Origin of the sequence: Streptomyces rubrogriseus, from assembly GCF_027947575.1 — a bacterium.
In the GTDB taxonomy this organism is placed as follows: Bacteria; Actinomycetota; Actinomycetes; order Streptomycetales; family Streptomycetaceae; genus Streptomyces; species Streptomyces rubrogriseus.
The window spans coordinates 4,825,032-4,937,478 of the sequence record NZ_CP116256.1; the positions used below are offsets into that span (position 1 = coordinate 4,825,032).

Genomic DNA, 112,447 nt, shown 5'->3' on the forward strand with positions numbered 1-112,447 from the left:
CCGGACAGCGAGCGGATGTCGTGCACCAGCGACTCGGTGGCGACGTCGCTCGGGCCGGTCTTGGGCATCACGGTGAGGACGGCGGTGTCGCCCTCCTCGTTGAAGTTGGCCGGGGTGACGGCCGCGGCCTCGCCCAGTCCGGTGATCTTCTCGCCCACGGTGTCCGCGGCGGCCTTCGGGTCGTCCGCGCCGCGTGCGTCGATGGTGACCATCAGCGGGCCGTTGAACCCGGCCCCGAAGGACTCGGACAGCATGTCGTAGGCCTTGCGCTGGGTGGTGTCGGGGGCCGAGCTGCCCTCGTCGGGCAGGCCCAGCTCCATGCCGGCGGCCGGTACGGCGATCACGCCGAGGCCGAGGACCGCGGTCAGCAGGACGGTGACCGGGCGCCGCTGTACGAAGCGGGCCCACCGGGTGCCGAGCTTCGGCTTGCCGGAGGCTGCCCGCGCCCCGGCGGGAGCCTTGCGGTCCTTGCGGCTGAGCGCCTTCTTGCCGGCGAAGCCGAGCAGCGCCGGGGTGAGGGTGAGGGCGATCAGCACGGCGATGCCGACGGTGCCCGCGGCGGCCAGGCCCATCTTGGTGAGGATCGGGATGTTGACGATCGCCAGACCGGCCAGGGCCACGACGACGGTCAGTCCGGCGAAGACGACCGCGGAGCCGGCGGTGCCGACCGCTCGTCCGGCCGCCTCCTCCGGGGCGCGGCCCTCGGCTATCTCGGCCCGGTAGCGCGAGACGATGAACAGGGCGTAGTCGATGGCGACCGCGAGGCCGATCATCATGGCGAGGGTGGAGGTCGTGGCGGACAGCTCCAGGGTGCTGCCGAGCGCCCCGATGGCGGAGATGCCGATGCCGACGCCGATGATCGCCGAGAGCAGCGGCATGCCCGCCGCGACCAGTGAGCCGAAGGTCAGCAGGAGCACGATCGCGGCGACGCCGATGCCGATCAGCTCGGCGGTGCCGCCCATCTCCTGCTCGGCCACGACCGCGTCGCCGCCGGTCTCGACCGTGTACCCGCCCTGGCGCGCGCCGTCGGTGGCGGCCGTGAGCGAGTCGCGGGCCTCGTCGGTCAGCTCCATCGCGTTGACCTTGTAGGTCACGGAGGCGTAGGCGGTAGTGCCGTCCTTGCTGACGGCGTTCGCCTCGAACGGGTCGTCCACCGACGAGACCTGCGGACCCGCCTCGAGGTCGGCGACCAGGTCCTTCACCCGGTCCTTGCCGGCCGCGTCGGATATCTTCGCGCCCTCGGGGGCACGGATCACGACGCGGGCCGTGGCACCCTCGGCACTGGCGGCCGGGAACTGCTCGTCGAGCAGGTCGAACGCCTTCTGGGACTCGGTGCCCGGCATGGAGAAGGAGTCTTCGGGCGGGGCCGGCGCGGCGGACGAGGCGACGCCGGCGCCCACGAGTATGGCCACCCACAACAGGGCGACCAGGCCGCGGCGCCGGAACGCCCTCCGGCCGAGTCGATAGAGAAACGTAGCCACCTTTTGGACCAATCCGTCGGGTTACGGGCAGGACGAAGACCCGGCACATGGGGGGAAGGCGGAGGCGCTGACCGGGGTACACATCCATGCTCGCCCGGGGTTCTCGGCGTTTGATCCGACCCTGGGTCTGGACTGGCGTACTGCGTCGGGTGTAGTGGGGTCCCGCGTTCCTCTCCCCTCGGTGTAGATCACGAAGGTGGGTGTACTCCGCATTTCGTTGCCGCGGGCGCCGACTCCGCTCAGCCGGTGACGGGCGTGGCGTTGCCGCCCGCCCCGCAGCGCAGGGTCCAGGGCGTGGCGGCTCGGGTGCCGCTCTCGTGGATGCGGACGTCGGCCCGCTCGGCGGGGCGGCCCCCCGGGACGTCGGCGTGGGCCGCGGTGCCGACCAGCTGGCTGACCGCGGTCACGTCGAGGTCGCCGGCGCTGACCCGGAGGGGGACGACGACGTCGACGGCGCCCTCGCTCGTGGTCGCGGTCAGCCGTCCGGCCGCTCTCGACTCGACGTGGGTGGTCAGGCCGCGCTCGCGCTCGGCCGGGGTGGGGCCGTCCAGGAGCAGGTCGAGGGCCTGCTGGGGGGCGAGGGGGGCGTCCGTCCGCCGGGTGACGGGGCGGGTGCCGTAGGGGCCGGCGAAGTACAGGCGCACGGTGCCGGCCCCGTCGCCGGGCCGCTGCATGCCGGAGGCGGGCTCCCCGGCCTGCACCGGGCCGGTGGTCCCGATGCCGCAGCCGGCGGTACCGGCGGCGAGCAGCACGGCGAGGGCGAGGGCGGCCCGATTCGGACGCGGGAAGTGGCGGGATGTCATGTCGTTCCCGGGGAGGAGGCGGCCCGCGGCAGGGTGAGGGTGAGGACGGCACCGCCGCCGGGGTGGTTGGCCGCGGTGAGGGTGCCGCCGTGCAGGGCCGCGTTCTCGTGGGCGATGGCGAGTCCGAGGCCGCTGCCGCCGGAGCGGGGGCGTGCCGCGTCGGCCTTGTGGAAACGGTCGAAGACGTACGGGAGCGCGTCGTCCGGGATGCCGGGCCCCCGGTCGGTGACGGTGACCCGGACCCGGCCCTCGCACGCGCGGACCGCCACCGTCACGGGCGGGCGTCCGTGGTGCAGCGCGTTGGCGACCAGGTTGCCGTGTCGGTGGCGCTCGCCGTGCTCTCCAAGGTCCTGGTGGAGGACCCGGTCCGGTTCCGGGCCCGCTGGGCGAGGGGCCGCACCGGGGCGCTCGCCCTCGTCGCCGCCCTCGCCGCGCTGGCCGCGCTGTGGGCGGCCGTCCCCCAGCCGCGAACCGGGGAGGGCTCGGTCGACGTCACACGTCTCGGGTCGGGCGGCGGTTGACCTTCACCTTGGGGCAGGCCGCAGCATCGGTGTCGCCGGGCGACGCGTCCGGTACGAGGAGGAGTGGGCACGTGGACGTGGAGTTGCTGACCATAGGGGCGTTCGCGAAGGCGGCCCGGCTGTCGCCGAAGGCGCTGCGGCTCTACGACGAGCTGGGCCTGCTGCCGCCCGCCCGCGTCGACCCGGTCACCGGCTACCGCCGCTACGCCCCGCAACAGGTGGAACGGGCCCGGCTCGTGGCCTGGCTGCGCCGCCTGGGGATGCCGTTGGCCCGCATCCGGCACGTGTGCTCGCTGGACGCGGGAACGGCGGCCGGGGAGGTCCGTGCCTTCTGGGCACGGGCCGAGGCCGAGACCGCCGCCCGACGGGACCTGGCCGCCTTCCTCGTCGACCACCTGACCCGGAAGGACCCCGCCATGTCTCCCACCACTCCTGCCCTGGGCATGCGCTACGCCGCCGCCTCCGACACCGGCCTGGTCCGCGAGAGCAACCAGGACACCGCCTACGCCGGTTCCCGCCTGCTGGCCGTCGCCGACGGCTTCGGCGACGGGGGTGCTCCGGCGAGCGCCGCCGCCGTCGAGTCGCTGCGGCGGCTGGAGAGCGGCGGTGTCCCGGCGGACGGCCTCCTCAACGTCCTCGCGGACGCGGTGGAGGAGGCCGAGCGGGCCGTGCACGACGCCGTGGGATCCGGTTCCGCGCCGCCGCACGCCGGTACGACCCTCACCGCGATGCTCTGGACGGGGTCGCAGCTGGGCCTCGTCCACATCGGCGACTCGCGCGTGTATCTGCTGCGCGACGGGGAGCTGTTCCAGATCACGCACGACCACACCGTGGTGCAGTCGATGGTCGACGAGGGCCGCATCACGCCGGAGGAGGCCGCGTCCCACCCCCAGCGGTCGCTGCTGGTGCGGGCCCTGGGCCGGGGCGCCGACGCCACCGCGGAGATGCGCCTGCAGGACGCCCGGCCCGGGGACCGCTACCTGCTCTGCTCCGACGGCCTGTCGACGGTGGTGCCGGGCGACGAGATCCGCCGTGTGCTGGCCGCCCCGGGCGAGCCCGGGGCGGCGGTCCGGGAACTGGTGGCCCTCGCCAACGGGTCCGGCGGTCCCGACAACGTCAGCTGCGTCGTCGCCGACGTCGTGCCCGGGGCGTGACGCCGCCGGGCGCCGAGCCCCACGCGGGGGGGCGGCTGCTCAGGGCGGTGCCGCCCCGACCGTGACACGGTCGCTCCCGCCGTCGGAGAGGAAGGACGCGAGGGCCTGCCCCTCCTCGGCGACCTCGGCACGCTCCGGCCGGGTGAGCCGGCGCAGCGGGGTGACGGTCACCGTGCCGTCCTCGACGGTCCAGGTCGCCGAGACCCTCCCGTCGACGAGGACGAAGCGGGCGCCGGTGACCGACAGACCGCGGTGCGGGTCGTCGATGATCCGGCCGCGGTCCTGGTAGCCGAGGACCGCGTTGTCGAAGGCGGGCAGGAACCGCACCGGTGCCGGGGTGCCGGGGTCGGGCCGCGGGGCGCCGGGCAGGTCCAGCAGTTCCCGGCCCCGCTCGTCGCGGAAGGAAACCAGTTCCCCGCGCACCGCCGCGACCGCGGCCGGCAGCCCCGCGAGCCCGCACCAGGCACGCAGGTCCGCCGAGGCGGCCGGCCCGAACGCGGCCAGGTAGCGCCGTACCAGTTCCTCCCCGACCGGATCGGTGCCCGGCGGGGCGGGCGGGTCCACCTCGCGGCCCAGCCAGTCGGCCACCGGGGCGTTGCGCACCCCGGCCCTGGTGCGCCACAGCCCGCGCGGCGGCAACTGCACCGTCGGGATCAGCGCGGCGACCAGCAGCTCCCCAGCGGCCGCGGTCCCGCGTCCGGCCACCGCGCTGCCACGGCGCGGGCGAGGTCGCCCATCGAGCGGGGCTCGCCGTCGGCCAGTACCGCGCGGCCCGCCGCCGCGAGCTCGTCGAGGTCGACCCCGGCGAGCTCGCGGCGGTAGGTGCCGAGGACGCGTCCGCGCAGCATGGCGTCGTGGCGCGACCGCCAGGCCAGTACGTCCTCGGCGGTGACGAGATGGACGGTGCGGCGCATCAGGTGGGTCCGCACCACCCGACGCCCGGTCAGCAGGTCGTCGAGCGCCCGTGGGGCGAAGTCGCGCAGCCGCGACCACAGCCCGACGAACGGTTCCTGCGGCTCCTGTGCCTGCATGCCGCCGAGGTGCGCGACGGCGCCGAGCACCGGGCGGTCCGCGCGGTCGAGCAGCAACTGCCGGGCGAGGGCCGCCCGGTTCAGCGACCGGGCGTCGAGCACGCTCACGCGTTGTACTCGCTCACGACGTCCAGGACCCAGGTGACGCCGAACCGGTCCCGCAGCATGCCGTACAGGGGCGCCCACTGGGCGGCCCCGAGCGGCCGCAGGACGGTCGCGTCCTCGGCCAGCCTCTCCCAGTACGCGGTGATCTCCTCGGTGGTCTCGCCGCGGACCGAGACGAAGAACGCGTTCTCGCCCTGGTGGTAGGGCAGGTCGGACGGCACGTCGTAGGCCATCACGGCCAGGCCGTCGGCGGTGGACACCTGGCCGAACATCACCTGGTCGGCCGCGGCGGGATCCTGGACGTCGCCGGCGTCCTTGTACGTCACCAGGGTCAGGTCCCCGCCGAACGCGGCCCGGTAGAAGGTGAGGGCTTCGCGGGCGTCGCCACGGAAGTTGAGGTGGGTCACGGCTTTGGCGGTCACGACGGGCTCCTTGCCAGCACGGGGGACGGGCCGCGGTGCGGTCCGTCGCGGGGCCGGTCCGGCCCCGCGGTGCCCACTCTGCTTCAGGTAGCGGTCAGGTTGTGGCCGCTATGTGCGGCAGCATGGTGGCCATGCAGAAGACCTCGGCCCGGCTGCTGTCCCTGCTCTCGCTGCTCCAGGCCCGCCGGGACTGGCCCGGCGCGGTGCTGGCCGAGCGGCTGGACGTCAGCGCGCGCACGCTGCGCCGCGACGTCGACCGGCTCCGGGAGCTGGGCTACCCCGTCCGGGCGGTGAAGGGCCCCGACGGCGGCTACCGCCTGGACGCCGGGACGCGGTTGCCCCCGCTGCTCTTCGACGACGAGCAGGCGGTCGCCCTCGCGGTCGCGCTGCGGACCGCCGCGGCCACCGGCGCCGGGATCGAGGACGGGGCCGAGCGCGCCCTGGCCACGCTGCGCCAGGTCATGCCCGCCCGGCTGCGGCACCGGATCGACGCCCTCGAGGTCACCTCCGTCGCACGGTCCGCGCCCCGGCCGCAGCCCCAGGCGGACACCGGCGTCCTGATGGCACTCAGCGCCGCCGTCCAGGCACGCGAGGTGCTGCGCTTCGACCATGCCCCGGCCCGCGCCGCGGCCACCGCAGCCGGGGAGGCGCCGCCCCCGCGCCGGGTGGAGCCGCACCATCTCGTCATCCGGGGCGGGCGCTGGTACCTGGTCGCCTGGGACCTGGACCGCGAGGACTGGCGGGTCTTCCGCGCCGACCGGATCACCCCGCGCACGCCCACCGGCCCGCGCTTCACGCCCCGGGACCTGCCCGGCGGGGACGTGGCCGCCTTCCTGACCGGCAGGTTCCGCGGCTCGGACGGCTCCCCGGACTGGCCCTGCCGCGGCACGGCCGTACTCCGCCTGCCCGCTTCCGCGGTGTCCCCGCACGCCGCCGACGGGACGGTCGAGGAGCTGGGTCCCGACCGCTGCCGGCTCACCATGGGCGCCTGGTCGTGGCCCTCGCTCGCGGCCGCCTTCTGCCTCTACGACGCCGACCTCGAGGTGGTCGGCCCGCCCGCGCTCGAGGAGGCGTTCGCCGGGCTGGCCGACCGCTGTGCCAGGGCCGTCGCGAAGCGGCCCCGGCCACGGTGAGCGCCGGGCCCCGGGTCACACCCGCTGGGCCCGCTCCAGGCTCGCGGTCTCGGTGGCCGGGCCGCCGCCCGCCACGACGCGCGACCGGGTGTGCAGCCGCAGGGAGACGGCGACGAAGGCGATCGCGACCAGGGTCATCGCCCCGCCCGCCCAGGCGGTGGCCTCGTAGCCGAGGTCCGCGTCGATCACCGTGCCGCCGAGCCAGGGCCCGCCGGTGTTGCCCAGGTTGAACGCGGCGGTCGTCGTCGCGCCCGCGAGGGTGGGCGCGGCACCGGCGACGTTGAACATGCGCGCGTTGAGCGCCGGCGCCGTGTAGAACGCGGAGACGCCGAGCAGCAGCGACAGGACGATCACGACGGCGGGGCTGGTGGCGAACAGCGCGAGGGCGGCCAGCAGCACCGTCGAGGCGGTGATGCCGGAGAGCAGTACGCCGAACAGGTGGGCGTCGGCGACCCGGCCGCCGATCGTCGTGCCGATGAGCGCGCCGACGCCGAACAGCGCCAGCACGGTCGGCACCCATCCGTCCGCCAGTCCGGCGACGTCGGTGAGCAGCGGGGCGAGGTAGGAGAAGGCGCAGAAGACGCCGCCGGCGGCGAGCGCGGTCACGACGATGGACAGCCAGACCTGGCGGTCCCGGTAGATCGCCAGCTCGCCCCGCAGCCGGGGCCGCCGCTCGGGCAGCGGGATGCGGGGGATCAGGGTCACCACGCCGACGAGCGCGACGGCGGACGCGCCGCCCACGGCCCAGAACGCGGACCGCCAGCCCAGGTGCTCGCCGAGGAAGGCGCCCGCGGGGACGCCGAGGACGTTGGCGATGGACAGTCCGCCGATCATCACGGCCATCGCGCGGGCCCGCGCGGTCACCGGCACCATCGCGATGGCCACGGCCGCGCCCACCGCCCAGAAGCCTGCGCAGGCGAGCGCGCTGACGACCCGCGAGACGAACAGGACCTCGTAGCTCGTCGCGAGCGCGCCCGCGACCTGGCCGACGCCGAACACCGAGATCAGCGCGACCAGCGTGGTCTTGCGGGGCAGGCGCAGGGTCGCCACGGCCAGCAGCGGCGCGCCGACCACCATGCCGATCGCGAACGCCGATATCAGCAGCCCGGCTCGCGGGATCGACACGTCCATGTCGTCGGCGATGGGCGGCAGCAGTCCGGAGAGCATGAACTCGCTGGTGCCGAGGGCGAAGACGGACAGGCCGAGGATGTAGACGGCGAGCGGCATGCGTCCGGCCGTGGGCCGTGGGGAAGAGTCGGGCATGACAGGTGTCAACGGGGCCCCGCTTCCCGCCATTCCCGCGGCGGGGCCCGTCTCACGATGCGGCTACGGTGTCACGCGCTCCAGCCGGACGACGATGCCCTTGGAGGTGGGCTGGTTGCTGATGTCGGCGACGCTGTCCAGCGGGACCAGGACCTGGGTCTCCGGGTAGTACGCGGCGGCGGACCCGCGGGCGGTGGGGTACGGGACCACCTCGAAGCCCTCGGCGCGGCGCTCGGTGTCGTCGTGCCAGACGCCGACGACGTCGACACGGTCCCCCGCGGTCAGGGACAGGGCGCTCAGGTCGTCCGGGTTGACCATGACCACCCGGCGGCTGCCGTGGATGCCCCGGTAGCGGTCGTTCAGGGTGTAGGGGATGGTGTTCCACTGGTCGTGCGAGCGCAGGGTCTGGAGCAGCAGGTGGCCCTCCGGCACGTCGGGTGTGCGCCAGGTGTTGCGGGTGAACACGGCCTTGCCGGTGGCGGTGCGGTAGACGCCCTCGTTGACGGGGTTGGGCAGCCGGATGCCGCCGGGGCGGGCCACGCGCCGGTTGAAGTCGTACAGGCCCGGCACGATCCGGGAGATCCGGTCGCGGATCGTGCCGTAGTCGGCCTCGAACTCCTCCCAGCGCACGTTCCCGGGGCCCGCGCCGAGGGTGCGGCGGGCGAGCCGGCACAGGATGGCGACCTCGCTGAGCAGCAGGGGTGAGGCCGGCTTGAGGCGTCCCCGGGAGGTGTGCACCTCGCTCATGGAGTTCTCCACCGTGACGAACTGCTCGCCGCCCGCCTGCTGGTCGCGTTCGGTGCGGCCGAGGGTGGGCAGGATCAGCGCGGTCCGCCCGCAGACGGTGTGGGATCCGTTGAGCTTGGTGGAGACGTGGGCGGTGAGGCGGCAGCTCCGCATGGCCTCCTCGGTGACCGCGCTGTCGGGGGCGGCCCGGACGAAGTTGCCCGCGACGCCGAGGAAGAACTTGATCCGGCCCTCCCGCATCGCCTTGATCGAGTCGACCGAGTCGAGGCCGTGGGCGCGCGGCGGGTCGAAGCCGAACTCGTCGCGCAGGGCGTCCAGGAAGGAGTCCGGCATCTGCTCCCAGATGCCCATCGTGCGGTCGCCCTGGACGTTGCTGTGGCCGCGCACGGGGCAGGCGCCGGCTCCGGCCCGGCCGAGGTTGCCGCGCAGCAGCAGGAAGTTGACGATCTCCCGGATGGTGGGCACGCCGTGTTTGTGCTGGGTGATGCCCATCGCCCAGCAGACGATGACCCGCTTGCTGCGCAGTACCTCGTCGCGGACCCGCTCGATCTCCTCGCGGGTCAGACCGGTGGTGGCGACCACGTCGTCCCAGGAGGCCTGCCGGGCGTGCTCGGCGAACTCCTCGAAGCCGCTGGTGCTGTCGTGGATGAACGCGTGGTCCAGCACCGTGCCGGGGCGGGCGTCCTCGGCCTCGAGCAGCAGCCGGTTCAGTGCCTGGAACAGGGCGAGGTCGCCGCCGGGCCGGATGTGCAGGAACCGGTCGGCGATCCGGACGCCCTGGCCGATCACCCCGCCGGCCTTCTGCGGGTTCCTGAACCGCAGCAGCCCCGCCTCCGGGAGCGGGTTGACGGCGACGATGCGGGCGCCGTTGCGCTTGGCCTGCTCCAGCGCGGACAGCTGCCGCGGGTGGTTGGTGCCGGGGTTCTGTCCCACCAGGAAGATGAGGTCGGCGTGGTGGAGGTCGTCGAGGCTGACGGTGCCCTTGCCGGTGCCCAGGGTCTCGTGCAGGGCGAAGCCGCTCGACTCGTGGCACATGTTGCTGCAGTCGGGCAGGTTGTTGGTGCCGTAGGCGCGGGCGAAGAGCTGCAGCACGAAGGCGGCTTCGTTGCTGACCCGGCCCGAGGTGTAGAAGACCGCCTCGTCGGGGCTGTCGAGCGCCTTCAGTTCCCCGGCGAGCAGGTCGAGGGCGTCGCGCCAGCTGATCGGCTCGTAGTGGTCGGAGTCGGGCCGCTTCACCATCGGCTCGGTCAGCCGCCCCTGCTGGTTCAGCCACAGGTCGGAGCGCCGGGCCAGGTGGGAGACGGAGTGCTCGCGGAAGAAGTCTGCGGTGATCCGCCGCGTCGTCGCCTCGTCGTTGATGTGCTTGGCGCCGTTCTCGCAGTACTCGTTGCGGTGCCGGTGGCCGGGTGCGGGGTCCGCCCAGGCGCAGCCCGGGCAGTCGATCCCGTCGACCTGGTTCATGGTCAGCAGGTCCACCGCGGTTTCCTTCGGGGACGTCTGCGCCAGGGAGTACTCCAGTGCGTGCACCACGGCGGGCACGCCCGCGGCCCAGGTCTTGGGCGGGGTGACGGTCAGGTCGTCCCGGGGTTCGTCCCTGGGCGGCTTCTTCATCGGGGGATCGCCTCTCGTTCGCTGTCTTCCGGGTACGGGGCCCCGGTAGGGGGGCGGGGCCTCTCAGCCCACGGGCCAGACGGCCACCCGGCTGCGCGGCGGCTCCGGCTCCTCCGGCCGCACCTGGCCGTCCCGGATGGTCCCCCGCCAGGCGCCGCTCGCCTCCCCGTGTCCTTCGACGTACGCCTTGAAGTGCGCCAGTTCGCGCCGCACGACGCGGCCGGCCGCCCCGGGGACCAGGGCGAGCAGGCCCGTCAGTCCGCGCGGCTCGGCCGACATCCGCACGGTCACCGAGGTGCGCTCCCCTTCGCTCGGCCGGAAGGTCACCTCGCCCCGGTGGCCGTGGCGTTGCCCGAGGCTGCGCCAGGTCAGGTGCGAGTCGGGCACCTGGTCCACGATCTCGGTCGCGAACTCCCGGCGGAGGGGGCCGAGTCCGACGACCCACAGGGTCACGGCGGGCCTGACCTGTTCGACGCGCTTGACGGTGGTCATGAACCGCGGGAAGCACTCGAACTGGGTCCACTGGTCGTACGCGGTGCGCACCGGTACGGCGATCTCGATCGTTTCCTCGACGGTGCTCATGTGCCGCTCGCCTCCGCGGATCGTGCGGTGCCGGACTTGTCGACCGTGCAGTGCAGGGAGTCGTCGACCACGTCGGCGACGATGGTGTCGCCGGGGTCGGCCTCGCCGCCGAGGAGCAGGTCGGCGACGCGGTTGTCGAGTTCGGCCTGGATGGTGCGCCGGAGCGGTCGGGCGCCGAACTCCGGCTGGTGGCCGTGGGCGATCAGCAGCTTCTTGGCCGCCTCGGTGACCTTCAGCGTCATGCCCTGGGCGTGCACCCGCCGTTCGCTCTGGGCCAGCAGGTGGTCCACGATCCGCGAGAGGTCGTCCTGGGTGAGGCCGTGGAAGACGATGATCTCGTCGATGCGGTTGAGGAACTCCGGCAGGAACCGGCCCCGCAGCTCCTGCATGAGTTCGTCCTTCAGGTCGGACACGTCGCCCTTGTGGTCGAGGATGCGGTGGGCGCCGATGTTGGACGTCATGATGACCACGCAGTGCCGGAAGTCGACGGTGCGGCCCTGTCCGTCGGTGAGGCGGCCGTCGTCGAGGATCTGCAGCAGCGTGTTGAAGACGTCGGGGTGGGCCTTCTCCACCTCGTCGAACAGGACCACGCTGTAGGGCTGCCTGCGGACCTTCTCGGTGAGCTGGCCGGCCTCCTCGTAGCCGACGTAGCCCGGGGGCGCGCCGACGAGCCGGGCGACCGTGTGCTTCTCCTGGAACTCGCTCATGTCGAAGCGGACCATGCGGTTCTCCTCGCCGAACAGCAGCTCGGCGAGGGTCTTGGCCAGCTCGGTCTTGCCGACGCCGGTGGGGCCGAGGAAGAGGAAGGAGCCCACGGGCCGGTCGGGGTCGCCCATGCCGGCCCGGTTGCGGCGCACGGCCCGCGAGACGGCGGTGACCGCCTCGTCCTGGCCGACGATCCGGGCGTGCATCTCCTCCTCCAGCCTCAGCAGCCGTTCCTTCTCCCCGGCCGTCAGCTGGGAGACCGGGATGCCGGTGCGGCGGGAGATCACGTCCGCGATGTCGTCGGCGGTGACGGAGACGACGCCCTCGCGGCGTTCCTGGATGCCCGCGAGTTCGCCCTCCGCCTCGGCGATCTCCTGCTTCAGCTCGCCCGCCCGGCCGTAGTCCTCGGCGGCGACGGCCTGCTCCTGCTCCCGGCGCAGCTTCGCGATGCGGTCCTCGCGGCTGACGACCTCCGTGGAACGGCTCGCGCTGCGCAGCCGTACCCGGGCGCCCGCCTGGTCCATGACGTCGATCGCCTTGTCGGGCAGGAAGCGGTCGCTGATATAGCGGTCGGACAGTTCCGCCGCCGCGGTCAGCGCTCCGTCGGCGAAGCGGACCTGGTGGTGCGCCTCGTAGGCGTCGCGCAGGCCTTCGAGGATCTGCACCGTCTCCTCGACCGAGGGCTCGGGGACCATCACGGGCTGGAAGCGGCGTTCGAGGGCGGCGTCCTTCTCGACGTACTTGCGGTACTCGTCGATGGTCGTGGCGCCCACCACGTGCAGTTCGCCGCGTGCGAGGGCCGGCTTGAGCATGTTGCCGGCGTCCATGGAGCCCTCGCCGGTGGCCCCGGCGCCGACGACGGTGTGCAGTTCGTCGATGAACAGGATGATGTCGCCGCGAGCCTGCTGGACGTCCTCGATGACCTTCTTGAGCCGCTCCTCGAACTGTCCCCGGTACTGCGCGCCCGCCACCATGGCGGACAGGTCGAGGGCGACCACCCTCTTGTCCTTCAGGGTGTTCGGAACCTCACCGGCCACGATGCGCTGGGCGAGTCCCTCCACGATGGCGGTCTTGCCGACGCCGGGCTCGCCGATCAGCACCGGGTTGTTCTTGGAGCGCCGGGAGAGGATCTCGACGGTCTGCTCGATCTCCTCGGCGCGGCCGACGACGGGGTCGAGTTTCCCGGCCTTCGCCTCGTCGGTCAGGTCCCGTCCGTACTCGTCCAGCGTGGTGGCCGGTTTCCCGCCGTCGTCGCCCGGGGTCCCGCCGCCCGAACGGGCGGCCTGTTCGGTGAGCCCCTCCAGCTTGTCGATGTCCTGCCCCTCCGCGCCCAGCAGCCGGGCCGCTCCCGTGTCGCCGTCCGCCAGCAGGGCGCCCAGGATGTGCTCGGGACCGATGTAGGAGACGCCGGAGGCCCGGGAGCGGGCGTAGGCGGTGGCGAGGGTGCGCTTGGCGGCCGGGGTGAGGCCCGGTTCGGCGGACGGCTCGCCCGCCTCGCGGGGCAGGACCTCGGCGATCCGGTACGCGAGGGCGTCGGGGTCGGCGCCCGCCCGGGCGAGCAGTCCCCGCGCGGGCTCGACCTTCGTGGCCGCCCACAACAGGTGCTCCGTGTCCAGGTCGGACGTCCCGTCCTCCAGCGCCCGCCGTGCCGCCAGGTTGAGGAGCTCCTGCGAGGACTCGGTCAGCAGCCGTCCGATCGGCACCCGCTGCACCGCCGGGGGCGAGGAGGCGGGCGACGTTCCGAAGAACCGGTTGAACAGCTCACTGAACGGATCGGACGCACCGAATCCGAACGACGACATCGACATGACAGCTCCTGGGGCGGTGGCGAGTCGATTCCACCGAAACCCCATGTCGGCGGCTCCGCAAGCGGAGCGGCCGCCGCTCGGCGGCGCGGACCCGTTGTCAGTGGTGGGCGGCATGATCTGGGCCATGACTACTCCTGCAGCTGTGATCGTCGACGCCACCGCCTACGCCCAGGCGGTCGAGGACGCCGCGCGCGCGGCCGCCGCCTACTACGCGGGCGGTTCCTCCCCGCTGGACGACGACGCCTACGACCGGCTGGCGAGAGGGATCGCCGCGTGGGAGGCCGAGCACCCGGGCGAGGTGCTGCCCGACTCCCCCACCGGCAAGGTCGCCGGCGGCGCGGCCGAGGGGGACGTGCCGCACACGGTGCCGATGCTGAGCCTGGACAACGTGTTCTCGCCGGAGGAGTTCACCGCCTGGACGGCGTCCCTGGCCCGGCGCGTCGACCGCGAGGTCACGCGGTTCAGCGTGGGCCCCAAGCTGGACGGCCTCGCGGTCGCCGCCCGCTACCGGGAGGGCCGCCTCACCCGGCTGATCACCCGGGGCGACGGCACGGCCGGTGAGGACGTCTCGCACGCGATCGGCACCGTGGAGGGGCTGCCCGAGACGCTGGCGGAGCCCGTCACCGTCGAGGTGCGGGGCGAGATCCTGATGACGACGGCCCAGTTCGAGCACGCCAACGAGGTGCGCATCCGGCACGGCGGGCAGCCCTTCGCCAACCCGCGCAACGCGGCCGCGGGCACCCTGCGCGCGAAGGAGCGCGCCTACACGGTGCCGATGACGTTCTTCGGGTACGGCCTGCTGGCCCTGCCCGACACCGACCCGGCACTCGCGGGGCGGCTGGCGGAGCTGCCGTACAGCGAGCTGATGGAGGCGGCGGCCGGGCTCGGCGTGCACACCAGCACCGGTACCGCGGTGCCGGACGTGGTCGTCGAGACGCCCGAGCAGGTGGTGGCCCGGGTCCAGGAGATCGCCGCGCTCCGTGCCGAGCTGCCGTTCGGCATCGACGGGATCGTCGTCAAGGCGGACCTCGCCGCGGACCAGCGGGCCGCCGGGTCGGGCTCGCGGGCGCCGCGGTGGGCGATCGCGTACAAGCTCCCGGCCGTGGAGAAGATCACCCGGCTGCTGGAGGTGGAGTGGAACGTCGGCCGTACCGGCATCATCGCGCCGCGCGGCGTCCTGGAACCGGTGGTCATCGAGGGCTCCACGATCACCTACGCCACGCTGCACAACCCGGCCGACATCACCCGTCGTGGTCTGCGGCTGGGCGACCACGTCATGGTGCACCGCGCCGGTGACGTCATTCCGCGCATCGAGGCGCCGGTCGCACATCTGCGGACGGGCGGGGAACAGCCCATCGTCTTCCCGGAGGCGTGTCCGCGCTGCGGCTCGGACATCGACACGAGCGAGGAGCGCTGGCGGTGCGCGCAGGGCCGCAACTGCCACCTGGTCGCCTCCCTCGCCTACGCCGCGGGGCGGGACCAGCTCGACATCGAGGGGCTCGGCACCACCCGGGTCGTCCAGCTCGTCGAGGCGGGGCTCGTCGCCGACCTGGCCGACCTGTTCCTGCTCCGGCGCGAGCAGTTGCTCGCCCTGGAGCGGATGGGCGAGACCAGCACCGACAACCTGCTCGCCGCGCTGGCCCGGGCCAAGGAGCAGCCGCTGTCCCGGGTGCTGTGCGCGCTGGGCGTCCGGGGCACCGGCCGGTCCATGTCCCGGCGCATCGCCCGGTACTTCGCCACCATGGACCACATACGCGCCGCCGACGCCGGGGCCATGCAGCGGGTCGACGGCATCGGGGTGGAGAAGGCCCCCTCGGTCGTCGCGGAGATCGCCGAACTCGCCCCGCTCATCGACAAGCTCGCCGCGGCCGGTGTCAACATGACCGAGCCCGGCGCGACCCCGCCCCCGCCCGCCGACCCGGACGGCGCGGACGGGGCGACGGCCGAGGCACCGGAGGCCGGCGGGCCGCTGGCGGGCATGAAGGTGGTCGTCACCGGCGCGATGACCGGACACCTGCAACGGCTCAGCCGCAACGAGATGAACGAACTCATCGAGCGGGCCGGCGGACGCGCCTCCTCCAGCGTCTCCAAGAACACGACGCTCGTCGTCGCGGGCGAGGGGGCGGGTTCGAAGCGGGCCAAGGCGGAGCAGCTCGGCGTCCGGCTGGCCACCCCCGAGGAGTTCGCCGTGCTCGTCGCCGACCTGCTGGGCTGAGCACGGGCGCACCTGCACGGAGGGGTTGGCGAGGGGCGCTGGCGGGGGTGTTGGTGACACCCCCGGGCCGGGGGCCGGCCCCACTGATCTTCCTTCCCGGCCCTGAGAGGGTCGTCGGTGAACGGACACCGTCCGCCCGCCGCAGTCGGGCGGCCACGAACAGGGGGAAGACACATGCACCGCAAGCGCCTCGCCGCCGCGGTCCTGCTCGCCGCCGCGCTCACCGGGGTGTTCGCGCCCGCGGCGGCGGCCCACCCGGGCCGTCCCGGCCACCCCGACGCCGTGCAGCGCCAACTGGACCTGCTCACCGCACGCGACGGCGTGCCCGGCGCGCTCGCGTACGACGGCAGGACGACCCGCACCTCCGGCGTCGCCGACCTGGACTCGGGCCGGCCGATGACCGACGAGCGGGGCCGGTTCCGGCTCGCCAGCGACACCAAGGCGTTCACCGCGACCGCGGTGCTGCGGCTGGTGGCGGACGGCCGCCTGGGCCTCGGCGACCGCGCGGGCTCCTACGTGCCGCAGCTCGCCGACAGCCCCATCACCGTACGGCAGTTGCTGAAGCAGACCAGCGGGCTGCCGGAGTACTCGGCGCTGGTGGACTGGACCCGGCCGGGGACGCCCGAGGAGTACCTGGCCCTGGCACTGGACGCGGAGCCCGTCTTCGAGCCCGGTACCGACTGGGGCTACTCCAACACCAACTACCTGGTCCTCGGCATGGTGATCGACGAGGTGTCCGGGGTCGGCTTCCGCACGTACGTGGAGCGCACGATCCTGCGCCCGCTGCACCTGGACGACACCTACTGGCCCGCGCCCGGCGAGCTGGACCTGCGCGGCCCGCACGCCCGGAACTACGGCGTCCATCCGGCGCACCCGCAGGACGGCAGGGTGGACGTGACCGAGCTGCCCGGGTACGAGTTCGGCGCGTCCGGCGGCCTGGTGTCCACTCCCGTCGACCTGAACGCCTTCTGGGACGGTCTGTTCGGCGGCCGCCTGCTGCCGGGCTGGGCGGTGCGCCTGATGACGCGGGACACCACCGACATCGGCGGCCGCGACGTCTACCCGGCGGGCAGTCGCTACGGCTACGGCGTCGCCTCCATCCCGCTCAGTTGCGGCGGCGTCTACTGGGGCCACGGCGGCGACCTGCCCGGCGGTTCGGTGGGCGGTGGCCGGGCCACGGGCGGCCGGGGCACGGTGTCCGTCTACACCACGACCTGGGCGGCCCAGGGCGACAGCCTGCGTCATCTCCAGGGCGCCGTGGACGCGGCCCTGTGCGCCAAGGGGCGCTGAAAGGGAGCCCTTCCAGCCGGGGACCGTGGGGAGTGTACGTTCGTACGCCCCGACGGGTAGGCTCCCGCGCATGACTGTTGACGTACTGCGCCGGCCCGCCCTGGCCGATCGGCGGGCCCGGGTGGCCGTCGCCGTGCTGTTCTTCACCAACGGGGCCCTGTTCGCCAACCTGCTGCCGAGGTATCCGCAGATCAAGGCGGACCTCGGTATCGGGAACGCCGCCTACGGACTGGCCGTGGCGGCGTTCCCGGCCGGAGCCATCACGGCCGGGCTGGCGGCCGGGGTCCTGGTGCGCCGGTTCGGCTCGGCGCGGGTGGCGGTCGGCGGCACGCTGCTGACCGGCGTGGGCATCCTCGCCGCCGGACTCGCGGACTCGGTCGTGGTGTTCGCGGGAGCGCTGTTCCTGGCCGGGGCGATGGACGCCTTCACCGATGTCGCGCAGAACGCCCACGGCCTGCGGGTGCAGCGCCGTTACGGACGTTCCATCATCAACTCCTTCCACGCCATCTGGTCCATCGGCGCCGTCACCGGCGGCTCCATGGCCGCCGCCGCGATCGCGCTGGGCGTCTCGCGGGGCCCGCACCTGCTCTTCTCCGCCGCGGTGTTCGCGGTCGCGGCCTGCGTCGCCCTGCGCTACTGCCTGCCGGGCCCCGAGACCGAGGCGGAACCGGCCGCGGAGACGGGCGCCGAGGACCCCGCGCCGTCGCCGACCCGGGCGCCGGCGGCCGGCCTGCGCACCGGCTGGGTGCTGGCCGCCCTCGTGCTCATCGCCACGGCCGGCACCCTCGTCGAGGACGCGGGCATGTCCTGGGCCACCCTCTACCTCTCCGACTCGCTGCACGCCACGGCGGCGCTGGCCGCGTCCGGGTATGTCGCCCTGGTCGGCGCCCAGTTCGTCGGCCGGATCGTCGGCGACCGGCTCGTGGACCGCTTCGGCCAGCGCGCGGTGGCCCGCTCCGGCGCCCTGATCGCCGCGGTCGGCATGGGTCTGGCGCTGGCCGTGCCGACGGTGCCGGGCACGGTGCTCGGGTTCGCCGCGGCCGGATTCGGGGTGGCGACGCTGGTACCGGCGGCCATGCACGAGGCCGACGAACTGCCCGGCCTCAAGCCCGGATCGGGGCTGACCCTGGTCTCCTGGCTGATGCGGCTCGGCTTCCTGCTCTCGCCTCCGGTAGTGGGGCTGGTCGCCGACGCGACGAGTCTGCGGGTGGGCCTGCTGGTGGTGCCGCTCGCGGGGCTCCTCGTGCTGCTGTGCGCGGGAGTGCTCCGGCCCCGGCACCGCTGAGCCGTACCGCGCGGGCGACGCGCCCCATCGAGAGTGTACGTTCGTACGCTTTCGGGGGTAGGATCGGACGCATGCCGACGGACCACTTCGCGGGCGACTCCCGCACCAACCTCGAACGCATGCAGGCGGGCGACCTCTACATCGCCGACGACCCGGAGATCGCCCGCAGGCAGCAGCAGGCGGTGCGGCTGGCCGCCCGCTACCAGGCCGCCTACACGGAGGACGCGGAGGCGGCGCGACCGCTCCTCGTCGAACTGCTCGGCTCCCTGGGCGCCGAGGCCCATGTGCGGCCGCCGCTGTACGTCGACTACGGCAGCAACATCACCGTCGGCGCGCGCACCTTCGTCAACTACAACCTGACGGCGCTGGACGTCGCGGCGATCACCATCGGCGAGGACTGCCAGATCGGGCCGAACGTCCAGTTGCTCACCCCCACGCACCCCCTGGAGCCCGGTCCCCGGCGGGACAAGCTGGAGGCCGCCCGCCCGATCGTCATCGGCGACAACGTCTGGCTGGGCGGCGGCGCGATCGTGCTGCCGGGCGTCACCATCGGGGACAACTCCGTCATCGGTGCCGGTGCGGTCGTCACCAGGGACGTACCGGCGAACGTCGTGGCGGTCGGCAACCCTGCCCGGCCGGTGCGGAACGTGTAAGTCTGCTCCCATGGCAACCGGACACACGGATCCGCAGCGGCGGGAGCGCATCCTCGCGGCCACCCTCGACCTGATCGCCGAGGAGGGCATCGCACGCGTCTCCCATCGCAGGATCGCGCAGCGCGCGGGGGTACCGCTCGGCTCGATGACGTACCACTTCAGCGGCATCGAGGAGCTGCTGCGGGAGGCGTTCGGCCGGTTCACCGACCACATCGTCGCGGTGTTCGACGAGCATCTCGGCGCCGCCGCCGACCGCGACGAGGCCCGGGCCGCGGTGGCCGACCTCGTGCACGAGCTGTCCGAGGACAGCCAGCGCGACCTGGTGCTCACCCAGGAGCTGTACACGCTCGCCGCGCGGCAACCGGCCTACCGGGAGCTGACCCACGAGTGGATGCGCCGCAGCCGCGTCCACCTGGAGAAGCACTTCGACCCCGACACGGCCCGCCAGCTCGACGCCCTCATCGAGGGCCTGACGCTGCACCGTGCCCTGGCCCGGGAGCCGCACGGCCGCGCCCTCACCCTGGAGGCCATCGCCCGGATCACCACCACGGACCGGCCCGCCCCCTAGGGAACGGCGCCCCCAGCAGCCCGTGCGGCGCGGGCCTGACCCCCGCGCCGCACGGGCCTCCCCCGTCAGCAGACGCCGTCGCCCGGCTTCGGGTTGCCCAGGCCGAACAGGGGCCGCAGTTTGAGGCCCACCCAGGTGCCGGCCAGCGCGAAGGCGCCCCACAGCCAGCCGCTCAGGCTGCCCGAGGCGATGCCCGCCAGGTAGGCGCCGATGTTGCAGCCGCCGGCCAGCCGGGCGCCGATGCCCATCAGTACGCCGCCGAGCACCGCCGCCACGGCGGTACGCCAGGGGATGCCCCGGTGCAGCGCCCAGGTGCCGCCGAGCGAGGCGGCGACGGCCGCGCCGATCATGATGCCGATGTCGGTGAGGCTGGTCTTGTCGGCGAGCACCGGACCGGCCAGCATCTCGGCGTTGCCGGGCCGCTGCCACCAGGTCCAGTTCTCCGGGTGGCCGCCGAGCGCGCCGACCAGCTCCGAGCCCCACAGGCTGAACGCGCTGGTGACACCCCAGGCGCCGCCGGAGACCAGCAGGACGCCCGCGCCGAGCAGGGCCAGCGCGAGGGCGCCGGCAGCCAGCGGCCAGGACCCGCGGACGGCACGGACGGCCGCGCGACGCGCCGAGGGCACGGCACCCAGCGGCGGCGGGTTGCGGCGGGCCTGGATCCGCCGGCTGACCAGCACCACGAGCAGCAGTGCGGCGACGGTCACGGCCCAGGAGCCGAACCAGCCGATGTGCTCGGACAGCACGACGGGCTCCCAGGCCGGGAGGTCCTTCCACAGGTCGAACTGCCAGGCGGCCAGCGTGGCGCCCGCGACGAAGCCGCCCAGGGTCAGCACGATCGACGTCTGCCCCGAGCCGACCGCGAACAGGGTGCCCGAGGCGCAGGCGCCGCCGAGCTGCATGCCGATCGCGAAGAGCGCCGAACCGGCGAACAGACCGACGCCGATCGGCCCGGCGGACGGCGCGGGCTGGGAGCCGAACAGTCCGGTCTCCGTACCGATGACGAGCGCGAACAGGGTGGCCGTGGTGCCGAGGAGCAGGGCGTGCGCCCGCAGCCCGGTCCCGTTGCCGACGGCGACCAGTTGCCGCCAGGCGGAGGTGAAGCCGAACCGGGAGTGGAAGAGGGCGACGCCGAGGCCCAGGCCGAGCAGGAGCAGCACACCGGGCTTGGCGCCGTGCGCGGACCACACGTACGCGGTCAGGGCGGCGGCGAGCAGCCCGGACACGGCGAGCGGCGTCCGCCGCACCGGTGGCAGGGGCGGCGCCTCGGGCCGGGCCGAGGAGGTGGGCGAGGGGGCGAACAGCGGGGTGGACGCGCGCGGCGGTGCGGCCGGGGACGACCCGGCCGGGGGTGCGGTGGTCACGGAAGGATCTCCGGGGTGGTGTGCACGGGACGGCGGACGCGGGCGGACCGGCGGCGCGGGGAGCGCGGCCGGTCCGGAGGGTCAGCGGCGACAGAGGCCGTCGTCGACGCACCACGCCGAGCACGCGAAGAGCGCGAGGCACAGCTGCGGAGCCGATGCATACATGCGTACGAAGATACGGATGGGTGCGCTCCGGATGCCACGCCGTCTCGCCATGCGGATGGCGGGACGGCGTGGAGCCCGTGTCCTCGCGGCCCGGTTACAGCGTGCGCTCCAGGCGGTCCGCCATCAGCTGCACGAACCGGGCGGGCTCCTTGGGCCGGCCGCCCTCGGCGAGCACCGCGAGGGCGTGCAGCAGATCGGCGGTCTCGGTCAGCTCCGCGCGGTCCTGCCGGTCGGTCCAGGCCCGGTTCAGGGACTTCACCAGCTGGTGCTCCGGGTTGAGCTCCAGGATCCGCTTGGCGCCGGGCACCTCCTGGCCCATCGCCCGGTACATGTTCTCCAGGGCGGGCGTCAGCTCACCCGCGTCGGAGACGACGCACGCCGGGGAGACGGTGAGGCGGGAGGAGAGCCGCACCTCCTTGACCTCCTCGCCCAGGTGCTCGGTCATCCAGCCGAGCAGCCCGGCGTACTCCTCGCCCTGCTTCTCCTTCTCGGCCTCGCTCTTGTCCTCGTCGGTGCCGGAGAGGTCGATCTCCCCCTTGGCCACCGAGCGCAGCGTCTTGCCCTCGTACTCCCCCACCGCGTCGACCCAGACCTCGTCGACGGCGTCGGTGAGCAGGAGGACCTCGACGCCCTTGGCCCGGAACGCCTCCATGTGCGGGGAGTTCTCGATGGCCTGCCGGGACTCGCCCGTCATGTAGTAGATGTCGTCCTGCCCGTCCTTCATCCGCTCCACGTAGTCCTTGAGCGCCGTGGGCTCCTCGGCGTCGTGGGTGGAGGCGAACGAGCAGGCGGCGAGGATCGCGTCCCGGTTGTCGGAGTCGGTCACCAGGCCTTCCTTGAGTACCGCGCCGAACTCCCGCCAGAACGTGGCGTAGCGGTCCGGCGCCGACGTCCTGAGGTCCTTGACCGTCGAGAGGACCTTCTTCGTCAGCCGGCGCTGGATCATCCGGATGTGGCGGTCCTGCTGGAGGATCTCGCGGGAGACGTTGAGCGAGAGGTCCTGCGCGTCGACGACGCCCTTGACGAAGCGGAGGTAGGGCGGCAGCAGCTCCTCGCAGTCGTCCATGATGAAGACGCGCTTCACGTACAGCTGGACGCCGCGCTGGTAGCCCTGGGTGAACAGGTCGTGCGGGGCGTGCGAGGGCACGAAGAGCAGGGCCTGGTACTCGAAGGTGCCCTCCGCCTGGAGCCGGATCGTCTCCAGCGGGTCGCGCCAGTCGTGGGCGATGTGCTTGTACAGCTCGTGGTACTCGTCGTCGGACACCTCGTCGCGCGGGCGCGCCCAGAGGGCCTTCATCGAGTTGAGCGTCTCCGCCTCGCGGGCCTCGGCGCCGTCTCCGTCGCCGCCCGGCTCGGGCAGCAGGCGGACCGGCCAGGTGATGAAGTCCGAGTACCGCTTGACGATCTCCTTGATCTTCCACGCGGAGGTGTAGTCGTGCAGCTGGTTCTCGGCGTCGGCGGGCTTGAGGTGCAGCGTGACCGCGGTGCCCTGCGGGGCTTCGCCGATCCGCTCCAGGGTGTACGTGCCCTCGCCGCGGGAGGTCCACCGGGTGCCCTCGGTCTCTCCGGCGTGCCGGGTGACCAGGGTGACCTCGTCCGCCACCATGAAGCCCGAGTAGAAGCCGACGCCGAACTGGCCGATGAGACCGTCGGCCCCGGCCGCGTCCTTGGCCTCCCGCAGCTCCTCCAGGAACTTGGCGGTGCCCGAGTTGGCGATCGTGCCGATCAGCCGGGTGACCTCGTCGTACGACATGCCGATGCCGTTGTCCCGCACGGTCAGGGTGCGGGCGTCCTTGTCGACCTCCAACTCGATGTGCAGGTCGCTCACGTCGGCGTCGGGCGCGTCGTCGCGCAGGGTGGCCAGGCGCAGCTTGTCCAGCGCGTCGGAGGCGTTGGAGACGAGCTCGCGCAGGAAGACATCCTTGTTCGAGTAGACGGAGTGAATCATCAGCTGGAGCAGCTGACGCGCCTCTACCTGGAACTCAAACGTTTCGGTCGTCATGGCTGGTGAGTACCTCACAGGTCCACAGAGTCGTCTGCACTGGTGAGGGCAACTCTAGAACAGCGAGGGCGCGTCCGTCGGCGCCGGCCGGACGACGTCCGCGCCCGTCTCCACCGCCCAGTCCGCCAGCGCCTCGGGCGGGTTCAGCCGCAGGGTCCGCTCGTCGTTGCCGTCCTCGGACGGCACCTCGACGGTGGCGACGACGCGGTGCCGGTCGGCGCCGGTGCCGAAGACGCCTTCGGCGTCCAGCCGGGCCACGGCCGTCTCCATGGCGCGCAGGCGCAGCTCGAACTCCGCGTCCGCCTCGTCGTCCGGCAGGTCGAAGAGGTCGCCACGGGCCTCGAAGAGCGGGCGGACCGGTTCCAGGTGTGCTTCGCCGTAGCAGCAGAACGGGGAGTCCGCGTACGACCACTTGATGTCGAGCGGCGCGCAGCCCTGCCGCTCCGACTCGGCGGCCAGTGCCTCGGCCGACCAGGCGGACAGCGCGGGCCCGTAGCCCTCCCCGGAGGTCACCAACGTGCAGTAGTAGAACCGGTGGTCGGGGTGCTCGCGGAACAGGTCGAGCAGGGCGGCGCGGGCCGCCCGGTGGACGGCGTCGGCCAGTTCGGACTCGGTGGGCTGCACGGTGGGCTCCGGGGCGGGCGGACGGGAGGTACGAGGCGGGGGAAGCCTAACGACACCCCCTAGCCGTGCAGCGACCGGTACGCCGCGGCCGCTCCCGGGTGCAGCGGCACGCCGCCGGTGCCGATGAGGCTGCGGACGTCGAGGAACTGGGCGCCGACGGCGTGGTCCGGCACGAACTCGGGGGCTCGTCGCACCAGGAGGCGGGTGAGGGTGCCGGCGAGGGCGGGGTCCAAGTCGGGGCGGCACACCAGGAGGTTGGAGACGCCGACGGTCGCGACACCTGCCGAGGCGCGGTACGCGCTCTGCGGCAGGGACACCTCCTCCAGTCCCGAGGCGGCCATGCCGTCCCGGCCGCCGGCGAGACCGGGCAGCAGACCGGCCAGCGGCAGGAAGCGCAGGCCGGGATCGCGGTCCAGGTCGGAGAGGGTGGGCAGCGGCACGCCGCCCGCGACCAGCAGTCCGACCACGGAGCCCGCCCGCAGGGCCGCCGCCGCGTCGGCCAGCCGCAGGTGCCGTACCGGGACGTCGGTGCCGGGCCTCAGACCCGCGGCGCTCAGCAGCCGGGCGCCGAGGTGGGCCGCGCCGGAGCCGACGGCGCCCAGCGAGACGGGGTGTCCGGCCAGGTCGGCCACGCCGTGCACGGGGGCGTCGGCGCGTACGGCGAACTGGAGGTACGTCTCGTAGACCCGGCCGATCGCCCTCAGGGGCACCGGCCGCGGGAAGAGCCCGGTGCCCTGGGCGGCGCGGGCCGTGTCGGTGAGGACGAGGCCGAGATCGGCCTCGCCGTCGCGGAGCAGTTCGATGTTGGTGATGCTGCCCGCGGTGGTGCGGACGTGGCAGCGCAGCCCGGGGTGGGCCGCCTCCACCTGGTCGGCGAGGAGCCGGCCGAAGGCGGCGTAGAAGGCGGTCGGTTCGCCGGTGGCCAGCCGCAGCACACCGTCCGGTCCGGAGCGCCCGTGCGCGAGGTCACCGGCGAGTACGCCGCCGAGGGCACCCGCGGCGGCGGTACCGAACGCGGCCCGCAGGACCCCACGCCGGTTCACCGGTCCTCTCCCCCGGCGGGCACACCCGGTACGACGGCTCGGGTCCGCAGGCCGCGCGGGTGCGCCGGGGTCAGTTCCAGGCGGCCGCCGCGGCCCGCCAGGAGTTGCTCGGCGATGGCGAGGCCCAGGCCCGTGCCGGACGTCCCGGCCTGGCGGGCCGAGCGCCAGAACCGGGTGGTGGCCCGGTCGATCTCCTCCGCCCGCAGCCCGGGGCCGTCGTCGGTGACGGTGACGACCGCGTACGGGCCCTCGGCGGCGCAGCGCAGCCGGACGTGGGCGCCGTCACCCGCGTACTTGATCGCGTTGTCCAGCAGGATGTCCGTCACCTGGGCCAGTTCCCGGTCGGTGCAGGCCGCCGGGACCGGCCCGGCCGCCTCGGCGGTGAGGCGGACCGCGGCGCGGCGCGCGACCGGTTCCCACAGCCGGTGCCGGCCCAGCGTGACCTCGGCGGCGTCGCAGTGTGCGCCCGGGTCGTCGGTGACCGTGAGCTCCCCGGCCCGGTGCTCGGCGGCGGCGAGGGCCAGGATGTCGTCGAGCAGGGTCTCCAGCCGGTCGAGTTCGGTGTTGACCCCGGCGTAGGTGCGCTCGCCGGTGGGGCGCAGGTGGGTCCGGAGGGCGTCCACCCGCAGCCGGAGGGCGGCCATGGGGTTGCGCATCTGGTGGGAGGTGTCGGCGACCAGCCTGCGCTGCTGTTCCAGTGCGGCGGTGACGGTGCGGGCCATGCGGTTGAAGCCGGTGGCGAGCTGGCGCAGCTCGGGCGGTCCGCCGACGGAGGCGGAGCCGCGCTGCCCCGGCGGGCCGCCGGACACGGTGTGCTCGGGCGGGAGCCCCGCCGCCAGCTCCCCGACCGCGCGGTCGAGCTAGCGCAGCGGGCTGACCACCCACCGGGTCGCCGCCCGGGCCAGTACCGTGCAGGCGAGGGCGACCAGCGCGGTGCCGGCCAGCACGGCGGCCCAGCGCCGGGCGATGTCCCCGGCGGCCGTGTCCACGTCGGCGCGCAGCACCACGGCGCCGGAGACCTGGGTGCCGGTGCCCGCCGGCGTCGCGAACATGCGGTGCCCGCGGGACCAGGGACGCAGGGCGGCGCGCGGGTGCGCGCTCTGGTTGCGCAGGGCCGCGTCGATCAGCCGGGCGACGGAGGGGTCGGCGGCCCGCATGCCGCCGGTCTGCACGACGGGGTGGCCGCGGGTGTCGGTGACGACGAGGGGTTCGCCGTAGAGCTGGGTGTAGCGCCGGGCCTCGGCGGCGATCGCCGAGGTGTCGCCGTTGCCCGCCGCCCGGTCCATGAGGGACGCGAAGCGGTCCAGGTCGGAGCTGCGGGCGAGGACCAGCTGCTGGGTGCGGTCGGAGGCGGTGAACAGCAGCAGCGGGACGGCGAAGGCGGCCACCGCCAGCACGCCGAACAGCAGCAGCACGGTCTGTACCCGGGTGCGCACGCGCGGTCCTCAGTCGCCGAGTCGGAAGCCGAAGCCCCGGATCGTGGTGAGCAGCTCCGGGCGGCCCAGCTTGGCCCGCAACTGGGTGAGGTGCACGTCCAGGGAGCGGGACACGGCGTGGTAGGCGTCGCCCCACACCTCGTCGAGCACCTGCTCACGGCTGACCGCCGTTCCGGCCCGGCGCGCCAGCACGGCGAGGACGTCGAACTCCTTGGTGGTCAGCTCCACCTCCGCCCCGTCGACGCGGACCTGCCGGGCGTCCAGCGCGATCTCCACGTCACCGACGCGCACGGTACGGGCGCTGCGCGGCGCCCGGGCGGCGGCCGTGCGCCGGGTGACGGCCTCGATGCGGGCCAGCAGCTCGGTCAGCCGCACCGGCTTGACGAGGTAGTCGTCGGCGCCGAGCCGCAGCCCCCGCACCACCGAGCGCTCGTCGCCGCGCGCCGTCAGCACCAGCACGGACAGGTCGCTGACCGCCCGCAGCCTGCGCAGCACCTCCAGGCCGTCCACGTCGGGCAGGCCGAGGTCGAGGAGGAGCAGGTCCGAGCTGCGGTGGTAGGTCAGCACGTCCCTGCCGCGGGTGACCCGCCGGGTGATGTGGCCGTGGTCGTACAGGACCTCCACGAGCGCTCCGGCGACGCCGTCGTCGTCCTCGGCCAGCAGTATCTGCATCCTGCCGCCTCCCTTCCCGGTCGCAGTGCCCACGTCGGAATGCCTGCGTCCGGATGTCTGCGTCCGAATGTAGACCACGCTCGGCGGCACGTTACGCCTGGTCCGCAGGGTGGACGGGCGGGGCGGGGCTCTTGTTAAGGGGAGGTTAGTTCTGTGTCCGGTCGGCTCCCGGCCGCCGGGCGGGCGGGGAGAGGCTGCCGCGGTCGACGACGACCCGATCCCGGAGGACGCAGCCCATGATCATCGACTGTCACGGTCACTACACCACGGCCCCGCCGGCCCTGGCCGCCTGGCGGGAACGGCAGATCGCCGCCCTGGCCGGCTCGGCGGCGGCACCCTCGCCCGCCGACCTGCGGATCAGCGACGACGAACTGCGCGAGAGCGTCGAGCCGAACCAGTTGCGGATGATGGACGAGCGCGGCATCGACGTCACCGTCTTCTCACCCCGGGCGTCGTTCATGGCGCACCACGTGGGTGACTTCCGCACCTCGGCCGCGTGGGCGGCGCTCTGCAACGAGCTGTGCCACCGCGTCGCCGGTCTCTACCCCGAGCGCTTCGTCCCGGCCGCGATGCTGCCGCAGTCGCCGGGCGTCGACCCGGCCACCTGCGTCCCGGAGCTGACGCGCTGCGTCGAGGAGTACGGCGCGGTCGCGGTGAACCTCAACCCCGACCCCTCGGGCGGCCACTGGACCGCTCCCCCGCTCACCGACCGCTCCTGGTACCCGCTCTACGAGAAGCTGGTCGAGTACGACGTCCCGGCGATGGTCCACGTCAGCACGAGCGTGAACCCGGCCTTCCACACCACCGGCGCGCACTACCTCAACGCCGACACCACGGCGTTCATGCAGCTGGTGCAGGGAGACCTGTTCGCGGACTTCCCCACCCTGCGGCTGGTGCTCCCGCACGGCGGCGGCGCGGTGCCGTACCACTGGGGCCGGTTCCGCGGGCTGGCCATGGCGCTGGGCAAACCGCCGCTGGAGGAGCACGTCCTCGGCAACGTCTTCTTCGACACCTGCGTGTACCACCAGCCCGGCATCGACCTGCTGCTCGACGTGGTCCCGGCCCGCAACGTGCTGTTCGCCTCCGAGATGATCGGCGCGGTGCGGGACGTCGACCCGTGCACGGGCCACCACTTCGACGACACCCGGCGCTATGTCGAGGCGTCCGCCCTGTCCGCGGAGCAGGTCGCCGCCGTGCGGGAGCACAACGCACGGTCGGTGTACCCGCGCCTGGACGCGCTGCTGAAGCGACAGGGGCGCTGACATGACCACCCTCGCGCCCAAGACCCCCGGCTGGCTGGACTGGCACCCGGCCCCGTCCGAGCCCTCCTTCCGGCTGCCGCCCGGCACGGTCGACGCCCACTGCCACGTGTTCGGTCCGCAGGCGGAGTTCCCGTTCGCCCCGGAGCGCAAGTACACGCCCTGCGACGCGGGCAAGGACCGGCTCTTCGCCCTCCGGGACCATCTCGGCGTGGACCGCCAGGTGATCGTGCAGGCCACCTGCCACGGTGCCGACAACAGCGCCATGCTCGACGCGGTGCGGGCGAGCGGCGGGCGGGCGCGCGGCGTGGCGACCGTCCGGCCGGACGTCAGTGATGCCGAGCTGCGGGCGCTGGACGCGGCGGGTGTGCGCGGGGTGCGGTTCAACTTCGTGCGCCGGCTGGTCGACGCGTCGCCCAAGGACGCCCTGCGCACGATCGCACGGCGGATCGCCCCGCTCGGCTGGCACGTCGTCCTCTACTTCGAGAGCGCCGACCTGCCCGAACTGGCGGGCTTCTTCACCTCCTTGCCCACGCCGCTGGTCGTGGACCACATGGGGCGCCCGGACGTGACGAAGCCGGTGGACGGCCCCGAGTTCTCGCGTTTCCTGCGCTTCACCGACCGGGGCGAGGTGTGGGTCAAGGTGTCCTGTCCCGAGCGGCTGAGCGTGAGCGGACCCGCCGCGCTGGACGGGGAGCGCGCGCCCTACGCCGACGTCCTGCCCTTCTCCCGCCGCGTCGTCGAGGAGTTCGGCGACCGCGTGCTGTGGGGCACGGACTGGCCGCATCCCAACCTCACCGACCACATGCCCGACGACGGCCTCCTCGTCGACCACGTACGGCGGATCGCCGTCACCGAGGAGCAGCAACGCCGGCTGCTGGTCGACAACCCGGCCCGCCTGTACTGGCCCGGCGACCGGTGAGCCGCTCCCCCTCCCGGCCGTCGCTCCGGCCGTCGCCGTCCCCGATCCCCGCGACAAGGACCCCGTCATGCAGCACGCCAACGCACTGAACCGGCTGGACCGGCTGCCGGTCTCCCGGTTCCACAAAGTCACCCTGCTCGCCGTGTCGTTCGCCTACTTCTTCGAGTTCGCGGACATCAACACCTTCGCCACCACCGCCCCCAAACTGGTCGACCTGTGGGGCCTCTCGGTCGACCAGGTCGCCTACGTCACCTCGCTGTCGTTCGTCGGCATGTTCCTCGGCTCGGTCGTCGCCGGTACCGTGGCCGACCGCCTGGGCCGCAAGCGGACGCTGCTGCTGACGACGCTGTTCTTCGGCGTCTTCTCGTTCGCGTCGGCGTTCTCCTGGGACCTGGTGTCGCTGACCGTCTTCCGGGTGCTGACCTCGGCCGGTCTGGCGGCGATGACCGTGGTCGCGGTCATCTACGTCAACGAGATGTACCCCTCGGCCGTGCGCGGCAAGTACCAGGCGTACGCCATCGTCATCGGCATCTGCGGCACCCCGGTCACCAACCTCGTCGCGAGCGGGGTCGTGCCGCTCGCCGACTGGACCTGGCGCCTGGTCTACCTGTGGGGCTCGCTCGGCATCCTGCTCGTCCTGTTCACCCGGCACCTCAAGGAGTCCCCGCGGTGGCACGAGAGCCGTGGGGACCACGCGAGCGCGGACGCCGTGCTGCGTGAGATCGAGGGATCGGTCGCCGCCGAGCACGGACCGCTGCCCGAGCCGGCGCCCCCGATCCGGGAGGAGTCGGTGGCCAAGGCCCCGCTGAGGCTGCTGCTCCAGCGCAAGTACCTGCTGCCGACGCTGCTGCTCACCGTCATGTGGGTCACCCAGACCATCGGCTTCTTCGGCTTCTCGAGCTGGGCACCGACCCTGCTGGCCAAGGAGGGCTTCAGCGTCGAGAAGTCGGTCTTCTACGTGGCGCTGACCACCGTCGGCGCGCCGCTCGGCTCGTATCTGGCCGCCCTCGTGACCGACCGGTTCGAACGCAAGTGGTGCCTGGCCGCCTTCGGCACGCTGATCGCCGTGTGCGGGCTCCTGTACGGCCTCACGTTCGACCCGGTGCTCATCATCGTGTTCGGCTTCCTGGTCAACCTCTTCGAGCGCGGTTACACGGCACTCGGCTACGCCTACTCGCCCGAGCTGTTCGACACGCGGGGACGCTCCCTGGGCACCAGCGTGTCGTACGGGCTCGGCCGGCTGTCCAACGCCGCGGGGCCGCTGATCGTCGCGGCCCTCTACAACGCGCACGGCTACCGGAGCGTCTTCTACTTCATCGCCGGCACCTGGCTGGTCGGTGCGATCGCGCTGAGTGTCTTCGGACCGCGCACCCGCGCGGCCCGGAACGCCGCCGCACCCCGCAAGGAGCAGGACCCCGTGGCGGGCTGAGGCGGTGTCAGACCACCCGAGCGAGCTCGCCGCGCAGCGCGGTCGCCTTGCCCAGGAGGCCGCGCATGACGACGACGAGCATGGCGAAGGCGGCGCCGGCACCGACGCAGGCGACCGCGGCGCCGAGTGCGCCCAGCGTCTGCATGCCGTCGTCGGGGGTGGGGATCTCCGCGACGGCCAGGTGCACGGCGACGCCGAACGCCAGCAGTGTGGCCACGACCGTGGCCCCGATGACGGTGTCGACCCAGCGGAACGCCCGCCGGGAGAAGACGGCGTCGCGCTCGACCATGCCGAGCAGCATCCACACGGCGGCGAGCGCGACCTGGACGCAGGCGACGCCGAGGATCGCCACCGTCGCGTAGGGCACGGCGAAGGGTTCGTAGGGCGGGAAGCGGTCGGCCTCGTCGGACGCCGTGGTGGGGATGACGACGATCTGCCCGAAGAGGCCGAGCAGGACCCCGGCGGCGGCAGCGGCGCGGAGCGCGGCGATGAAGAGACGGTGCATGTACCGATCTTCAACGGAATCGGTCGAAAATCAATCGCCTTCGCCGAAAGGCGGCCGCCGCCGCTCCTGCGAGGAGTTCCGTCAGCAGCGTTGACTTCGAGTCAACAGCCCTGCACATTACTTAAAAGTAGAACCGCCGGGTAACCCGCTGCCGCCTCCTCCCGAAGAAGAGAGAGCACATGCCGAAGCCTGCCCTTCGCCGTGTCATGACCGCGACAGTCGCCGCCGTCGGCACGCTCGCCCTCGGCCTCACCGACGCCACCGCCCACGCCGCGCCCACCCTGGACTACGTCGCCCTCGGCGACAGCTACAGCGCCGGCTCGGGCGTCCTGCCCGTCGACCCCACCAACCTGCTCTGTCTGCGTTCGACGGCCAACTACCCCCACGTCGTCGCGGACACGACGGGCGCCCGCCTCAAGGACGTCACCTGCGGCGGCGCGCAGACCGCCGACTTCGCACAGGCCCAGTACCCGGGCGTCGCACCCCAGTTGGACGCGCTCGGCACCGACACGGACCTGGTCACGCTCACCATCGGCGGCAACGACAACGGCACCTTCATCAACGCCATCACGGCCTGCGGCACGGCGGGTGTCCTCAGCGGCGGCAAGGGCAGCCCCTGCAAGGACAAGCACGGCACCTCCTTCGACGACGAGATCGAGGCCAACACGTACCCCGCGCTCAAGGAAGCGCTGCTCGGCGTCCGCGCCAGGGCTCCGCACGCCAGGGTGGCGGCCCTCGGCTACCCGTGGATCACCCCGGCCGCCGCCGACCCGTCCTGCTTCCTGAAGCTGCCCGTCGCCGCCGGTGACGTGCCCTACCTCCGGGCCATCCAGGCGCACCTGAACGACGCGGTCCGGCGCGCCGCCGAGGAGACCGGAGCCACCTACGTGGACTTCTCCGGGGTGTCCGACGGCCACGACGCCTGCGAGGCCCCCGGCACCCGCTGGATCGAACCGCTGCTGTTCGGGCACAGCCTCGTTCCCGTCCACCCCAACGCCCTCGGCGAGCGGCGCATGGCCGAGCACACGATGGACGTCCTCGGTCTGGACTGACCTCCGGTCACCGCCCGCGTACGCTCTTCCCGTGCCGTCCTCCCGCCTGCGCCGCGTCGCCGTCCTCGTCCTGGAGGGCGCCAAACCCCTCGACGTCGGCATTCCGGCGCAGGTCTTCACGACGCGCGCGAGCATGCCGTACGAGGTGCGGGTGTGCGGCGCGGCGCCCGGCCTGGTGACCGGCGGTGACGGCCTGTCGTACCACGTCGCCCACGGCCTCGACGCCCTGGCGTGGGCCGACCTGGTCTTCCTTCCCGGTTACCGTTCCCCCGACGCCGAGGACCCGCCGCGGACCGTCCTCGACGCGCTGACGGCGGCCCACGACCGGGGAGCACGGCTCGCCGCCATCTCCACCGGCGCGTTCGCGCTCGCCGCCACGGGTCTGCTCGACGGCAGGCGGGCCACCACGCACTGGCACTACACCCGGGCGCTCGCGGCGAAGCACCCGGGCGTGCGGGTCGACGAGAACGTGCTGTTCGTGGACGAGGGCAGTGTCCTGACGTCCGCGGGCGCCGCCTCCGGCATCGACCTGTGCCTGCACATCCTGCGCGGCGACCTCGGAGTGGCCGCCTCGAACCACGCGGCCCGGCGCCTGGTCGCGGCCCCCTACCGCAGCGGCGGCCAGGCCCAGTACGTGCCGCGCAGCGTCCCGGAGCCGCTCGGCGAGCGGTTCGCCGCCACCCGCGAGTGGGCACTGCGCCGGCTCGGTGAGCCGCTCACCCTGGAGGCGCTGGCCCGGCACGCGGCGGTGTCGGCGCGCACCCTCTCCCGGCGCTTCGTCGAGGACACCGGGTACACCCCGATGCAGTGGATCATGCGGGCCCGTATCGACCTGGCCCGTGAGCTGCTCGAACGCTCCGAGCGCGGCGTCGAGCAGATCGCCGCCGAGGTGGGCCTGGGCACCGGCGCCAACCTGCGGCTGCACTTCCAGCGCATCCTCGGGACCACGCCCAGCGAGTACCGGCGCACCTTCGCCCGGGGCGAATAGCCGGGCCGCGCGCCGCCACCCTCGCCTGGCGTGATCCTTTCGAACCGTGGCACTCACGCCGCTGCCACCCGACCCCGGCGTGCGCGAGCCTGGTGGCGAAGGACCTGGTGGCGAAACGAAGGGACACACCACTCATGACTCGCATCGGCATCAACGGATTCGGCCGCATCGGGCGCAACGTGCTGCGCGCACTGCTCGAACGCGACACGAAGCTCGAGGTCGTCGCCGTCAACGACCTCACGGAGCCCGCCACCCTGGCCCGTCTGCTCGCCTTCGACTCGACGGCCGGCCGGCTCGGCCGCCCGGTGACGGTCGACGGGGACACCCTGGTCGTCGACGGGCACCGCATCAAGGTGCTCGCCGAGCGCGAACCGGCCCGGCTGCCCTGGGCCGAGCTGGGCGTCGACATCGTGCTGGAGGCGACCGGCCGCTTCACCTCGGCCGACGCCGCCCGCGCCCACCTCACCGCGGGCGCGCGGAAGGTCCTGGTCAGCGCGCCGTCGAGCGGTGCGGACGTGACGCTCGCGTACGGCGTGAACACCGACGCCTACGACCCGGCCGCGCACACGATCGTCTCCAACGCCTCCTGCACCACCAACGCCCTCGCGCCGCTCGCCGCGGTGCTGGACGAGCTGGCCGGCATCGAGCACGGCTTCATGACCACGGTGCACGCCTACACACAGGAGCAGAACCTCCAGGACGGCCCGCACCGTGACGCGCGCCGCGCCCGCGCCGCCGGGGTGAACATCGTCCCGACCACGACCGGCGCCGCCAAGGCGATCGGCCTGGTGCTGCCGGGCCTCGACGGCAAGCTGTCGGGCGACTCGATCCGGGTGCCGGTCCCGGTGGGCTCGATCGTCGAGCTGAACACGACCGTCGCCCGCGACGTGACGCGCGAGGACGTCCTGGCCGCCTACCGCGCCGCCGCCGACGGGCCGCTCGCCGGTGTGCTGGAGTACTCGGACGACCCGCTGGTCTCCTCCGACATCACGGGCAACCCGGCCTCGTCGATCTTCGACTCGGCACTGACCCGCGTGGACGGACGTCACGTCAAGGTGGTCGCCTGGTACGACAACGAGTGGGGCTTCTCGAACCGCGTGATCGACACCCTCGGACTGCTCGCCACACGCTGAACGGGCAGCCGATTCGGCATCACCGGGGGTCACACGTAACAATGGTGCGATGAGCAATTCCAAGGTTTACTTCGACATCGACATCGACGGCCAGGATGCGGGCCGCATCGTCTTCGAACTCTTCGAGGACGTCACCCCCAAGACCGCCAGGAACTTCCTGGAGCTGGCCACCGGCGAGCACGGCTTCGGCTACGCGGGTTCCCCGTTCCACCGTGTGATCCCGCAGTTCATGCTCCAGGGCGGTGACTTCACCAAGGGCAACGGCACCGGGGGCAAGAGCATCTACGGCGAGAAGTTCGCGGACGAGAACTTCCAGCTGAAGCACACCGAGCCGTACCTCCTGTCCATGGCGAACGCGGGTCCGAACACCAACGGCTCGCAGTTCTTCGTCACCACCGTCCCCACCCCGTGGCTGGACGGCAAGCACGTCGTCTTCGGCAAGGTCGTCGAGGGCACGGACGTGGTGGACAAGATCGAGGGCTACGGCTCCTCGCCCGCGGGCAAGACCTCCAAGGAGATCAAGGTGCGCGCGTCCGGCAAGCTGTAAGGCCTGATCAGCCCTACGAGGACCTGAACCGACGGGGGTCCGCCGCATTCGGTGCGGCGGGCCCCCGTTCCCGTCCCGTCTGGTGGGGTGCGCCAGGTGGTGCGACGCTGGGGTGGAGGAGCGTCCGAGGAAGGCAACCCCGGGAGGACCGATGGGACGGGACGTCCCGGCGCTGGTCTTCACCCGCGAGGACCGCCGCCGCTACCGGATCAAGATGCAGGAGTGCCTGGAGGCCTTCGCGCAGATGCTGCGCGAGTCCCGGTTCGAGACCGAGCGGCCCCAGGTCGGCCTGGAGATCGAACTGAACCTGGTCGACGACCGGGGCGAACCGGCGATGCGCAACAGCGACGCCCTCGAAGCGATCGCGGACCCCGCCTGGTCCACCGAGCTGGGCCGGTTCAACCTGGAGATCAACATCCCGCCCCGGCAGCTGACGGCGGGCGGCCCCGACGCCTGGGAGACCGAGATCCGCGCCGCCCTGAACCACGCCGAGGACCGCGCCGCGTCGGTCGGCGCCCACCTGATCATGGTCGGCACCCTGCCCACACTGCGCCAGTCGGACGTGGGCGAGGCGGCCCTGTCGGAGAACCCGCGCTACCGACTCCTCAACGACCAGGTGTTCGCCGCCCGGGGCGAGGACCTGCACATCGAGGTGGACGGCGTCGACCGCCTGCGGACCTACGCGGACACGATCACGCCCGAGGCCGCCTGCACCAGTACCCAGTTCCACCTCCAGGTCGCCCCCGAGGAGTTCCCCGACTACTGGAACGCGGCCCAGGCCGTCGCCGGTGTCCAGGTCGCCCTCGCGGCCAACTCGCCGTTCCTGCTCGGCAAGGAGCTGTGGCACGAGAGCCGCATCCCCCTGTTCGAGCAGGCCACCGACACCCGGCCGCAGGAGATCAAGGCCCAGGGGGTCAGACCCCGGGTGTGGTTCGGGGAGCGCTGGATCAACAGCGTCTTCGACCTGTTCGAGGAGAACCTGCGCTACTTCCCGGCGCTGCTGCCGCTGTGCGACGAGCAGGATCCCGCCGAGACCCTCGACCGCGGCGACATCCCGGAACTGGGCGAACTCACCCTCCACAACGGCACCATCTACCGCTGGAACCGGCCCGTCTACGCCGTCGCCCACGACAAACCGCACGTGCGGGTCGAGAACCGCGTCCTGCCGGCCGGCCCGACCGTCGCCGACACCCTTGCCAACGGCGCCTTCTACTACGGCCTCACCCGCGCCCTGGTCGAGGAGGAGCGGCCGGTGTGGTCGCGGATGTCCTTCTCGGTCGCCGAGGACAACCTGCACACCGCCGCCCGGCACGGCATCGAGGCACACCTGTACTGGCCCGGGGTGGGCGAGGTGACGGTGCCCGAACTGGTCCTGCGCCGGCTGCTGCCGCTGGCGCACCGGGGCCTGGAGCTGTCGGGGATGGACTCGGCGTGGCGGGAGCCGCTGCTCGGCATCATCGAGCAGCGGTGCGTCACCGGCCGCAACGGCGCGGTGTGGCAGAAGGAGATGTTCCACCACATCGACGCCGGCACGCGGCCCGGCCGCCACGAGGCGCTGCGCAGGATGACCCAGCAGTACATGGACTACATGCACCTCAACGCCCCGGTCCACACCTGGCCGGTGGACTGACGTCCGGGGCGGGGAGGCCACTAGGGAGGCGACGGAGCGATGTGCCGATGGCTCGCCTACTCGGGGACGCCCGTCCTCCTGGAGTCCCTGCTCTACCAGCCCGAGCACTCGCTCATCGACCAGAGCCTGCACGCCCGCATGGGCGTCGAGACGACCAACGGGGACGGGTTCGGCGTCGGCTGGTTCGGGCCCGAGATGCAGACCCCCGCCATCGTCCGGGAGGTCGGGCCGGCCTGGAGCAACCGCAACCTGCGGGAGATCGCGAGCCATGTCCGCTCGCCCCTGTTCTTCGCGCACATCCGGGCGTCGACGGGCAGCCCGGTGCAGCAGACCAACTGCCATCCGTTCCGCCACGGCCGGTGGATGTGGATGCACAACGGCGCGATCGCCGAGTTCCACCGGCTGCGCCGGGACCTCGCGCTGGCCGTCGATCCGCGGCTCTTCCTCGACATCGAGGGATCGACCGACTCCGAGATGATGTTCTACCTGGCGCTCACGCTCGGCCTGGAGGACGATCCTCCCACCGCCGTGGCCCGGATGGCGGGGCTGGTGGAGGAGATCGGACACGAACACGGCGTGGAGTTCCCGCTGCAGATGACGGTCGCCGTGACCGACGGGCACCGCCTGTGGGCCTTCCGGTACTCCAGCCAGGCCCAGTCGCGCTCGCTCTACTACAGCAGCCGGGTGGAGAGCCTGCGCGCGCTCCATCCCGGCCTGCCCTTCCTCAAGGAGGCGTCCGACAGCACCCGGCTGATCGTGTCGGAACCCCTGGGCGACCTGCCCGGCGTGTGGAACAAGGTGCCCGAGGGCAGCTACGGCGTCGTCCAGCCGGAGGGGGACGACCTGCTTCCGTTCGCTCCCCTCCCCGCGTGATCCCGTTGACACGGGCGCGGAAAGATCACACAATCGGTGCCATGACCACATACCGGTTCGGCACCACCGCGGAGTGTCCCCGCGTGCCCGAGCGGACCGGCTGTGAGCGTTCCGGCCTCTAACGGCCTTCTTCGTACCGACCGTCCGGCGCCCCGCGCGTCGTAGCCCGTCGGCATCCTCTCCGGTCCACCACCCGGAGCACCCGTAACGCCCTCGTTTCCCCGGCCGTCCGGCGTGGCCTCGTGCCGCCCCCGGGCCGGATCTCACGCGTACCGTCATACAAGGGGAGGACCCCCATGTCCGTCACGTCTGACACGTCCGTCACGTCCGCCGGTCCGAGCACCGTCCTGCGCGAAGCACGCATCCCGGGGGACGGAATGTACGAGGGCCGGCGCACGCTGCGCCGGCTGCCCGAGGGCTGGGAGGAACGGCCCTACGAACTCTTCGAGGTCGTCCCGCAGGCCCGCACCATCGGCGCGGAGATCCGTGGAGCCGACCTCTCCCGCCCGCTCCCGCCCGCGCTGCGCGAGGAGTTGAACCGTGCCCTGCTGGAGTGGAAGGTGCTGTTCTTCCGCGGCGCGCACCTCACCTCCGACCAGCAGCGCGACTTCGCCGGCCACTGGGGAGCGCTGGAGACCAACCCCCTGCTCGCCGCCGGTTCCAGTGACGACGTCGTCCGGTTCGACAAGGGCGACCGGGCCGTGCCGACGTACGAGAACGTGTGGCACACCGACGTCACCTTCCGCGAACGGCCCGCGCTCGGCGCGGTGCTGCAACTGCGCGAGGTGCCGCCGTTCGGCGGCGACACCATGTGGGCGGACATGGCCGCGGCCTACGACAACCTGCCCCGGGAGGTGAAGGAGCGCGTCGACGGCGCCCTGGCCGTCCACGACTTCATCCCCGGCTTCGCGCGGTTCTACGGGCCCGAGCGGCTGCTGCCGCACCAGGACCTCCTCCCGCCGGTGGAGCACCCCGTGGTGCGCACCCACCCCGAGACGGGACGGCGCATGCTCTTCGTCAACGCCTCGTTCACCACCCGTATCACCGGCGTGGACCGCGACGAGAGCGACCGGCTGCTGCGGTTCCTCTTCCAGCAGGCGCACGTGCCCGAGTACCAGGTGCGCTGGCGCTGGCAGCCCGGCGACGTGGCCTTCTGGGACAACCGCGCCACCCAGCACTACGCGGTGGGTGACTACGGGTCCGCGCGGCGGGTCGCCGAACGCGTCGCCATCGAGGGCGACCGGCCCTTCTGATCCGCGTGCACGGGGGCCGGGGGCGGCGCTTCGCCTCCGGCCCCCGTGCGGGCTACGCCTCCGGCTCCTCGATGGCCGCCGGGCGCAGCTGGGCGGCGCGGACCCGGGCGACGTCGAGCTTCTCGCCCCGGTCGAAGCGGTAGATGCCGTTCTGCTCCTGGAAGACGTCGGTCAACTGGGTGTAGCAGTAGCCGAACATGTCACGGTCGCCGAGCAGGACCTCGGTGAGGCCGGCGAACCGTTCGTGGAACTCGTCCTCGCCCCGGACGCGTTCCCCGTAGCCCCAGGAGACGGTGCGGTCCTCGCCGGACTGCGCGGCGGCCGCCTCCGGGTCCCACCAGATGCCGCCGAACTCGCTGACGAAGTACGGCTGGCCCCGGTACGGCTGGGAGTAGGGGGCGCCGCTCTCGTGGGCGTTGACGAACGGCGCGTCCTTGGCGAGGCCGGACATCAGCTCCCGGAAGGCGGCGGGATCCTGCTCGTAGTTGTGGGAGTCGTAGATGTCCGTCTCGGCGACCCGGTGGGCGTAGCCGGAGGCGTCGACGACCGGGCGGGTGGTGTCCATGGCCTTGGTGGCCAGGAACATCGCCCGGGTCACGTCGTCGAGCTGGGTGATCCGGTCGTGCAGCTTCTGGTAGGTCTCGTTGAGCGGGCACCAGCCGACGATCGAGGGGTGCGAGTAGTCGCGCTCCAGCGCCTCCAGCCACTGGGCGACGTAGGAGGCGTCGGGCTTCTGGTTGTCGCCCGAGGAACCGCCCGTCTCGCAGCCCCAGTCGCCGAACTCTCCCCAGACCAGGTAGCCGAGGCGGTCGGCGTGGTGGAGGAAGCGCTCCTCGAAGACCTTCTGGTGCAGCCGGGCCCCGTTGAAGCCGGCCGCCATGGCCAGCTCGATGTCCCGCACCAGGGCCTCGTCGGTGGGTGCGGTCATCAGCCCGTCCGGGTACCAGCCCTGGTCCAGGACGAGGCGCTGGAAGACGGGGCGGCCGTTGAGCAGGACGGCCTTGCCGCGCAGTCCCACGGCGCGCAGTCCGGCGTAGCTCTCGGCGCTGTCGACCACCTGGCCCGCGGCGTCGAGGAGTTCGAGGCGCAGGTCGTACAGGTGCGGATCCTCGGGTCCCCACTCGCGCCGCCGGTCGTCCGGCACCGGCAGGTGCAGGCGCGGGGCGAGGTCGAGGTCGGCGCGTGCCTCGGCGCGGCTCACCTCGCCGTCGGCGTCGCCGAGGACGGCGCGGACCCGGTACCCCGGGCGGTTGCCGGACAGGGGCAGTTCGAGGTGGAAGGCGGAGCCGGCCAGGTCGGGGGTGATGCGGGGACGGCGCAGGTGGGTCTCGGGGACGGGCTCCAGCCATACGGTCTGCCAGATACCGGTCACGCGGGTGTAGTTGCAGTCGTGGTTGGCGTACTTGATCGCCTGCTTGCCGCGGGCCTGCGGGCCGGACTTGGCATCGCGGGCCCGGACGGTGATCACGACCTCCTCCCCCGCCCCGGCGATGTCGCCGAGGTCGGCGGTGAAGGGCGTGAAGCCGCCGCGGTGCCGGGCGACCTCCCTTCCGTCGGCCCACACGGTGGTGTCGTGGTCGACGGCGCCGAAGTGCAGCAGTACGCGGCGGCCTGCCCAGGCGGCCGGGAGGGTGAGGGCCCGCCGGTACCAGACGGCCTCCAGGAAGTCGGTGTCGCCGATGCCGGACAGCTCGGACTCGGGCGGGAAGGGGACGAGGATCTCGTCACGCAGCTCGCGGTCGAGCAGACCGCGTTCGAGGCCGCTGTCCCCCCGGTCGGTCTCGAACTGCCAGGCGCCGTTCAGGTTGAGCCAGTCGCGGCGCGTGAACTGCGGTCGCGGGTACTCCGGGCGCGGTACGGAGTGAGTGGGCACACATGCTCCAGTCGATCGGTGGGCCGGGCGCGCGAACGCCGGGCCCGTGGGTACAGCTGTGAGGGTTCAGGAACCGCCGAGGCCGGTGGTGGCGACGGAGTTGACGATGCGGCGCTGGAAGAGGAGGAAGACCACGATCAGCGGCAGCGCGGCCAGCAGGGCGGAGGCCATGGACTGCGCGTACTGGATGCCGTAGGCGTCCTTCACGGTGGCCAGGCCCACCGGGAGGGTCATCAGGTCGGGGTCGTTGGTGACGATGAACGGCCACATGAAGTTGTTCCAGGCGCCGATGAAGACGAAGATCGCCACCGCGGCCACGATCGGCCGGGAGAGCGGCAGGACGATCGACCGGAAGACCCGGAACTCGGAGGCACCGTCGATGCGGGCCGCCTCCTCCAGCTCCTTGGGGATGCCGTCGAAGAACCGCTTGAGGATGAACACCATCATCGGCGCGACGACCTGGGGCAGGATGACCGCGGCATAGGTGTCGACCAGGTTGAACAGGGTCATCTGGTCGAACAGCGGGACGACGAGCAGCTGCGGCGGGACCATGATGGCGGCGACGGTGACGCCGAGCAGCGCCTTGCGGCCGCGGAAGGTGCCGCGGGAGAAGCCGTACGCGGCGAGGGTGGAGACCGCCACGGTGATCAGCGTGACCAGGGCGGAGATCAGGAAGCTGTTGAAGGCCCAGACGGTGACGTTCCCGCGTTCCAGTATCTGCTGGTAGGCGTCGAGGGTGAAGGCGCCCTTGAACGGGGACAGCCCGGTGGTGTTGATGTCCTCCTCGCTCTGCACCGAGGTGATGACGGCCCACACGAACGGCAGCAGCCAGACGACGGCGAGGACGACGAGCGCGGTTCCGGCCAGGACGCGCGGCAGCCGGCCGTGGCCGAGCAGCAGGGGCGAGCCGGCCGCTTCGCGGGGTGGACGGCGCCGGGGGCGGAGGGTGGTGGCGGTTGCGGACACGGTCAGTCCTCCCGGCGGAAGAGGCGGAGCTGCACGAGCGAGACGAGGACGATCAGGGCGAAGAAGAGGTACGAGACGGCGGAGGCGTAGCCGAGGCGGTAGCCGGTGAAGCCGACGTCGTAGACGTACTCCAGGACCGGCCGGGTGGAGCCGTTGGGTCCGCCCTTGGTGAGGATGTAGATCTGGTCGAAGACCTTCAGGGAGGCCAGCACCTGGAGCATGGCCACCAGGCCGGTGGTCCGGCGCAGTTGGGGCAGGGTGATGGACCACAGGCGGCGCCAGGCGCCGGCTCCGTCGAGTGCCGCCGCCTCGTCGAAGGTGGTGGGCAGGGACTGGAGCGCCGCGAGGTAGAGCAGGAAGTTGAAGCCGACCGTCCACCAGACGGTGAGCGCGGCCACCGACCACATCGCGACGGACTCGTCGGACAGCCAGCCGACCGGTTCCATGCCGAGGGTGTCGAGAAGCTGGTTGGCCATGCCCAGTTCGGGCTGGTAGAGCCAGGTCCAGATCATGGTCACGACGGTCACGGGCAGCAGGTAGGGCGCGAAGAACGACAGGCGCCACGCCCACTGGCCGGCGAGCCCGCTGTGCACCAGCAGGGCCATCGCGAGCGCGACCAGCACCAGCGGGACGCTGGAGACGACGGTGAAGAAGACGGTGTTGCCGAGGCTGCTCCACACGTCCGGGTCGCCGAACGCCTCGGTGTAGTTGTCGAAGCCGACGAAGCCGGTGTCGCGCAGGGCGAGCGAGCTGTCGGTGAAGCTCATCCAGAGCCCCTGCACGATCGGCCACACCATGAAGAGGCCGAACACGAGCAGGAACGGCAGGACGAACACGAGCCCGTTGCCGGTGCGTATGCGGCCGACGACGGAGCGGCGGCCGCCCGGGGAACCGGCGGGCGGGGCGGTCCGTTCCTCGGCGCCGAGGGGTGCGGTGGTGGTCACGTCGGTCACTCCTTTCGCTGGTCAGGCCACCGGGTTGGGCTGCCGCAGCAGGGTGTCCGCCTCGCGGACCATCTGCCGCACCGCCTTCTCGGGGGTGGTGTCGCCCAGCAGCGCCGACTGGAGCGGCTGGCACATCCGGTTCTGGAAGTTGGAACCGGCGCCCGCGAACCAGTTGGGCGGGTCGAGCACCGCCACCTCGGCGGCGTCGGCGTAGGAGGACTGGGGGTCGAGTGCCGCGTACTCGGGCTCCGCGAGGACGGGCTGGTAGGCGGGGATGTGTCCGGCGCTCGCCCAGGTGAGGCTCTGCCTGAGTATCTGCGCGACGTACCGGTGGGCCTCGCGGCGCCGGGCCGGGTCGGGGCTGTCCTGGTGCGGAAGGACGAAGCTGTGGCTGTCGGTGTAGACGGCCGGCTTCTCGAAGACCTGCGGGAACGGCGCGGCGCCCAGCTCCATGCCGGACTTCTTCAGCGTCGGCAGCTCCCACTCGCCGAGCATCGCCATGCCGCCGCGTCCGCTGCTGAAGGCGGCCAGCGCGCCGTTGTAGTCCAGGTTGTTGGGGTTGGTCTTCCCGTCGAAGAGCCGCGTCATGAGGGTGACGACGCGGACGGCGGCGTCGACGTCGATCTCCGGGGGACCGCCGTCCGGCAGGTCGAAGGCGGCGCCGGTCTGCGCGTAGAGCCCGGCGAACAGGCGCCAGTTCTGTGCCGTGTCGGTGACGTGGCCGAACAGGATGCCCGACTCGCCGGTCGCCTCGGCGAGGGCCCTGCCCGCCTCCAGCAGCGCCTCGGGCGATCCCATGGGGGCCAGTTCGCCCGCGGGGTCCAGGAGCCCGGCCCGCTCCGCGGCCTTCTTGTCGTAGAACACGATGAAGGGGTGGACGTCCAGCGGGATGGCGTAGACGGTCCCCTCGTGCTGCGTGCGCGACCACACGGCCGGGGTGAAGTCCTTCTCCGTGACGCCGTACTCGGCGAGCAGGTCCAGGTCGAAGGCGTCCACCAGGCCGCCGGGGGCGTAGCCCGCCAGCCGGGACAGGTGCATGGCGGCCACGTCGGAGGCCCGGCCGCCGGCCGCGGACATGGCGAGCTTGGTGTAGTACGACGGGCCCCAGTCCAGGATCGTCCGGTCGATCTCGAAGCCCTCGGCTCCCCCGGCCCCCTTGGACACGGCCTCGATCATGTCGTCCATGAGCATGCCGTCACCGCCCTGGAAGAGGTCCCAGACGCTCAGCGCGGACGCCCCGGAGGCCGAGGCCGGTGACGCGCAGCCGGACAGCGGGCCCGCGGCGAGCAGGGCTCCCGCCCCGGCCATGGCGTGACGCAGTAGCCGGCGGCGGCTGGGGCGGCGGACCGGGTCGGACACGGCCGGCACCCCCTGGGCAGGCAAACGGGAACTCATCGCGGACCTTTCGACGGCCGGAGCTCATGCGGTGGCTTGTTTTTACATCGATGTACATTGGCTGTAAAGAGCTGGACGGAAGTGGACCTGCGCCGAAACCCTCCCCGCGCCGGGACATAGACTCGGGCAGCGCGAAAGAGGCAGGGAGGTCTCGGTGGCACGGCCCAGGATCAAGGACGTCGCACGTCATGCGGGCGTTTCGGAGAAGACGGTGTCCAATGTCATCAACGACTACGCCCATGTCTCCGACCGGACCAGGCGGGTGGTGCGCGAGGCCATCGAACACCTCGGCTACCGGGTCAATCTGGCCGGCCGTCACTTGCGCAAGGGCAGAACCGGCATCATCGCGCTCGTCGTCCCGGAACTGGACATACCATACTTCGCGGAGCTGGCCCGGCATGTCATCCGCGAGGCCGAGGAGCGGTCCCTGACGGTCCTGATCCACCAGTCCGGGGCGGATCGCGACCACGAGCTGGCGGCGCTGGCCGGGTTCGGCTCCACCTTCGTGGACGGGATCATCCTCAGCCCGCTGGCGCTGACCGCCGACGACCTGCGGGACCGTACGGGCTTCCCGCCCACGGTGCTGCTCGGGGAGCTGCTGGAGGAGGGGGCCGACCATGTGGCCATCGACAACGAGAGTGCCGCACGCGAGGCGACCCGCCATCTGATCGGGCTCGGGCGCCGCACCATCCTCGCCGTCGGGGGGCGCGACGACTCGGGTCTGGGGACCGCGGAGGCGCGCACCCGGGGCTACCGTGCCGCCCTGGCGGAGGCCGGCATCGCCTACGATCCGGCCGCTCTGCTGCCGGTCGGCTCGTTCCGGATGCCCGACGGCGCCCGGGCCGTGGCGCGGGCACTCGAACAGGGCGCCCGGCCCGACGCGCTGCTGTGTCTCAACGACCAGTTGGCGCTGGGTGCGCTGCGCGCCCTGCACGAGCACGGGGTGTCGGTGCCCGGGGACGTCGCCGTGATCGGCTTCGACGACGTGGAGGGCGGTCGGTTCAGCGTGCCGACGCTGAGTACGGTGGCTCCGGACAAGGCGGCGGTGGCCAAGGTCGCCGTGCAACTGCTCCAGCACCGCATCGAGGAGGCGACGGCGCCGGACGGCGCCGTGCCCGGGGTACAGGCGCAGGACCGCATCGTGGCCCACCGGCTCGTCCTGAGGGAGAGCACGCAGGGCCACGAGCGGCGCTGACGCTCAGTCGGTGTAGACCTCGGCCCGGTCGACGCTCACGAAGGACGCCCCGGACTGGGAGTTGTGCTCGCCCATGACCCGGATCCGCAGGGTGTGCCTGCCGTTGGCCAGCCGTGGACTCGTGTACTGCACCGCCTCCCCGACGCGGATCGCGCCGTGGAAGTCCACCCGCTGCTCGGGCCCGCCGTCGATGCTGATGCCCGCGTAGCCGTTCCCGGTGTCCTTGACGGAGAGCAGGGCGATCCGGGTGCCCGTGAAGGAGAAGGTGGCCGTGGCACCGGCCCGGTCGCTCCAGTGGTCGTCGCTCCAGAAGCACTGCGTGGCGCAGCCGGTGCCGGAGTTCCAGGCGCCGGAGTAGGTGACGCTCCCGGCGCCGCTGGAGCGGCCGTCGTCGTTGATCCAGTAGTTTCCCGAGCCAGGGTCGCCCGAGGGCAGGTTCTGGGTGGCGCCCATGGCCAGCGGACGGCCGAAGTCGGGGGTGCCGTCGGCCCGCCAGGTGAACCTCTGCGCCCGCGTGGTGCGGTTGGTGTAGGTGTTCACCGACGTGGTCTTGGCGTGGTAGACGATCCAGTCCTCGGTCCCGTCGGGCGACGTGAAGAAGGCGTGGTGGCCCGGCCCGAAGACGCCCCGGTCGTCGGCCCGGGAGAAGACCGCGCCCTGGTGCTGGTGCCAGTTGCCCGGCACCAGCGGGTCGGCGTTCAGCGGCATCGACATCATCCAGACCTGGTAGTCCGGCTTGCCCGTGTCGCAGGTGGAGTACGTCATCCAGACCCGCCCGCCCCGGTAGAGGAACTCGGGCCCCTCGCGCACCTCGGGGCAGCCGCCCGCCGCGTCGATCGCGACCGCGTTCCCGGAGACGGTGTACGGGTTGGACATCGGGGCGATGTTGATCCCGTTGTGCTGGTACTGGTTGATGCCGCTGTAGGCGAGGTAGAGCCGGCCGCCGAGCTGGAGGACGCCCGCGTCGATGGCGAAGTCGTCCGCGTGGTTGGGCGGGGCGAGCTTGGCCTTGAAGTGGTACGGGCCGGTGGGGTCGTCGCGCTCGGACTCCAGGACGTACAGCCGGTGGTGGTCGTCGACGCCGTCGTCGGCCGTGTAGTACAGGTACCAGCGGTCGCCGAACCGGTAGAACTCCGGGGCCCAGATGTTGCGGTCGCGGGAAGGGTCGGTGTCGGTCCACACGGTGACCGGGTCCGCGGTCGGCAGGGTGCCCAGGGACGGGGAGCGCCACATCCTGATGCTGCCGCCCTGGGTGGTGGTGAGGTAGTAGTCGCCCTTCCAGTGCGTCATGAAGGGGTCGGGGCCGCTGTTGAGCGGGTTGCGGAAGGCGCCGGACGCCGCGGTGGGGGCATGCGGCCCGGACGCGGTCGCCGCCGCGGCGCCGGATCCGGCGAGTCCGGGCAGCAGGCTCACGACCAGCCCGAGAAGGGCGGCGAGGAGCGGGCCGAGGCGGGCGCGGGGACGGTGCGAGTGGCTGGGAAGCACGTGGGGGTCCTCTCCCGAGGCCTTTACATCGATGTAATGACGGGGCGTCAGGGTAGGGACGGCCCACAGGACTGTCAACAGGGCCAAAAATGGTATTCCATTTGCCGCAGACCTCTTGACGGTGCGGTTTGGCGAAAACTACGTTCTGTGCACCGGAAAGCCGCTTCCGCTTTGTGGAACCCGCCAACTCCCCGCACCTGATCCCAGGAGTCCCGTATGACTGCCCTGGAAGACCGCCGTCCGTCAGCCCGGACCGACGGCACCGCCACCAGCTCCGGCCTCTACACCTACGACCTGGCCCCGACGAAGCGGGAGGGCCGCCGCTGGGGCGCCTACAACGTCTTCACCCTCTGGGCCAACGACGTGCACAGCCTGGGCAACTACGCCTTCGCCATCGGCCTGTTCGCCCTCGGGCTGAACGTGTGGGGCATCCTCGCCGCCTTCGCGCTCGCCTCGGTCCTGCTCTTCCTCCTGCTCACGCTCTCCGGATTCATGGGCCACAAGACGGGCGTTCCGTTCCCCGTGATGAGCCGCATCGCCTTCGGTATCCGGGGAGCGAAGATTCCGGCCGCCGTGCGCGGGGCCGTGGCCATCGCCTGGTTTGGTATCCAGACTTACCTCGCGTCGGCCGTGCTGAGCGCCCTCCTGGTGGCCATGTTCCCCACCCTGGCCTCCCTGGACACGAACTCCCTGCTCGGCCAGTCGACGCTCGGCTGGATCACCTTCCTCGTGCTGTGGGCCCTCCAGGTGCTCATCGTCAGCTACGGGATGCAGATGATCCGCCGCTACATGGCCTTCGCCGCGCCCACCACCCTGCTGACCATGTGCGCCCTCGCGGTGTGGATGTTCGTCCGGGCCGACGGGTCGGTCTCCGTGTCCGTCGACGCCCCGCTCACCGGGGGTGCGATGTGGCTCCAGGTGCTCCAGGCCGCCGCCCTGTGGGTGGTGATCTACGGGACGTTCGTGCTCAACTTCTGCGACTTCACCCGGTCCGCACGCAGCCGCGGCTCCATCGTCCGGGGCAACGTGATCGGCATCCCGGTGAACATGCTCTTCTTCGCCGTCATCGTGGCGGTGCTCAGCGGAGCCCAGTTCACCCTCGACGGGCGCGTGATCACCAGTCCGACGGACATCGTCAGGACGATCCCCAACATGTTCCTGCTGGCCGTCGCCTCGCTGTGTCTCATCGCCCTCACGGTGGCGGTGAACCTGCTGGCCAACTTCGTGGCGCCGATCTACGCCCTGGTCGACCTCTTCCCGCACCGGCTGGACTTCCGCCGCGCGGGCCTGGTGAGCGCCGTCCTCGGCCTGGTGATCACGCCCTGGAACCTCTACAACAGCCCGGTCGTCGTGAACTACTTCCTCGGCGGGCTCGGCGCGCTGCTCGGCCCCCTGTTCGGGGTGATCATGGCGGACTACTGGCTGCTGCGGAAGTCCCGCGTGAACGTGCCGGCCCTCTACACCGAGGACGCGGGCGCCGAGTACCACTACCGGCGCGGCTACAACCCGCGGGCCGTCGCCGCCTTCCTCCCCGCCGCCGCGATCGCCGTCGTCGTCGCGCTCGTCCCCTTCTTCCACGCCGCGGCCGGGTTCTCCTGGTTCGTCGGCGCCGTCATCGCCGCGGTGCTGTACGCGCTCGTCGCCGACCGTGCCGCGCCGATCCGCGACGTGGACGGCGAGTCCATCGCCGTCGCCGCCGAATAGTCCCGGGCGCCCACCGCCGTCTCCCCCCTTCCCCGTCCGAGCAGAAGGCCCAGGCCCACCCATGCGCATCCTCGTGGTCAACGTCAACACCACGCAGTCCATCACCGACGCGATCGGCAAGCAGGCGGCCGGCGCGGCCTCCGACGGCACCGAGATCGTGCCGCTGACACCGGCCTTCGGCGCGGAGTCGGTGGAGGGCAACTACGAGAGCTACCTCGCCGCCGTCGCCGTGATGGAGGCCGTGCGCGCCCACCCGGAGCCCTTCGACGCGGTGATCCAGGCCGGTTACGGCGAACACGGCCGCGAGGGACTCCAGGAGCTGCTCGACGTACCCGTCGTCGACATCACCGAGGCGGCGGCGAGCACCGCCCAGTACCTGGGCCGCCGCTACTCGGTCGTCACCACGCTCGACCGTACGGTGCCGCTGATCGAGGAGCGGCTGGCGGTGGCCGGACTGAGCGCCAGGTGTGCCTCCGTGCGGGCCAGCGGGCTCGCCGTGCTGGAGCTGGAGCGGGACGAGCAGGCCGCCGTGGACGCCATCACCGAGCAGGCCGCCCGTGCCGTCGAGGACGACCGGGCCGAGGTGATCTGCCTGGGCTGCGGAGGCATGGCGGGCCTCGCCGAACGGGTGGTGGAACGTACCGGTGTCCCCGTGGTCGACGGGGTCGCCGCCGCCGTGACGGTCGCCGAGTCGCTGGTCCGGCTCGGTCTGTCCACGTCCAAGGTGCGCACCTACGCCCGCCCGCGTCCCAAGCGGATCGTCAACTGGCCCCCGCGGGTGGGCTGACCGCTCCCCGCTCCGTCCCGCCCGAACCGTCCGCGGGCACCGGGGTATTCTGACGGGCCGCCCGACCGCCGCTCCGCACGGCGCGGTCGGCGGGCCGGGAACGGGATGACAGACGAAGGACGGCGATGGCTGCGTCAGTGGGCTTCACGCCCGAGTCCGAGCGGGTCACGCGGCGGTTGCGCGACGAGATCATCGACGGTGTGCGGGCCCCGGGCAGCCGCCTGGTCGAGCGGGAGCTGGCCGAGTCCCTCGGCGTCAGCCGGCTCCCGGTCCGCGAGGCGCTCAAGACCCTGGTGGCGGAAGGGCTGGTGACCCCGCGGCCACGGAGCTGGGCGGTGGTGCGGGAGTTCACCACGAGCGACATCGCCGACCTGGACGAGGTCCGTTCGGGCCTGGAGACCCTCGGTTTCCGGCTCGCCGCCCAGCGGCACACGCGGGAGGGTCTGGAGCGGCTGCGCGCGACGGTGGACGCCGAACTCGACGCGGCGCGCGCCGACGACGCCGTGCGGGCCCGCCGGGCGGCCGCCGACTTCCACGAGACCGTCGTGTCCCTGGCCGCCAACGAACTGCTCAACGAACTGGAGCGGGTCCTGCGCAGCCGGCTGCGCTGGCTCCTGGGCCAGCACGACGACCTGCTGGCCGTCGCCCTGGAACACGACGCCCTCTACCGGGCCATCGCGGCCCGCGACGTGGACCGGGTCCAGGAGCTGGTCCTGCACCATCTGTCGACGAGCCGCAGCGCGGCACTGGGCCACCTGGCGCAGGAGCGCTCCTAGAGGCCCTCAGCCGGGGGTCGCCCCCGGTGGCCTTGGGCGAACCGGGACGGCGGGATGCCGAAGGTGCGGGTGAAGGCGGCGGTGAACGCGGCGGGAGAGGCGTAGCCGAGCCGGCCGCCGACCTCGCTGACCGAACCGGACCGCAGCAGCGGAACGGCCGCCAGCAGCCGGGCACGGCCCCGCCAGACGGCGGGACTGTCGCCCGTCTCGGCACGGAAGCGCCGGGTGAAGGCGCGCTCGCTCAGGTTCGTCCGCGCCGCCCACACCGCGTTGGTGACCCCGGTGTCCGGCGCGGCCAGATACTCCCGGCACAGTGCCGCCAGGTCGGCACCGACGGGGATGCGGACGTGGAACGGGAGCGGGGCGCGCGCCGCGATCTCGTGCAGGAGGAGGTCGGCGACGCTGCCGTCGCGCCCGGACAGGCTGTAGTCGGCCTCGAACTCGACGGCCGCCAGGAGCAGTTCGCGCAGCAGCGGCGGCACGTCCACGACCGTGCAGGTGCCCGGCCACCACGGGACGGCGTCCGGCTCGATGTACAGGCTGCGGGTGCTCACGCCCAGCATCCGCACCCGGTGCCGGGTGGCCGCCGGGATCAGCACGGCGCGCTCGGGCGGTACGGTCCAGGTGCCGTCGTCGGTGTCGACCACCATGACTCCGGTCGCGCCGTACAGGAACTGCGCGCGCCGGTGCTCGTGCCAGTCCAGGACGTGTCCGGGCGGGTAGTCGGTGCCGATCGGCAGCACGGCGCGGTCCACGTGGTCCACGTCGGCCAGGGGGACGTTCTTCACCCGGTCACCTTACGGCCGTCCTGGCCGAGTCGCGAAGGAATGGTGCCGGGTATCGAATGCGGGCGGCGCCGCCGAGCTGGTGGAGTGGCCTGCGTGGATGTTGTGGCTCTGCTCGGAATCGGGCTCCTGACCGGTGTGACCACCGTGCTGTTCGGCTTCGGCGGCGGTTTCGTCGCCGTCCCGGTCGTGGTGTGGGCGGACTCCGCCCCGGGCGCGGACGCGATACGGGTGGCGACGGCCACCTCGGCCCTGGTGATGGTGGTGAACGCGGCCTTCGCCACCGCGGTCACGCCCCGCCGGGTGCTGGCCGCCCTCCGGGGTGGCGGCCCGCTGCTCGTCCTGCTGGGCGTCGGCGCCGCGGCCGGGGCGCTCGCCGCGCGTCACGCCCCGGCCGGGCTGATCCGCTGGGCGTTCGTCGCGTACGTCGCCCTCACCGTCGTGGACCTGCTGCTGCGCCCCGGCTTCCTGCGCCCGCGTGCCCAGGCCGAGGCGGCCGTCGGCACGCCGCGTCCGCTGCCGGCCGTCGTCGGTGCGCCCGTCGGTGCGGTGGCCGCCTTCCTCGGGGTGGGCGGCAGCGTCATGACCGTCCCCGCGATGCGGCGGGCCGGGCACACGATGCACGTGGCGACCGCGCTGGCCAACCCGCTGACCCTGGCGATCGCGCTCCCGGCCGCCCTCGTCTTCCTGGGCGGCTCCGGGGACCCCGCCGGCGCCGACCCGCACCTCGCCCTGGTGGGTCTCGTCGACCTCCGGGCGGCCGGGGCGCTGCTCCTGGGCGCCCTGCCGGTGATCGCGGTGCTGCGCCGACGCCCGCCGCGCATCCCGGACCGTCTCTACGCCTGGACGTACGTCGGGCTGCTCGGCGCGGTGACGGTCGCGATGGTGCTGTGACACGCTGTCAGCCGTCAAGCGAGCACGGCCTCCCAGGTGTCGACGGCGAAGTGGACGGTCATGCCGTTGCGGCCGTACAGCCGCGGGGCGCCCGTCGCGTTCGCGGTGTCGACACCGAGGCCCACCGTGTCCCGGCCCCGTGCGGCGAAGGCCGCGAAGGCGTGGCGCAGCAGGAACCCGCCCACACCTCGGCCCCGGGCCTCGCGCAGTACGCCGATGCTCCGGATCCAGCCCATGGCCTCGCGGTCGTCCCGGGCGAGCAGGAACCCGGCGTCCCCCAGGTCGTCGGTCTCGGCGATCCACACCAGGGACCAGTCGAGGCCCGCGGCGTCGATGTCGTCCAGCCACAGCCGGTACGGGCGCGGCTGGAAGTCGAAGTGCTGGGCGAACGTCCGCTGGTACAGCTCGTGCACCCGGACGCGGTCCGCCTCCGTGGCACAGGCCCGCACCCGTACGCCCGCCGGGGCCTGGGGCGAAACGTCGGCCGCCGGGTCCAGTGCGCGGCGCAGTACGTGGTGGGTGCGCACGACGCTCCAGCCGCGCTCGGCGAGGAGCGCGGTGTCGGTCGTGGGCCGGGTGTTGAGGTGCAGGTGCACCACGGCGCGCTCCGCGCCGTTGGCCCGTGCCTTGGCCAGGGCGCGGGTCTCCATGGCCACCAGCATGCGCAGCCCGGTCCGCTGGTGGTCGGGCAGCACGTAGTGGTCGATGTCGATCCGCTCCCCGCCGGACTCGTCCCACAGCAGCCCGTACGCCACCGGCAGGTCGCCGTCGAAGGCGAGCCACGAGTCCTGGGTCAGATCCGTCTGCTGGTGCTTCAGGTCGGCTTCGACGGTGTGCTGGTCGGTCTCGGGGCGGCCGATCTCGATCCGGTCTATCTCGTTGAGGAGGGCGGTGATGGCGGGGGCGTCGGCGAGGGTGGCCGGTCGCAGGTCGGCGGTGGACATGAGGAGCAGAGTCGGGCACGGCGGCGGGTGACCGCAACGGATTATCCGCCGGAGGCGACGGAGTGACGTACGACGGCGAACCGGGGGCATACGGATGACCGAGGCCCTCTCCCCCGCCGACCCACGGGAGTCCCCTGTGACGCCGAGCCTGCGCACCGCCCGCGCCTGCCGTGCCGCCGCCGTGCTCCTTGTCGCCGCCGCCGCGTACGCGGCCACCCGCCACTCCTGGCTCGCCCTGCCCGGCCTGTACACCGCTGCCGTGTTTGCCTGGTGCGCCGCCCGTGAGGGCGCCGAGCACCGGCGCAGGGTCGTCCTGGCCCGGCGGGCCGAGCTGCTGGCCCGGCCGGCCGGGCAGGCGGATCCGTTCGCGCACGGTCTCGAGCCGTGCTGCGCGTTCTGGCGGCACTCCGACGGTGTCGTGCACGGCCCGGAGTGCGCCCGCCCGGCCGCCGCCCGCGTCCCGCTGCCCGAGGACTGCTGCGAACGGTGGTGGACCTCGCTCGGCGCGCGGCACGACGCGGGCTGCCGCCGTCACGACGGTGCCCCGGGCCGGGGCCGCGCCCGGCCGGCGTCGCAGTAGGCCGGTCAGGAACCGAGCGGTTGTGGCCCCAGCGCCGTCCGCAGGGCCAGCGGGGTGGCGGCGGCCCAGGCCTGCGGCGAGCAGGAGTGGGGGTAGGGAACGGGTGCGGCGGTCGCCGAGCGGTCGTATCCGGCGAGGACCTCGGGCAGCCGGTGGCCGTGACGGGCCGCCGCCGCGACGAGTCCCTCCGCGACGGTGCGCACCTCCGCCGCCAGGCCCTGCCTGGCCAGGCCGAGGACGACGACCGCGTTGTCGTGCGGCCAGGCACTGCCCCTGTGGTACGACAGCGGGTGGTACGGCCGCTGCCCGGCGGCGAGGGTCCGGATCGCCCAGCCGGAGAAGAAGTCCGGCTCGAGGAGTCGCCGGCCCACCCGGCGGGAGCGCTCCGGGTCGAGGATGTCCGACCACAGCAGATGCCCGGCGTCCGAGGCCAGCGCGTCGACCTGGCGGCCGTCGCCGTCCAGCGCCAGGGCGGGGAAGTCGGCGTCGGCCATCCAGAAGTCCGCCGTGAACCGGTCCCGCAGCCGGGCGGCGCTCTCCCGCAGCCGGCGGGCGTACGCCTCGTCCCGCCAGACGTCGTCGGCGAGTTGGGCGGTGCGCAGGAGTGCGTCGTAGGCGTACCCCTGCGCCTCGCAGACGGCGACGGGCCCCTCGGCCTGGGTGCCGTCGCGGAAGCAGACGGCGCCGGCCGAGTCCTTCCAGTTCTGGTTGACCAGCCCGCCCGGGTCGGGCTCGTACACGAGGTACCCGTGCCGCTCCAGGCCGCCGTCGGTGAGCATCCAGTCCACGGCCCGCCGGGCGTGCCGTTCCAGGCGCTCCGCCAGGGTCCGGTCACCGGTCGCCTCGTGGTGGGCGTGGAGCAGGACGAGGAAGAGCGGGGTGGCGTCGACGGCGCCGTAGTACCGGCCGTACGGGACCTGCCGGAAGTGGGCGAGTTCGCCGTGCCGGGTCTCGTGGACGATGCGTCCGGGCTGCTCACCGCTGAACGGGTCGTGCCGCCGGCCCTGGGTGGCGGCGAGCGCGCTGAGGACGGCGGCGGCCGTCGCGGGCCGGTACGGCAGCAGGAAGTAGGCGGTCAGCAGGGAGTCGCGGCCGAACAGGGTGAGGAACCACGGGATGCCGGCGGCCGGGACGCGCACGTCCTCGCCGTCGACGCCGGGGACCGGGATGGTCAGCAGGTCGATGTCGGCGAGACCGCGTTCGCAGGCGCGGGTCAGGTCTTCCGCCGCGCCGTCGACCCGTTCGGGGCGTCGTACGGCGGTGGGGGCGGAAGCGGGGACGGGCGGCCGGGTGCGTCCGTGCGGGCGGGCGCGGACGGTCAGCCGAAGGTCGGCCCGTCCGTGCGCGTCGAGGGGCAGGTGCCAGGTGAGGATCCGGGCGGTGTCGCCCGGCCGGGCCGGTGCCGCGGCCACCGTGTCCGGGGCGGGATCGCAGGTGATTTCCGTCCGCGCGTGCCAGTCGGCTCTGCGGTAGCTGAAGAGCACTCCGTCGGCGGTGTCGCGACTGTCGTACTCCGCGCCGGGCTTGGCGTAGTGGCGGTCGTCGGCGCGGAGTTCGAAGAGGTCGGCGAAGTCCGCGTCGACGGTGAGGTCGAGGCGGGCCGTCACGGCGTCGGGACGGTTGCTGACCAGGCTCAGGTGTTCGGTGAACGTGCCGGCGGTGACGCCCTGGCGCCGGAAGACGGTGTACGCGGGCGGGTTGTCCCGGGTGCCCTCGGGGGTCAGTGCACCGGCGGCCGTGTCGTCGGTCTCCGGCGTGACGGGTACCAGCGCGGTGGGGGCGGTCCCGTCGACGGCGAGGTGCCAGCGGCTGAGGTGCCGGGCGTCCTGGAGGAACAGCCCGTCGGGTGCCGATCCGCGGGTGCCGCTGATGTCGCCGTCGGCCCGGAGGCGGACGAAGGTGGCGTCGCGCACCAGTTGGACGCGGGGGTCGGCCGCGGTCATGGTCCGGCCTCCTTCGGGTCGGTGCTCAGCAGGTCGAGGGTGAGGGCCGCGGTCCAGGAGAAGTGCCGGGTGCCGCGGGCCGCGCCGGTGGCGGGGTCGACGTACTCGGCGAACCCGGAGCGTCCCGCCTCCGTGAGGAAGCCGGTGCGCAGGCGCTCGGCGTCCGGGTGGAAGCCGTGGGTGCGCAGTCCCCGCTCGATCAGCCAGGCGGTGTTGAACCAGGCCGGCCCGCGCCAGTACCGGGTGGGGTCGAAGGCGTGGCCGGTCAGGTCGTAGCTGGGGACCAGGTGCGTGGCCGGGGCGCTGAAGCGCGGTCCGGTGAGCGTGGTGTGCAGGCGCCGGACGACGTCCTCGGGCAACTCCGGGACGAGGAGCGGGATCAGGCCGCTGACGGTCCGCTCGTCGACCGGTTCCCCGGTGTGCAGGTCGCGCACGCGGAACAGGCCGGCCCGCTCGTCCCAGAGCCGGTCCACCAGCGCCCGGGTCAGCTCGGCGGCCCGCTCGGTGTGCCGCCGCCCGGGCAGGCCCAGTTCGCGTGCCATCGCGGCCAGGGCCAGTTCGCTCACGATCAGCAGCGCGTTGAAGGCCGGGTCCTCCACGGCGAACCGGTGCCGTACGACGCGGTCGTCGTAGCCCGCCTCCCGGTACTCGGTGGCCAGCCGGACGTACCGGCCGTAGTCGAGGTCGGTGGGCCGGTCGGCGGGGTGGCCGTGATCCAGGTCGGCGCGCCGGAAGGTGTCGGGCGGGCTGGGTTCGACCCGCTTCAGGGCCCGGTCCCAGCTCGGGCTGTTGTCCATGCCGGGTTCCCACGGGTGGACGACGGCCGCGAGGCCGCCCCCGCCGAGGTCGCGGCGGCCGAGCAGGTAGTCGTGCCAGGCGGCGAGCCTCGGGTGGACGCGGGCGAGGAAGCCGCGGCGCCGGGACTCGGCCGGGTCGGCCCGGTGGACGAGCCAGGCGGCCAGGGCGTGCACGGGCGGCTGGACGATGCCGGAGGTCTCGACGGCCGAGGGGGCGCCGGCCGCCCGGCCCGCCGTGGAGGACTGCCAGAAGTCGGGACTCGGGAAGTAGGCGTCGTGCGGCAGGGCGGGGTTGAAGACGATGTGGGGCACGCGTCCGTCGGCCCACTGGGCGGCCAGCAGGGACTCCAGTTCCCGCTGGGCGCGGCGCACCGAGAGGTGGCGCTGTCCGATGGCGACGAAGGCGGAGTCCCAGCTCCACTGGTGCGGGTAGAGGGTGCGGGAGGGGACGGTGGAGGCGCCGGTCCAGTTGTCGATGAGGACCCGCGCCGCACCGCGCCGCAGGGTCAGGTCCGCGGGCGCGGTGGGCGCGGGCCGGTCCAGGAGGTCCAGGGGGGAGTTCACGCGCCCGACCTCTTGAGGAAGGCGGGGACGGAGCGCACGGCCTGGACGGGGTCGCCGGTCAGCCGGCATTCGAGGGCGAGGTGGCCGTCGTAGCCGACGGTGTGCAGGGCGCCGAGCCAGGCGGGCCAGTCGAGGTGGCCGGCGCCGGGCTGGAAGCGGTTGGAGTCGGAGACCTGGGCGTGGCCGATGACGTCGGCGTGGGCGACGATCGCGGCGGCGGGGTCGGTCTCCTCGATGTTCATGTGGTAGCTGTCGATGCCGATCCGGACCGAGTCGAGACCGACGGCGCGGATCAGGTCGGCGGCCTGGTCGAGCCGGTTGACCATGTGGTCCTCGTAGCGGTTGAGCGGCTCCAGGAAGAGCGTGACGCCCTCCCGGCGGGCGTGCTCGCCGAGTTCGGTGAGCCCGGCGAGGAGCACCTCGCGGTCCTCCTCCTCGGTGCGCGGCGGTTCGAAGGGCGGCAGGCGCCGGGAGAACATGCCGTACGAGGCGGGGGTCTGGGCGCCCACGCCGCCGATCTCGGCGATCACGGTGAGCTGGGACTTCATCTGGGCGACGGCGTCGCGGCGCAGCTCCTCGTCGAAGGCGCCGAGGAAGTGCAGCATGTCGACGCAGACGGTCGGCATGACGACGCCGTCCTTGTGGGCCTGCCGCAGTTCCTCGCGCCGGGAGGCGAAGTGGAAGTCGCCCTTGCCGCGCAGTTCGATCGCCTCGTAGCCGGCCTGCTGGGCGAAGTCCCACTTGGCCTGGAGGGTGCCTTCGGGCAGGAGTTGTTCCTGGACGGCGGTCTTGAGGGCGGTCTTGAGCATGGGGGTGCCTCTGCCTTTCGGGGCTCTCAGAATTCCAGGACGACCTGCAGCGCCTCGGCGGGCCGCTCGTCCAGCAGTACGTAGGCGTCGGCGGCGTCGGCGACGGGGACGACGTGGCTCACCAGCGAGTCGACGTCCACCTGACCCTCGGCGACCAGGCGCAGGAAGGTCTGCTGGAGGCGTTCGACGCTCCAGCGGTTGGACAGCTGGGGCGGGACGCCGCCGATCTGGGAGCAGATCAGCTGGACCCGGTTGTGGTGGAACTCGTCGCCGAGGCGAAGACCGATGCCGTCGCCCTGGTAGAAGCCGGAGGCCACCACCCGGCCCCCGGCCGCGACCGAGCGCAGCGCCTCGTGCAGGGCCGGGTAGGCGCCGCTGATCTCGATGGCGAGGTCGGCGCCGAGGCCGCCGGTGGCCTCCCGGACGCGTTCGGCGACGGCGTCGGTGCGGGCGTTGAGGGTGTGCTGGGCGCCGTACAGCTTCGCGGTCTCCAGGCGGCCGTCGAGGGCGTCGACGGCGGTGACGCGGGCGCCGCTGAGCCGGGCGAGCCGGGTGGTGAGCAGGCCGATGACACCCTGCCCGAACACGGCGACGTCCTCGCCGAGGTGGATGTCACCGGCCAGGACCGCGTTGTACGCGATGGCGCCGACCCGGGCGAAGGCCCCGGCCAGCGGTTCGAGTCCGGCCGGCAGGGTGTGGCCGACCATGCGCTCGGCGGGGACGATGCCCTCGCTGCGGTGGCCCCAGATGCCCCACACCAGGTCGCCGGGGACCGGCAGGCCCGGGGTGCCGGCCAGTTCCGGGGAGACCTCGACGACCTCGCCGACCTCGGAGTAGCCCCAGCCGGCCACCGGGTACTCGATGCCGGGTGCGCCGTCGCGGAACAGGCGCGCCTCGGGGTCCCAGGTCCGGGTCAGGTACGGGTTGGTGCCGCGGTAGGCGGTCAGCTCGGTGCCGGCCGAGATGCCCGAGTAGCGGGTGCGGACCCGCAGGTGGCCGGGGGGAAGTTCGGCCCGGGTGTGCTCGGCCACCTCCACCTGGCGAGGTCCGGTGAACTGGACGACGCGCTCCACGGACGACGCGGACGGCACGGACGGCACCGTCGGTACGGACGGCGTGGACGGCACGGGCGGCACGGGCGGCACGGATGACACGGACGGCTCCGGAAGGGTTGCTGATGCGGTTGCGTCGACAATATCCGCAACTTATGTCTTGTCAACAAGCAAAAGTGATGCTGTGATGCGTGGCGAGCAGACGTAAGCGGAACGAGGACACTCAATGCGCATCAGGACCCTGCGGTCGAGGACGACCGCGGTCGGCGTCACGGCAGCCTTGGGAATCGGGTTGCTCTCGGGCTGCGCGAGCAGCACCGGGCCCGGCAGGCCGGACCGTGAGATCACGGTCTGGTCGCAGGAGAACCTGCCCGACCGCGTCGCCGCGACGCAGAAGGTCATCGACGGGTTCGAGAAGAAGACCGGCGTCAAGGTGAAACTCGTCGGGGTCGACGAGAAGCAGATGCCGCAGCTCATCATGTCGGCGGCGGCCTCGGGGACCCTGCCCGACGTCATCGGCGCCGCGCCGATGGGCCAGGTCTGGCAGATGTACAGCAACGGCCTGCTGAACACCGACATCCCGAAGCGGATCGTGGACGGCCTGGGGCGCGACACCTTCAACGCCAACGCGCTGCAGCTGACCTCCGACGGCGGCACCACCCTCGGTGTGCCCTCCGACGCCTGGCTCCAGTTGCTGGTCTACCGCAAGGACCGGTTCGGGCAGCAGGGCCTGCCCGCCCCCGACACGTACGCGAAGGCGCTGGCCGCCGCCAAGGCGCTCACCACCAAGGGCCACGACGGCATCTCGGCGGCCACCGACCCCAGCGACGCCTTCACCTCCCAGAGCTTCGAGAGCCTCGCCCTGGCCAACGACTGCCAACTGGTCGACGACCGGCACGAGGTCGCCCTCGACTCCCCGCGCTGCGAGGAGGCCTTCCGCACCTACGACCAGCTGGCCCGCACCTACGGCGCCCCGGGCACCCAGACCGTGGACTCCACCCGTGCCACCTACTTCGCCGGACGGTCCTCCATGGTCATCTGGTCCTCGTTCCTGCTCGACGAACTCGCCGGGCTGCGCAAGGACGCCCTGCCCAGCTGCCCACAGTGCGCGAAGGACCCGGGCTACCTGTCGGACAACAGCGGCATCGTCACCGCCATGCAGGGTCCCGACGCCGAGGAGGCGGCCCAGTTCGGCGAGATCACCTCGTGGGTGACGACCAAGACGGCCGAGACGGCGGCGTCCCGCGAGTTCATCGAGTACATGATGGGCACCGGCTACGAGTCCTGGTTCGGCATGGCACCCGAGGGCAAGATCCCGGTCCGCAAGGGCACGCCCGCCGAACCCGAGCGCTACCTGGACGCCTGGCGGCACAGTGACATCGGCGTGGACACCCGCAAGCCCCTGGACGAGGTCTTCCCCACGTCCCTGCTGGACCAGCTCGCCGACGGTGTCAGCAACATGCGCCGCTGGGGCATCACCCAGGGCGAGGGCGCGCTCGTCGGCGCCACCAACGGCGAGCTGCCCGTGCCGAAGGCCATCGGCGCCATGACCAGCGGTCAGAGCTCGCCGTCCGAGGCGGCGCGCGACGCCGACGAAGAGGTCGCCGCCCTCAAGAAGTCCCTTCAGTAGCCGCCCGCCGCCTGCACATCACGAAGGTCTCTCATGCCCACAGCCCCAGCCGGCGCGCCGCAGCGCCGGGACACCAGCCGCCGGACCACGGACCCGTCCGGGGAGCGGTCCGCCTCCGCGGGCCGTCGCCCGCTCACCGCGAGCCGGCGCGCCAACCGCGCGGGACTCGCGTTCGTCTCCCCCACCTTCCTCGTCGTCCTCGTGGTGGTCGTGCTGCCCATCGCCTGGACCGTGCTGCTGGCCTTCCAGAAGGCCAGGCTCGTCGACATCCAGGGCATGGGCCTGTTCGGCAACTGGTCCCTGGACAACTTCTCGCAGGTCTTCGACTCGGCCGGCTTCTGGTCGAGCCTCGGCACCACCCTGCTGTACACGGCGGGCGCCACCCTCGGCTCCGTGCTCCTCGGCCTGGTGGCCGCGCTCGCCCTGCGCAAGCCCTTCAAGGGGCGCGGGCTGCTGCGCGCGGCGATGCTGCTCCCGTACGTCGCGCCGGTCGTCGCCGTGGCCTTCGTCTGGGAGGTGGCGCTCAGCCCGCAGTACGGCGTGGTCAACGACTGGGGCCGGCGGCTGTTCGGCTGGGACGACCCGATCGCCTTCCTGTCCACCCGCCAGTACGAGGTCGACCTGCTGGGCCTGCACTTCGACGTCCCGCTGGCGCTGCTGACGGTCATCGTCTTCGAGTGCTGGCGGTACTTCCCCTTCGCCTTCCTGTTCATCCTGGCGCGGTTGCAGGCGGTGCCCGACACGCTGGAGGAGGCCGCGCTGGTCGACGGCGCCACGCCGACCCAGCGGTTCCGGCACGTGCTGCTGCCCCAGCTGATGCCGGTGATCGCGCTGCTGTGCGTGCTGCGCTTCATCATGACGTTCAACAAGTTCGACGACGTCTACCTGCTCACCGGCGGCGGCGCCGGCACCGACGTGGCCGCCGTGCGCGTGTACGACTTCCTCACCGCCCGCTACGACGTGGGAGCGGCGGCCGCGCAGGCGCTCGTCCTGGCCCTCTCGCTGATGATCCTGCTGGGCTTCTACTTCAAGTTCTTCGGCAACAAGGTCCAGGAGGAAGCGTGAGTGGCAAGACCGCCCTGACCCGGGCCCGGTTCGAGGAGAGGTTCTTCGGCGTCGCGCGCTGGATCGTCATCGCGTTCCTGGCCGTGATCACCCTTCTGCCGTTCTACTACATGGTGCTGCTGTCGCTGAAGCCCATCGACGCGCTCCTGCTCGACCCCGGCTCGCTCTGGGTCTCGGCCAAGGACTTCACCCTCTCCACCTACCGCGACGTGCTGCGCTCCACCGACGACGGCGGCCAGGGCTTCCTGAGGTTCCTGCTCAACTCCGCGCTGGTCTCGCTCGGCACGGTGGTGCTGACCCTGGTGGCCGCCGTGCCCGGCGCCTACGCGGTGAGCCGGCTGAAGTTCTTCGGTCACCGCCAGGTCAGCGCGCTCTTCCTGGCCGTCTACCTGTTCCCGGCGACGCTGCTGGCCGTGCCGCTCTTCGTGATCTTCGCGAAGATCGGTCTCTCCTCCAGCCTGGTCGGTCTCGCCGTCGTGTACGTCGCGCAGACCGTGCCGGTGTCGATCTACATGCTGAAGAACTACCTCGTCACCATCCCCGCCTCCATCGAGGAGGCGGCGGCGCTCGACGGCTGCTCCCGCCTGCAGACCGTGCGCAAGGTGATCCTGCCGCTGGCCCTGCCCTCGCTGATGGCGACCGGCCTGTACGTCTTCATGATCGCCTGGAACGAGTTCCTCTTCGCGCTGCTGTTCCTGGCCGCCGACCCCGGCGAGTGGACCGTCTCCCTGGGGCTGGCCCAGCTCTCCAACGGCATCGAGGTGCCCAAGACCGTCCTCATGGCCGGTTCCGTGATCCTCACGATCCCCGTGGTACTTCTGTTCTTCGCCGCCGAACGCCTGCTCACCGAGGGGCTGACCAGCGGCGCCGACAAGAGTTGAGCCGTGGGGGACTCCATGATGACGTCAAGTCAGGCCAGCGCCGGCGAACTGCTGCACCTGATCCGCAGCGGCCGCGCCAACACGCGGGCCGACCTCCAGCAGGCGACCGGGCTGTCCCGCTCCACCGTCGGACAGCGCCTCGACCTGCTCAACCGTGCCGGGTGGCTGCGCCACAGCACGGGCACCTCCACCGGCGGACGCCCCTCGCACCGGATCGCCTTCGATCCCGGCCACGCCTCGGTCATCGCCTTCGACCTGGAGACCCGGCACGCCCGCGCCGCGGTGCTCGACCTGGCCGGCAACATCCTGGCCGAGCACACCGGCCCGATGGACGTCGGTGCCGGCCCCGACCGCGTCCTGGCGGGGCTGGCCGACTGGTTCCCCGACCTGATCGCCGCGGCCGGTGTCCCGGCGTCCCACGTGGCGGGCATCGGCCTGTCCGTGCCCGGGCCGGTCGACTGGGAGTCCGGGCGGGTGATCGAGCCGCCCATCATGCCCGGCTGGGACCGCTACCCCATCCGGGAGCGGCTGCAGGAGGCGTACGCGTCCCGCCTGGGCCTGGACCCGGCGGCCGCCGAGGCCGTGCCGGTCCTGGTGGACAACGACGCCAACCTGATGGCGCTGGCCGAACACCAGGCCAACCACCGGGACTGCGCCTCCTTCGTGCTCCTGAAGGTGTCCACCGGCATCGGCGCGGGGGTCGTCATCGGGGACCGCCTCTACCGCGGCATCGACGGCGGGGCGGGCGACATCGGGCACATCCGCCTGCACGACCGGTCCGACGCGCTGTGCATGTGCGGCTCCCACGGCTGTCTCGCGGCCGTGGCCAGTGGGCGGGCGATCGCCGGGGAACTGGCCGCCCTAGGCCAGGACACGGCGTCCGGACGCGATGTCAGGCGGCTGCTCAACGAGGGGCACCCGGACGCGGTCCGGCTGGCCCGCGAGGCGGGACGGCGGGTGGGCGAGGTCCTGGTGACCGTCGTGACCCTGCTCAATCCGGGGGTCCTCATGATCGCCGGAGAGCTGGCCGGGGTGCCCTTCCTCACCGGGGTGCGGGAGTTGGTCTACCAGCGGGCGATGCCCCGCGCGACCGCCAACCTCCAGGTCGTCACCTCACGGCTCGGCGACCACGCCGGGCTCGTCGGGGCCGCCGCCATGGTCGTGGAGCACCTCTACTCCCCCGCCGGCGCCGACGCCCGGCTGGAACGCCTCGCCTCATGACCGCCTCGCCACGTGACCGCCTCGCCTCATGACCGCCGCCCGCTGTTCCCGGCGGATCGCCGGAAGACCTTCGAAGACAGGAACGCCGTGACCACTGCCCCCGCCCCCTGGACCGACCGGCCCGTCGAGGTCGGGCTCGTGGGTGCCGGCCCGTGGGCCCGCGCCATGCACGCCCGGGTGCTGGCCGCCGGTCCCGAGACCCGGCTCGCCGCGGTCTGGGCCCGCCGTACCGAGGCCGCCCGCGAGACCGCCGCCCCCTACGCCGCCCATGTCGCCGCCGACTTCGAGGAGTTGCTGGACCACTGCGAGGCCGTGGCGTTCGCCGTGCCGCCCGCCGTCCAGGCCGAGCTGGCACCGCTGGCGGCGAAACGGGGCAAGGACCTGTTGCTGGAGAAGCCGCTCGGGCCCGACCTGACCGCGGCCCGCCGGGTGGCCGACGCGGTCGCCGAGGCCGGGGTCGTCTCCCAGCTCGTACTGACCAAGCGCTACCACCCGGCCACCCGGGCCTTCCTGGAGGCCGCCCGTTCCTTCGACGCGGTCGGGGCGCGCTCCTGCTACCTCCACGGGGCTTTCCTGGAGGGGGAGTTCGCCACCGGCTGGCGTCTGGAGCACGGCGCCCTGCTCGACCTGGGTCCCCATCTGCTCGACCTGCTGGACGCCGCGGTCGGCCCGGTCGCCGCCGTCCATGCCACGGGCGACCCGCGCCGCTGGGTGGAGTTGACCTGCGAGCACGAGAACGGCGCCGTGAGCCAGGCCTCGCTGTCCGGTTCCGTGGCCGTCCCCCGCGCGCTGACCCGCGTCGAACTGTTCGGCACGGGCGAGCCCCTGGTGTACGACACGGCCGGCCTCGACCACGAGGAGTGCTGGCCCGTCCTGCGCCGCGACTTCGCCACGGCCGTCCGCACCCGTAAGCCGACGCCGGTCGACGCCGGACGCGGCCTGTACCTGCAGAGCCTCCTCGACCGGGCCGTGCACGGCTAGGAGGGGCCAGGAGGTCGCGTACGGCCGGCCGGGGCCGGGAAGGGGTCAGTCGAGGACGGCCGTGGCCTCGACCTCGACCAGATGCTCGGGCACGTCCAGTGCCGCGATGCCCAGCAGGGTGGCCGGCGCGGCCGGGGTCACTCCCAGCCGGGCGGCAGCCCGCTCGATCCCCTCCAGCAGGAGGGGCATCTTGTCCGGCGTCCAGTCGACGACGTGGACGTTCAGCTTGGCGACGTCCGCGAAGGAGGCACCGGCCGCGGCCAGGGCGGTGGCGACGTTGAGGTAGCACTGCTCGGCCTGCGCCGCCAGGTCCCCTTCGCCGACCGTGACGCCGTCGGCGTCCCAGGCGACCTGCCCGGCGACGAAGACCAGCTTCGATCCGGACGCGATCGACACCTGTCGGTAGACGTCGATCTCGGGCAGCCCGCCGGGGTTCAACAGGGTGATGGCCATGACGTCGGTCTCCTTGCATGTGCTCTCTTGTGGTTACCCGGGAACCGTAAGAGAGTGACCGCCGACATGGAAGAACGCACTTTTCAGTGACTGGGGCACCCGATGGTGACCCAGCGGTTCAACGGCTCGCCCGACGACGCGGGGAGGCCTCGCGCGGCCGCTTCGGCACTTGACGCGCGGTGCGGAAGACGGCCAGTCGCAGGACGAGGAAGCGTACGACGGTGACGGCGACGGACGTGGTGGCGAGGACCGCGGTCTCGGCGGCGGGCGAGGCGTCGGGCCGCCGGTGCGTGAACCACAGCACGGCACCCGAGGTGACCAGGTAGCCGAGCAGGAAGAGGCCGCCCGCTGCGAGGTGCGCGCGGGCCGGTGTGGTGGCGGCGTGCCGGAACGTCAGCCGCCGGTTCGCCTCGGTGTTCAGCACCGTCAGGACGAGGAGCGAGACCAGGTTGGCGACCGCCGGGGGCGACCACGGACGCAGCCCCCAGTAGAGGAGCGCCTGGCCCGCGGTCGACGCGACGCCGATCGCGACGAACCAGCCGACCTCCCGCGACCACACCGCGCGCCCCACCCGTCCGATCCGTCGACGAACTCCCCGGTGGCGCAGCGTACTACGACACCACCAGGCGCTTTGCCTTTTCTTTGCCCATCGGGAACCCTGTGGTTCCCGGCCGCGTTCATCGTGGTGACCGCGGGAAATCGCGGCCGGGGACAGACCGATGGACAGCGACAGAAGCCGAGGTGGCACGAGTGGCGATGTGGGACAAGATCAAGGACCAGGCCAAGACCTTCCAGCAGTCCCAGGGCACTCGGGGAGCGAGCGGATCCGGCCAGGGCTCGCACGGACCCGCGGGGGGCGGCAGGTCGGGCTCGTCCTCCGGCGGTTCCAAGGCCCAGCTGATCGGGATGTTCAAGTCCCAGCTCGCCTCGGCCAAGAACGAGCTGAAGAGCGGCGCCTACCGGGACGCCAGCATGGCCATGTGCGCGCTGGTCGCCGCCGCGGACGGCCGGGTGGAGCCGGCCGAGCGGCAGCGCGTGGAGGAGCTGATCGTCTCCAACGAGGTGCTGCAGAACTTCCCGGCGGACCAGCTCCGCCAGCGGTTCAACCAGCACGTGGACCGGCTCCTCGCCAACTTCGAGCAGGGGAAGGCCGAGGCACTCCAGGTCATCGCCAAGGCCGCCAAGAAGCCCGCGGAGGCCCGTGCGGTCGTGCAGACCGGCATGGTGGTCGCCGGGGCCGACGGATCCTTCGAGCCGTCCGAGCAGTACGCGATCCGCGAGGCGTGCACCGCGCTGAACATCCCGCCCTCGGAGTTCGGCGTCTGATCACCCGTCGGCCCGGCGCCGGTGCGCCGCTACCCGCTCCCGGGTCGCGCAGCGACGTGAGCAGTAGCGGCGTTCCGGACCGCTGCCCTGGGCGATGAAGACGTTCCGGCAGCTACCGGAGGCGCAGCTCCTGCCGGGTGGGCGTTGGCGGTCCCAGACCAGGACCGTCAACGCCAGGCAGGACGAGGCCAGGAACCACTCCGGCCAGGGTGCGTCGTCGGCACGGTCGAGGTGCGGGTGCCAAGGAGTTCCGCCCCCGTGGGACGTCAGGCGCAGGCGCCCCGTGTGTGCGCCGAGGAGGCGGTTCAGGACGTGCGCGGCGGCGTCGGCGGACTCCGCCGCGAAGACGTCCCGCAGCAGGGCGGCGGCCTCGCGCATCCCCTCCACGTCACGGGCGGTGAGGTCGAGGGGCTCCTTCTCGCCGTAGGCGCGCAGCACCTCGGCGACCGCGTCGGGGGCGGGGCCCCCGCCGACCCCGGAAGGGCCCCCGGCGAGCACGTTGACCAGGGCGGCGGTGCGCCGCGCCGTGGACAGTACGGAGTGTCTCGTGGACCAGTCGGGGTCGTGGACGCCGGCGTCCGCATCGGCGCCGTGAGGAATGGGCACGGGCCGAATGTAACGCATATTGCGGAGTTTTGAGTTACCTCCGTAACGTCTTCCTGGTGCCGAAGGGTTACTCACTACGCTTCTATCTGACCGCGGCGACGGCGGCGCGCGCCGGGGACGAGATGTCCGGACCGGCGCTGCTGCTGGCGGGCCTCGCCGTCACCGGTTCGACGACCGACGCGTCGGCGCTGCTCGCGGGCATCACGGTCTCCGCCGCGGTCGGCGGACCGCTGCTCGGGGCGCTCCTGGACCGGGCGCGGCGACCGGGTCGCCTGCTGGCGGGCGCGCTCGCCCTGTACGCGGCGGGGCTGCTGGTGATCCTCGCCGGGCTCGGCCGCCTCCCCATGACCTGCACCCTCCCGCTCGCGGTGCTCACGGGGCTGCTGGGCCCGGCACTGTCGGGCGGCTGGACCGCCCAACTCCCCCACGTGGCGGTGGACGCGCGGCTGCCCCGGGCCAACGCCCTGGACGCGATGACCTTCGGCGTGGCGAGCCTGGCCGGTCCGGCCCTGGCCGGGGGTGTGGCCGTACTGCTGGGAGCCCCCTCGGCGGTCGCGGTCTCCGCGGCCCTGATCACGGCGGCCGTGCCCGCCGCCTGGCGGTTGCCCGCACGCGGCGCCCCGGACCGGGACACCCGGCCGGCCCCGGTGACCGGCGCCCTCGCCGCCGGGTTCCGGATCGTCCTGCGGCGCCCGCTCCTGGCCCGGGCGACCTTCACCTCGGTCGCCTCCTGCGCCGCCCAGGGCATGCTGACGGCCTGCGTTCCGCTCCTCGGCGCACAGTGGCTCGGCGCGGCCGGGCACGGCGTTCTGCTGTTCTCCGGCGCGGCGGTGTCCGCCCTGGCGGCCAACGCCGTCCTCGCACGACGTCCGCTCGCCCTCGCCCCCGACAGGGTCGTCCGGGCGGGAGCCCTGGTCCAGGCGGTCGCGCTGGCGCTGGCGGCGACGGGCCTGCCGGTGGCGCTGGTGGTCGCCGTGCTTCTCCTCGGCGTCGGCGAGGGCCCCCAGCTCACCGCGCTGTTCGCGGTACGCCACCGGGAGGCCCCGGAGCATCTGCGGGGCCAGGTCTTCACCACCGGGGCGAGCCTCAAGATCACCGCGTTCGCCCTGGGCGTGGCCGTCGCAGGACCCCTCGCCACGTGGTCCCTGCCGGGCACGCTGGCGCTGGCGGCGGGGACGGCGGCGGGCGGGGCGCTGGCCCTCGGCCGGGAAAGGGTTTGACGGCCGTCCGCGTCGAAGGGTCGGATGAGGGCCATGAGTTCAGGGCAGACGCATCCGGACCGGTGCCGCGTCGACGACCGTCTGGTACGGAGCCTGGTCGACGGGCAGTTCCCGCGCTGGTCGGGCCTGCCCGTCGAACGCTTCCCCTCCGGCGGCACGGTCAACGCGATGTACCGGCTGGGCGAGGACATGGTCGTACGGCTGCCGCTGATCGCGGGCGGCGCGGCGGACGTGGCGACGGAGCGGGCGTGGCTGCCGCGGCTGTCGCCCCTGCTGCCCACCGCGGTGCCCGAGGTGCTGGCGGAAGGAGTGCCGGGCGACGGGTACCCCTGGCCCTGGTCGGTCTACCGGTGGCTGCCCGGGGAGATCCCCGAGGCGGGAGCGCTGACCGATCCCGTGCGGCTGGCGGAGGATCTGGCCGCCTTCGTGGCGGCGATGCGCGGCATCTCCCTGCCCGACGCGCCGAAGGCGTACCGCGGTGGACCGCTCACCACGCTCGACACGCCGACGCGGGCCGCGCTCGACGAACTGCGCGCCCTCCCCGAAGAGGACGTCGACTGCGACGCGCTGACCGCCGTGTGGCAGGACGCGCTGCTCGCGCCGGCTGGGAGGGGCCGCCCGGTTGGCTGCACGCGGACCTGATGCCGGGCAATCTGCTGGTGAGCGGAGGCAGGCTGTCCGCGGTGATCGACTTCGGCTGCATGGGGGTGGGCGATCCGGCCTGCGACCTCTTCCCGGCGTGGAATCTGCTGCCGCCCGGCGCGAGGAGGGTCTTCCGCGAGGCGCTCGGCGTGGACGACGCGACCTGGCGGCGCGGCCGGGGCCGCACCCTGTCCCAGGCTCTGATCGCCCTGCCGTACTACCGCAAGACCAACCCCGCGATGGCGGGCAACGCCCGGCACGTGATCCGGGCGGTACTGGCGGAGGCGGAGGGCCGCTAGGGCAGCGCGCCGCCCTCCGCCGGGTCCACCTGCCTACGGCGCGATCCCCACACCCTCGATCCTGCTCCACGCCCGCTCCTGCGCGGCCGTCATGGCGGGCCAGGCAAGACCGCCCGGCCGGGGCCGCACCCGGGCGGCGTACGGAGCGGGATGGAAGCCGGGGTCGTAGAGACAACCCTCCGCGTACCTGGCGTCGAAGGCGGGACAGGAGTCGGCGATCGAGCGCGGGCTCGGCCTGCGGCCGGTGCGCACCCAGGAGTCCAGCGCGGAGATCGAGGTGGCGTACTCGGAGTCGCTCAGGGAGCTGTGCTCGTGTTCCCGTGTGAAGGTCTGGACGAGGTTCCGGTCCCGGCCGGCACCGCGGAGGGTGGCGCGGTAGGCCGCCTCGTGCTCCACGAACGCCGTCGGGTCGTCGATGGCGTGCAGGGTGAGGACGGGCAGGGAGACCCGGCCGGTGAGGTCGCTGTCCCAGGACAGGTCGCGCCGTGCGGTGGGGTCGACCGAGAAGCGCTCGACGCCCGCGTTCAGCGCCTTGTCGTCGTGCGAACCCGAGTAGCGCACTCCCCGGTTGCTCCAGGGGTTCCGCCCGCCGAGCCGGTTGGTCACGATGTCCCGGAACGTGAAGGTGGCGAACCGCAGATGGGATTCCAGGGTGCGCTCGGGGATGCCGGTGACGGCGAGGATGTCGTCGAGGTTGCGCTGCTGCGCCCGGGTCCGGTCCGCCGGTTCGGAGGCGTAGCCCGTGCACTCCTGGAGCCGGGCGCGCAGCCCCGCGGTCGTCATCGTGGAGCCGGGACGCAGGCCCTGCCACAGCGGGTACTGCGGCTCGGTGGGGCGCGGGTGGTTGTGGCAGTAGTACTGGTAGACCACCCGCAGGTCCACGCGGTAGTCGTAGCCGCGCGAACCGCCGCCTAGCACGCCGTTGGTCAGCAGCACACCGTCGTAGGCGCCGGGGCGCCGGCCGTAGGTCTCGGCGACCTTGGCGGCGACGTTCCCGCCCCAGGACTGGCCGTGCAGGTAGGTGTGTTCGGGCCGGCCGAACCGGTCGGTGAACAGGCGGCGCACGTTGTCGGTGTCGGCGGCCGCCATGCGGGCCCCGTAGCCGCCGCGCCGGTAGGAGGAGGCGGCCCAGGCGTATCCCTGGTCGACCATCACCGCCCAGCGTTCCAGGTCCTCGGTGCTGCGTGCGGGGTCCGAGGCGTCGCCGAGGTCGGGGCCGCCGTGCGCGTGCACGACGAGGGAGCCGTTCCAGCGGTGGGGCACGGCCATCGTGTAGTAGGCGCCGTCCGCGTCCTGGCCGGTGTAGCAGGTGGCCTTTTCCGCGAGGGCGGGCGGGCAGTCGGCGACCGACGGCTGTCCGGCCGTGGGCTCTCCGGCCTCCCGGGCGGGGGCGGCGGAGACGTTGCCGAGGGTGCCGAGGAAGACGGCGGCGAGCGCGGCGGCCACCACCGCCGGGCGGCTTCTGCGGTGGGTGGGCCGGGTGTCGTGCGCGGGAGCGGGGGGTGTGGTCAAGGTGCGGCTCCTGTACGTGCTGCTGCGGGCCGGCGCGAAGTTGCGCTGCGAGCGGGGATGTTAGGAATCCCCCCGATCCGGAGCCACCCCTTCGGCCGTTGCGTTCATAGTGTTCGCCGAGCCGCGCTCGCCCGGAACTCCGCGCGTTCCTGCGTGGCCTCTTGACGCCCCATTGGTCTCTACCTATCGTCACCGCCCAGTCGAACGTTCAGAACAACACTCAACGTTCACATACACGAACGGATGGACCCCCCACATGTCCTCTGCTCCCCCGCGCCGGCACCGCAGATCCCGCGCCGTCCTCCTCGCCACCCTCACCGCCGCGCTCACCGGCGCCCTGTTGACCGGGCCCGGCTCGGCCATCCCCCGCGCGGACGCCGCACCGGCCGCGTTCACGCACCCCGGAGTCACCGTCTCCCAGGGTCAACTCGACTTCGCCCGCGCCAAGGTCGACGCCGGGGCCCAGCCCTGGAAGGGCGCCTTCGACCAGATGATGGCGAGCCGGTACGCCGACCTGAACCGCACCCCGAAGCCCCGCGCGGTGGTCGAGTGCGGTTCCTACTCCAACCCGAACTACGGCTGCACCGACGAGCGCGAGGACGCGATCGCGGCCTACACCAACGCGCTGGCCTGGTACTTCACTCGGGACGAGAGGTACGCTCGCAAGTCCATCGAGCTGATGGACGCCTGGTCCGCCGTGCTCCGGGACCACACCAACAGCAACGCGCCGCTGCAGACCGGGTGGGCCGGGTCCTCCTGGCCCAAGGCCGCCGAGATCATCAAGTACACGTACGGCGGCACCTGGGCGAACTCCGGCCGCTTCGCCACCATGCTCCGCGACGTCTACCTGCCCGAGATCATCAACGGCTCCAACTCCAACGGCAACTGGGAGCTGACGATGACGGAGGCCGCCGTCGGCATCTCCGTCTTCCTGGAGGACAAGGCCTCCTACGACAAGGCCATGGCCAGGTTCCGCACCCGCACGGCCGCGTACGTGTACCTGAACTCCGACGGAGAGCTGCCGAAGACCGTGCCGAGCCAGCACCTCGACACCCGGGACAAGATCGTCAAGTACTGGCAGGGCCAGTCCACCTTCGTCACCGGCCTCACCCAGGAGACCTGCCGGGACTTCACCCACACCGGGTACGGCATCTCGTCCGTCTCGCACGTCGCCGAGACCAGCCGGATCCAGGGCCAGGACCTGTACGGCACCGACGTCGGCGAGCGACTGCGGCAGGCGCTCGGCTTCCAGGCCAAGTACCAGCAGGGCGCCGCCGTGCCGAGCTGGCTGTGCGGGGGCGAGGTGGATCTCGGCCTGGGCCCGGTGACCGAGGTCGGCTACAACGCCCTGCACAACCGCCTCGGGTTCGCCATGACCAACACCCAGGCCCTGACCGAGCGCACCCGCCCCTCCGGCACGAACAACCTCTTCGTCGCCTGGGAGACCCTCACCCACGGCGACAACCCCGCGTAGGGCCTGTCTGACGCGGGCCGACGCCCGGTCAGCTGTCGTAGTCCACGGTCAGCTTCTCGGAGACCGGGTACGACTGGCAGGTCAGGACGTAGCCCGCGTCGACCTCGGCGGTTTCCAGCGCGTAGTTGCGGCGCATGTCGACACTGCCGTCGGTGACCAGGGCCCGGCAGGTCCCGCAGACCCCGCCCTTGCAGGCGAAGGGCAGGTCGGGGCGGGTCTGCTGGGCCCCGTCGAGCACCGACCGCTCCCGGGAGAGCGAGGCGGTCGTCGAGCGGCCGTCCAGGGTGATGGTGACCTCGCTGACGGGTCCTTCGGGGCCGCTCTCCTCGTGGCGCACCTCCCGCACGGGCTCGTCGTCGGCGTAGAACAGCTCCCGGTGGACGCGCTCCGCCGGGACGCCGAGGCCGGCCAGGACCTGCTGGGCGTCGGCCACCATGCCCTGCGGTCCGCACAGCCACCAGTGATCTGCCCGCTCCACGTCCACCAGGGAGCCGACGAGCGCCGCGAGCCGTCCGGCGTCCAGGCGGCCGGAGAGCACCTCGGCCTCGCGGGGCTCGCGGGAGAGCACGTGGGCGAGGTGGAAGCGGGTCGGGTGGAGGTCCTTCAGGTCGGCCAGCTCGTCGGCGAACATCACCGTGTCCGTGCGGCGGTTGCCGTAGAAGAGGGTGACGGTGGAGCGGTCGTCGGCGGCGAGCACCGACTCGGCGATGGAGACCATGGGCGTGATGCCCGAACCGGCCGCGACCAGGACGTGGTGGCCGGGGGTGGTCAGGTCGGGCGTGAAGAGGCCGGTGGGCGCCATCACCTCGACGGTGTCGCCCGGACGCACCTCGTCGACCAGCCACGCCGAGAACAGTCCGCCCGGCACCACGCGGACCCCGATGCGCGGCGCCGAACCGGCCGGTGCGCAGATCGAGTAGGAGCGGCGCTCGTCCCGGCCGTCCACCTCGCGCCGCAGGGTGAGCGACTGGCCGGGCGCGAAGACGAACTCCCCGGCCAGCTCGTCGGGGATCTCGAAACTCACGGCCGCCGCGTCCGCGCACAGCCGCTCGACGGCCGCGACGCGCAGACGGTGGAAGGCGGGCCGGCGGCGGGTGCGCACCGGGGCCGCCGGGACGGGGGCGGTCGGGGCCATCAGATCTCCTTGACGTACTCGAACGGCTCGCGGCAGGCCCGGCAGCGCCACAGCGCCTTGCAGGACGTGGCGGCGAAGCGGGAGGTCTCCTCGGTGTCCACCGAGCCGCAGCGGGGACAGGGCACCGCGGGCCGGGTGGGCGACAGCACCAGGGAGACCGGGCCGCGGGGCGCGGCGCCGGGCGGGGCGATCCCGTGCTCGGCGAGCTTGCCGCGGCCGGACTCGGTGATCCAGTCGCTGGTCCACGGCGGGTCCAGGACGGTGCGGATCTCCACGCGCGGGTAGCCCGCCGCGCGCAGCCGCGCGGCGACGTCCGCCCGCATCTCGGCCATGGCCGGGCAGCCCGAGTAGGTGGGGGTCAGGCTGGCGACCACGGTGCCGTCCCCGTCCACCTCGACGTCGCGCAGCACGCCGAGGTCGGCGAGGGTCAGCATGGGCAGCTCGGGGTCGGGCACCTGCTCGGCGACGTGCCGGGCGCGGCGCGCGTCCAGGAGTGCGGGGTCCCGGCTCACCATGTCGCCCCCGGGTGGGCGCGGGCGACGCCCTGCAGCTCGGTCAGGAGCGGCGCCAGGTGTTCGGTGTGCTCGCCGGCCCGGCCCGAGCCGGGCAGCGGCCGGTACACGGGCAGGGGCAGCCCGGCGGCCTCCGTGACCTGGCGCAGGTCGTCGGCGACCTCGTCCCGGACGTCGTACGCCGTGTGCAGCTCGCCCAGGTACGGGGCGATCTCGTCCAGTGCGGCGCGCATCCGGCGGTGCGACTCGTCGGTGCCGTCGCCCAGGCGCACGCACCACTCGGCGGCGTACTGCCGGTGGTAGGTCAGCTCCTTGACGCCCTTGGCGGCGACCGCCGCGAGCACCGGGTCGGGGTGTGTCTCCAGCCGCCGGAAGTGGGCCAGGCGCCAGCTGGAGAGGACCAGCAGCCGCACGACGGCGAACGCGAAGTCGCCGCCCGGGAGTTCGGCCAGGCGGACGTTGCGGAAGTCGCCGGCGTCGCGAAAGTAGGCGTACGCGTCCTCGCCGCGGCCGGTGCCGTCGGCCTGACCGGCGCGCGAGTAGAGCAGGCGGGCCTGGCCGAGGAGGTCGAGGCCGATGTTGGCCAGCGCCACCTCCTCCTCCAGCTCGGGCGCGCGGGTGACCCACTCGGCGAGCCGCTGGGCGCTGACCAGGGCGTCGTCGGCGAGCGCGACGCACTCGGCGGCCAGCGCTGCGGCGTCGACGCCCTCGGGCACGGTGGTGTCGACGCCGTGCAGCGGGTCCTCGAAGCCGGTGCCGTAGGCCCAGCGGGTGTCGTCCTCGTGCCCCTCGGCCAGGGTGAGGTAGACGTGGTCGTCACTCATGCCCTGCTCCTAGATGTGCGGGACGTCGTCGGGGATGTCGTAGAAGGTCGGGTGGCGGTAGACCTTGTCGGCGCTGGGGGCGAAGAAGGGGTCCTTCTCGTCGCGGGTGGAGGCGGTGATGTGCTCGGAGCGCACCACCCAGATGCTCACGCCCTCGTTGCGCCGGGTGTAGAGGTCGCGGGCGTGGGTGAGCGCCATGGCGTCGTCGGCGGCGTGCAGCGAGCCGACGTGGACGTGGTTGAGGCCGCGCTTGCCGCGCACGAACACCTCGTACAGCGGCCAGCCCCGCCTGTCGGGCTTCCGGGCCGTCTCGGGGGTCATGCCGCCGCTCCCTTCTCCGTGCGGGCGGCCTGTTTGGCGGCGTGGGCGGTGGCCGCCTCGCGCACCCAGGCGCCCTCCTCGTGGGCGGTGCGCCGCCGCTCCATCCGCCGGTCGTTGCAGGGGCCGTCGCCCTTGATGACGCGCATCAGCTCGTCCCAGTCGGGGGTGCCGAAGTCGTGGTGCCCGGCCTCCTCGTTCCAGCGCAGCTCCGGGTCGGGCAGGGTGACGCCGAGCTTCTCGGCCTGCGGGACGGTCATGTCGACGAAGCGGCGGCGCAGTTCGTCGTTGCTGTGCCGCTTGATCTTCCAGGCCATCGACCGCGCCGAGTTGGGCGAGGCGTCGTCGGGCGGGCCGAACATCATCAGCGACGGCCACCACCAGCGGTTCACCGCGTCCTGGACCATCTCGCGCTGGGCGTCGGTGCCGCGCATCATCGTCATCAGCAGCTCGTAGCCCTGCCGCTGGTGGAAGGACTCCTCCTTGCAGATGCGCACCATCGCGCGCGCGTAGGGCCCGTAGGAGCTGCGGCACAGTGGCACCTGGTTGCAGATCGCGGCGCCGTCCACGAACCAGCCGATCACTCCGACGTCGGCGAAGCTCAGGGTCGGGTAGTTGAAGATCGACGAGTACTTCTGGCGCCCCTCGATCAGCCGCTCGGTGAGGTCGTCGCGGTCCGCGCCGAGCGTCTCGGCCGCCGAGTACAGGTACAGCCCGTGCCCGGCCTCGTCCTGCACCTTGGCGAACAGGATCGCCTTGCGGCGCAGCGACGGGGCGCGGGTGATCCACTCGCCCTCGGGCTGCATGCCGATGATCTCCGAGTGCGCGTGCTGGGCGATCTGCCGTACCAGCGTCTTTCGGTAGCCGTCGGGCATCCAGTCCCGCGGCTCGATGCGCTGGTCGCGCGCGATCGTCGCGTCGAAGTGCTCCTGGAGCCCGTCCGGCGCGTCCGGGGGCGGCGCCTCGGCGGCGTGTGTCGTGGTCATCGTCACCAGCTTCCCAACCGACCATTCGTTCGGTATCAGTGTGACGTGTTTCCGTGCGCCGGGCAAGGGCCGGACCTCGTCCGGCACACTCTTGACAGTCCCGCCGGGTGGCTGGATTACTTGGCCTTGCCGCGCGCTAACCGAATGGTCGGTCGGGAGACAAGGTGGTGGATACGGTGTCGCAGGCCACTGAGCAGACGCCGACGGAGGCGATGTTCTCCGCGGACGAGGCCTCCCGGGGGCTCGGGATCGAGCTGGTGGAGCACGGGGAGGGGACCGCACTGGTCCGGATGACCGTGACCCCGGCGATGGTGAACGGACACCGGATCGCCCACGGAGGGTTCCTCTTCCTGCTGGCCGACACCGCCTTCGCCTGCGCCTGCAACAGCCACGGCCCGGTGACCGTGGCGGCCGGCGCCGACATCGTCTTCGTCGCCCCGGCCCGCGAGGGCGACGTGCTCGTGGCCCGCGCCGAGGAGCGGGTCCGGTACGGACGCAGCGGGATCTACGACGTGAGCGTGCGGCGCGGCGACGAGGTGGTCGCGGAGTTCCGGGGCCGCAGCCGCAGCGTGCGGGACGACGGGCGCGACCGGAGTGCGCGGGACGACGGAGGCAGCCGCGACGCGCGGCAGGAAGCGGCGCGCGAGACGCCGGGCACGACGAAGGAGTCGCGATGAGCAGCGAGCCGACGACCGGGGCGGCCCCGGCACCCCGACCGGGCGAGCCCCTCCCCCACGACCTGCTGGACGACGCCGAGCGCCTGTCCCGCGAGCAGCTCCGGGAGCTCCAGCTCGACCGCCTGCGCGCGACCCTGCGGCACGCCTACGACAACGTGGAGCTGTACCGCAAGAAGTTCGACGCCGCCGGGGTGACCCCCGACGACTGCCGCAGCCTGGCCGACCTGTCCAGGTTCCCCTTCACCACCAAGGCGGACCTGCGGGACACCTACCCCTTCGGCATGTTCGCCGTCCCGATGGCCGACGTGCGGCGCGTGCACGCCTCCAGCGGCACCACCGGCCGCGCCACCGTCGTCGGGTACACCGAGAACGACCTGTCCATGTGGGCGGACGTGGTGGCCCGTTCGATCCGCGCCGCAGGCGGCCGCCCCGGGCACAAGGTGCACATCTCCTACGGCTACGGCCTGTTCACCGGCGGTCTCGGCGCCCACTACGGCGCCGAGCGCGCCGGCTGCACGGTGATCCCGGCCTCCGGCGGCATGACGGCGCGCCAGGTGCAGATCATCCAGGACTTCCGGCCCGAGATCATCATGGTCACCCCGTCCTACATGCTCACCCTGCTCGACGAGTTCGAGCGCCAGGGCGTCGATCCGCGCACCAGCTCCCTCGAGGTCGGCATCTTCGGCGCCGAACCCTGGACCGAGGAGATGCGGCGCGAGATCGAGGAGCGCATGGACATCCACGCCGTCGACATCTACGGCCTGTCCGAGGTGATCGGCCCCGGCGTGGCACAGGAGTGCGTCGAGACCAAGGACGGGCTGCACATCTGGGAGGACCACTTCTACCCCGAGGTCGTGGACCCGCTCACGGACGCGGTGCTGCCCGGGGGCGAGGAGGGCGAGATCGTCTTCACCTCCCTCACCAAGGAGGCACTCCCGGTGATCCGCTACCGCACGCGCGACCTGACCCGCCTGCTGCCGGGCACCGCGCGCCCCGCCTTCCGCCGGATGCGGAAGGTCACCGGCCGCTGCGACGACATGATCATCCTGCGCGGGGTGAACGTCTTCCCCACCCAGGTCGAGGAGATCGTGCTGCGCACCCCGGGCGTCGCACCGCACTTCCAGATGCGGCTCACCGAACGCGGCCGCATGGACCACATGACGGTGCGGGTGGAGGCCCGGCCCGACGCCGCTCCCGAGCAGCGCGAGGCCGCCGCGAGGGCGATCGCCCGGGGCGTCAAGGACGGGGTGGGCGTGACCGTGGAGGTGGAGGTCGTCGAGCCGGAGACCCTGGAGCGCTCGCTCGGCAAGATCCGCCGGGTGTGGGACCTGCGGGGCGCGTGAAACGTGAGCACGGACACGTCCGTTCACCGGCCGTACCGGTGTGCGAGAAGAAACGGATGGGCAGTAAAGACATGATCGGGGGAGGTTGAGTACATCCTGGGGGGACATCCCGTGCGTGTGTGTGTGATCGGTGCAGGCCTGTCGGGGCTGGCGATGAGCCATGCCCTGAAGGAGCGCGGCATCTCCTTCGTCTGCCTGGAGAAGGCGCCCGACGTCGGCGGCCTCTGGCGTCAGCCGGGGGCCGGTGAGCGAGGTCCGGGCTACCAGTCCCTGCACCTGAACACCGCCAAGCAGCTGACCGGTTACGCGGACTTCCCGATGCCGTCCGACTACCCCCTCTATCCCCGGCACGACCAGGTCGCCGCCTATCTGCGGTCCTTCGCCGAGTGGGCGGGACTCCTCGACCACGTGGAGCTGCGGACCGAGGTGGTCTCCGTCCGTCAGGACGCGGACGGCGGGTGGACCGTCGTCAGCCGGGACGCGGACGGCACGCAGACCTCGCGCCGGTTCGAGCAGGTGGTCGTCGCCTCCGGCCACCACACCGACCCGGCCCTGCCCGATCCCCTTCCGGCCGGCGCCGACTCCTTCGCCGGAACGATTCTTCACTCCCTCGACTACCGCGACGGCGGCGACTTCGCCGGCCGGCGCGTCGTCGTGGTGGGCCTCGGTGCGTCCGCGGTGGACATCGCGGCGGACCTCTCCCGGCACGCCGAGCGGACCCTGCTGTCGGTGCGCCGGGGGCTGCACATCGTGCCCAAGCAGGTCTTCGGGATGTCCCTCGACGAGATCGCCGAAGCCCCGTGGTGGAACGAGATGCCCTTCGCCGAGCGGCGCAAGTGGGTGGAACAGGCCCTGCTGGTGGCCCGGGGCAGGCTGTCGGACTACGGCCTGCCCGAGCCCGACCACCCGATCCTGTCCTCCGCGACGACCCTCTCGGACGAGATCCTCAGCCGGATCCGGCACGGTGCGGTGACCCCGAAGCCCGCGATCGCCTCGTTCGAGAGCGACCGGGTGGTGTTCACGGACGGCAGCTCCGAGACCGCCGACACGGTCGTCTACTGCACCGGGTTCCACATGACCTTCCCCTTCCTGCCCCCGGGCTGCCCGGTCGCGGCCGACGGCGCGGTCGAGCTCTACCGGCGGATCGTCCCGGCCGACCGGCCCGGTCTGTACTTCGTGGGCCTGGTGCGGCCCGCGGGCGCCCTCACCCGGCTGGTGGAGGCCCAGGCCCAGTGGGTGGCGCGCCTCGTCGACGGCGCCGCCGCGCTGCCCGGCACCGAGGAGATGCGCGAGGAGATCAGCACGTACCTGACCGGCATCGTCGAGCGCTACGGCCGGACTCGCGGCGCCTCGATCCAGGTCGACGTGAGTCCCTATCTGGCGGAGTTCCGCGAGCCGGTGCCCGTTTGACCCTCCCGCGGGGCGCTGTCGGCGGCCACACCCGGCCGTGACCGTGCCCGGCCGTGACCGTGCCCAGGGCTCCCGGCGGATCGCGCCGGGGCCCTGTCTCGCGGGCGGACGTCCCGTTCAGCGAACCGACAGCGGTTGGCGGACGGTTTCCACGACCGGTGGCCGGACCGTGTAGGCCTCCGAGGAGAGGTACGCCGTCACCCGCGGCGGCTGGTCCCGTTGGTGGGCGAGGGCCAGGTAGGCGATCAGGCCCACCCCGTCCTCGGGCCGCCGCTCGGTGAGGGCGGCCAGGGCACGGTGGAGCACGGAGGCGTCCATGCCGTGGTGGTGCAGCACGGCGGACGCCCGCGCCAGGGCCTCCCCGTCATGCCGGACGTAGTCACGAACCGGGATGTACAGGGTGAATCCACTCGGCCGCGCCGTGCCGGGGTCGGTGAAGGAGTGGCAGGACTGAGCAGGCCGCCCGTCGAGCCCACCGGCGTTGGAGCCGGGACCCGCGGCGGTGCGGAAGAAGCCCTCGACCGCCGTCGGCACGAGGCCCGGGTCCGTCCGGGACAGCCGTGCGGCCTGGTCGGCCGTGAGGTTGTCGTGGCGCAGGTAGACCTTGGCCCGGGGTTCCGCCCAGTTCCCGAGGTCCAGGGCGAGGAACGGGTATCCACTGCCCTGGGGGAGGCTGTCGAAGGCCCGGTGGTGCCCGAGCCGGCGCAGGGCCTCGCGCACCGTCGCGGCGGAACGTTCCTCCCCGCCCACCGCCGGGTTCAGATAGACCTTGACGCCCGGTACACCCCCGGGCCTGAGTTCCAGGGCGCACCACAGGGCGAGGGGGCCCTGCGGAGCGGGGGGCAGGAACAGGTCCAGGAGTTCGTCGAGGGCGTCGGTGCCGAAGTGCCAGCGCCGCGCCATCGTCCGGACCGCCTCCAGTCCGGCACGGCCGTTGTCGGCCAGGCCGGTTGCGCCGCAGCCCGGTTCCACGAGGACCCGCATGGCGGGCGCCGCCCCGGGCCGGAAGGAGAGGGAGAACTCCACGGGGGTGTGGTCGTCGGACAAGAAGGTGCGGGTGGGCGGCGCCAGGCTCAGAGGCCGCTGGGCCACCGGGCCCAACGCGTCGGTCAGGACCCGTGCGTAGGTCTCGACGTCGGCGCGGGACAGGCCGGCGACCGAGCCGAGTCTTCGCAACTGGCCGCCGGTGAAGGAACCGAGCGTGGGTGCGCCCTGCGGGTCCGCGCCCGCCGGCACGGCCCTCAACGGTCCGCCCCCGGCCGGAGCCGCACAAAGCGATACCCGCCTCGGGGGGCGGGTACCGGGGGTTTCGGCGCCGGGAGAGCGGCGTTCGTGGATATGTGGTCCACGACACCTCCTTTGACTCGTAAGCAACTTGAGTACCGCGTTGCTCACTACCCGTGCCGTTCGATCTTCATGCGATTGGGGCGGGTTGGGGAGGTGTTGCGCGGATCACCGCGGCTGAAGCACCGGGGCGGTCTCGCGGGCGTTCATGTCTGCTCCTGGCGGGTGCGGTCCAGCAAGTAGCGGACGAGGGTGGTCAGCGCGGCGGCCGAGGACTTCTCGTCGCGGGCGTCGCAGGTGACGACGGGGGTGTCGTCGAGCAGGTCGAGCGCCTCGCGCAGCGCCCGTTCGTCGCGCAGCGGCGCGCCGTCGAAGTGGTTGACGGCGATGGCGTAGTCGAGTCCGTAGTGCTCGATGAGGTCGATCACCGGGAAGGAGTCCGCCAGCCGCTCCGGGTCGAGCAGCACCAGGGCGCCGAGCGCGCCGCGGGCCATGTCCTCCCACATCTGCACGAAGCGCTGCTGGCCGGGGGTGCCGAAGAGGTACAGCACGACGCGGTCGCTGATGGTCAGGCGCCCGAAGTCCATGGCGACCGTGGTGGTGGTCTTGCCCTGGACCCCCTTGAGGTCGTCGACCGACTCGGCGGCCTGCGTCATCGTCTCCTCGGTGGACAGCGGCTCGATCTCGGAGATGGAGCCGATGAGGGTGGTCTTGCCCACCGCGAAGTGCCCGACGACGAGGATCTTCACCGCCGTCTGGGTCGCCCCCTCGCGTACGTAGTCCCGCTCATCCAAACTTGGCGCGGAGCCCATTGAGCACCTCCTCCAGTATCTCCTTGTCCGCGAGGCGGGCCCGGGCCACCGGCGGACGGGTCACGAGGTGCCCGCCTTCCATCAGCGAGGCCAGCAGGATCCTTACGACGCCCAGCGGGAAGTGGGTGTGCCCGGCGATCTCGGCGACCGAGAGGTAGCCGGCGGAGCAGAGGTCGAGCAGGCTCTGCTCCTCGGGGGACAGCCGGGCCGGCCGCTGCGGCTGCCCGGCGGCGGCGGTGACCAGCGTGATGAGGGAGAGGGCGTCCTCGTCGGGCAGGCCGCGGCCCTTGGTGATGACGTACGGCCGCACTAATTCGGGCGCCTCGGGCTGCCAGCCGTCGTGGCCGGTCATGAGCGGGCGCCCAGGTTCTCGCGCGGCGGTGTCGTCAGCCGCTTGCCGAGCTGGGCGACCAGCTGCTGCATCCGGAAGGTGATGTCCGCCATGTCGACCTCGGGGGAGGCGGACACGCCGAGGTAGGCTCCCTCGCCGGCGGAGATCAGGAAGACCCAGCCGCCGTCGAACTCGACCAGGGTCTGCCGCCAGCTCTGGCTGGGGTCCTCACAGAAGAAGGCCAGGGTGCGGCTGAGCGACTGCACACCGCTCATGGCGGCCGCGACCCGGTCCGCGTCGTCCTTGTCGAAGTCCTGCGTCCGGGCCATCAAGAGGCCGTCGGCGGATATCAGGACCGCGTGCAGGGCGCCCGGAATCTCCAGGGCGCTGTCGAGCATCCATGACAGATCGTCGTTCACGAGACCTCATGTCCTTCGCTGCTTGCACCAGGTGTGTCGCTCGTCCGGCCGGCGTTGTCCGGGCTGTCCGGTTCGGTGACCCGACCGGACTGCGTTCCGCGCTGGAAGGCACCCATGACCTTCGCCTGCTCGGAGTCGGAGCGGCCCACGGCGCGGGGGGTGGACGCGCTGCCGGGCACGATGGCCATCGGCCGCTTGCGGCGGCGCCGGGGCAGACCGTCGCCGTCGGTCTGGGAGGAGGTGAGCGCGGCCTCCGGTCCGCCGTCCGGGACCGGCCGGGTCGTGCCGCGGGCCGCGGGGGCGGCGGCGGGGGCCTTCTTCTCCGGCATGGCGGTGAGCAGTTCGTGCGGCAGCAGGACCACCGCCCGTACACCTCCGTAGGGAGAGGAGGAGTCCACCGACACCTCGAAACCGAATCGTTCGCACAGCAGGCCGATGACGGCGAAGCCGAACTGCGGCGGGTTGCCGAGCCCCGCCACGCCCGAGGCCCGCTCGGTGGCGAGCAGCTTGTCGGCGCGGGCCCGCTCCTCGTCGCTCATGCCGACGCCGGCGTCGTCGACCACGACGCAGATGCCCTTGGGCACGGTCCGGATGTTGATCTCGACGACGGTGTCCGGGCTGGAGTAGCTCGTGGCGTTGTCGAGCAGCTCGGCCAGGGCCAGGGCGACGGGTTCGACGGCCCGGCTGGTGATGCCGAAGTCGGCCTGGGAGAGGATGTCCACCCGACGGAAGTGGCGGATGCGCCCCTGGGCGCTGCGCACCACGTCGTAGACCGAGGCGGTGTCGCGCCGCCCGCCGAGCCAGCCGTCGCACAGTACGGCGATGGACTGCGCCCGCCGCCCGAACTGCGAGTTGGTGTGGTCGATCTCCAGCAGGTCCTGGAGGAGGGCCGAGTCGCCGTACTTGTTCTGCAGCCGGGAGAGCACCAGCTGCTGTTCGGCCGCGAGGCCCTGAAGCGTCCGCATCGCGGACTTCAGCACGGTCTTCGTCTCGTCCTCGGCCCGCTCCTGGGCCGCCTGTACGGACTTCCCGTAATCGTTCTCCAGCTCGGTGTAGTGATCCCTGAGCCCCTGGACCTGCCGCCGCAACGCCCGGGCCGCCTTGCGCTGGCGGCTGATGAGCACGGCGGCGGCGACGAGGGCGACGAGGGCGACCCAGAGCAAGGGGTTCCCTGTGTATTCCGTCATAAGACTCTCTTCAGGCGACTGACAGCCGGCTTGCTGAATTCCCGTCCGTGCGGGCGGCCCGGTGGAGTGCCCGCGCCGGGGGTGGCTGCCCGGGCTGCCCCTCATGTCGGGGATGCCGTCTTTCACCCGTCCGCCCGCTCCGCAAACGCGGTGATCGTATCACCGCATGATCAGGTGAATTGACGTCAAGAAGCGCCCAGGCAAGACCGGTTGGGACCGGCGAACACACGGTTTCGAGTGATGGGTACAGTCGGCCCCGTGAAAGATGCACAAGACACCTTCCGGCCGAGTACGGGCCCGGCTCCGGGCGGCACGGGGTGACACCGGAGGCCATGGCCGCGGTGTTCGCGGCCGGCGTCGGGGCCGGCGCCATCAACAGCGTGGTCGGCTCCGGAACGCTCATCACCTTTCCCGTGCTGCTGGCCACGGGCCTGCCGCCGGTCACCGCCACCGTCTCCAACGCGCTCGGCCTGATCCCCGGCTCCATCAGCGGGGCCATCGGCTACCGCAAGGAGCTGCGCGGCCAGCGCGGGCGCGTCCTGAAGTTCGGCTCCGGAGCGCTGCTGGGCGGCCTCGCGGGCGCCACCCTCCTGCTGACCCTGCCCGCCGACGCCTTCGAGACCGTCGTGCCGGTCCTGGTGAGCCTCGCGCTGCTGCTGGTGGCGTTCCAGCCGCAGATCGTCAGGCTGGTCCAGCGCCGCCGGGCCCGCACCGGTACCTCCCCCCGCCGGGACGGCGGTCCGCTGCTCTTCACCGGCCTGACGCTGGCCAGTGTCTACGGCGGCTACTTCACCGCGGCCCAGGGGATCATCTACCTCTCCCTGATGGGCATGCTCCTGGACGAACCCCTGCAACGGCTCAACGGGGTCAAGAACGTCCTGTCCGCCGTCGTCAACACCGTGGCCGCGCTCTTCTTCCTGTTCGCCGCGGACTTCGAGTGGACCGCCGTCGGCCTCCTCGCGGTCGGCTCGGGCCTCGGCGGTTACGTCGGCGCCAAGGTGGGCCGCCACTTCAGCCCCACGGTCCTGCGGACACTGGTCGTGACGGTCGGCACGGTGGCCCTCGTGCAACTGCTGCTCCGCTAGGTGTTCCCCGGTCCTCGAACGCCTCCGCACTCCCCGGCCGTTCCCGCCCTCCGGGCATAACGCCGCGTTATGCGAAGCCGGGATTGCCCGGCCGGGGTCCGGGCCCGACATGCTGTGGGCGCCCCCACACATCAGCACGCGCCCACGCGCGTGTCGTCGGAATCGAGGAGCCTTGCGAACAACGAGACTCGTCCCCACCCTGCTGGCCACCCTCGTGGCCGCGCTGCTGTCCGCCCTCGCGCTCTCCCCGACCGCCTCGGCGGTGGAGCCCCGGCCCGGTGACGGCGGCCCCCAGCCGATCATCGGCGGCGGCTACGCGCAGAACGCCCCCTGGGCGGCCCGGCTGTTCTCGGGCGGCCAGCAGACCTGCACCTCGACCATCATCTCCCCCACCTGGATCCTCACCGCCAAGCACTGCGTCAGCGGCGGCAACCTCGCCTTCCGGATCGGCAGCCTCGACCAGGGCTCCGGCGGCACGGTGGCGAACGGCGTCCAGACCGTCACCAGCCCCTCGGCCGACCTCGCGCTGGTCCGGCTCGACCGCTCCGTCTCCGCCACCTACGCCCGGCTCGGTCAGCCGGGCACGGTGCGGGTCGGCCAGACCGTGCAGGTCTACGGCTGGGGAGCGACCTCCCGGTGCGGCTCGGAGATCAACTGCCAGTCCCAGTACCTCAAGGTGGCCAACGTGAGCGTCACCCAGGGCTGCTACGACGCCTACTACGGCCAGGCGATATGCGCCCGTCCCGTCGACGGCATCACCGCGGGCGGCGACTCCGGCGGTCCGATGATGGCCGGCGGTGTGCAGGTGGGCGTCGCCTCGACCAGCGACCGGCAGTCCACCACGGCGTACACCAACGTGACCGCCTACCGTTCCTGGATCCAGTCGGTGGCGGGCGTCTGACTCCTCCCGCCCTCCGGCCCCGGTCCTGCGCCCGCCTCCGTCACCGCGGAGGCAGGCGCAGGACCCCGTGCTCGTCGCGGATGTCCGTGAGGACGTCGACGACCTCGGCGTCCCGGCCCCGCGGGTCCGAGGTCACCAGGGCCGCCAGGTCCCCGAGGCAGCGTTCGCCGTCCGCGGGCGGCCGTTCGCAGAACAGCACGTACCCGCGCACGCGGCGGACGGTCCCCGGCTCCAGCCGCCACACCCCCATGCCGGCCCCGCCGCTGGTCACGGCCTCCGGGTACGTCGCGCGCAGCGCGGGCCGGACCGAAGCGTCGATCCGCCGGGAGAAGGCCTGCCGCTCCTCGAAGGGCGACACGATCCGCAGGCGGGCCGAGGCCGTGTCGACGGTGTGACCGGCGTCCTCGCCGACCGGGTACGCGGCGACGTAGTACGCCTTGTCCGCCAGGGCGGCGAGCCTCGGTCCGTGGGTGAGCCGCAGGACGGTGGGCAGCGTCCGCTTCGCGGCCGGGAGGCCCTCCGCCGTGCCGGGGGCGGCGAAATTGACGGTCACCCAGCCGGGCACCTCCTTCGGGCCCTGTTCGGCACGGGCCGTGACCCAGCGTTGCGCGCAGGCGCCGGCGCGGGCGAGGACCTCGTCCAGCGTCCCTTCGCTCACCCGTGCCTCGATCCAGGGGGCCGTCAGCTTCTCGTCGGTGGCCAGGACCGGGTGCCCGCAGCCGTCGAAGGCCTCGCGCATCGCGCGCAGGTGCCGGGCCTCCCGCCGGGCCCGGTCCACCGCCTCGCGGAGTGCGTCGGCGCAGTCCGGGCCGCCGTCGCAGCGGTCCTTGCCGGCGTCCACCCGGAACCTGACGGCCGCGTCCGGGTCGTCCTCGACCGACAGGGTGACCTCCGAGCCGGTGGTCTCCGGGAACAGGATCCGGGCGTCCACGACGTCGAGTTCGCCGGGGTACAGCTCCTCGGCCAGTTCCCGGGCCCGCCGGACGTCGTCCTCGGTGTCGAACGCCGCGCAGCCGGTGACCAGCAGCCCGGCCAGGAGCGCCGCGAGCCCCCAGCCGACGCGCCCCGCCCGCCACCGGCCGCTCCCCCGCGCAGTGCACCGACGCCCCATGGCTCCCCCTCCGTGTACCACCGACGGCGCCACGATAGGAGCCGTGCCCGGCACCGCGGATGAGTACGGGAACTCATCCACGTCCTGAGTGCCGCCGCCAGTGCCGCGGCCCCCCGTCCAGGGAGCGGACGGCCGGGGCGGGCGCGTGGTGAGTACATCTAGTGTTCGCGGTGACCCAGAGGTGCCCCGCGCGTGAAGGAGTCACGGCATGACCGCCCAGACAGCCCGCTCCCAGGCCGACGAGGACGAGGCGGCCGTGCTCCGGCTCCAGGACGTGGGCGTGCGCCGCTTCACTCCGGACCAGCTGATCCTCGACGGCGTGGACTGGGCGGTCCGGCCGGGCGAGCACTGGGCGCTGCTGGGGGCCAACGGGGCCGGGAAGACCACCCTGCTGCGGCTGCTCGGCGCGCTCATGCACCCCACCACGGGCACGGTCGAGGTCCTCGGCAGCCGGCTCGGCCGGGTGGACGTCCGTGAGCTGCGGGCGCGCATCGGTCACGTCAACTCCGCCCAGCGGGTGCCGCAGGACCTGACCGCCCACGCGGTGGTGCTCACCGGCCACAGCGGCACCGTGCAGCCCCTGTGGCGGACGTACGGCGAGGAGGTCCGGCTGCGGGCCCACGACCTGCTGCTCGAACTGGGCGTCAAGGAGCTGGCCGACCGGCCGTACGGGGTCTGTTCGGGCGGGCAGCGGGCGCGGGTCCTGATCGCCCGGGCGCTGATGGCCGATCCGGCACTGCTGCTCCTGGACGAGCCGTTCAACGCCCTGGACCTGCCCTCCCGCGAGGACCTCGTCGAGGCGATGCACCAACTGGCCGAGGGGCGGCCGCGGCTGGCCACCGTCACGGTCACGCACCATCTGGAGGAGCTGTCCCCGGCCGTCAGCCACGCCCTGCTGCTGCGCGAGGGCCGGGTCCTGTCCCGGGGCGCGGTGGACGAGGTCCTGACCGGCTCCCTGCTCACGTCCTGCTTCGGCCGGGACATCACGGTGGCCCGGCGCGACGGCCGTTGGTCGGCCTACTCGGGCCGCCGCGTCGGCGGCTGACACGACCGTGACCGGGGCGAGGGCGGCCCCGGACGTATCGGCGTACGCGACGTCCGGGGCCGCCGCCCGGCTCCCCCGCCGGGGACTGCCCGTGCACGGCTCGGGGGAAACGGGCCGCGGCGGTGACCGGGGGCAAGTGCACACCCACGGGCTACCCGGTCAACCCGGCGCGGACAGCGCCCGGACGGGCACCTTCAGGCGCAGCCCCAGGCGGACATCCCCTGCAGACGGGCGAGGCGTTCCGCCACGGCGATCTGCTCGGCGCGGGTGGCGAGGTCCGCGCGCGGGGCGTACTTCAGGCCGCCGGCGGCGATCCAGCTGGACCGTGCGAACTGCAGGCCGCCGTAGTAGCCGTTGCCGGTGTTCGCCTGCCAGTTGCCGCTGGACTCGCATGCGGCGATGGCGTCCCAGTCGGTGCGCAGGGGCGTCGAGGGCGCGGCCACCGCTTCGCCGGCCACCCCGAGTGCGGTCGCGGCGACCAGGGTCACCGCGGCGGTGCGGATCCTGCGGCCACGCGAACCGCGCACGTCGCTCTGACGATCATTTCGTCTACAGATCATACGAAGACTGTTACACCAGGTGACCGCCGGTCGCCGCACCGGCCACCGCACCTTGGGCCAGTCGGAGCACGCGCCCTCCCCCGCCCGTCACAGTCTCACCGCGCCGACCGTATGCGCCCCGCGCCGGCGGGCACCGCCGCCTCGGCGGCGAGATAGTCGGGGACCGCCTCCTTGTCGACGAGCCGGTTGAGCCGGCTCGGGACGTCGAAGCCGATCAGCACGATGACCACGAGGGTCAGCGAGAAGGTCAGCACGGCGAGCGACTGGCCGAGCGACATGGTCGACGCCAGCTTGGCGCCGAGCACCGGGGCGACGGCCCCGCCCAGCGCGCCGACGTTGTAGGTGAAGCCCAGGGACGCGGCCCGGGTCTCGGTCGGGAAGTGCCCGGCGATGAACTTGGGCAGCAGCCCGGAGATGCCCTGCATGCAGGCCAGCATCAGGAACAGCAGGATGCCCAGCTGGAGTTGGCTGTCCCGGATGGCGAAGACCGGGAAGACGAAGGCGATGCCCACCACCAGGGTGCAGGCGTACGCCCTGCGGGTGCCGAACCGGTCGCCGACGAAGCCGGTGACGATGCAGCCGGCCATCGTGCCGAACCCGGCGTAGTAGAGCGCGTCGCTCACCTGTGCCGGGCTGAAGCCCAGCTCGGTCTTGAGGTAGGTGGGCAGCAGGGCCTGGACCGGCCAGCTGTAGAGGAAGGCGCAGAAGACGGTGACGCAGAGCGCGAGGAACAGCACCCACCGCCTGCGGCCGCCCAGTTGTACCGCGAAGGCGACGAGACAGGCGGTCGCCAGGACGGACAGCACGGGCACCGCGCCCGCGCCGAGCGGGGTGAACACCGCGAAGAGCGAGCCCGTGGCGACGACGACGAGCACCGTGTTGACCGTCGCCCGGCGGCGCCCGGCGAACAGCGGCCGGAAGGGATTGGGCCGTTCCCCGGTCGCCCCGACCCGCGCCTCCCAGTCGTCGGCCTCGGGCAGTGCCCGGCGTACCCACAGCGCGACGACGACGGGGAACAGGCCGATGTAGAACAGCCAGCGCCAGCCGTGGCCGGGCACCACGTGCTCGTAGACCTCGGCCGCCAGGACGCCGCCCAGCGAGAAGCCGGAGATGAGGAAGCCGGAGGCGCGGTTGCGCAGCCGGGCGGGCCAGCTCTCCAGGACGTAGGTGGCGCTGGCGCTGTACTCGCCCGCCATGCCCATGCCGATGAGCAGACGGGCCGTGAACAGGCTGGTGTAGTCCCAGGCGAAGCCGCAGGCGAAGGTGCCGACCGAGTACAGCAGGATGCTGGCCACCATGGCGCTCTTGCGGCCGAAGCGGTCCCCGAGGGCGCCGAGTACGGCACCGCCGAGCCAGCGGGTGATGAAGGCTCCGGAGACGAGGCTGGCGGACTCGACGGTCGACAGTCCGAAGTCGTCGGCGATCTCGGTCAGGACGAGCGTGATGAGGACGAAGTCGAAGCCGTCGAGGAGGTAGCCGATCCAGGCGGCGAAGAAGGACTTCCACTTCTCCCGGGTGATCTCTCGGTACCAGGGCTGGGAGGTCGGGGTGGTGCGCGCAGATGACATGGCGATCCTATGCGGGTGGGGAGACGCGCGTCGGGGACGAGAGCGGTCGGGGAGGGAGCGGGGGGCCGGGCGGGCCGGACCGGGCTCGGCGGTCACCGGCCCGGTCCCGGGGTCACAGGAGTCCGGCCTCGGCGAGCCGGGCCCGGACCCGGGCGACGGCCGGCGCGTCGAGCGGCACCTGCGGTGCGGCGGTGGCCGGGCAGTCGATGAGGCCCAGCAGGTGCGCGGCGGCCTTGAAGGCGCCGAGCGCGCTGGAGCTGCCGCCCATCAGGGTCGGGTCGCCCGCGTCGGTGAGGTCGAACAGGGCGGCGAGCCGGTCCTGTTCGGCCCGGGCCGCCGCCCAGTCGCCGGCCCGGGCGGCCTCGTAGAGGCGTACGTAGCCGCGGGCGTCGACGTTGCCGAGCCCGGGCACGACGCCGTCCGCGCCGGCCAGCAGCGCGCCGTCGACGGTGAGCTCGGAACCGGTGAGGACGGTGAAGCCGGGGGTGCGGCGGCGCAGCGCGGCCAGCAGGCGGCGCAGGGAGCCCTCGTCGCCGCTGGAGTCCTTGAGCCCGGCCAGGGTGCCGTCCCCGGCCAGGCCGAGGACGACCTCGCGGGGCAGCTTGGTGTGCACGGCGACCGGGATGTCGTAGGCGAACAGCGGCAGTCCGGCGCCCTCGCGCACGCGCCGGAAGTGGTCGGCGATCTCCACGGGGTGGGTGCGGGTGTAGAAGGGCGCCGTGGCCACGAGCGCGTCGGCGCCCGCCCGGACCGCGTCGGCCGCCCGGTCCAGGACCCGGGCCGTGGTGGTGTCGATGACCCCGGCGAGCACGGGGACCCGGCCCGCGGCGGCGTCGACGGCCGTCTCCAGGGCGGTCAGCCGCTGGGCGTCGGTGAGGTAGGCGGCCTCGCCGCTGGATCCCAGCAGGAACAGGCCGTGCACACCGGCCGTGATCAGGTGCTCGGTGAGCCGGCGCACCGAGGCGGTGTCCACCTCCCCCGCCGGGGTGAGGGGGGTGATGACCGGGGGGACGACACCGCTCAGCGGCGTGGGGATGGGCATGCGGTACTCCAGGTCGTGCTGTTCCCGTCCCGGGACGGCGGCGCGCGGCAGCGTGCCGAGACCCAGGTGACGGGGGACGTAGGATGTCCCATGTCCTGTTAGAGTGACACATGGCAGAGCAGGGGATGTCAAGGGTCGAGAGGGGACGTCACATGCGCTCGGTCGCCGCCGACGCCGAGGAGAGGGTCAAGGAGCTGATCGTCGAACAGGGCCTCGGCCCCGGCGACCCGCTGCCCACCGAGACGGAGCTGATGGAGCGTTTCGGCGTCAGCCGCAACTCGCTGCGCGAGGCACTCAAGTCCCTCCAGGCCATGCACATCGTCGAGATCCGGCGGGGCTTCGGGACCTACGTCGGGACCATGTCGCTGGAGCCGATGACCGAGGCCATGGCCTTCCGTACGGTGGTCGGACACCGCCGGGGGCAGGGCAGCCTGCTCGAACTGCTTCAGCTGCGGGAGGCCCTGGAGGCGGGGCTCATGCACCAGTTGGCCGGCCGGCTGCCCGCCGAGGACCTGGCCGAGCTGGACGCGCTGGTGGAGACGATGCACACGGAGGTGCGCGAGACGGGCGAGATCGCGGCGCGCACCGACCGCGCCTTTCACCGCGCGCTGCACCGTTCGCTGGACAACGACCTGCTCAGCGAGTTGCTCGACGCCTTCTGGAGCGCCTTCCACCAGGTGCGCGCCCAGGCGCGGGGGATCGGCGCTGCGGCCGACGGCGAGGAACTGGCCCGGATGCACGCCAGGATCGTCGAGGCCGTGCGCGCGGGCGACGCGAAGGCGGCGGAGACGGCCGTGCACCGGCACTTCGACGACATCCGCGGCCGGCTGTCCCAGCACTGACGGCCGAGAGCCCCGCTCGCCCCTCGTTCGTGTGAAGAAGGGCCGGGGTGTCCTCCAGTCGGGTGACGGCCGGGAGGGCGCGTCGCCGCGCGCGCTTACGGTTTCGCGGTGACCTCGATCTCCGCTGACCCGCGCCCCCTGCGAACCGCCGACCTCGGCACCCTCGTCATCATGTCCTGGAGCCGTGAGACGCCCGACGGCGACGTCCCCTTCCTCCTCGCCTGTTCGCTCGGCGACGGGGAGGGCGGCCCGGAGGCGGTCCCGGCCGCCGTCGAGGGGCTGCTGAGCCGCTCCGGACTCTCGGTGGGCGGCGACACCGTCCTCGACGCCACCGCCCTGCCCGGCCTGCCGATCGGCCTGCTCGTCGTACCGGGTGCGGCGGCCCTCACCATGCCGGGGGTCAACGCCCAGTTCGTACCCACTCCCGAGTGGCGGGCGGCGGCCGACCGGCGGGGGTACGCCTGCCTCATCTTCGCCACCCGTCCCTGGTCCGGGGGCGAGCCGGGCGACGGCGAGGCGGTCGCCGCCTTCGCCAACCACGCGGACACGCTCTCCTCCGCGGCGCAGGTCGTCCTGTCCGTACGGAGCCTGCGCGGCTGAGGCCGGGCTCGCGGCCCGCCGCCGGGGTGGCGGCGGGCCGTCTCACGTCCACAACTCGCCGCTGTCGCACACCCGGGCGCCCATGTTCCGCTCCATCATGCGCAGCGCCGCGTCCGCCAGATCGGCGTGGATGTGGGCCACCGCGTCACGCGCCACGATGACCTGCAGATGGCGGATGTGGGCGTCCAGCGCCGAGTAGAGCACGCACTGCTCGGTCACCTGCCCGCACAGCACGAGCCGGTCGATCCCCTGCTGGTGGAGCAGATAGGTGAGCGGGGTCTCGAAGAACACCGAGTGGCGCGCCTTGACCACGAAGAGGGAGGACTCGTCGGGCTTCAGCGGCTCGACGAGGTGGGAGTGCGGCCCGGAGAGGGCCTTGTCGAGGATCTCGCCGTGGTGCGAGCGCCACTCCCCGAAGTTGTCGTTGACGTAGATCACGGGGACGCCCTGCCGCCTCGCCCGGTCCAGCAGGCCGGTCACGTTCGGCAGCACGGACTCCACGGCGGGGATCAGGGACTCGGCGTCCTGGTGATCGTAGGTGTTGATCATGTCGATGACGATCAGCGCGGTCTTGCCCATGCCGCCCAGGTTGCCACTGGACGGCGGCGAAACCCCTCTCCACCCGCCTCCCGCGGGTCGGTGGGCCGTCCCGCTCACCACGTGGCCCGCTCGGGCGGCTCCGTCCCGTCCCCCTCGGGCAGAGGCGGCTCCCAGGGCGCCGGTCCCCCGCCCTCGCACCAGTCGCGCAGCCGCTCCTCGTTCACGCAGACTATGCCGCACCACTCGGCGTAGTCGGCGGCCGGTGCGGTGAAGTCGCTGCTGGTGACGAGGACCGCCACGTCGGCCCCGTGCACGGTGAAGCAGGTGCCGCCGAAGCGCTGGAGGTCCTGGGAGCCGACCTTGTTGTCGTCGCCGTAGCGCTTGCACTGGATGACGACCCGCCGGCCGTCGGGAGCGGTCGCCAGCACGTCGGCACCGAGATCGCCCGCTCCGCCCACCACCTCGACCTCGGTGCAGCCGTCACGCCGGCACAGGTCCGCTATCGCCTCCTCGAACTCGTCGGGGCTGAGCTCCTCGTGTTCGGTGCGGACCACCGCGGTGGTCTCCTCGGGGCACACGTGCTCCGCCGCTTCCACCGCGCGTCCCCGCTCCAGTTCGTCCAGCGCCGTCGCCGTGGCCGCGGCCAGGGCGTCCGTGGTACGAACGGCCGCCCGCGCGGCGGCACCCCGGCTCCGCGCGTTCCGGGCCAGGAGGGCGGCCGCGACCGCCCCGAGTACCAGGACGAAGACCCAGGCCGGCCGCCGCTGCGCCACGTCGAACGCCATGCGCACGACCCATCCCGTCAGGACCAGGGCGACGGCGGCGAGGCCGAACGTCACGGTCGTCGCCCGGAGGTCGAAGCGACGCCTCACGCGTCCGCCTCGGACACGGGGTTCAGGCACGGTCACGTTGGTCGTTCCTTCCCGGGTGGCCGACATGAAGATCACGTAGGCCTTGTGCCCAGGAACCACCCGTTCAGCGTCCGTTCATGACACGCCGTCGGATGGCTCATCCAAGCCGTCGGGGAATATGTCCGGCATACCTTTCGGAATATGAAGAAATGCCATGTCGTGTACCTGGTGTGCACCGCAGCCATGATCGGGACGGGGCTCGGCGCGGCCCCGGCGTCCTCCGTTCCCAGGACCCACCTGGTCCACCCCGGAGAATCGATCCAGAAGGCGGTGGACGCCGCCGAGCCGGGCGACACCGTCCTCGTCACCACCGGCACCTACCGCGAGAGCGTCAAGGTGAGCACCCCGGGTCTCACCCTGCGGGGCATGGGCCGCAGTACGGTCATCAGGCCCAGCACCCAGAAGGCCGCCGACAACACCTGCGCCGAGGGCGGCAACGGCATCTGCGTGATCGGCACGAAGGACGAGAACGTCAAGGGCATCACCGTCTCCGACCTGACGGTGACCGGGTTCACCCGCACCGGGGTGTTCTCCATGGCCACCGACGGGCTGACGGTCCGGAACGTGAACGCGGTGAAGAACGGCGTCTGGGGCATCGCCCAGGAGCGGTCGGTCCACGGCATCATCCGCGGCAACACCGCCCGTGACAACGGCGACGCGGGGATCTTCCTGGCCAACAACATCAAGGCCGAGGAGGGCGCCGCCGACACCGAGGGCACCCTCGTCGCGCACAACCGCCTCGAGGGCAACCGCATCGGCGTCACCGTCCGCCGCCTGCGCAACCTCGCCGTCGCGGGCAACCACATCACCGGCAACTGCGCGGGCGTCTTCGTCGTCGGCGACGAGAACAAGCCCAAGGCCGGCGACCTGGTCGTGCGCGACAACCGCGTGCTGCGCAACAACAAGTCCTGCCCGAAGACCGACCGGCTGGAGGCGCTCCAGGGCTCCGGCATCGTCCTGACCGGTGTCGAGAAGGTCCTGGTCGCCGACAACACGGTCGAGGGCAACTCGGGCAAGTCGTCGATGTCGGGCGGCATCGTCCTGGCCTCCAGCATGGTGGGCACCGCCAACGCGAAGAACGAGGTCAACGGCAACCGGCTGAGCCGGAACTCCCCCGCCGACCTGGTCAACGCCGGGACCGGCGACACCGGCAGGAGCAACACCTTCACCGGCAACACCTGCGGCGCCTCCAAGCCCGCGGGCCTGTGCTGAGCCGGCCGTAACCACCCGTGGACCGAAGAAGGCCCATGGACCGACGAAGGAAGGAAAGCGGCGCATGACGACCGCACAGACCGCCCCACCCCCGCCCATGCGGCTGAGGGAGCTCGTGTTCGGCGCGGCATGTGCCGCCGCCCTCCGCGCGGCCGCACGGCTCGGCGTCGCCGACGCGCTCGGCGACACCCCCATGGCCGTGGAGGACCTCGCGGCCGCGGTGAAGACCGAACCCAAGCCGCTGCGCCGGCTGCTGCGCGCCCTGACCTGCTACGGCGTCTTCACCGAGCAGCGCAACGGGACGTTCGCGCACACCGACATGTCCCGGCTGCTGCGCGAGGACGACCCGCACAGCCTGCGCAACATCACCCTGTGGTGCACCGAGCCGTGGACGTGGGACGCCTGGCCCCTGCTCGACGAGGCGGTGCGCACCGGCTCCAACGTCGTCGAGGGCCTGTACGGCAAGGAGTTCTTCACCTATCTCAACGAGGACGCGCCCCAGTCGGCCGAGGTGTTCAACCGTGCCATGACGACGTCCAGCCGGCAGTCGGCCCAGGACGTCGCAGCCCTCCTCGACCTGTCGGCGAGCACCTCGGTCGCCGACATCGGCGGCGGCCAGGGCCACGTGGTGGCGAGCCTGCTGGAGAAGTACCCGGCCATGCAGGGCACCCTGCTCGACCTGCCGCGGGTGGTGGAGAACGCCGACCCCCGGCTGCGCGAGGGCGGTGCGCTCGCGGACCGCGTCCGCATCGTGCCGGGCGACTGCCGCGAGGCCATCCCGGTGCGGGCCGACGTCTACGTCATCAAGAACATCCTGGAGTGGGACGACGACAGCACCGCCCGCGCGCTGCGCAACGTCATGGCGGCCGGCGGTCCCGGGGCCCGGGTCGTCGTCATCGAGAACCTCGTCGACGACTCCCCGTCGATGCGGTTCAGCACCGCCATGGACCTGCTGCTGCTCCTCAACGTCGGCGGGGCCAAGCACACCACCGACAGCATGGTCGGCCGGCTGACCGACGCGGGCCTCGTCATCGACGACATCCGCCCGGTCAACCCGTACCTGCACGCCTTCGACTGCACCGTGCCGAAGTGAGCTGACCCGGGGCCCGCACGCGCGTCGGCCGCCGTTCCGCACTGTCGCGGTCCGGCGGCCGACGCGTGGGGCGGGGCCGTTCAGGCGTCCGGCGCGCGACGGTCGGTGACCAGCTCCATCCGGGCACCCTCCAGAGCACGGACGAGTCCGCCCCCGGTCGGGGAACCGGCATCGGTGAAGCCGTCCAGAAGGGTCGTCAGCTCGGACACCCGGCCGGGGTCCGGAAGACCGAGGGTCACCGCGGGATCGCCGTCGTGGAGGTCCCCGCGTACGTCGACCAGCCGCACCACGACGTCGTCGCGCTGGAAGATCGTGCTGCACAGCACCGGGCTGCGCGGATCCCTGGCCGCCGCCTCGTCGCGCTCGGCGAGCAGCTGGGCCAGCCGCATGCCGCAGCCCGGACGGGCCGGGTACGACAGCGCGTGCCGCTGCGCCCGGTCCTGCTCCTCCCCCGCCGTCACGTGGTGGACCGCGGGCAGCGCCGCCCGCGTGTAGAAGACCCGGGCGGACTCCGGGTCGCCGAGGTCCCGGTCCTGCTCCAGGTACGGGTTGATGGCCTCCTCGACGGCCCGCACCTCGGGCTGCTCGGCCACGTGCCGCAGGGCCGCGAGCAGGTCGCCGCGCACCTCGATGGCCCGTACCACGCGGTTGCCGTGCAGGAACAGGGACGTACGGCACAGACGCGTGGTGTCGTCGACCCGCGGCTCGGGAGAGGAGTAGTCGGCGAGGATCTTGCCGACCGCCTCCTCGCTGCCCGGCTTCACCGTGAAGGTGAGCGCGTGCCGGATGACGCCGTCGCCGACGCGGGGCGCGGCCTGCAGTCCGCCCCGGGCCGGATCGGCACCGGTCGACGGGTGGCCGGTCTCGCGGACCACGTGGAAGCGGAGCGAGCGGGTGTCCCGTACACAGCTGTGCAGCGGCTTGACCATACGCACGTGCTCTTCGCTGCTCACCCAGTTCAGGAACGGCGGCGCGCTCTCCCACTCGCTGGTGATCAGCCACTGGGAGGGGTTCTCGATGGACTGGCACAGCTGCTCGCCGAGGTGACCGGGGACGGACTCGACGTGGCTGCGCAGGTTCTCGTACGTCTCGAGGAACTGCTGCTGGGCTCCGTCGTAGACCTCCACCAGCAGGACGACCCGCAGCCGGGAGCCGTCGAACACGGACTGGGAGACCTGGTGCGACAGCTGTCGCGTCAGCGGTTCCGAGGCGATCGGTCCGGAAGCGGGCGCTTCGGAGGAAAGGGGTTCGGAAGCAGGGGTGGGCGTGGTGGTCATCCTGCGCACATCTCCTTCGCGGGGGCGGAACTGAACGTCGGCCGCGGTGATGCGACGCCGGCTTGCCTCGATCCTGTGCCGGGCCCCGTCGGCGCGCGACTCGTGTGCGGTGCGCGGGTGACCGGCGCCGCGGCCGGCCCGGTGCGCGGCCTCAGGCGAGGTGCGCGAAGACGACCAGGTTGTCCGTGTAGTCCTTGACCTTGTGGTCGTAGTCGCCCGCGCAGGTGATCAGTCGCACCTCGGCCCGGTCGGCGTCGCCGTAGACGCGGTCGCTCGGGAACTCGTCCTTGGCGAAGGTCTCCAGGCTGTCGACCACGAAGGTCGCCCTGCGCCCGTCCGCGCGCCGGACCTGGAACTTGTCGCCCTTGTCGAGCTGGTCGAGGCGGGCGAAGACGGCGGCCGACGTCTTGGTGTCCACGTGCCCGGCGATGATCGAGGTGCCCTTCTCGCCGGGCGAGACGCCCTTGGCGTACCAGCCGACGAGGTTGGTGTCGCCGGCCGGCGGCGGCTGGAGCTGCCCCTTGTCGCCGATGGCGAGGTCGGTGAAGGGGGCGTCGACGGAGATCTCCGGGATCAGCAGGCGCACCGGCTCCGACCGGGGCAGGGCGGAGTCGGCCGCGCCGGTCGCGGGCGGGGCGGACGAGGCGGTGGTGCCGGGATGCGCGGGCAGCGGCGGGCGGGCGGAGTCGGCGGACGTGTCGTTGCCGCCGACCAGGCTCACCGCCAGGATCAGCAGGGCCACGGCGCACAGCACCATCAGGCCGGAGCGGGAGCCCTGACCGGTCGTCGTCTCGTCGTCGGCCGGGGCGGGGGTGGGAGGGGTGACTGACATCGGGGACGACCTCACTGGGACACGGCGGCAGGACGGAGACGTGGAGCGGCGGAGTGGGCAAAGGGGGCGAGCCGGGCCGCCCCGTGGTTCCTGGGTGGCGGCCCGGCTGCTATGGCGCCCGGCACGGCTTACGCCACTCCGTGAGCCGACTTCTTGCGTCGGACGGCGTACAGGCCGGTCGCGGCGACGGCCAGGACGGCGAGCCCGCCCGCGGTCGTGGTCGGCGTGGCCAGACCGCCACCGCCGGTGTGCATCCCGCCGCGCGGCTTCTCGTGCTCACCGCCGCCCCGGGAGCTCTCGCCCTCGTCCTGCTGGTAGGTCTGCGAGCCGCCCTCCTTGGACTCGCGGCCGCCGCCGTCCCAGTCGCCCTCGTTCACCGCGGCCAGCGCGCCGCCGCCGGTGTGCATGCCGCCACGGGGCTCGTCGTGCTTGCTTCCGTTGTCGTGCTCCTTGCCGGAGGACGCGTCGTCGTGGTTCCAGTCGCCCTCGTTCACCGCGGCCAGCGCGCCGCCGCCGGTGTGCATGCCGCCACGGGGCTCGTCGTGCTTGCTTCCGTTGTCGTGCTCCTTGCCGGAGGACGCGTCGTCGTGGTTCCAGTCGCCCTCGTTCACCGCGGCCAGCGCGCCGCCGCCGGTGTGCATGCCGCCGCGCGGCTCGTCGTGCTTGCTTCCGTTGTCGTGCTCCTTGCTGTACGAAGAGTCGTCGTGGTCCCAGTCGCCACCGGCCGCCGCGTAGGCGCCGGGAGCACCGAGGACGAAGACGGCCGAGGCCGCCGCCGTGGTCAGGAGCATCCGAGCAGAACGCATCTGTGGTTCCTTCCGTCACGGCCGGGCAGCTGGTGCTTCGTCAGCTGAGATGACCCGGCCCCGACGTGAATCACCGTCAGCCCGCCGTCCGTCTCGCACCACTCAAGGCGCTCAGCCGGGTGAACACGCCGCCCGTTCGGGTGCCGGGACCGCTCCCCGCCGGGCCGCGAACTGGTCCGGACGGCTGTGGAGTTGGGCCCGGCCCGGACGGGGTGTCACCCCGCGACGACCCGTCACCCGCGCCCGCGCTGCCCGGGGGTCCGCTACTCCTCCGGGTCCACGTGGGTCGGGTCCCGCACCTCGGCCTCCTGGCGCAGGGAGCCGGGAGCGGCCCGGTCGGGGGTGGCCTCGCTCTGCCCGGACTGGGGCGGCGGGGGCGGCTCGGTGTCGCCGGGCGCGCCCATGCCGGCGGCGGGCAGACGCAGGGCGAGCAGGGCGACGTCGTCCCCGCGGGGCGCGATGCGCGCGAGCAGTTCGTCGCAGAAGTCGTCGACGCTCCACCTGTCCACCCGCCGGGCGAGTACGCCGGCATGGTGGCGGAGCTGGTCCATGCCCACGTCGATGGGACGGTCGCGGCTCTCGACCAGGCCGTCGGTGTAGAGCAGGAGGAGGCTCTCCGGCGGGAGTTCCTCGCGCGTGTCGGGCCAGTCCAGACCCAGGCGCAGGGTGGCGCTCATGCCGATGAGCGGGCCGTGGCCACCCTCCAGGAAGCGCGTGCCGCCGTCCCGCGTGATCAGCAGCGGCGGCGGGTGTCCGGCGTTCACCCAGTGCAGCCGCCAGGGGCCGCCCTCGGCCCCCTCGACACGGGCGAAGACGAGGGTGGCCATGGGCGCGTCGCTGGTGTTGGTCACGGCCTCGTCCAGACGGCGCATGATCACGCTGGGCGGCTCCTGGTGGTCCCAGGCCAGGGCGCGCAGCATGTTGCGGACCTCGGCCATGTGGGCGGCGGCCTGCAGGTCGTGTCCGACGACGTCCCCGATGACCAGGGCCATCACGCCGTCGTCCAGGAGGAAGGCGTCGTACCAGTCGCCGCCGACCTCCATCGCGCTCTCGGCCGGCCAGTAGCGGGCGGCCATCCGCAGGTGGTCGACCTGGGGAAGCGGGGTCAGCAGCTGGCGCTGCATGGTCTCGGCGACGTTCTGCTGCTCGTGGTAGAGCCGGGCGTTGTCCAGGACCAGTCCGACGCGGCGGCCGATGTCCGCCAGCAGGGCGACCTCGGCCTCGGTGTGGGCGGGGCGCCCTCCGGCGCGGCCCACCGTGAGGATGCCGTAGGACCGCTGGCGGGTGCGCAGCGGGATGGCGACGGCCGCGTGGCCGCCGAGCCGTTCGAACAGCACCCGGTGGGTGGCGGCGAGCGGGTGCTCAGGGTCCCGGAACAGGTCGTCGGCCTTCAGCGGGACGGGCCGGTCGCCCTTGATGAGCAGGGTGAGCGCGGCGCGGGCCTGGTCCGGCAGCGAGGTCATGGGCCCGCGCAGGGGTCTGGCCCGGTCCGGCCGGGTGCTGCTGCGCACCGCCACCCGTTCCAAGAGGTCCGACTGGCCAGGGTAGACGTCGACCGCCGCCCACTGGCCCAGTTCCGGCACCAGCAGCCGCACCAGCCGGCGCAGGGTGGTGGAGGTGCGCTCGGTGGGGACCAGCACGGTGGAGATCTCGGCGACCAGGTGCAGCTGGGCGGTGAGTGCCTCCAGGGCGGTGGTCCGCGCCTCGGTCTCCTCGGCGGCGCTGCGGTGCAGGCTGAAGTCGTGGAAGACGAGCACCAGCCCTTCCTGCCGTCCGCCGCGGACGAGGGGGGTGGTGGCCCAGATGATGGGGACCGTGGTGCCGTCGGCCCGCTGGAAGTACTCGTCGCTGCCCTCCTCGGCGGGCACCCCGTGCAGCGGGCGGCGCAGCGCGCACCGCTCGCGCGGTACGGGGCTGCCGTCGGCGTGCCGGTGCAGGAGGTCGTGTGCGTCGTGCCCGAGCATCTCCTGCTCCGACCGTCCCAGCAGCTGCTCGGCCCAGGGGTTCACCGAGGTGATCCGGGCGGTGGGGCCGAGGGTGAGGACGCCGGCGCCGAGGGCGTGCAGGACGGCACGGGAGAAGTCGGGCTCCACGTCCTCCGACACGCCGTGCGCCTCGGCCGCCGTGTCGTGTCCTGGTTCCCTGCCGTCCTGGTGGCCCGCCCAGCGTGACGTCACGACCCTCACAGCCTTCCGATGCCGTCCATCCCGCCAGGTTCCCCGGGGGGCGGTGATGAACCGCTCCGCACGGCCGAGGGGGGAGGAGCGAGGGTGGGTAATCCGGTCGCCCGGCCCGGCCCGTGTCCCGTACGTTCACGTGATGTCCGAACTTCGAACCGATCGTCTCGTGCTCCGCGGCTGGCGGCCGTCCGACCTGGACCCGTGGGCGGCGATGAACGCCGACCCGGTGGTCCGCGAGTACTTCCCCGAGGTCCTGACCCGGGCGCAGAGCGAGGCGTCCGTGGCCCGCTTCCAGGCCGACCTCGACCGGCGGGGCTGGGGCTGGTGGGCGGTGGAGATCGCCGCCACCGGCGAGTTCATCGGCTTCGCCGGGCTCGATCCCGTGGAGGACGGCATGCCGTTCACCGGGGTGGAGGCGGGCTGGCGCCTGGCCCGCCCGGCCTGGGGGAACGGCTTCGCCACCGAGGCCGCGCGGGCCGTGGTGACCCACGCCTTCGAGGAGCTCGGGCTGTCGGAGGTCCTCGCGGTGACCGCGGCCGGCAACCGGCGTTCGCGGGCGGTGATGGACCGCCTGGGCATGACCTACGACCCGGCCGACGACTTCGACGACCCGGAGATCCCCGAGGGCCCCCTGCGCCGCTCCGTCGTGTACCGCCTCCGGTCCCGGGACCACCGGCCCGGCGCGCTGTAGCGGGGGCCGGGCGGTGGACGGCGGCGTCCGTCACCGCGCGGGACCGGGCCGCCGCACGGGACCGGGCCGCCGCCCCGCACGCCGGTGCCGCGTCACGGCCCGGAGCGGAACGCGCCGCCGCGCCGGCGGGTGCCGGGCCACCGGACACCACCGGCCCGCCGCCACGCACGCACCTCCCGCGACACCACCCGGCGTTCGGTCGGCCGGCGCGCACGCGCCTGCTGCGCGACCGCCGAGAGCCAGTCCCGCCACCGCGCGAGCAGGTGCCGCGCACCGCCCGGAGCAACGCCCCGACACCCCACAGGCAGGTGCTGCGCCACCACGCCGAGCAGGGCCGCCGCCGGCGGAACCGTCGCCCCGGGGCGGTCGCTCCGCCGCGCGCGTGACGCGTCCCTCCGGGCGGGTCGGACGCAGTGGGTCAGGCCGGGCGGCCGAGGGTGGCCGTGCCGTTCAGGTCGTCGGCGAGTCCCACGGCGGCCCTCATGCGCTTGCCGACCGGCTCCCGGTGCACCTCGAAGCTCTCGCAGACGGCCATGACGATCTCCAGCCCGTGCCGGCCGACCCGGCCGGGGTCCGCGGGCCCGGGCACGGGGAGCACCGGCGTGCTGTCCCACACCGTGACCTCCACCCGGTCCTCGGCCAGCTCGAGATCGACCAGCGAGGGACCGGGCGCGTATTTGCAGGCGTTCGTCAGCAGCTCGCTGACCACCAGTTGCACCACTTCCACCGCGCGGTCGGACACTCGGGCGCCCTGCGCCGCGCGCACGCGCGTCAGAAACCGCCGGGCCAGTTCCCGGCCCCTGGCGATGTCGCCGGGCATGCCCTGGTACTCCGCCGAAATCTTGACCGACCCGTCCTCCAGCCGGTCCCCCGTACGGGCAGCCCCGTCCATCCGATCCGCCCTCTTCCTGAGCCTTGACCGTTACGCCGACCCGTCTACCCCCGAATCCGGCAAACATCACCCGCCCCACGGAGTCGTGCGGCGCACAGGCGTCAGGCGTCAGGCTTCCGTCGGGCGCAGGACCAGGCAGAGGAAGCCCAGGCAGTCCCGATAGCCCCGCAGCCACCCGTCCCGGTGGGCGGTGGCCGTCTCCAGCGCCTGCGCGCGGTCGGGGTCGGCGGGGTGGTCCAGGGCCCACTCGGCCAGTGTCCCGGTCCAGGCCCACTCGTAGTCGTCGAGTTCCCGGCGGGTGCTGATGTACCCGCCCACGGGCGTCCAGCCGTCCGCGACGACCCGGTCCAGGGTGGTCGGCAGGTCGTCGAGGTCACCCAGCGTCTCGACGGCCTCGGGGGACGGCTCGCGTTCCCAGAATCCGTCGCCGACCAGGACACGTCCGCCGGGCGCCAGGTGCTCGCCTGCGGCGGCGAGGGTGGCGGGCAGGCCGCCGAACGCGTGCGTGGAGCCGACGCAGAGGACCAGGTCGAAGCGGTGCGGGGCGGCGAACCGCGCGGCGTCCTCATGGTGCAGCGTCAGACGGTCCGCCACCCCGAGCCGGGCCGCGGCCTCACGGGCGTGGTCGAGCGCGCTCGCCGAGACGTCGACGCCCTCGGCCGTGAGACGTGGATGCCCGGCGAGAGCCCGCAGCAGCCACTCGGCGCCGCCGCAGCCCAGGTCGAGGACGCGCGCGCCGTCGCCGGGAACCGCGCGGGCGAGGAGCCGGCGTACCGAGTCGTCGTCGAGCGGTGCCGCGATCGGATGGTGGGCATGAGCGAGTCGGGAGATCTGTCGACGGTCCACCGACGGAGCTTCGCACGGCGGTCCGGAGGGCGCACCCGGTTTCCCGGGCGGTCCCGTCCGGCACGCGTGCGGCCGGACGGCGGCGGATCGCGGCACCGCCCGACTCGGCGGATTCCGGGGCTGGTCGGCGGCGGCCGGGTGGCCGATCCTGGTGACCACGTCGTCGAGCCGGGTGGCCGCCGGGGCCGCACGGCCGGAGTGGGGGGTGGCCACGTGGTGCAGGACGGACGGGTCTCCGCGCGGAAGGCCGACCGGGGCCGGGCCGGGCCGGCGTGCCCGGTCGACCGGGCGGCGGACGGGACCTGGCGGGTGCACGATTTCGCCGTCGCGCGGGCGCTGCTGCGCGGTCCCGGCACCGTACAGGCCGGTCTCGGCATCGAGACGGTGGAGAAGCTCCCGCCGCGCGTCCGCCGGCCCGTGCTCTACCGGGACGGCCCCGAGCACCGGGAGCACCGCAGGCAGACCGCCCGCTACTTCACTCCCCGCCGGGTGGACGAGCACTACCGCGAGCCGATGGTCCGGATCGCCGAGGAGCAGCTGGCCGTCCTGCGCTCGGCCGGCGAGGCCCCGCTCTCCGACCTCGCCTTCGGTCTGGCCATCGGCGTGGTGAGCGAGGTCGTCGGGCTGCGGTACAGCAGGCCCGGCATCCGCCGCAGGCTGGAGCGGTTCTTCCCGGAAAGGTTCGGCGAGCCGGGACTGACCAGTGTCCGGGGCCTGTACTGGCTGGTGCGGCAGAACACCAACTGGCTCCGCATCCACCTGGCCGACGTGCGCCCCGCCGTCCGCGCGCACCGCCGCCGCGAGCACGACGACCTGATCTCCCACCTGATCGCGGAGGGCTGCTCGGACGTCGAGATCCTCGGGGAGTGCCTGACGTTCGCCGCGGCCGGCATGGTCACCACGCGCGAGTTCGTGTGCCTGGCCGCCTGGCACCTGTTCTCGGACGCCGAGCTGCTCGGCCACTACCGGTCGGCGGACGAGCCGGGCCGCCTCGCCGTCCTCCAGGAGCTGCTGCGGCTGGAGCCCGTCATCGGGCGGTTGCGCAGGCGGGCCACGGAGCCGGTGGAGCTGCGCTGCCCCGGCGGGCCGGTGATGGTGGACCGCGGCGAGTACGTCGAGGTCCACCTGGACGACGCCAACGCGGACCCGAAGGCCGTGGGCGAGGAGCCGCTGCTCGTCCGCCCGGAGCGTGCCGGGGCGGTCGGCGCGGGGCTCTCCTTCGGTGACGGGCCGCACCGGTGCCCCGGGGCGCACATCGCCCTGCTGGAGACCGACGTGTTCCTCAGCCGCCTGTTCGCCCTCGACGGCGTCCGGATGAGCGGTGCGCCGCGCGTCGCCTTCCAGGAGGCCATCGACGGCTACGAGATCCGCGGGCTGACGGTGTCACTCCCCCGGGCCGGCCGCGGCTGACCGGCCCGGGGACCGACGTACGGCGTCGGCGCCGCGGTGTCAGCCGCCCAGGGCGCCGAGGACGACGAGCTTGGCCTCGTCCTGCACCCGGCGGAGGTGGTCCGCGCCGAGGAAGGACTCGCCGTAGATCTTGTAGACGTCCTCGGTGCCGGAGGGGCGGGCCGCGAACCAGGCGTTCTCGGTGGTCACCTTGATGCCGCCGATGGGGGCGCCGTTGCCCGGTGCCTCGGTGAGCACGGCGGTGACCGGCTCCCCGGCGAGGGTGTCGGCCGTGACCTGGGCCGGGGACAGCCTGGCCAGGCGGGCCTTCTCCTCGCGGGTGGCCGGGGCGTCGATGCGGGCGTAGGCGGGGTCGCCGAACCGGGCGGTGAGCGCGGCGTAGTGCTCGGAGGGCGTCTTGTCGGTGACGGCGGCGATCTCGGAGGCGAGCAGGGCGAGGATGATGCCGTCCTTGTCGGTGGTCCACACGGAGCCGTCCCGGCGCAGGAACGACGCCCCGGCGGACTCCTCGCCACCGAAGCCGAGGGAGCCGTCGACCAGTCCGTCCACGAACCACTTGAAGCCCACCGGTACTTCGACCAGGGGGCGGCCGAGGTCGGCGGCGACCCGGTCGATCATGCCGGAGGACACCAGCGTCTTGCCCACGCCCGCGTGGGCCGGCCAGTCGGAGCGGTGGGCGTAGAGGTAGGCGATGGCGGTGGCGAGGTAGTGGTTGGGGTTCATCAGGCCGGCGTCCGGGGTGACGATGCCGTGCCGGTCGGCGTCGGCGTCGTTGCCGGTGGCGATGTCGAAGCGGTCGCGCCCCTGGATGAGGGAGGCCATGGCGTGCGGCGACGAGCAGTCCATGCGGATCTTGCCGTCCCAGTCCAGGGTCATGAACCGCCAGGTCGGGTCGGTGAGCGGGTTGACCACCGTCAGGTCGAGGCGGTGCTGCTCGGCGATCCGGCCCCAGTACGCGACGGAGGCGCCGCCCAGCGGGTCCGCGCCGATCCGCACGCCCGCCGAGCGGATCGCGTCGAGGTCCAGGACGCTCGGCAGGTCGCGGACGTAGGCGTCGAGGAAGTCGTGGCGGCCGGTGCCGGGGGCGGCGAGCGCCCGCGCGTACGGGATGCGCCGTACGTCCTTCAGTCCGGCCGTGATGATCTCGTTGGCCCGGTCCTGGATCCAGGAGGTGGCGTCCGAGCCCGCGGGGCCGCCGTTCGGCGGGTTGTACTTGAAGCCGCCGTCGGCGGGCGGGTTGTGCGAGGGGGTGACGACGACGCCGTCGGCGAGGCCCGAGGTGCGGCCCCTGTTGTGGGTGAGGATGGCGTGGGAGACCGCCGGGGTGGGGGTGTAGCCGTCCGCGCTGTCGATGAGCACGGTCACGTCGTTGGCGGCGAACACCTCCAGTGCGGTGACCCTCGCGGGCTCGGACAGGGCGTGGGTGTCGGCGCCCAGGAAGAGCGGGCCGTCGGTGCCCTGTGCCGAGCGGTACTCGCAGATGGCCTGGCTGGTGGCGGCGATGTGGTCGTCGTTGAACGCCGCCGCCAGCGACGAGCCCCGGTGCCCGGACGTGCCGAAGGCCACGCGCTGGGCGGGCTCGCCGGGGTCCGGGTGCAGGGCGTAGTACGCCGTCACCAGCCTGGCGACGTCGATCAGGTCCTCGGGGCCGGCCGGCTTGCCGGCTCGGTCGTGCTGCATGCGCCCACTCCTCCGCATAGGTCGGGACTTCGCTCGCGGGTCCCATCTTCCCCTGTCCGCGGAGTGGTGCCGTGCGTGACGTCCGGTGTCAGATCCGGCCGCCGGTGAGGCGGGTGAGGGGTCCGTGCGCGTGTCGCCCGGCACGGCGGCCCACCGCGTAGGAGGCGGCGCTCACGGCGGTGAGGCCGGCGCCCACGCCGGCGGCGACGAGCTTGCGCTGGGAGATCACCGTCCACGCCGTCTTCGCCGTGGCCGCGACCTGTTCCGAGGTGGCGACGACGGCCTGCCGGCCGGCCGCGACGCTCTTGGCCGCCGTCTGCACGGCACCGTTCGCGGCGTCGACGGAACGCTGGGCACCGGCCTTGGCCGTCGACGCGGCGTCACTCGCCTTGCCCGCGGCGGCCTGTCCCGCCCGTGCGGCGGGTGCGGTCGCCTTCTCGGCGGCGCCGCGCGCCTTGGACTCGGCGGTCCGGGTGCCGGTGGGCTTCTTACTCGTGTCCTTGTTCGGATCGCTCATGGACACCGCTTTGCCCCTCACCGCCGCGGCAAACACGAACGCCTCTGGCGAGGGTCAACGCGCTTCGGACGTCAGGGTGTTGAACCGGTCACGGAGCGGCTTCACGGCAAGGCATTCGTCCGCGGTGCCGCGCAGCGCCCCGGACCAGGGGCCGGGCTCAACCAGGGGGCTGGGAAGCAGATGCGGGTGACGTCATGGGGGCCGGCCCGGAACGGCCGGCCCCACGCGGCCGGAGCCAGGCGAAACGGTGGGCTAGCTCCGGGTGCGCAAGGCCCGGGAGAGCGCGCTCATGCTGATGTCGATGACGGTGCGAAGCTGCTTCTGACTCGCCCTGGCCCTGCTCATCACGGCCAGCGACTGGTTGACCGCCGTCAGGTGAGCCGCGAAGTCGTCGGCATCGCCTTCGGCCAACTGTGTGGCGTTCAAGGCGGTCCGCAGCCGCGCATGCTGAAGGCGCAGGGCTTCGGTCGCGCGGGCCGCGACGGCGGGGCTGAGCGTCGGTGCCGCCATCGCGGTCTGGGCGATCAGGCATCCGTCGGGCACGTCGGGGTCGGCGATGCGCTCCAGGGTGACCTCGAAGAACGCCCGTACCGCCTGAAGCGGTTCCGCGGACGCCCCTGACAGCGCCTGGTCGTACCTGCTTCCGTACCGCTCGGCATAGCGGTCCAAGCAGCGCAGATAGAGCGAGTCCTTGTCTCCGAACGAGGAGTAGATGGAACTCCGGTTCAATCCGGTCGTCCTGGAGAGGTCGTCGAGAGACGTGTCGGCGTATCCGGCCCGCCAGAATTGGACCATCGCCGCGTCGAGCGCGACGCCCACGTCGAACTGCTTCTTCCCGGCCATCACACATGCACCTCGTTCTCGGACCAGCCGTTGCGGGCCCTGCCCATCCTATCTTGAACCAACCAGTTCAAGATGCGGTAGGCTCGGGACATGACCGACGACTCCACAGCCCCGAACCGCTCCTGCGATCGGAACCCGGTCCCCGGGTTGCCGCTGTACGACCTTGCGGGTTTCACTCACCGCTGGGTCGACGCGGAAGGCATCCGGCTTCACGCCGTGGAAGGCGGCCGGCCGGCCGGTCCCACCGTCGCCCTGCTCGCCGGATTCCCGCAGACCTGGTGGGCTTGGCGAAAGGTGATGCCGGGCCTTGCGGAGCGATTCCGTGTGATCGCGATCGATCTGCCGGGTCAGGGCCACTCCGACCGCCCCCGCGGGGGCTACGACACGCACACCGTCGCTTCACGTGTCCAGGCCGCGCTGACCGCGCTCGACGTTCCGAAGTACTGGCTCGTCGCCCACGACGTCGGGGCCTGGGTCGCCTTCTCGCTGGCCCTGAAGTACGAAGAGCGCCTGCACGGTGTCGCTCTGCTTGACGCGGGCATCCCCGGAATCACCCTGCCGGACTCCGTCCCAACGGACCCCGAACGGGCCTGGAAGACCTGGCACTTCGCCTTCCACCTGGTGCCCGAACTCCCCGAGACCCTGCTCAGGGGCCGCGAGCGTGACTACGTCGGCTGGTTCTTGAAGGTCAAGGCCCTGTCCCCGGACACCTTCGACGGCGCCGAGATCGACCACTACGCCGCCGCCCTCGCGGCCGAGGGGGGTCTCTCGGCGTCTCTCGCCTACTACCGCGACGCCGCGGAATCAGCACGTAGGAATCATGACGCTCTCGAACGAGGGCACCTGACCGTCCCGGTCCTGGGAATCTCCAGCTCCCACGGCTCGATACCCGACATGGCCGCCTCCATCAGCCCGTGGGCGGAGAACGCGACCGGCGTCCTCGTCCCCCGGGCCGGACACTTCATTCCCGACGAGCAGCCCGAGGCGACCGTGGACGTGTTGACCGCGTTCATCGATCACGAGCGTGCCGAGTAGTCGGCGACGCGGCGGCCGGCCCGGTGACCTCGGCGGGATCGGCCGGCAGCCGTGCCCCGGCATGGTCAACCCCGGTCAGGGCGCGTGAGGTCGCCGGGAACGTGATCCGGGTGACGACACCGGCCCGTCAGCGCCTCGGACCGGGCAGTTCCCGCGGCTCGATCCGCTCCTCCACCGCCGTGTCGCCGTCGCGGACGACCACGTAGGCGCCCTTGCCCGGGACTTCGGTGACCGCCTCGGTCAGTTCGGTGCCGCGGTAGACGAGGCCCACCCCGTCGTCCGTGCAGTGGGCCGTCGGGAGGGTGCCGTCGGCGACGAGGCGGTGGATCAGCGGACGGCGGCCCGGGTCGACGTCGTAGTGGACGCCGTTGCCGTAGGGCAGGAAGTCCAACGCGTCGGTGATCGGGCGCAGTTCGGGACCGAAGGAATCGGTGGCGCCGCCCCGGAACCAGCACAGCGAGCCCGCGCTCACGCCGCTGAGCACGACGCCCGCCTCCCACGCCTTGCGCATGATCCGGTCGAGGCCGTGCACGCGCCACACGGCCAGCAGGTTGGCCACCGATCCGCCCATCACCCAGACGACGTCCTGGGCGAGCACGGTCTCCTCGACGTCCTCGACGTTGGGCATGGGGAACAGGTGCAGCGGCGTCAGGTCGAACCCGGCGACCCGGGCGGCCTCCGTCATGCGGGCGGTGAAGTGCTCGGCGTCCCCTATGGCGGTGCCCACGTACAGGACGCGGGGGCGCCGGCCGTGCGCGCCCGAGAGGTCCACCGCGTGATGGACCAGGGCGTCGAAGGCCACCATGGTCCGGCCGCCCGCGCGATGACCGCCCGAGGTGGCGAGGATGGTGGGTTCCGGTGCCGTCATGCGGTGATCCTAACGACGGCTGGACGGCGGCAGCTGGGCCGGGCTCACCTGCTCGCCCAGTACCTCGGCCATGAACTGCACGAGCCAGCGCTGGGCCGGGCTGCGCGAGGACTCGTGCCGCGCGTACAGGGCGATCTCGATGGGTTCGGTCTCGAACGGCAGCCGCACCAGGCGCACCCGGTGGGACGCGGTGAAGACCTCGCCGACGTACTCGGGGACGATGGCCACCAGGTCGGTCTGCTCCAGCAGGTAGGGCAGCATCGAGAAGCGGGTGGCGTCCACGGCCACCCGTTCCAGGAGCCCGTGCGCGCCCAGCAGTGCCCTGGGCGTGACGTGGCCGCTCGGTCCGAACACCGTCGCGTGGTGCTCGGCGGCGAGGTCCGCCGCTGTGACCGCGTCGCCGCGCACCCGCGGATGGTCGGCCGCGACCATCAGGACGTAGCGCTCGCGGAAGAGCGGGATGCGCACGGTGAGGTGCGAGGTGATCACCGGGGTGGCCACGAACGCGTCGAGGTCGCCGCGGCGCAGCTGGCCCTCGGCGTCCTCCACGTCGAAGGGGCGGACGGTGAAGGACACGCCCGGCGCCCGCTCGCGCGCGGTGGCCACGAGCCTCGGCAGCAGCGTCGCCTCACCGAGGTCGGACAGGGCGATGGTGAACCGGCCCGACATGCTCCCGGCGTCGAAGAGGTCGCCCTGGCGGACCGTCCCGTCGATCTCGGCCAGCGCGCGCTGGAGCGGCAGGTACAGCCGCCGTGCGCCGGCGGTGGGGGACAGCCCGCGTCCGTTGCGGCGGAACAGCTCGTCGTCGAAGTGCCGCCGCAGCTTGCCCAGGCTGTAGCTGACCGTGGGCTGCGTGACGTGGAGCGTCTCGGCGGTGGCCGTGACGCTGCCCGTCTCGTAGAGCAGTACGAACACACGGGCCAGGTTGAGATCGAAGGTGCCCATATCGACGAACTCTATATCGGAGTGGCGAAACATCTATTGGTGCCCATGTCGCGGGGTGCCTAGCGTGTGCCGCGTCACTTCGAAAGGAACGTCCGTGCCATCCGTGCGTCGTGTCTCCCACGAACTCCTGGAGCGCCAGGGGCTCACCACCGTCTTCGGCAATCCGGGCTCCAACGAGCTGCCCTTCCTCGCCGAGCTGCCCGACGGCTTCCGCTACGTCCTCGGTCTGCACGAGGGCGCCGTGGTGGGGATGGCGGACGGGTACGCCCAGGCGACCGGTCGCCCGGTGCTGGTCAACCTGCACGCCGCCTCCGGTTCGGGCAACGCCATGGGCGCCCTGACGAACGCCGTCGCCTCCCGTACGCCGCTCGTGGTGGTGGCCGGGCAGCAGGTGCGCCCCGCCATCGGCCCCGAGGCCAACCTGGCCAGCGTCGACGCACCCGCCCTGATGAAGCCGCTGGTCGGCTGGGCGGCGGAACCGGCGTGCGCCGGGGACGTGCCGCGCGCGCTCGCCCAGGCCGTCTTCGAGGCGCGGCTGCAGCGTCGGCCCACCTACCTGTCCGTGCCGTACGACGACTGGTCGGCCGAGGTCGACGACAACGCCCTGGCCGTGCTCGACCGGCGGGTGCTGCGGGCCGCGGTGCCCGGCGGCGAGCAGCGCCGGTGGCTCGTGGAGCAGGTCGCCTCGGCCCGGCGCCCCGCGCTCGTGCTGGGCGGCGACATCGACTCGGCCGGCCGGTTCGACGACGCGGTGCGGCTGGCCGAGCGGCTGGGCGGTCCGGTGTGGGCGGCGCCCTCGCAGTTCCGGCTGCCGTTCCCGAACCGGCATCCGCTGTTCCGGGGCGTGCTGCCCGCCGGGATCGCACCGGTCTCCGAGGCGTTCGAGGGCCATGACCTAGTGCTCGTGCTGGGCGCGCCGGTCTTCCGCTACCACGAGCACCTGCCCGGCCGGTACCTGCCCGAGGGCACCCGGCTGATCCAGGTGACCGACGACGCCTCCGCCGCCGCGCGGGCGCCGATGGGCGAGGCGCTGGTCGCCGACCCGGGTGCCGTCGTCGACGTACTCCTGGAGGCGCTCGACGCCGCCGACAGGCCCGCGGATCCCTACCGGCCGGTGCCCGAGCCGCTCACCGCCGAGGGCCCGGCGCTCCATCCGGAGCAGGTCTTCGGCGCGCTGCGCGAGGAGATGCCCGAGGACACCGCGTACGTCGTCGAGTCGACGTCGACCAACGCGGCGTGGTGGCGCCAGATGGACCTGCGCCGCCAGGGCTCCTACTACTTCCCGGCGGCCGGAGGGCTCGGTTTCGGGCTGCCCGGCGCGGTGGGCGTCGCGATGGCCCAGCCCGACCGCCCGGTGGTCGGCGTGATCGGGGACGGCTCGGCCAACTACGGCATCACCGCGCTGTGGACGGCCGCGCAGCACCGGGTCCCGCTCACCGTCGTCCTGCTGCGCAACGGCACGTACGGGGCGCTGCGCTGGTTCGGTGGGCTGCTCGGCGTGCCCGACGCGCCGGGACTCGACATCCCCGGCCTCGACTTCACCCGCATCGCGGAGGGCTACGGCGTCCGCGCCCAGCACGTCGGCTCGGTGGCCGAGCTGCGCGCCGCGCTCGCCGAGACACCCGAGCACCCCCGGCTGATCCAGGTCGACACGGCGCTCACCACGCCCTCCTGAACCGACTCGCGACACCACACCGAAGACCCCGACGAGAGGGAAGACGATGACACTCCTGGACAGCGCCGTCTGGGGCGGGAAGTTCTACAGCGAAGGCTGGCAGGACTCCCCCACCGAGCAGCCGGTGACCGAGCCCGCCACCGGCGACCGGCTCGGCACGGTGGGCCTGGCCTCGGCCGAGGACGTGAACCGCGCCGCCGCCCGGGCCGCCGAGGCCCAGCGCGCGTGGGCGGCGACCTCGCCGCAGCAGCGGGCGGCCGTACTGCGGCGCGCGGGTGAGCTGTTCACCGAGCACGCCGCCGAGATCGAGGACTGGCTGGTGCGCGAGGCCGGCTCGGTGCGGTCCAAGGCGGGCTTCGAGGCGGGGCTGGCGATCGGCGAGTGCTTCGAGTGCGCCGGGCTGCCGACGCACCCCCAGGGCGAGGTACTCACCTCGGAGGAGTCCCGCTGGTCGCTCGCCCGGCGCCGCCCCGCCGGTGTCGTCAGCGTGATCGCGCCCTTCAACTTCCCGCTCATCCTCGGTCTGCGGTCGGTGGCCCCCGCGCTGGCGCTCGGCAACGCCGTGCTGCTGAAGCCGGACCCGCGCACCGCGGTGAGCGGCGGTGTCGTCATCGCCCGGATCTTCGAGGAGGCGGGGCTTCCGGCCGGTGTCCTGCACCTGCTGCCGGGCGACGGGTCGGTCGGCCGGGCGGTCGTGGAGGCACCCGAGGTGCGGGTGATCTCGTTCACCGGTTCCACGCCGGTCGGACGGGCGATCGGCGAGCAGGCCGGGCGGCTGCTGAAGCGGGCGCACCTGGAGCTGGGCGGCAACAACGCGCTGGTCGTGCTGCCCGGCGCGGACGTGGCGAAGGCGGCCTCGGCGGGCGCGTTCGGCTCGTATCTGCACCAGGGGCAGATCTGCATGACGACCGGCCGGCACATCGTGCACGAGTCGCTGGTCGAGGAGTACACCGCCGCTCTCGCCGCGAAGGCCGAGGCGCTGCCGGTGGGCGACCCGGCGCGTCAGGACGTGGCGCTGGGCCCGATCATCGACCGGCGGCAGCTGGAGCGGGTGCACGGCATCGTCACCGACAGCGTCGCGGCGGGCGCCAAGGTCGCCGCGGGCGGCGAGATCGACGGCGCCGG

General features: G+C 72.8%; 104 protein-coding genes and 3 pseudogenes (2 of these 107 only partly in view). 48 read left to right on the forward strand and 59 right to left on the reverse strand.

Features of this window, described 5'->3' with window-relative positions:
- The 3 genes and pseudogenes from Sru02f_RS22090 to Sru02f_RS22100 all read right to left on the reverse strand — a co-directional run.
- On the reverse strand, positions 1-1,481 hold the 5' portion of the coding sequence (locus Sru02f_RS22090; protein ID WP_109032291.1) for an MMPL family transporter. It extends 739 nt beyond the left edge of the window; 1,481 of the gene's 2,220 nt are visible here — the first part of the coding sequence; the start codon lies at positions 1,479-1,481; its stop codon lies off the left edge, out of view.
- Positions 1,482-1,720: 239 nt separating this feature from the next.
- Positions 1,721-2,284 (reverse strand): GerMN domain-containing protein, encoded by a 564-nt coding sequence (locus Sru02f_RS22095; protein WP_109032290.1) that lies wholly within the window; start codon positions 2,282-2,284, stop codon positions 1,721-1,723.
- Positions 2,281-2,598: pseudogene (locus Sru02f_RS22100) on the reverse strand (sensor histidine kinase); the annotation flags it as partial. The pseudogene Sru02f_RS22100 and the gene Sru02f_RS22095, both read right to left, overlap by 4 nt.
- On the opposite strand from Sru02f_RS22100, the gene Sru02f_RS22105 reads away from it, so the two are divergent.
- Together Sru02f_RS22105 and Sru02f_RS22110 are read left to right on the forward strand one after the other, a co-directional pair.
- Complete coding sequence (locus Sru02f_RS22105; protein ID WP_174855094.1) at positions 2,572-2,805, forward strand: hypothetical protein; 234 nt, start codon at positions 2,572-2,574, stop codon at positions 2,803-2,805. The pseudogene Sru02f_RS22100 and the gene Sru02f_RS22105 overlap by 27 nt on opposite strands.
- 77 nt (positions 2,806-2,882) lie before the next feature.
- Positions 2,883-3,959, forward strand: coding sequence for a MerR family transcriptional regulator (locus Sru02f_RS22110; RefSeq protein ID WP_174855111.1), 1,077 nt, complete (start codon positions 2,883-2,885; stop codon positions 3,957-3,959).
- A gap of 39 nt (positions 3,960-3,998) precedes the next feature.
- Here Sru02f_RS22110 and Sru02f_RS22115 read toward each other — a convergent pair.
- Positions 3,999-5,098: pseudogene (locus Sru02f_RS22115) on the reverse strand (winged helix DNA-binding domain-containing protein).
- Positions 5,095-5,517 (reverse strand): VOC family protein, encoded by a 423-nt coding sequence (locus tag Sru02f_RS22120; protein WP_109032287.1) that lies wholly within the window; start codon positions 5,515-5,517, stop codon positions 5,095-5,097. The pseudogene Sru02f_RS22115 and the gene Sru02f_RS22120 overlap by 4 nt, the downstream one beginning before the upstream one ends.
- A gap of 131 nt (positions 5,518-5,648) precedes the next feature.
- On the opposite strand from Sru02f_RS22120, the gene Sru02f_RS22125 reads away from it, so the two are divergent.
- Positions 5,649-6,650, forward strand: coding sequence for a helix-turn-helix transcriptional regulator (locus Sru02f_RS22125; RefSeq protein ID WP_167469552.1), 1,002 nt, complete (start codon positions 5,649-5,651; stop codon positions 6,648-6,650).
- Between the two features lie 15 nt (positions 6,651-6,665).
- Here Sru02f_RS22125 and Sru02f_RS22130 read toward each other — a convergent pair whose 3' ends face one another.
- The 4 genes from Sru02f_RS22130 to Sru02f_RS22145 all read right to left on the reverse strand — a co-directional run bounded on the left by Sru02f_RS22130 (position 6,666) and on the right by Sru02f_RS22145 (position 13,366).
- A complete protein-coding gene (locus Sru02f_RS22130; protein ID WP_109032285.1) occupies positions 6,666-7,877 on the reverse strand; it encodes a Cmx/CmrA family chloramphenicol efflux MFS transporter in 1,212 nt (403 codons plus the stop codon).
- A gap of 99 nt (positions 7,878-7,976) precedes the next feature.
- Positions 7,977-10,271 carry an FdhF/YdeP family oxidoreductase gene (locus Sru02f_RS22135; protein ID WP_109032284.1) on the reverse strand — a complete coding sequence of 765 codons (2,295 nt, stop codon included), beginning with the start codon at positions 10,269-10,271 and terminating at the stop codon, positions 7,977-7,979.
- 63 nt (positions 10,272-10,334) lie between these two features.
- Complete coding sequence (locus tag Sru02f_RS22140) at positions 10,335-10,853, reverse strand: SRPBCC family protein (RefSeq protein WP_109032283.1); 519 nt, start codon at positions 10,851-10,853, stop codon at positions 10,335-10,337.
- Entirely contained in the window at positions 10,850-13,366 is a 2,517-nt protein-coding gene (locus Sru02f_RS22145; RefSeq protein ID WP_109032282.1) for an ATP-dependent Clp protease ATP-binding subunit, read from the reverse strand. Before Sru02f_RS22145 ends, Sru02f_RS22140 begins: the two co-directional genes overlap by 4 nt.
- 124 nt (positions 13,367-13,490) lie before the next feature.
- Between Sru02f_RS22145 and ligA the strand changes: the two genes are divergently transcribed.
- The 5 genes from ligA (at position 13,491) to Sru02f_RS22170 (ending at position 19,377) form a co-directional block, all read left to right on the forward strand.
- The gene (gene ligA, locus Sru02f_RS22150) at positions 13,491-15,581 is read left to right on the forward strand and encodes an NAD-dependent DNA ligase LigA (protein WP_174855093.1); all 2,091 of its coding nucleotides are present in this window, start codon (positions 13,491-13,493) and stop codon (positions 15,579-15,581) included.
- Between the two features lie 174 nt (positions 15,582-15,755).
- Positions 15,756-16,871: a serine hydrolase domain-containing protein gene (locus Sru02f_RS22155; protein ID WP_109032280.1), complete on the forward strand. Its 1,116-nt coding sequence runs from the start codon at positions 15,756-15,758 to the stop codon at positions 16,869-16,871.
- 70 nt (positions 16,872-16,941) lie between these two features.
- Complete coding sequence (locus tag Sru02f_RS22160) at positions 16,942-18,156, forward strand: MFS transporter (protein ID WP_109032279.1); 1,215 nt, start codon at positions 16,942-16,944, stop codon at positions 18,154-18,156.
- 71 nt (positions 18,157-18,227) lie between these two features.
- Positions 18,228-18,809 (forward strand): sugar O-acetyltransferase, encoded by a 582-nt coding sequence (locus Sru02f_RS22165; RefSeq protein ID WP_109032278.1) that lies wholly within the window; start codon positions 18,228-18,230, stop codon positions 18,807-18,809.
- Positions 18,810-18,819: 10 nt separating this feature from the next.
- Positions 18,820-19,377: a TetR/AcrR family transcriptional regulator gene (locus tag Sru02f_RS22170; protein ID WP_109032277.1), complete on the forward strand. Its 558-nt coding sequence runs from the start codon at positions 18,820-18,822 to the stop codon at positions 19,375-19,377.
- A gap of 65 nt (positions 19,378-19,442) precedes the next feature.
- Here the strand turns inward: Sru02f_RS22170 and Sru02f_RS22175 are convergent, their stop codons facing one another.
- From Sru02f_RS22175 to Sru02f_RS22205, 7 genes are all read right to left on the reverse strand, one after another.
- The gene (locus Sru02f_RS22175; protein WP_109032276.1) at positions 19,443-20,741 is read right to left on the reverse strand and encodes a YeeE/YedE family protein; all 1,299 of its coding nucleotides are present in this window, start codon (positions 20,739-20,741) and stop codon (positions 19,443-19,445) included.
- 259 nt (positions 20,742-21,000) lie between these two features.
- Entirely contained in the window at positions 21,001-22,908 is a 1,908-nt protein-coding gene (gene htpG / locus Sru02f_RS22180; protein WP_109032275.1) for a molecular chaperone HtpG, read from the reverse strand.
- A gap of 54 nt (positions 22,909-22,962) precedes the next feature.
- Positions 22,963-23,532 carry a DUF4303 domain-containing protein gene (locus Sru02f_RS22185; protein ID WP_109032274.1) on the reverse strand — a complete coding sequence of 190 codons (570 nt, stop codon included), beginning with the start codon at positions 23,530-23,532 and terminating at the stop codon, positions 22,963-22,965.
- Positions 23,533-23,591: 59 nt separating this feature from the next.
- A complete protein-coding gene (locus Sru02f_RS22190) occupies positions 23,592-24,575 on the reverse strand; it encodes a TAXI family TRAP transporter solute-binding subunit (protein ID WP_109032273.1) in 984 nt (327 codons plus the stop codon).
- Positions 24,572-25,384: a sensor histidine kinase gene (locus tag Sru02f_RS22195; protein ID WP_373103515.1), complete on the reverse strand. Its 813-nt coding sequence runs from the start codon at positions 25,382-25,384 to the stop codon at positions 24,572-24,574. Before Sru02f_RS22195 ends, Sru02f_RS22190 begins: the two co-directional genes overlap by 4 nt.
- A 51-nt stretch (positions 25,385-25,435) precedes the next feature.
- Complete coding sequence (locus Sru02f_RS22200; protein WP_373103518.1) at positions 25,436-26,011, reverse strand: hypothetical protein; 576 nt, start codon at positions 26,009-26,011, stop codon at positions 25,436-25,438.
- A gap of 9 nt (positions 26,012-26,020) precedes the next feature.
- Positions 26,021-26,683, reverse strand: coding sequence for a response regulator transcription factor (locus tag Sru02f_RS22205; protein WP_109032271.1), 663 nt, complete (start codon positions 26,681-26,683; stop codon positions 26,021-26,023).
- A gap of 236 nt (positions 26,684-26,919) precedes the next feature.
- Between Sru02f_RS22205 and Sru02f_RS22210 the strand changes: the two genes are divergently transcribed.
- The 3 genes from Sru02f_RS22210 to Sru02f_RS22220 all read left to right on the forward strand — a co-directional run bounded on the left by Sru02f_RS22210 (position 26,920) and on the right by Sru02f_RS22220 (position 30,293).
- The gene (locus tag Sru02f_RS22210) at positions 26,920-27,945 is read left to right on the forward strand and encodes an amidohydrolase family protein (RefSeq protein ID WP_109032270.1); all 1,026 of its coding nucleotides are present in this window, start codon (positions 26,920-26,922) and stop codon (positions 27,943-27,945) included.
- A 1-nt stretch (position 27,946) separates the two neighbouring features.
- Positions 27,947-28,864, forward strand: a complete 918-nt coding sequence (locus tag Sru02f_RS22215; protein ID WP_109032269.1) for an amidohydrolase family protein — start codon at positions 27,947-27,949, stop codon at positions 28,862-28,864.
- A 67-nt stretch (positions 28,865-28,931) separates the two neighbouring features.
- Positions 28,932-30,293 (forward strand): MFS transporter, encoded by a 1,362-nt coding sequence (locus Sru02f_RS22220; protein WP_109032268.1) that lies wholly within the window; start codon positions 28,932-28,934, stop codon positions 30,291-30,293.
- A gap of 7 nt (positions 30,294-30,300) precedes the next feature.
- On the opposite strand, the gene Sru02f_RS22225 is transcribed toward Sru02f_RS22220, so the two are convergent.
- Positions 30,301-30,798: a DUF2975 domain-containing protein gene (locus tag Sru02f_RS22225; RefSeq protein ID WP_109032267.1), complete on the reverse strand. Its 498-nt coding sequence runs from the start codon at positions 30,796-30,798 to the stop codon at positions 30,301-30,303.
- Positions 30,799-30,977: 179 nt separating this feature from the next.
- Between Sru02f_RS22225 and Sru02f_RS22230 the strand changes: the two genes are divergently transcribed.
- The 7 genes from Sru02f_RS22230 to Sru02f_RS22260 all read left to right on the forward strand — a co-directional run bounded on the left by Sru02f_RS22230 (position 30,978) and on the right by Sru02f_RS22260 (position 38,274).
- Entirely contained in the window at positions 30,978-31,850 is an 873-nt protein-coding gene (locus Sru02f_RS22230) for an SGNH/GDSL hydrolase family protein (RefSeq protein WP_109032266.1), read from the forward strand.
- Between the two features lie 31 nt (positions 31,851-31,881).
- Positions 31,882-32,838 carry a GlxA family transcriptional regulator gene (locus Sru02f_RS22235; protein ID WP_109032265.1) on the forward strand — a complete coding sequence of 319 codons (957 nt, stop codon included), beginning with the start codon at positions 31,882-31,884 and terminating at the stop codon, positions 32,836-32,838.
- Between the two features lie 134 nt (positions 32,839-32,972).
- On the forward strand, positions 32,973-33,971 hold the full coding sequence (gap, locus tag Sru02f_RS22240; protein WP_109032264.1) for a type I glyceraldehyde-3-phosphate dehydrogenase: 999 nt from the start codon (positions 32,973-32,975) through the stop codon (positions 33,969-33,971).
- Positions 33,972-34,020: 49 nt separating this feature from the next.
- Positions 34,021-34,518, forward strand: a complete 498-nt coding sequence (locus tag Sru02f_RS22245; RefSeq protein WP_109032263.1) for a peptidylprolyl isomerase — start codon at positions 34,021-34,023, stop codon at positions 34,516-34,518.
- Positions 34,519-34,669: 151 nt separating this feature from the next.
- Entirely contained in the window at positions 34,670-36,148 is a 1,479-nt protein-coding gene (locus tag Sru02f_RS22250) for a glutamate-cysteine ligase family protein (RefSeq protein ID WP_109032262.1), read from the forward strand.
- 39 nt (positions 36,149-36,187) lie between these two features.
- Entirely contained in the window at positions 36,188-37,021 is an 834-nt protein-coding gene (locus Sru02f_RS22255; RefSeq protein ID WP_109032261.1) for a class II glutamine amidotransferase, read from the forward strand.
- 296 nt (positions 37,022-37,317) lie between these two features.
- Positions 37,318-38,274 (forward strand): TauD/TfdA dioxygenase family protein, encoded by a 957-nt coding sequence (locus Sru02f_RS22260; protein WP_109032260.1) that lies wholly within the window; start codon positions 37,318-37,320, stop codon positions 38,272-38,274.
- Between the two features lie 52 nt (positions 38,275-38,326).
- Here Sru02f_RS22260 and Sru02f_RS22265 read toward each other — a convergent pair whose 3' ends face one another.
- The 4 genes from Sru02f_RS22265 to Sru02f_RS22280 all read right to left on the reverse strand — a co-directional run bounded on the left by Sru02f_RS22265 (position 38,327) and on the right by Sru02f_RS22280 (position 43,452).
- Entirely contained in the window at positions 38,327-40,147 is a 1,821-nt protein-coding gene (locus Sru02f_RS22265; protein WP_109032259.1) for a glycoside hydrolase family 2 protein, read from the reverse strand.
- Between the two features lie 66 nt (positions 40,148-40,213).
- Positions 40,214-41,113, reverse strand: a complete 900-nt coding sequence (locus Sru02f_RS22270) for a carbohydrate ABC transporter permease (RefSeq protein WP_109032258.1) — start codon at positions 41,111-41,113, stop codon at positions 40,214-40,216.
- Positions 41,114-41,115: 2 nt separating this feature from the next.
- Positions 41,116-42,057: a carbohydrate ABC transporter permease gene (locus tag Sru02f_RS22275; protein WP_167469551.1), complete on the reverse strand. Its 942-nt coding sequence runs from the start codon at positions 42,055-42,057 to the stop codon at positions 41,116-41,118.
- A gap of 21 nt (positions 42,058-42,078) precedes the next feature.
- A complete protein-coding gene (locus tag Sru02f_RS22280; RefSeq protein ID WP_174855092.1) occupies positions 42,079-43,452 on the reverse strand; it encodes an extracellular solute-binding protein in 1,374 nt (457 codons plus the stop codon).
- 154 nt (positions 43,453-43,606) lie between these two features.
- On the opposite strand from Sru02f_RS22280, the gene Sru02f_RS22285 reads away from it, so the two are divergent.
- The gene (locus tag Sru02f_RS22285; protein ID WP_109032256.1) at positions 43,607-44,647 is read left to right on the forward strand and encodes a LacI family DNA-binding transcriptional regulator; all 1,041 of its coding nucleotides are present in this window, start codon (positions 43,607-43,609) and stop codon (positions 44,645-44,647) included.
- 3 nt (positions 44,648-44,650) lie between these two features.
- On the opposite strand, the gene Sru02f_RS22290 is transcribed toward Sru02f_RS22285, so the two are convergent.
- On the reverse strand, positions 44,651-46,132 hold the full coding sequence (locus tag Sru02f_RS22290; protein ID WP_109032255.1) for a family 43 glycosylhydrolase: 1,482 nt from the start codon (positions 46,130-46,132) through the stop codon (positions 44,651-44,653).
- 216 nt (positions 46,133-46,348) lie between these two features.
- Here Sru02f_RS22290 and Sru02f_RS22295 point away from each other — a divergent pair, with 216 nt between their 5' ends.
- From Sru02f_RS22295 to Sru02f_RS22305, 3 genes are all read left to right on the forward strand, one after another.
- Complete coding sequence (locus tag Sru02f_RS22295; RefSeq protein WP_109032254.1) at positions 46,349-47,836, forward strand: NCS1 family nucleobase:cation symporter-1; 1,488 nt, start codon at positions 46,349-46,351, stop codon at positions 47,834-47,836.
- A 61-nt stretch (positions 47,837-47,897) separates the two neighbouring features.
- Positions 47,898-48,623: an aspartate/glutamate racemase family protein gene (locus Sru02f_RS22300; protein WP_109032253.1), complete on the forward strand. Its 726-nt coding sequence runs from the start codon at positions 47,898-47,900 to the stop codon at positions 48,621-48,623.
- A gap of 125 nt (positions 48,624-48,748) precedes the next feature.
- A complete protein-coding gene (locus tag Sru02f_RS22305) occupies positions 48,749-49,399 on the forward strand; it encodes a GntR family transcriptional regulator (protein ID WP_109032252.1) in 651 nt (216 codons plus the stop codon).
- Here the strand turns inward: Sru02f_RS22305 and Sru02f_RS22310 are convergent.
- A complete protein-coding gene (locus Sru02f_RS22310; protein ID WP_109032251.1) occupies positions 49,396-50,187 on the reverse strand; it encodes an AraC family transcriptional regulator in 792 nt (263 codons plus the stop codon). The genes Sru02f_RS22305 and Sru02f_RS22310 overlap by 4 nt on opposite strands.
- A 93-nt stretch (positions 50,188-50,280) precedes the next feature.
- Here Sru02f_RS22310 and Sru02f_RS22315 point away from each other — a divergent pair, with 93 nt between their 5' ends.
- Entirely contained in the window at positions 50,281-51,078 is a 798-nt protein-coding gene (locus Sru02f_RS22315) for a sulfite exporter TauE/SafE family protein (RefSeq protein ID WP_174855091.1), read from the forward strand.
- 14 nt (positions 51,079-51,092) lie between these two features.
- Here the strand turns inward: Sru02f_RS22315 and Sru02f_RS22320 are convergent, their stop codons facing one another.
- On the reverse strand, positions 51,093-52,022 hold the full coding sequence (locus tag Sru02f_RS22320; protein ID WP_109032249.1) for a GNAT family N-acetyltransferase: 930 nt from the start codon (positions 52,020-52,022) through the stop codon (positions 51,093-51,095).
- A gap of 136 nt (positions 52,023-52,158) precedes the next feature.
- Here Sru02f_RS22320 and Sru02f_RS22325 point away from each other — a divergent pair, with 136 nt between their 5' ends.
- On the forward strand, positions 52,159-52,602 hold the full coding sequence (locus Sru02f_RS22325; RefSeq protein WP_109032566.1) for a hypothetical protein: 444 nt from the start codon (positions 52,159-52,161) through the stop codon (positions 52,600-52,602).
- A 5-nt stretch (positions 52,603-52,607) separates the two neighbouring features.
- Here Sru02f_RS22325 and Sru02f_RS22330 read toward each other — a convergent pair whose 3' ends face one another.
- Genes Sru02f_RS22330 through Sru02f_RS22345 form a run of 4 tightly spaced genes read right to left on the reverse strand, consistent with a single transcriptional unit; the run spans position 52,608 to position 57,788 of the window.
- Complete coding sequence (locus Sru02f_RS22330; RefSeq protein WP_109032248.1) at positions 52,608-54,545, reverse strand: amylo-alpha-1,6-glucosidase; 1,938 nt, start codon at positions 54,543-54,545, stop codon at positions 52,608-52,610.
- Positions 54,542-55,906 carry an MGH1-like glycoside hydrolase domain-containing protein gene (locus Sru02f_RS22335; RefSeq protein ID WP_109032247.1) on the reverse strand — a complete coding sequence of 455 codons (1,365 nt, stop codon included), beginning with the start codon at positions 55,904-55,906 and terminating at the stop codon, positions 54,542-54,544. Before Sru02f_RS22335 ends, Sru02f_RS22330 begins: the two co-directional genes overlap by 4 nt.
- Complete coding sequence (locus tag Sru02f_RS22340; protein ID WP_109032246.1) at positions 55,903-56,715, reverse strand: sugar phosphate isomerase/epimerase family protein; 813 nt, start codon at positions 56,713-56,715, stop codon at positions 55,903-55,905. Before Sru02f_RS22340 ends, Sru02f_RS22335 begins: the two co-directional genes overlap by 4 nt.
- Positions 56,716-56,741: 26 nt before the next feature.
- Complete coding sequence (locus tag Sru02f_RS22345; protein WP_174855110.1) at positions 56,742-57,788, reverse strand: zinc-dependent alcohol dehydrogenase; 1,047 nt, start codon at positions 57,786-57,788, stop codon at positions 56,742-56,744.
- Positions 57,789-57,993: 205 nt separating this feature from the next.
- Here Sru02f_RS22345 and Sru02f_RS22350 point away from each other — a divergent pair, with 205 nt between their 5' ends.
- The 5 genes from Sru02f_RS22350 (at position 57,994) to Sru02f_RS22370 (ending at position 63,545) form a co-directional block, all read left to right on the forward strand.
- On the forward strand, positions 57,994-59,397 hold the full coding sequence (locus tag Sru02f_RS22350; protein WP_109032244.1) for an ABC transporter substrate-binding protein: 1,404 nt from the start codon (positions 57,994-57,996) through the stop codon (positions 59,395-59,397).
- Positions 59,398-59,430: 33 nt separating this feature from the next.
- A complete protein-coding gene (locus tag Sru02f_RS22355) occupies positions 59,431-60,462 on the forward strand; it encodes a carbohydrate ABC transporter permease (RefSeq protein ID WP_109032243.1) in 1,032 nt (343 codons plus the stop codon).
- Positions 60,459-61,343, forward strand: coding sequence for a carbohydrate ABC transporter permease (locus tag Sru02f_RS22360; RefSeq protein WP_109032242.1), 885 nt, complete (start codon positions 60,459-60,461; stop codon positions 61,341-61,343). Before Sru02f_RS22355 ends, Sru02f_RS22360 begins: the two co-directional genes overlap by 4 nt.
- Before the next feature lie 18 nt (positions 61,344-61,361).
- Positions 61,362-62,564, forward strand: a complete 1,203-nt coding sequence (locus tag Sru02f_RS22365; RefSeq protein WP_174855109.1) for an ROK family transcriptional regulator — start codon at positions 61,362-61,364, stop codon at positions 62,562-62,564.
- 87 nt (positions 62,565-62,651) lie between these two features.
- A complete protein-coding gene (locus Sru02f_RS22370) occupies positions 62,652-63,545 on the forward strand; it encodes a Gfo/Idh/MocA family protein (RefSeq protein WP_167469549.1) in 894 nt (297 codons plus the stop codon).
- 45 nt (positions 63,546-63,590) lie between these two features.
- Here Sru02f_RS22370 and Sru02f_RS22375 read toward each other — a convergent pair whose 3' ends face one another.
- Both Sru02f_RS22375 and Sru02f_RS22380 read right to left on the reverse strand, forming a co-directional pair.
- Positions 63,591-63,998 carry a RidA family protein gene (locus Sru02f_RS22375; RefSeq protein ID WP_109032240.1) on the reverse strand — a complete coding sequence of 136 codons (408 nt, stop codon included), beginning with the start codon at positions 63,996-63,998 and terminating at the stop codon, positions 63,591-63,593.
- Positions 63,999-64,116: 118 nt separating this feature from the next.
- Entirely contained in the window at positions 64,117-64,569 is a 453-nt protein-coding gene (locus Sru02f_RS22380) for a GtrA family protein (RefSeq protein WP_244941851.1), read from the reverse strand.
- Between the two features lie 179 nt (positions 64,570-64,748).
- Here Sru02f_RS22380 and Sru02f_RS22385 point away from each other — a divergent pair, with 179 nt between their 5' ends.
- On the forward strand, positions 64,749-65,324 hold the full coding sequence (locus Sru02f_RS22385; RefSeq protein ID WP_109032239.1) for a tellurite resistance TerB family protein: 576 nt from the start codon (positions 64,749-64,751) through the stop codon (positions 65,322-65,324).
- Here Sru02f_RS22385 and Sru02f_RS22390 read toward each other — a convergent pair whose 3' ends face one another.
- Positions 65,325-65,948, reverse strand: coding sequence for a CGNR zinc finger domain-containing protein (locus tag Sru02f_RS22390; RefSeq protein ID WP_109032238.1), 624 nt, complete (start codon positions 65,946-65,948; stop codon positions 65,325-65,327).
- 38 nt (positions 65,949-65,986) lie between these two features.
- On the opposite strand from Sru02f_RS22390, the gene Sru02f_RS22395 reads away from it, so the two are divergent.
- Positions 65,987-67,150: an MFS transporter gene (locus Sru02f_RS22395; protein WP_109032237.1), complete on the forward strand. Its 1,164-nt coding sequence runs from the start codon at positions 65,987-65,989 to the stop codon at positions 67,148-67,150.
- Positions 67,151-67,339: 189 nt separating this feature from the next.
- Positions 67,340-68,091, forward strand: a pseudogene (locus tag Sru02f_RS22400) (aminoglycoside phosphotransferase family protein).
- Between the two features lie 33 nt (positions 68,092-68,124).
- Here Sru02f_RS22400 and Sru02f_RS22405 read toward each other — a convergent pair.
- Positions 68,125-69,603, reverse strand: coding sequence for a DUF6351 family protein (locus tag Sru02f_RS22405; RefSeq protein ID WP_109032236.1), 1,479 nt, complete (start codon positions 69,601-69,603; stop codon positions 68,125-68,127).
- Positions 69,604-69,859: 256 nt separating this feature from the next.
- Here Sru02f_RS22405 and Sru02f_RS22410 point away from each other — a divergent pair, with 256 nt between their 5' ends.
- Positions 69,860-71,077: an alginate lyase family protein gene (locus Sru02f_RS22410; RefSeq protein WP_109032235.1), complete on the forward strand. Its 1,218-nt coding sequence runs from the start codon at positions 69,860-69,862 to the stop codon at positions 71,075-71,077.
- 28 nt (positions 71,078-71,105) lie between these two features.
- Here Sru02f_RS22410 and paaE read toward each other — a convergent pair whose 3' ends face one another.
- From paaE to paaA, 5 genes are read right to left on the reverse strand one after another with little or no spacing between them, the layout of a single operon-like run.
- Positions 71,106-72,212: a 1,2-phenylacetyl-CoA epoxidase subunit PaaE gene (gene paaE / locus Sru02f_RS22415; protein WP_109032234.1), complete on the reverse strand. Its 1,107-nt coding sequence runs from the start codon at positions 72,210-72,212 to the stop codon at positions 71,106-71,108.
- Positions 72,212-72,727, reverse strand: coding sequence for a 1,2-phenylacetyl-CoA epoxidase subunit PaaD (gene paaD, locus Sru02f_RS22420; RefSeq protein WP_167469548.1), 516 nt, complete (start codon positions 72,725-72,727; stop codon positions 72,212-72,214). Before paaD ends, paaE begins: the two co-directional genes overlap by 1 nt.
- Positions 72,721-73,548: a 1,2-phenylacetyl-CoA epoxidase subunit PaaC gene (gene paaC, locus Sru02f_RS22425; protein ID WP_109032233.1), complete on the reverse strand. Its 828-nt coding sequence runs from the start codon at positions 73,546-73,548 to the stop codon at positions 72,721-72,723. The genes paaD and paaC overlap by 7 nt, the downstream gene beginning before the upstream one ends.
- Positions 73,549-73,557: 9 nt before the next feature.
- Positions 73,558-73,869: a 1,2-phenylacetyl-CoA epoxidase subunit PaaB gene (gene paaB, locus Sru02f_RS22430; protein ID WP_109032232.1), complete on the reverse strand. Its 312-nt coding sequence runs from the start codon at positions 73,867-73,869 to the stop codon at positions 73,558-73,560.
- Positions 73,866-74,852, reverse strand: a complete 987-nt coding sequence (paaA, locus tag Sru02f_RS22435; RefSeq protein ID WP_109032561.1) for a 1,2-phenylacetyl-CoA epoxidase subunit PaaA — start codon at positions 74,850-74,852, stop codon at positions 73,866-73,868. Before paaA ends, paaB begins: the two co-directional genes overlap by 4 nt.
- 164 nt (positions 74,853-75,016) lie before the next feature.
- Between paaA and paaI the strand changes: the two genes are divergently transcribed.
- The 3 genes from paaI to Sru02f_RS22450 all read left to right on the forward strand — a co-directional run bounded on the left by paaI (position 75,017) and on the right by Sru02f_RS22450 (position 78,282).
- Complete coding sequence (paaI, locus tag Sru02f_RS22440; protein ID WP_109032231.1) at positions 75,017-75,529, forward strand: hydroxyphenylacetyl-CoA thioesterase PaaI; 513 nt, start codon at positions 75,017-75,019, stop codon at positions 75,527-75,529.
- Positions 75,526-76,872, forward strand: a complete 1,347-nt coding sequence (gene paaK, locus Sru02f_RS22445; protein ID WP_109032230.1) for a phenylacetate--CoA ligase PaaK — start codon at positions 75,526-75,528, stop codon at positions 76,870-76,872. Before paaI ends, paaK begins: the two co-directional genes overlap by 4 nt.
- A gap of 111 nt (positions 76,873-76,983) precedes the next feature.
- The gene (locus Sru02f_RS22450; protein WP_109032229.1) at positions 76,984-78,282 is read left to right on the forward strand and encodes a flavin-containing monooxygenase; all 1,299 of its coding nucleotides are present in this window, start codon (positions 76,984-76,986) and stop codon (positions 78,280-78,282) included.
- Between the two features lie 117 nt (positions 78,283-78,399).
- Here Sru02f_RS22450 and Sru02f_RS22455 read toward each other — a convergent pair whose 3' ends face one another.
- The 5 genes from Sru02f_RS22455 to Sru02f_RS22475 form a co-directional block, all read right to left on the reverse strand.
- Positions 78,400-79,527, reverse strand: coding sequence for a tryptophan dimethylallyltransferase family protein (locus tag Sru02f_RS22455; RefSeq protein ID WP_109032228.1), 1,128 nt, complete (start codon positions 79,525-79,527; stop codon positions 78,400-78,402).
- 245 nt (positions 79,528-79,772) lie between these two features.
- A complete protein-coding gene (locus Sru02f_RS22460; protein ID WP_109032227.1) occupies positions 79,773-80,378 on the reverse strand; it encodes a GTP-binding protein in 606 nt (201 codons plus the stop codon).
- Positions 80,353-80,730, reverse strand: a complete 378-nt coding sequence (locus Sru02f_RS22465; protein WP_109032226.1) for a DUF742 domain-containing protein — start codon at positions 80,728-80,730, stop codon at positions 80,353-80,355. Before Sru02f_RS22465 ends, Sru02f_RS22460 begins: the two co-directional genes overlap by 26 nt.
- Positions 80,727-81,128, reverse strand: a complete 402-nt coding sequence (locus Sru02f_RS22470; RefSeq protein ID WP_109032225.1) for a roadblock/LC7 domain-containing protein — start codon at positions 81,126-81,128, stop codon at positions 80,727-80,729. Before Sru02f_RS22470 ends, Sru02f_RS22465 begins: the two co-directional genes overlap by 4 nt.
- Entirely contained in the window at positions 81,125-82,315 is a 1,191-nt protein-coding gene (locus Sru02f_RS22475) for an ATP-binding protein (protein WP_109032224.1), read from the reverse strand. Before Sru02f_RS22475 ends, Sru02f_RS22470 begins: the two co-directional genes overlap by 4 nt.
- 332 nt (positions 82,316-82,647) lie before the next feature.
- Here Sru02f_RS22475 and Sru02f_RS22480 point away from each other — a divergent pair, with 332 nt between their 5' ends.
- Together Sru02f_RS22480 and Sru02f_RS22485 are read left to right on the forward strand one after the other, a co-directional pair.
- Positions 82,648-83,400 (forward strand): sulfite exporter TauE/SafE family protein, encoded by a 753-nt coding sequence (locus tag Sru02f_RS22480; protein WP_174855089.1) that lies wholly within the window; start codon positions 82,648-82,650, stop codon positions 83,398-83,400.
- A gap of 172 nt (positions 83,401-83,572) precedes the next feature.
- Entirely contained in the window at positions 83,573-84,301 is a 729-nt protein-coding gene (locus tag Sru02f_RS22485) for a S1 family peptidase (RefSeq protein WP_164271562.1), read from the forward strand.
- A 40-nt stretch (positions 84,302-84,341) separates the two neighbouring features.
- Here Sru02f_RS22485 and Sru02f_RS22490 read toward each other — a convergent pair whose 3' ends face one another.
- Entirely contained in the window at positions 84,342-85,412 is a 1,071-nt protein-coding gene (locus Sru02f_RS22490; protein WP_109032221.1) for an SCO7460 family lipoprotein, read from the reverse strand.
- 208 nt (positions 85,413-85,620) lie between these two features.
- Here Sru02f_RS22490 and Sru02f_RS22495 point away from each other — a divergent pair, with 208 nt between their 5' ends.
- The gene (locus tag Sru02f_RS22495; protein WP_109032220.1) at positions 85,621-86,457 is read left to right on the forward strand and encodes an ABC transporter ATP-binding protein; all 837 of its coding nucleotides are present in this window, start codon (positions 85,621-85,623) and stop codon (positions 86,455-86,457) included.
- A 194-nt stretch (positions 86,458-86,651) separates the two neighbouring features.
- On the opposite strand, the gene rpfE is transcribed toward Sru02f_RS22495, so the two are convergent.
- The 3 genes from rpfE to Sru02f_RS22510 all read right to left on the reverse strand — a co-directional run bounded on the left by rpfE (position 86,652) and on the right by Sru02f_RS22510 (position 89,627).
- Entirely contained in the window at positions 86,652-87,017 is a 366-nt protein-coding gene (gene rpfE, locus Sru02f_RS22500; RefSeq protein ID WP_109032219.1) for a resuscitation-promoting factor protein RpfE, read from the reverse strand.
- 95 nt (positions 87,018-87,112) lie between these two features.
- Complete coding sequence (locus tag Sru02f_RS22505; RefSeq protein WP_109032218.1) at positions 87,113-88,585, reverse strand: sialate:H+ symport family MFS transporter; 1,473 nt, start codon at positions 88,583-88,585, stop codon at positions 87,113-87,115.
- A gap of 112 nt (positions 88,586-88,697) precedes the next feature.
- On the reverse strand, positions 88,698-89,627 hold the full coding sequence (locus Sru02f_RS22510) for a dihydrodipicolinate synthase family protein (RefSeq protein ID WP_109032217.1): 930 nt from the start codon (positions 89,625-89,627) through the stop codon (positions 88,698-88,700).
- 152 nt (positions 89,628-89,779) lie between these two features.
- On the opposite strand from Sru02f_RS22510, the gene Sru02f_RS22515 reads away from it, so the two are divergent.
- Together Sru02f_RS22515 and Sru02f_RS22520 are read left to right on the forward strand one after the other, a co-directional pair.
- Positions 89,780-90,469 (forward strand): FadR/GntR family transcriptional regulator, encoded by a 690-nt coding sequence (locus Sru02f_RS22515; RefSeq protein WP_109032216.1) that lies wholly within the window; start codon positions 89,780-89,782, stop codon positions 90,467-90,469.
- A 108-nt stretch (positions 90,470-90,577) separates the two neighbouring features.
- Positions 90,578-91,069: a DUF5949 family protein gene (locus Sru02f_RS22520; RefSeq protein ID WP_109032215.1), complete on the forward strand. Its 492-nt coding sequence runs from the start codon at positions 90,578-90,580 to the stop codon at positions 91,067-91,069.
- 42 nt (positions 91,070-91,111) lie between these two features.
- Here Sru02f_RS22520 and Sru02f_RS22525 read toward each other — a convergent pair whose 3' ends face one another.
- Positions 91,112-91,648, reverse strand: a complete 537-nt coding sequence (locus tag Sru02f_RS22525; RefSeq protein WP_109032214.1) for a cysteine hydrolase family protein — start codon at positions 91,646-91,648, stop codon at positions 91,112-91,114.
- Positions 91,649-91,722: 74 nt separating this feature from the next.
- On the reverse strand, positions 91,723-92,517 hold the full coding sequence (locus tag Sru02f_RS22530; protein ID WP_109032560.1) for a restriction endonuclease: 795 nt from the start codon (positions 92,515-92,517) through the stop codon (positions 91,723-91,725).
- Positions 92,518-92,661: 144 nt separating this feature from the next.
- Between Sru02f_RS22530 and Sru02f_RS22535 the strand changes: the two genes are divergently transcribed.
- Entirely contained in the window at positions 92,662-93,732 is a 1,071-nt protein-coding gene (locus Sru02f_RS22535) for a right-handed parallel beta-helix repeat-containing protein (RefSeq protein ID WP_109032213.1), read from the forward strand.
- 64 nt (positions 93,733-93,796) lie between these two features.
- The gene (locus tag Sru02f_RS22540; RefSeq protein ID WP_109032212.1) at positions 93,797-94,825 is read left to right on the forward strand and encodes a methyltransferase; all 1,029 of its coding nucleotides are present in this window, start codon (positions 93,797-93,799) and stop codon (positions 94,823-94,825) included.
- An 80-nt stretch (positions 94,826-94,905) separates the two neighbouring features.
- On the opposite strand, the gene Sru02f_RS22545 is transcribed toward Sru02f_RS22540, so the two are convergent.
- The 4 genes from Sru02f_RS22545 to Sru02f_RS22560 form a co-directional block, all read right to left on the reverse strand.
- A complete protein-coding gene (locus tag Sru02f_RS22545; RefSeq protein WP_109032211.1) occupies positions 94,906-96,102 on the reverse strand; it encodes a SchA/CurD-like domain-containing protein in 1,197 nt (398 codons plus the stop codon).
- A gap of 151 nt (positions 96,103-96,253) precedes the next feature.
- Positions 96,254-96,934: a class F sortase gene (locus Sru02f_RS22550; RefSeq protein ID WP_174855088.1), complete on the reverse strand. Its 681-nt coding sequence runs from the start codon at positions 96,932-96,934 to the stop codon at positions 96,254-96,256.
- 128 nt (positions 96,935-97,062) lie between these two features.
- A complete protein-coding gene (locus tag Sru02f_RS22555) occupies positions 97,063-97,740 on the reverse strand; it encodes a hypothetical protein (RefSeq protein ID WP_109032210.1) in 678 nt (225 codons plus the stop codon).
- Positions 97,741-98,003: 263 nt separating this feature from the next.
- Positions 98,004-99,917: a SpoIIE family protein phosphatase gene (locus Sru02f_RS22560; protein ID WP_244941850.1), complete on the reverse strand. Its 1,914-nt coding sequence runs from the start codon at positions 99,915-99,917 to the stop codon at positions 98,004-98,006.
- A 142-nt stretch (positions 99,918-100,059) separates the two neighbouring features.
- Here Sru02f_RS22560 and Sru02f_RS22565 point away from each other — a divergent pair, with 142 nt between their 5' ends.
- Positions 100,060-100,611, forward strand: coding sequence for a GNAT family N-acetyltransferase (locus Sru02f_RS22565; RefSeq protein ID WP_109032208.1), 552 nt, complete (start codon positions 100,060-100,062; stop codon positions 100,609-100,611).
- Between the two features lie 418 nt (positions 100,612-101,029).
- Here Sru02f_RS22565 and Sru02f_RS22570 read toward each other — a convergent pair whose 3' ends face one another.
- Both Sru02f_RS22570 and Sru02f_RS22575 read right to left on the reverse strand, forming a co-directional pair.
- The gene (locus Sru02f_RS22570; RefSeq protein WP_109032207.1) at positions 101,030-101,503 is read right to left on the reverse strand and encodes an ATP-binding protein; all 474 of its coding nucleotides are present in this window, start codon (positions 101,501-101,503) and stop codon (positions 101,030-101,032) included.
- Positions 101,504-101,611: 108 nt separating this feature from the next.
- Positions 101,612-102,349: an SAM-dependent methyltransferase gene (locus Sru02f_RS22575; protein ID WP_109032558.1), complete on the reverse strand. Its 738-nt coding sequence runs from the start codon at positions 102,347-102,349 to the stop codon at positions 101,612-101,614.
- Positions 102,350-102,562: 213 nt separating this feature from the next.
- Here Sru02f_RS22575 and Sru02f_RS22580 point away from each other — a divergent pair, with 213 nt between their 5' ends.
- On the forward strand, positions 102,563-103,759 hold the full coding sequence (locus tag Sru02f_RS22580; protein ID WP_109032206.1) for a cytochrome P450: 1,197 nt from the start codon (positions 102,563-102,565) through the stop codon (positions 103,757-103,759).
- Between the two features lie 39 nt (positions 103,760-103,798).
- Here the strand turns inward: Sru02f_RS22580 and pgm are convergent, their stop codons facing one another.
- The 3 genes from pgm to Sru02f_RS22595 form a co-directional block, all read right to left on the reverse strand.
- Positions 103,799-105,439 (reverse strand): phosphoglucomutase (alpha-D-glucose-1,6-bisphosphate-dependent), encoded by a 1,641-nt coding sequence (gene pgm, locus Sru02f_RS22585; protein ID WP_109032205.1) that lies wholly within the window; start codon positions 105,437-105,439, stop codon positions 103,799-103,801.
- An 88-nt stretch (positions 105,440-105,527) separates the two neighbouring features.
- Complete coding sequence (locus Sru02f_RS22590; RefSeq protein ID WP_174855087.1) at positions 105,528-105,956, reverse strand: hypothetical protein; 429 nt, start codon at positions 105,954-105,956, stop codon at positions 105,528-105,530.
- A gap of 252 nt (positions 105,957-106,208) precedes the next feature.
- Positions 106,209-106,799 carry a TetR/AcrR family transcriptional regulator gene (locus tag Sru02f_RS22595; RefSeq protein WP_174855086.1) on the reverse strand — a complete coding sequence of 197 codons (591 nt, stop codon included), beginning with the start codon at positions 106,797-106,799 and terminating at the stop codon, positions 106,209-106,211.
- 90 nt (positions 106,800-106,889) lie between these two features.
- On the opposite strand from Sru02f_RS22595, the gene Sru02f_RS22600 reads away from it, so the two are divergent.
- Positions 106,890-107,834, forward strand: a complete 945-nt coding sequence (locus Sru02f_RS22600) for an alpha/beta fold hydrolase (protein WP_109032202.1) — start codon at positions 106,890-106,892, stop codon at positions 107,832-107,834.
- A gap of 127 nt (positions 107,835-107,961) precedes the next feature.
- Here Sru02f_RS22600 and Sru02f_RS22605 read toward each other — a convergent pair whose 3' ends face one another.
- A complete protein-coding gene (locus tag Sru02f_RS22605; RefSeq protein WP_109032201.1) occupies positions 107,962-108,702 on the reverse strand; it encodes a Type 1 glutamine amidotransferase-like domain-containing protein in 741 nt (246 codons plus the stop codon).
- A 9-nt stretch (positions 108,703-108,711) separates the two neighbouring features.
- Positions 108,712-109,647: a LysR family transcriptional regulator gene (locus Sru02f_RS22610; protein ID WP_109032200.1), complete on the reverse strand. Its 936-nt coding sequence runs from the start codon at positions 109,645-109,647 to the stop codon at positions 108,712-108,714.
- A gap of 94 nt (positions 109,648-109,741) precedes the next feature.
- Here Sru02f_RS22610 and mdlC point away from each other — a divergent pair, with 94 nt between their 5' ends.
- A complete protein-coding gene (gene mdlC / locus Sru02f_RS22615; protein ID WP_109032199.1) occupies positions 109,742-111,322 on the forward strand; it encodes a benzoylformate decarboxylase in 1,581 nt (526 codons plus the stop codon).
- Between the two features lie 46 nt (positions 111,323-111,368).
- Positions 111,369-112,447, forward strand: the 5' portion of a protein-coding gene (locus tag Sru02f_RS22620) for a benzaldehyde dehydrogenase (protein WP_109032198.1). The gene runs 376 nt beyond the window's last position; 1,079 of the gene's 1,455 nt are visible here — the first part of the coding sequence; it begins with the start codon at positions 111,369-111,371; its stop codon lies beyond the right edge, outside the window.

Coding starts and splice junctions, on each gene's coding strand:
- Sru02f_RS22095 (WP_109032290.1), bottom strand. CDS start 2,284: ATGACATCCCGCCACTTCCCGCGTCCGAATCGGGCCGCCCTCGCCCTC.
- Sru02f_RS22125 (WP_167469552.1), top strand. CDS start 5,649: ATGCAGAAGACCTCGGCCCGGCTGCTGTCCCTGCTCTCGCTGCTCCAG.
- Sru02f_RS22130 (WP_109032285.1), bottom strand. CDS start 7,877: ATGCCGCTCGCCGTCTACATCCTCGGCCTGTCCGTCTTCGCCCTCGGC.
- Sru02f_RS22135 (WP_109032284.1), bottom strand. CDS start 10,271: ATGAAGAAGCCGCCCAGGGACGAACCCCGGGACGACCTGACCGTCACC.
- Sru02f_RS22140 (WP_109032283.1), bottom strand. CDS start 10,853: ATGAGCACCGTCGAGGAAACGATCGAGATCGCCGTACCGGTGCGCACC.
- Sru02f_RS22145 (WP_109032282.1), bottom strand. CDS start 13,366: ATGTCGATGTCGTCGTTCGGATTCGGTGCGTCCGATCCGTTCAGTGAG.
- ligA (WP_174855093.1), top strand. CDS start 13,491: ATGACTACTCCTGCAGCTGTGATCGTCGACGCCACCGCCTACGCCCAG.
- Sru02f_RS22155 (WP_109032280.1), top strand. CDS start 15,756: ATGCACCGCAAGCGCCTCGCCGCCGCGGTCCTGCTCGCCGCCGCGCTC.
- Sru02f_RS22160 (WP_109032279.1), top strand. CDS start 16,942: ATGACTGTTGACGTACTGCGCCGGCCCGCCCTGGCCGATCGGCGGGCC.
- Sru02f_RS22165 (WP_109032278.1), top strand. CDS start 18,228: ATGCCGACGGACCACTTCGCGGGCGACTCCCGCACCAACCTCGAACGC.
- Sru02f_RS22170 (WP_109032277.1), top strand. CDS start 18,820: ATGGCAACCGGACACACGGATCCGCAGCGGCGGGAGCGCATCCTCGCG.
- htpG (WP_109032275.1), bottom strand. CDS start 22,908: ATGACGACCGAAACGTTTGAGTTCCAGGTAGAGGCGCGTCAGCTGCTC.
- Sru02f_RS22205 (WP_109032271.1), bottom strand. CDS start 26,683: ATGCAGATACTGCTGGCCGAGGACGACGACGGCGTCGCCGGAGCGCTC.
- Sru02f_RS22210 (WP_109032270.1), top strand. CDS start 26,920: ATGATCATCGACTGTCACGGTCACTACACCACGGCCCCGCCGGCCCTG.
- Sru02f_RS22215 (WP_109032269.1), top strand. CDS start 27,947: ATGACCACCCTCGCGCCCAAGACCCCCGGCTGGCTGGACTGGCACCCG.
- Sru02f_RS22220 (WP_109032268.1), top strand. CDS start 28,932: ATGCAGCACGCCAACGCACTGAACCGGCTGGACCGGCTGCCGGTCTCC.
- Sru02f_RS22225 (WP_109032267.1), bottom strand. CDS start 30,798: ATGCACCGTCTCTTCATCGCCGCGCTCCGCGCCGCTGCCGCCGCCGGG.
- Sru02f_RS22230 (WP_109032266.1), top strand. CDS start 30,978: ATGCCGAAGCCTGCCCTTCGCCGTGTCATGACCGCGACAGTCGCCGCC.
- gap (WP_109032264.1), top strand. CDS start 32,973: ATGACTCGCATCGGCATCAACGGATTCGGCCGCATCGGGCGCAACGTG.
- Sru02f_RS22245 (WP_109032263.1), top strand. CDS start 34,021: ATGAGCAATTCCAAGGTTTACTTCGACATCGACATCGACGGCCAGGAT.
- Sru02f_RS22250 (WP_109032262.1), top strand. CDS start 34,670: ATGGGACGGGACGTCCCGGCGCTGGTCTTCACCCGCGAGGACCGCCGC.
- Sru02f_RS22255 (WP_109032261.1), top strand. CDS start 36,188: ATGTGCCGATGGCTCGCCTACTCGGGGACGCCCGTCCTCCTGGAGTCC.
- Sru02f_RS22260 (WP_109032260.1), top strand. CDS start 37,318: ATGTCCGTCACGTCTGACACGTCCGTCACGTCCGCCGGTCCGAGCACC.
- Sru02f_RS22280 (WP_174855092.1), bottom strand. CDS start 43,452: ATGAGTTCCCGTTTGCCTGCCCAGGGGGTGCCGGCCGTGTCCGACCCG.
- Sru02f_RS22295 (WP_109032254.1), top strand. CDS start 46,349: ATGACTGCCCTGGAAGACCGCCGTCCGTCAGCCCGGACCGACGGCACC.
- Sru02f_RS22300 (WP_109032253.1), top strand. CDS start 47,898: ATGCGCATCCTCGTGGTCAACGTCAACACCACGCAGTCCATCACCGAC.
- Sru02f_RS22305 (WP_109032252.1), top strand. CDS start 48,749: ATGGCTGCGTCAGTGGGCTTCACGCCCGAGTCCGAGCGGGTCACGCGG.
- Sru02f_RS22320 (WP_109032249.1), bottom strand. CDS start 52,022: ATGTCCACCGCCGACCTGCGACCGGCCACCCTCGCCGACGCCCCCGCC.
- Sru02f_RS22330 (WP_109032248.1), bottom strand. CDS start 54,545: ATGACCGCGGCCGACCCCCGCGTCCAACTGGTGCGCGACGCCACCTTC.
- Sru02f_RS22340 (WP_109032246.1), bottom strand. CDS start 56,715: ATGCTCAAGACCGCCCTCAAGACCGCCGTCCAGGAACAACTCCTGCCC.
- Sru02f_RS22350 (WP_109032244.1), top strand. CDS start 57,994: ATGCGCATCAGGACCCTGCGGTCGAGGACGACCGCGGTCGGCGTCACG.
- Sru02f_RS22355 (WP_109032243.1), top strand. CDS start 59,431: ATGCCCACAGCCCCAGCCGGCGCGCCGCAGCGCCGGGACACCAGCCGC.
- Sru02f_RS22365 (WP_174855109.1), top strand. CDS start 61,362: ATGACGTCAAGTCAGGCCAGCGCCGGCGAACTGCTGCACCTGATCCGC.
- Sru02f_RS22375 (WP_109032240.1), bottom strand. CDS start 63,998: ATGGCCATCACCCTGTTGAACCCCGGCGGGCTGCCCGAGATCGACGTC.
- Sru02f_RS22390 (WP_109032238.1), bottom strand. CDS start 65,948: ATGCGTTACATTCGGCCCGTGCCCATTCCTCACGGCGCCGATGCGGAC.
- Sru02f_RS22410 (WP_109032235.1), top strand. CDS start 69,860: ATGTCCTCTGCTCCCCCGCGCCGGCACCGCAGATCCCGCGCCGTCCTC.
- paaE (WP_109032234.1), bottom strand. CDS start 72,212: ATGGCCCCGACCGCCCCCGTCCCGGCGGCCCCGGTGCGCACCCGCCGC.
- paaD (WP_167469548.1), bottom strand. CDS start 72,727: ATGGTGAGCCGGGACCCCGCACTCCTGGACGCGCGCCGCGCCCGGCAC.
- paaC (WP_109032233.1), bottom strand. CDS start 73,548: ATGAGTGACGACCACGTCTACCTCACCCTGGCCGAGGGGCACGAGGAC.
- paaB (WP_109032232.1), bottom strand. CDS start 73,869: ATGACCCCCGAGACGGCCCGGAAGCCCGACAGGCGGGGCTGGCCGCTG.
- paaA (WP_109032561.1), bottom strand. CDS start 74,852: ATGACCACGACACACGCCGCCGAGGCGCCGCCCCCGGACGCGCCGGAC.
- paaK (WP_109032230.1), top strand. CDS start 75,526: ATGAGCAGCGAGCCGACGACCGGGGCGGCCCCGGCACCCCGACCGGGC.
- Sru02f_RS22460 (WP_109032227.1), bottom strand. CDS start 80,378: ATGGGCTCCGCGCCAAGTTTGGATGAGCGGGACTACGTACGCGAGGGG.
- Sru02f_RS22465 (WP_109032226.1), bottom strand. CDS start 80,730: ATGACCGGCCACGACGGCTGGCAGCCCGAGGCGCCCGAATTAGTGCGG.
- Sru02f_RS22475 (WP_109032224.1), bottom strand. CDS start 82,315: ATGACGGAATACACAGGGAACCCCTTGCTCTGGGTCGCCCTCGTCGCC.
- Sru02f_RS22480 (WP_174855089.1), top strand. CDS start 82,648: ATGGCCGCGGTGTTCGCGGCCGGCGTCGGGGCCGGCGCCATCAACAGC.
- Sru02f_RS22490 (WP_109032221.1), bottom strand. CDS start 85,412: ATGGGGCGTCGGTGCACTGCGCGGGGGAGCGGCCGGTGGCGGGCGGGG.
- Sru02f_RS22495 (WP_109032220.1), top strand. CDS start 85,621: ATGACCGCCCAGACAGCCCGCTCCCAGGCCGACGAGGACGAGGCGGCC.
- rpfE (WP_109032219.1), bottom strand. CDS start 87,017: ATGATCTGTAGACGAAATGATCGTCAGAGCGACGTGCGCGGTTCGCGT.
- Sru02f_RS22505 (WP_109032218.1), bottom strand. CDS start 88,585: ATGTCATCTGCGCGCACCACCCCGACCTCCCAGCCCTGGTACCGAGAG.
- Sru02f_RS22510 (WP_109032217.1), bottom strand. CDS start 89,627: ATGCCCATCCCCACGCCGCTGAGCGGTGTCGTCCCCCCGGTCATCACC.
- Sru02f_RS22515 (WP_109032216.1), top strand. CDS start 89,780: ATGCGCTCGGTCGCCGCCGACGCCGAGGAGAGGGTCAAGGAGCTGATC.
- Sru02f_RS22525 (WP_109032214.1), bottom strand. CDS start 91,648: ATGGGCAAGACCGCGCTGATCGTCATCGACATGATCAACACCTACGAT.
- Sru02f_RS22535 (WP_109032213.1), top strand. CDS start 92,662: ATGAAGAAATGCCATGTCGTGTACCTGGTGTGCACCGCAGCCATGATC.
- Sru02f_RS22540 (WP_109032212.1), top strand. CDS start 93,797: ATGACGACCGCACAGACCGCCCCACCCCCGCCCATGCGGCTGAGGGAG.
- Sru02f_RS22545 (WP_109032211.1), bottom strand. CDS start 96,102: ATGACCACCACGCCCACCCCTGCTTCCGAACCCCTTTCCTCCGAAGCG.
- Sru02f_RS22550 (WP_174855088.1), bottom strand. CDS start 96,934: ATGTCAGTCACCCCTCCCACCCCCGCCCCGGCCGACGACGAGACGACG.
- Sru02f_RS22555 (WP_109032210.1), bottom strand. CDS start 97,740: ATGCGTTCTGCTCGGATGCTCCTGACCACGGCGGCGGCCTCGGCCGTC.
- Sru02f_RS22565 (WP_109032208.1), top strand. CDS start 100,060: ATGTCCGAACTTCGAACCGATCGTCTCGTGCTCCGCGGCTGGCGGCCG.
- Sru02f_RS22570 (WP_109032207.1), bottom strand. CDS start 101,503: ATGGACGGGGCTGCCCGTACGGGGGACCGGCTGGAGGACGGGTCGGTC.
- pgm (WP_109032205.1), bottom strand. CDS start 105,439: ATGCAGCACGACCGAGCCGGCAAGCCGGCCGGCCCCGAGGACCTGATC.
- Sru02f_RS22590 (WP_174855087.1), bottom strand. CDS start 105,956: ATGAGCGATCCGAACAAGGACACGAGTAAGAAGCCCACCGGCACCCGG.
- Sru02f_RS22595 (WP_174855086.1), bottom strand. CDS start 106,799: ATGGCCGGGAAGAAGCAGTTCGACGTGGGCGTCGCGCTCGACGCGGCG.
- Sru02f_RS22600 (WP_109032202.1), top strand. CDS start 106,890: ATGACCGACGACTCCACAGCCCCGAACCGCTCCTGCGATCGGAACCCG.
- Sru02f_RS22605 (WP_109032201.1), bottom strand. CDS start 108,702: ATGACGGCACCGGAACCCACCATCCTCGCCACCTCGGGCGGTCATCGC.
- Sru02f_RS22610 (WP_109032200.1), bottom strand. CDS start 109,647: ATGGGCACCTTCGATCTCAACCTGGCCCGTGTGTTCGTACTGCTCTAC.